Genomic DNA, 87,277 nt, shown 5'->3' with positions numbered 1-87,277 from the left:
CAAGTTGAGGAGCTTCAAGTTGCCCGCTCAGATATTTCTCAGCGAGAACACCGTTAATATGCCCTGAGCGCAGAACGGGAGAATGCAATGACGTTGCTCAGCTTTTTTCGACCACAGTCGGCATACGTTGAGTGTGCGCAACGTTAACCGTCTCTCGCTTCAAGACAAAATCGCTGCCAACGAGGAGTGCGTTGACCGCAGTCTGTCGGTGGAAGTTCTTTTTTCCTACCTCACAGAGCTACCTTTGCCTAGGGGATGATCAGACACTCACGGCATCCTGATTGGTTGATTTTCGATAAGGTCCGATCCTATTGAACGCTCATCCAAGAGGAGTCCAACATGGCACCGCCACACCGCGAGGGGGACCCCGGCCCCAACCCGAGTGATCATCTTCCGTCGCAGCTCCTCACTATCCCCGAGCTTCAGTTTCCTTTCGCCGCGCCGACACCTCGCTCCGACCACGAACGGTTGCGCGCCCATGCACTTGCCTGGGCGCAGCGATACGGCTTGATCGGCCGCCGTGGTGCGCACCGGTTGAGCACCACGGCGCTGCTCGATCTGGGAGTGGCGCTATGCGGCAGGGCGCCCACGCATCGAGCCGAGGTCCTGGTGTGCTGGTACCTGTGGGCGCTTACGCTGGATGACCGTATCGATGATGGTCCCTGGGCGGAAAACGGAGCGTTGGAGCAATTCATCACTTCGGTACAGGCCTTGACCGAGGGCGCCGGTCAATCAGGCGAAAGCAGCCGATTCGAGGACCCGATGCTCGTGGTTCTGGTCGATGATCTCTGGCCTCGCACCCGCGGCTGGGGAGACGATCGTTGGCGGGACCGGCTTGTGCGACATCTGATTCGGCATTTGCGCGCGCAGGCCACGCTGGTGCGGGTGCGGGAGAACAACACGGCGCTCACATTGACCCAATACTTGCCATTGCGCCGGGATTCGTTCGGCGCACTGTTCTTCTTTGACCTCATCGACGGAGCCGAAACCCTCGACCCGTACGCGTCTGCCGCGCAGGCTCAAGCGTGGAACACCTTGCGCGAGCACGCTGCCGATCTCATTGCCTGGACAAACGACATTCATTCGATCGCCAAAGACGTGGTGTGCGGTGAGCGCTTCAACCTGGTGTCGATCCTTGCGGACGCCGCCGGCATGGATTGGCCCGCCGCGCTCGAATCCGCCCACCAGATGGTGAACACGGCAGTGGCGCAGTTCACTGCGGTCGCCGCCCGGTGTGCCAGTCACCCGCCAGGCGCGGCGACCGACCCGGACCGGCTGCGCCAGGTTGTCCGGGCGGCAGGTGACTGGCACCGCAGCGTCTCTCGCTATCACCTGCACGCCGCCGATTTGGAGGCACGGAACCATCGGCAGGTGGACCTTGAACTTACCCCTCCGACACTGAAATCCCGGCAGTTCGAACTCGACCCATACCCGTTGTATGAGCAATTGCGTACCCGGTTGCCGATCGCCTACGACGAACCCACCGACGTGTGGCTGGTCAGCCGGCATGTGGATGTCAAAGCGGCCCTGACCCATCCGGGCGTCAGCAACAATAACTACAATTGGCAGATCGGACCGCTGCTGGGTCACACCATTGTCACCATGGACGGGTGTGAACATGCCCAGCACCGCGCATTGCTCAGCCCTTCGTTTCGTGGCAAGGCCCTCGCCGCGCTGCAAGCATCCGTCACTTCGGTAACCACAGACCTGCTGGCGCGCATGCACGGCCGACCTCAGGTTGACCTTATCGCCGATTTCACCGCAGCGCTGCCGGTACGGGTGATGGCGCATGCGCTGGGCCTCCCGGCACAAACCTGCGAAGAAGTGGAGCGGCTGAAGCGGTGGTGTGCCATCGGCTTCGCCTACATGGGCAACTATCGACAGGACCCGGCACTGCTGACCGGTGGGCTATCCAACCGAGACAGTTTCTACGACTTTATCCAGCCACACATCGACGCTCGGCGCGCCGAACCGGCAGATGATCTGATCTCCCAGCTGTTGGCGGCGCGGATTGATGGTCAGCCGTTGTCCGAGACGTTCGTGCGGGCTTACTGCGCGATCCTGATGACGGCGGGCAGCGAAACCAGCCACGGTGCCCTGGCCAACCTGATGGTCAACCTGCTGAGCGAGCCTGGCGTCAAGGCGGCGGTGATCGCCAATCCAGAGCTGATGGATAATGCCCTGGCCGAAACCCTGCGCCGCAATCCGCCCCTACAGCTCGTACTGCGGGAGGCCCGTGAACCGCTGCAGTTGCCCTCGGGAACGATCCCCTCCGGGGCGACGCTGGCCTGTCTTATTGGTTCGGCCAACCGTGATCCGGACCAATTCAGTCACCCGGATAGCTTTGACATGTCGCGCACCGATCAGGCGACCAGTCATTTCGCCTTCGGCGCGGGGCGCCACTTCTGCCTGGGTTCCATGCTGGCCCGGATGGAAATCACGACCGGCGCCCGCATGCTGCTGCAAGCCTTCCCCAACGTACGCTGGGCACCGGGGTTCACGCCCGTTGAGCGCGGCTTCCTCAACCGCTGCCCGGATCGACTGGAGGTCTTACTGTGACCACTACCGTCGATTTCGATGAGCCCGGCTACACCAGCAGCTACCTGGCTGACCAGCACGCCGGCCAATTGGCACGATTGCGCACGCTGGAGCGTGCGTTTGACCCGTTGAGCCAAGCGGTTTTTGAGCAGTTGGATTTGCCTGACAAGCCGGCCATCCTCGATCTCGGCGCCGGTGCCGGATCGCTCGCCGCCTGGCTGAGTCAGCGATATCCCGAAGCGAGCGTCACCGCCACGGATATCGACACCCGATTCCTTGCCGATATTCCACGTATTCGGGTGCTTGCCCATAATGCAGCGATCGATGATTTCCCGGCTGCGTCCTTTGACGTGGTGCATGCCCGGGCACTTCTGTGTCACCTCGCCGAGCGTGAAGCGCTATTGAACCGAGCCATCACCTGGCTGCGCCCGGGTGGCTGGTTGGTGATAGAGGATGTGAGCCTTGAACCGAGCCTGAAAACGGCAAACCCGCTGTTTCGCAAAGTGGCCCAAGCCGGTATCACCCTCCTGGAGCGGTCCATTGGGTCCGATATGCTGTGGGCCACCCAGCTCCCGGATCGGCTGCATGATCGCGGGCTCGCCAACGTGCGGCATCGCACGCTTGAAGGCCGTATAGGCGATAACAGCCCCGCCGATACCTTTTGGGCGGCTACCACGGCACAAGCCGGGCCGGCGCTGCTCAAACTCGGGTTGCTGGAACAGCACGATCTGGATGGCATGGTCAATCTGCGTGCTGACCCTGCGTTCACCGACGCCGCTTTGACCTTCGTCAGCGCGTGGGGGCAAGTTCTCTGACCAGGAGCAGGGCGCCGCCGTTTACCAACAAGGAATACAAAATGATCAATGATGTCGTGTTAGTCGATGCGCAAGATGTACAAGTCGGGGTGTGCGACAAGCGCGATGCCCACCTGGGCGCGGGCCAGCTTCACCGTGCGTTTTCGGTGCATTTGATCGACAGTCAAGGGCGTCATCTGCTTCAGCGTCGTGCAGCAGGCAAAATGCTTTGGCCCGGTTTCTGGTCAAATGCTTGCTGCAGTCATCCGGCACCGGGTGAGTCGATCCTGGATGCGGCGTCTCGCCGTTTGCGCGAAGAATTAGACGTCCGGTCTTCCTGTCGCGCGCTCTACAGTTTTGAGTACCACGCCAGCTTTGGTTCGATCGGCGCGGAGCACGAGTTGTGTCATGTGCTGGTTGCTCAGTCTGACGCTGTGGTTTCACCTATGCCTGAGGAGGTCAGCGAAATCATGTGGCTGACCCGTGCCGAAATTTCAGCCCGGCTCGCTGAACCGCACGCGCAATTTACCCCTTGGTTTCGAATGCAGTGGCGTCGCCTGCTGTTGGAACATTCTTCGTTCGATACACCGTCACGTCACCTATGACCTGCTTGCTGCCGAACCCACTGCAATCAGCTTTAACTCGTACGCCAGGCGGCCGTATCTGCCATGATCGGGCTTCGCAACCTGACTCACCCAAGGAAATCCGCAATGGACGATGTACAGCAACTGGGCGAGATGCTTCGTCATTACGCCGAGAGCGAAGCGCATAAGAAACAGCAATTCGATCTGCGGTCGGCGCGTTGGGCGCAGAAACTGGGCGAGTTGTTCGAGCACATCGAACAGTGGCTGGAACCGGTCAAGAGCGCCGGTTTGCTGGAGGTACGCCGGGAGGCCTATGTCGCCTCCAGCCCGAGCGTGCCAGTGGAAATATCGACGTTCAAGACCGAGAAGTTGACTGTGCTGATCACGGGTAAAAGCGTGGAGTTCGTGCCGGACGTGATGGGCCCGGACGGGGATATTGGTGTAGCGGTCATGGGCTTGACGGCCGCACGGCACGGCAGCGTCTCGCTGGTACTGCCCGCAGATAAGAACGATTGGCTCTGGAAGAAGACCAATGGCCTCAAAGACCCGGATACCTTCGGCTTCGACGCCAATTTTCTGGCTGCGCAGTTGCAGAGCCTGATCCCCCGGGAGCGCGGCTGAGGGGCTCGCGGCTGCAATAAGCCGCCCGTTTTCCCACGATTGGCTATACCTACAGCTCAACCTAACGATGGGAGCTGTAATAATGAAAGTCAGGCTAATGGTCAGTACGTTGTGCTTCGCCTCGATCGCCATGGCGGGATGTTCCAGCAAAGTTACGCAACCGGACGAGTATTCGGGCTTTCTGTCGGACTACAGCCGGCTCAAGGAAGCCAAATCGCCCTCCGGTGCCTTGGTGATGCGCTGGGTCGATCCCAAACTGGACTTGAGCCGCTACAACGCGGTGTACATCGAGCCCACGCAATTCTATCCCAAGCCTGAAGCCACCTCCCGCATTCCGGACAGCACCCTGCGCGGCATCAGTGACTATTACAACCAGGCGCTCAAGCGCGAACTGGCCGGTTCACTGCCGCTGGCCAATGGCCCGGGCCCCGGGGTATTTGTGGTGCGCGCAGCGATTACGGCCGTCAGCAGTAAAACCCAGGGACTGAAGCCTTACGAGTTTATTCCCGTGGCGTTGGTCGCTGCGGCGGTCAGCACCGGCACCGGGATTCGCGACCAGGAAACCACCTTGGGCACGGAGGCGCAGTTCCTTGATGGCGCAAGCGGCCAAGTAATTGCCCAAGTGGTGCGCAAAGGCACCGGAAAGCCGTTGGCAAACGACACTCAGGTAATGAAAGCTGACGATGTTAAAAACGTTATCGATGGATGGGCGTCCGACCTGCATCAGTCCTATCTGAAGCTCAAATAGCACTGAACCTTACATGGCGCGGCGGGAGGCGTATGTGAATCGCCGCCCGCCGTGCATGGGGCCCCGGCAGGGTTACTGGAGCGGCATCAACGGCGGCAACTTCCATTGGCCGCTGGTGACTTCAGGCTTGGGCAGGTAAATACGCAAGACGGCGAAGAATGGCCCGGTTGGAGCGGGCAGCCAGTTGCTCTGTTCGGCCTTCGGTGGCTCATGATGCTGCAGAGCCAGGGTCAGGCCGCCGTCGGCGTCCAGTTTCAGGCCGGGCAGCATGCGTGAGTTGATCAGGTAACGTTTCTTGTGGTTCGGCACCAGCAACTTGGTCTTGGCGTCGTACATGGTCAGCGACCAGAACGCATCGGCTGGCGGCAGCTGATCCTTGGCAAAGTGGACGGTGTAGCTGCGGCGTGCGCCGTTGGCCGGTTTGCCTTCGCTGTCATCGAAGTAGGTGAAGTAAACGGCTTCGTCGGTGGAATTGCCGAACATACCCAGGTTGGCGCCGGCATATCGGTACAGGTAATTGTTCTGCAACCGGTCACGGCTGCCATACAGCTCGCCGCTGGAGACTTGATGGGTATCGATCTTGTCTTTCTTGAACGTGGCGAACTCCGCCTTGCCATCGGCAATCCCGTCTTCCAACGCTTTGCGCTGTTCGGCAGTCAGCTGGTTGAGCTTGAAAGGCGCGCCGGGGGCGATGCCGATCGTGGCGAAACGTGCCAGCAGGTCTTTTTCACTGTCCTGTGGCGCAGCAAAGGCCAGCATGAAGTTCAGGTAGCGGAACAATTGCGGACTGTCGCTCATGTTCGCCGTCGGCTTGGGCCACTCGATCTTCGGCACCTGCGCCGGGGCCGCTTGTTTCACGTAGCTGCTCAGCGGCTGCACTTTGTAGCCGTTCTGGATTTGCTTGACCTTGCCCAGGTCTTTTTCATCGAACAGCTGTGTGCGATACAGGGCGTAGGCGATATTGCTTTCGCTGTAGACCACACGGTCGATGTCGACCGGCTGCTGACCCTTCCAGTCGGGACCTGCGATCATGTAGTGACCGCCGTTGTTGCCGGTGCTGCGCGTGCCCAGGTAGGCGATGTTCTGGGTATAGAGGTCGAGCAACTGCACCGAGTAGTAGCGGTTGTCTTCGACCTTGGGCAGGGTCAGCACCAGAGGTTCCTTGCGCAGGTCCATCCAGACGAAGGAGTAGGGCGTGTCCGCGTTCGGGGTCGTGAACGCGGTGTCCTTGGGGGTGAAGACCTGCGCGCTATTGCCGATGCGATTGAACGGCGCCTTGAAATTGGCCCCGCCTTTGTCCACGGCCTGGGTGTAGAGCGTCTTGTACATCTCGACCACGGGGTAGCCATATAAGTAGGCTTGCCTGGCAATGGCCCGGGCTTCGGCAGGGGTGGCCGTGAAGTCGGCCCAGGCGCCGGTGCTCAGAAGTATCGAGAGGCTCGCCAACACCAGGCGCGCAGGTTGTCCAATCATGTTGTTGCGTCCTTCCAGGGTTCTTTTGACTGACGGGGAGATGCAGGCGCTGAGTTTCCTGTTTTCTTTCCCGGACGTCACGTTAAAACCTGCGAAAGGACGCTGGATGTTCAGGCCAGCATCGATTTGACTTTATCGCGCAACTGGTCGATCGAGAACGGCTTGCCAATCACCTGCATGCCTTCGGGCACATCGATGTTCTCGGCGTAGCCGCTGGCGAACAGGATGGGCAGGACAGGGCGCAGTTCGCGCACCTGGGTTGCCAGTTGCTTGCCGTCCATATCGGGCAGGCCGACGTCGGTCATCAGCAGGTCGATCACCTGGTCGGTGTTCTGCACGTGCGCCAGGGCCTCTGCGGCATCGGCAGCCTCAAGCACCGAGTACTCCAACTCCTCAAGCACATCGACGATCAGCATGCGCACGATAGCGTCGTCTTCAACAACAAGGATGGTGGAGGCGATTGCGGACATAGAAGGCTTTCCCAAAAAAAGACGAGTTTTCAACGCTGGCCATTCTGACCGGCCTGTACTTGAGTAAGCACGGGCTATCCACAAGTTCCCAGGGCGTTAAAACAATGCAGTACAAAAGACCAGGCAGAATAGCCTGTTCCGCTGTAGGAATCTGTACAAAAGCGTCCCAGAAAAATGGTCTTGACCGTCAGTTTGGGGCAAACTTCCGGTTTTCCCGCACTTGGCCAAGGCATGCCCATGACTCCCGCGTCGTCAGTTGATGAAAAGAGCTTCCGCAAACTCCTGAGCCGTAACGTGGCCCTGCCACTAAGCGTGGGTGTGCTCAGCGCGGTGTTTTTCGTTGTGCTGATCACCTATTTGCTGTCTGTGATCCAGTGGGTGGAGCACACCGACCGGGTCATCAACAACCTCAATGAGTCGTCCAAACTGACGGTGGACCTGGAAACCGGCATGCGCGGCTTCCTGATTACCGGTGACGAGCATTTCCTCGATCCCTATGAAGTGGCCAAGCCAAGGATCATTGCCGACCTGCGCAATTTGCAGGAACTGGTTGCCGACAATCCGCAGCAGGTCGACCGCCTCAAGCGCCTGGAAGCGCTGCAAGTCGAATGGAACAACTACGCGCAGTCGATGATTGAACTGCAGCGCACCAGTGGCGATTTCCGCGGTGCCGTCAAGGCCGGCCGGGGCAAGCGCCTGACCGACGAGATTCGCAAGGAATATGACGACGCGGTGGCGATGGAACAGCAGTTCCGTATTACCCGCAACGAAGAGGTCACCCGCACCACAGTGGTCAGCGTTACGCTGTACCTGGTGTTTGTACTCGGGCTAAGCGGTTTTCTCGCGTATATCGGTAGAAAGAATTTACTCTCACTTTCAAATAGTTACAGCGCAAACCTCGCGTCACAACAGAAGATCGCCAGACGCCTGGAACAGCAGGCCTGGCTGCGTAATGGCCAGACCGAACTGGCCGAACAGGTGCTTGGCCAACTGACCTTGAACCTGCTGGGCCGCAATATCCTGCAGTTTTTTGCCCAATACATGGGCTCAGCGGTTGCAGCGTTGTACGTGCGTGAAGAGCACGGCGGTCTGCGCCGGGTGGCCACGTACGGCTTTTCCCGCGAACAGTCGCAGCTGGAACAGGCGATCTACAGCGACGAAGGCATTGTCGGGCAGGCCGCCCAGCTCGATCGCCTGATTCGCCTGGACGACGTACCGGTGGACTACTTCAAGGTCAGCTCGGGGCTGGGCGAGGGCACCACCCGCAGCGTACTGGTAGTGCCGACCAGCGATGACGACCGCGTCAACGGTGTGATCGAACTGGGTTTCCTGCGCCCGCTGGAAGAGCGCGATATCGAACTGATGGAACTGATCGCCAGCAATATCGGTACGTCCATCGAAGCCGCACGTTATCGCCAGCGTTTGCAGGAAGTACTCGCCGAGACCCAGCAGCTCAATGAAGAGCTGCAAGTGCAGCAGGAAGAACTCAAGACCGCCAACGAAGAGCTGGAGGAACAGTCACGCATCCTCAAGGAGTCTCAGGCGCACCTGGAAACCCAGCAAGCGGAGCTTGAGCAGACCAACGAACAGTTGGCCGAACAGACCCAGACCCTGGCCGAACAGCGCGACGCCATGGACCGCAAGAATATAGAGCTCAACAGGGTCCAGCTGGAACTGGAAGACCGCGCCGATGAGCTGCAACGCTCCAGCAAGTACAAGTCCGAATTCCTGGCCAACATGTCCCACGAGCTGCGCACGCCGCTCAACAGCTCGCTGATCCTGGCCAAGTTGCTGGCCGAGAACCCCCAGGACAACCTCAGTGCCGAACAGGTCAAATTTGCCGAGTCGATCTATTCGGCCGGCAATGACCTGCTCAACCTGATCAACGACATCCTGGATATTTCCAAGGTTGAAGCCGGCAAGTTGGAAGTGCGTCCGGAAAATTCCAGCGTCGAGCGGCTGGTGGATGGCCTGCGCGGCATGTTCGAACCGCTGGCCAGGGATCGCAATCTGGGCTTCCAGATTGATGTGCAGGCAGGTTCACCGTCCCTGCTGTTCACCGACCGCCAGCGTCTGGAGCAGATTCTCAAGAACCTGTTGTCCAACGCCATCAAGTTCACTGAACAGGGTCAGGTCAGCCTGTCGGTGTCCCGCGCGCCGGGGGAGGGCATTGCCTTCACGGTGCGCGATTCAGGGATAGGTATCGCCCAGGATCAACAGGAAAGCATCTTCGAAGCCTTCCGCCAGGCCGATGGCACTACCAATCGCCGTTACGGCGGCACCGGCCTTGGCCTGTCCATTTCCCGTGACCTGGCGACCTTGTTGGGTGGCTACATCAGCGTGACCAGCGAACCGGGCAAGGGCAGCATTTTCACGCTGGTATTGCCGGAACAGTATGTCGAACGCGCCGAAGATGCCGCCCCGATCGAAGCCCCACGCCAAGCCGTGGCGGCCCCGGCGCCTGTGCCTTTGCCAGTCAAGGTAGCGTCGCTGCCGGTGGCCGAGGCCGAGCTGATCCCGCGCTTTGCCGATGACCGCGACAAAGCCCCATTCAGCACCAGTTCCATCCTGGTGGTGGAAGATGAACCGAATTTCGCGCGCATCCTCTTCGACCTGGCCCACGAGCTGGGCTACAACTGCCTGGTCGCCCACGGTGCCGACGAAGGCTACAGCCTGGCCGAAGAATTCATCCCCGACGCGATCCTGCTGGACATGCGCCTGCCGGATCATTCCGGGCTGACGGTGCTGCAACGTCTCAAGGAGCACGCCAATACCCGGCACATCCCGGTGCATGTGATCTCCGTGGAAGACCGCGTCGAAGCCGCCATGCACATGGGTGCCATCGGTTACGCGGTCAAACCCACCACCCGTGAAGAGCTCAAGGACGTGTTCGCGCGCCTGGAAGCCAAGCTGACGCAAAAGGTCAAGCGGGTACTGCTGGTGGAAGACGACGACCTGCAACGTGACAGCATCGCCCGCCTGATCGGTGACGACGACATCGAAATCACCGATGTCGGCTACGCCCAGGCAGCGCTGGACCTGCTACGCACCCATGTCTACGACTGCATGATCATCGACCTGAAGCTTCCGGACATGCTCGGTAACGAGTTGCTCAAGCGCATGGCCACCGAGGATATCTGCTCGTTCCCGCCGGTGATCGTGTATACCGGGCGCAACCTGACACGCGACGAAGAAGCCGAGCTGCGCAAGTATTCGCGCTCGATCATCATCAAGGGCGCGCGTTCCCCGGAGCGCCTGCTCGATGAAGTCACACTCTTTCTGCACAAAGTCGAATCCCAGCTGTCCCATGACCGCCAGAAGATGCTCAAGACCGCGCGCAGCCGGGACAAGGTGTTCGAAGGGCGCAAGATCCTGCTGGTGGACGACGATGTGCGCAATATCTTTGCCCTGACCAGTGCCCTGGAGCATAAAGGCGCCGTGGTAGTGATCGGGCGCAATGGTCGTGAAGCCATCGACAAGCTCAATGAGGTCGATGATATCGACCTGGTACTGATGGATGTGATGATGCCGGAGATGGATGGCTACGAAGCAACGGCGCTGATCCGTCAGGACCCGCGCTGGAAAAAGCTGCCGATCATTGCCGTCACCGCCAAGGCCATGAAAGATGACCAGGAGCGTTGCCTGGCGGCGGGTTCCAACGATTACCTGGCCAAACCGATTGATCTGGACCGTCTGTTCTCGTTGATCCGCGTGTGGCTACCCAAGATGGAACGCATTTAAGTGGAGCGAAGTTTCTTGGACAAAAGCAGCGACATCGAGCTGCGCCTGTTGATCGAGGCGATTTACCTCAAGTACAGCTACGACTTTCGCGACTACTCCGGTGCGTCGGTCAAGCGGCGAGTGGCCCATGCCTTGCGCCAGTTCGACTGCGCGACCATTTCCGCGCTGCAGGAGCGCGTGCTGCACGACCCGGCCGCGTTCATGCAATTGCTGCAGTTCCTGACCATCCCGGTGAGCGAGATGTTTCGCGACCCGTCGCACTTTCTGGCGATTCGCCGGGAAGTCGTGCCGTTGCTCAAGACCTACCCGTCGATCAAGATCTGGATCGCCGGCTGCAGCACCGGCGAGGAGGTGTACTCCATGGCGATCCTGCTGCGCGAAGAGGGCTTGCTCGAACGCACCATCATCTACGCCACCGACATCAACCCGGCCTCGCTGGACAAAGCCAAGCAGGGCATCTTTTCCCTGGAGAACGTGCGCGCCTACACGGCTAACTATCAGCAGGCCGGTGGCCAGCGTTCATTTGCCGACTACTACACGGCGGCTTACGATAACGCGATCTTCGACAAGACCCTGCGCGAGAACGTCACGTTCGCCGATCATAGCTTGGCGACCGACAGTGTATTCTCAGAAACTCAGTTAATTTCATGTCGCAACGTACTGATTTATTTCAATAAAAAGTTGCAAGACAGGGCGTTTGGGTTGTTTCATGAGTCGCTGTGTCATCGCGGCTTCCTGGTATTGGGCAGCAAGGAAACCCTGGATTTTTCAGCCTACAGCAAGCAATTCGAACCCTTGGTCAAACAGGAACGGATCTACCGCAAATCATGAGCGATGCCGCCAGCACCCCGATTCCAGGGATTGAAGCCATTGTCGTCGGCGCCTCAGCCGGCGGCGTGGAGGCGTTGCTGAGTATTTTTGGCGAATTGCCGGACACATTCGGCCTGCCGATCATTGCCGTGCTGCACCTGCCGGATGAACGTCGCAGCCAGTTGGCCGACGTCTTCGCGCGACGCTTGCGCATTCCGGTGAAAGAAGCGCGGGACAAGGAGTCGATCGAGGCGGGCACCCTGTATTTCGCCGGTCCCGGCTATCATTTGTCGGTGGAAGAGGATCGCAGCTTGTCGATGAGCCAGGAGGAACGCGTGCACCATTCCCGGCCGGCCATCGATTTTCTCTTCGCCTCGGCCGCCGATGCCTACGGGCCAGGCCTGCTGGCGATCCTGCTGACCGGCGCCAACCAGGACGGCGCGCGCGGGTTGGCCTATGTCAAGCAATCGGGCGGCACCACCGTTGTACAAGACCCCGCCGAGGCCCGGATTGCCGTAATGCCCCTGGCGGCGCTGGCGCTGCACACACCTGACCATATTCTTTCCTTGAGCCGGATTGGCTCATTGCTGGCTTCCCTGGAACCTTCCCCATGTTAAGTACTGTCCAGGCCAAACTGCTGATCGTCGACGATCTGCCGGAAAACCTGCTGGCCCTCGAAGCGCTGATCAAGCGCGAAGACCGCCAGGTATTCAAGGCATTGAGTGCCGACGAAGCATTGTCACTGTTGCTGGAACATGAATTCGCCATGGCGATCCTCGACGTGCAGATGCCTGGCATGAACGGTTTCGAGCTGGCCGAACTGATGCGCGGCACCGAAAAGACCAAGAACATCCCGATTGTGTTCGTCAGCGCCGCCGGCCGCGAACTCAATTACGCCTTCAAGGGCTACGAAAGCGGCGCGGTGGACTTCCTGCACAAGCCGCTGGATATTCACGCGGTGAAGAGCAAGGTCAATGTATTCGTTGACCTGTACCGCCAGAGCAAGGCGATGAAGCTGCAGGTCGAAGCCCTAGAGCGCAGCCGCCGCGAGCAGGAACTGCTGCTCACGCGCCTGCAGGCCACCCAGGCCGAGCTGGAACAGGCGGTGCGCATGCGCGATGACTTCATGTCGATCGTCGCCCACGAAGTGCGAACGCCACTGAACGGGCTGATCCTGGAAACCCAGTTGCGCAAGATGCACCTGGCCCGGGACAACGCGGCGGCGTTCACCCTGGACAAGATGCACGCGATGGTCGACCGCGATGAGCGCCAGATCAAGAGCCTGATCCGCCTGATCGAGGACATGCTCGACGTGTCGCGTATCCGCACCGGCAAGCTATCGATACGCCCGGCGCGCTTCGACCTGGCGCAACTGGTACGCAACCTGGTGCACAACTTCGAGCCGCAGGTCGCTGCCGCCGAATCGTCGATGGACCTGGTGGCTGACGGGCCGGTCGAGGGCCATTGGGATGAGTTTCGTATCGAGCAGGTCGTTACCAACCTGTTGACCAATGCCTTGCGCTACGGCGCCAAGAGCCCGGTCGAAGTGCGCGTGTATGCAGAACATGGCGAGGCCTGTGTGGAAGTGCGCGACCATGGCATCGGCATCAGCGAGGAGAACCAGAAGCGCATTTTCCAGCAATTCGAGCGGGTTTCCGTCAGCCATGCGGCGGCCGGCCTGGGACTGGGGCTATTCATTTCCGAACAGATCGTCGCGGCCCATGGCGGCACCATCGAGGTTGAAAGCCAGATAGGCGAGGGCGCGTTGTTTCGGGTCTGTCTGCCACTTCAGGCAACGGCATGAAATCAATCGTCAGCTGGACGCAACCTCTACGTGACCCCATGGTCGTAACACCAGCTACTGACTGGACATAGGCTTCCCATGAGTGAAGATGCACAAGATGTCGTACTGATCGTCGAAGACGACGAATCCATTATGTTTGTGCTGGGTGAATACCTGGCTGGCCTGGGTTATCGGGTATTGAAGGCCGTCAATGGCAAAGAAGCCTTTGAAATTCTCGCGACCAAACCGCACCTGGATTTGATGGTCACGGATTACCGCCTGCCCGGCGGCATTTCCGGCGTACAGATCGCCGAGCCGGCGCTCAAGGTGAGGCCGGAATTGAAAGTAATCTTTATCAGTGGTTACCCGCAGGAAATCCTTGATTGCAACAGCCCGATTACGCGCAACGCGCCGATTCTGGCCAAGCCGTTTGATCTGGATACGCTGCAGGAGCACATACAGCGCTTGCTGGCCTGACGTCGCAGCGCGTAGATACGCTGGGTATCTACGCCTGGATCATTTCCCGAACCTTTGCCGTCAATAAATCAAAGGTGAACGGCTTGGTAATCAACTGCATCCCCGGGTCCAGAAAACCTCCCCGCACAGCCGCGTGTTCTGCGTATCCGGTGATGAACAGCACCTTGAGGTCCGGACGGATCTGCCGTCCGATTTCCGCCAATTGCCGTCCGTTCATGCCGGGCAGCCCGACATCACTGATCAGCAGGTCGATACGCTGCTCTGACTCGATGATCGGCACCGCAGTGGTGGCGTCACCGGCTTCGACAAAGGCATAGCCCAACTCTTTCAATACGGCGCTGACGAGCACCCGTACAGCCGGGTCATCTTCAACGATCAGCACCGTTTCACCGTCATTGGCGAATGGCAGCATGGCCGGGTTTACCACGGCGTCAGCGATGACCTCTCCCACAAAGCGGGGCAGGAACAAGCTGACGGTGGTGCCTATGCCGACTTCGCTGTGCAGGGTGACGTGGCCACGGGACTGCCGGGCAAACCCATAGATCATCGACAAGCCCAGGCCGGTGCCCTGGCCGATCGGCTTGGTGGTGAAGAACGGGTCGAACACCCGGCCCATGACGCTTTCCGGAATGCCGCAACCGGTGTCACTGACACTCAACTCCACGTAATCGCCAGGGCTCAAGGTGCCATAGGCGGCGGTAAATACGCTGTCGAGGTGGCGGTTAGTGGTTTCCACGGTCAGGTTGCCACCGCCGGGCATGGCATCACGTGCGTTGATCACCAGGTTGAGCAGGGCGCTTTCCAGTTGATTGGGGTCGGCCTCGGCGGTCCACAGGCTGTCGCTGAGACGCATGTGCAGGCAGATGCTTTCATTGATACTGCGTTGCAGCAATTCGCCCATGGAGGTGACCAATTGGTTGATCTCCACGGGCTTCGGGTCCAGCGACTGCCTGCGCGAGAACGCCAGCAGGCGGTGGGTGAGGCCGGCGGCCCGGTTGGCCGAGGTGACGCCCAGGTCGATCAGGCCGTCCAGATCGTCCAGCTTGCCCCGCGCTACACGTCGTCGCAGCAATTCCAGGCTCCCGATGATCCCGGTCAGCATATTGTTGAAGTCATGGGCGATGCCGCCGGTCAACTGGCCGACGGCTTCCATTTTCTGCGACTGGCGCAAGGCTTCTTCATTGCTGCGCAATTGCGCGGTACGCTCTTCCACCTGCTGCTCAAGGGTTTCCAGGGTGCGTTGCAGGCGCAACTCACTGGCGCCCAGGTCGAGCAGGCGGTCCCGTGCTTCGTATTGCCGCCGCCGCCCGCGCAGGGCGGTACTGACCAGGCTGATCAGGGTCACAGGATGGAACGGGCGCTCAAGGAAGGTCACGTTGCCCAGCAGCCCGCTCAGGTGCGATGAGCCATTTTGCTCGCTGCCGCCGTGATGGGTCATCAGCACAATGGGCAGGTCGGACCAGGCCGGTTGCCGGTGCAGGTACTCCAGCAAAGGTTCCATGTCCACGCCACGTAAAGCTTCGGCGGCGATAATGAGCACGCCGGCACCCTCGTTCAGCGCCTCGCACAAGTCGGTGAGATTGCTGGCGACCACACCCTGGTAGCCGGCTTCATTGAGCATCATCAGCGCCAATGAACTGTCGCGCCCCAAAGGCGCAAGAATAATGGCGCGTTCAAAGACCGGGGACAGGGACGTCACACTTGCTCTTCCTTGAGCAGAGGCGAGCCGGCGCCCATATAAATCGGAATGCCGCGCAGCACGCCCTGGAAATTGTCCAGAGGTTGGCCGACGGTCAGGCCATTACTGCTGATGCGGTATTCGCGAATCGTTGATTCGTGGGTACCGGTGCGTTTCTTGATGATGGAAATGGCCCGCCGGACCTTGCCCAGCGCTTCGAAGTAACGCAGCAGGATCACGGTATCGGCCAGGTAGGTGATGTCCACGGGCGTCTGCATATCGCCGACCAGGCCATGCTGGGCGACGGTCATGAACGTCGCGGCGCCCCGTCGGTTGAGGTAGAGAAGGAGTTCGTGCATATGCAGGATCAGTGCGTTCTCTTCCGGCATCGCCGCCTGGTAGCCGTTGATACTGTCAATCACCACGGTATTGATGCCGCCTTCGTCCACGCAGCGGCGTACCCGGTGTGAGAATTCACCGGGAGACAGCTCGGCCGCGTCGACCTGTTCGATCAGCAGGTTACCGGTGGCTTGCAGCGCAGCCAGGTCGATGCCCATGTTTTTCATGCGCTCGAACAGCAGGCCCATCTCTTCGTCAAAGATGAACAGCGCGGCTTTTTCGCCACGCGCTACCGCAGCAGCGGCGAAAACCATGGAAATCAGCGATTTACCGGTGCCGGCCGGGCCAAGGATCAGGCTGCTGGAGCCGGTCTCGACGCCGCCGCCCATCAAGGCATCGAGTTCGGCGATACCGCTGCTCATGGTCTGGCGCGTGTAGCCGCCGCGATGTTCGGCCGCCACCAGGCGCGGGAACACGTGCACGCCGTCGCCCATGATTGTGAAATCATGAAAACCGCCACGGTACTTCTGGCCCCGGTACTTCACCACCCGCACTCGGCGACGTTCGGCACCGTAGCTGGGCGTCAGTTCTTCCAGGCGAATCACGCCGTGGGCCACGCTGTGCACGGTCTTGTCGAGGGATTCGGTGGTCAGGTCGTCGAGCAGCAGCACCGTGGCGTCATAGCGGACGAAGTAATGCTTGATCGCCAGGATCTGCCGGCGATAGCGCAGGGAGCTTTGCGCCAACAGGCGTATCTCGGACAGGCTGTCGACCACTACGCGAGTGGGCTTGACCCGTTCCACCACTTCGAAAATCTGCCGCGTGGCTTCGCCCAGCTCCAGATCCGAGGAGTACAGCAGGCTCTGCTGGTGCTCAGCGTTGAGCAGGCTTTCCGGCGGGGTCAATTCGAAGATGTGAATGTTGTCGTCCAGGTCCCAGCCATGAGACTTGGCACCCTGGCGCAGCTCACGTTCGGTTTCGGACAAGGTGATATACAGCGATTTTTCACCGTTTTTCGCGCCTGCCTGCAAGAAGTGCAGGGCCACGGTGGTTTTACCCGTGCCGGGCTCGCCCTCCAGGAGGAACAAATGGCTGCGCGATAGCCCCCCGGAAAGAATGTCATCCAGACCATCGATGCCGGTGGCTGCCTTTTCACTCAAAAGCGAATTTGATGTAGACAAGAAGTGCCCTCAGGTCACGTACGTTTTCAGGGCACGCCGTTGGGCGTGCCATATTCACTTGACCTTAGCGGCTTGTGGCGGTTCAACGTTTTGAATCGTTTGTAAGAAACCTGACGACTTTTACAAGTTTTCAGCGCGTGGTCACAGCCCCTGCTGCAACGCCGGGTCATCCGGATTCTGCTGCTCCAGCTGTGCAAGCAGTATTTGCACGTTCTGCAACTGGCCGCTTTCTTTCCAATAATTGACCAGCAGCACCCGCGCCTTTCGATTCGCCGGGTGGCGCTGGACGATGTCTTCCAACTGCCGCTGGGCCGCCTCAAGCTCCTCCTGGTCGTGCAATGTGGTGGCGAGGTCGTAGCGGTAATCCTGATTGTCCGGCTCCAGCTCTACCGCTTTGGACAGGCCGAGCAGGGCATAGGGGCGTTCGCCATGGTGCAGCAGCCACATGCCCAAGGCATGTTGCAGATAGGCCGATTCCGGGTGCGCCGCCAATTGCTGCGCCAGCAGCTGGCGCGATTCGTCGGTCTTGCCCTGTTTATCCAGCAGCTCGATCTGCGCCACCACCGCTTGCAGGTTGTCCGGTTGCAAGCGCATGGCCTGCTGCAGCGCATGTTGCGCGTCCGGCAGCAGGGCGCTGTGGATATACAGGCGCGCCAATTGAATCCAGCCTTCGGCTGTTTCGGGTCGGGCCTTGAGGGTTTTGGCGAATTCGTCGAGCACTTGCTGCAGCGGGCCGAAATACAGGCCCAGGGTATCCGGCGACAGGCCGAGCAGGGCGTTGGCGGCGGCAAAGCGCACTGCCTGTTCGGGATCCTCCAGCGCCGGGCCGAGTAACAACGTGCGCTGGCCGGTCGGCACCAGGCCGACAATGCTGTGGATCGCCGCTTCACGCACCACTGGCGAGTCATCAGCCAGGTCTTTATCCGCCAGTTTCAGTGCCTGGGGGCTGGGGTAGTTGGGCAGCTCGGCATGCAGCGCAGCGCGCCGCTCAGGTGACAGGTCCGGCCGCCCCAGCTGTTGATACAACACCCGCGCCGCGCCCGGCTCACCGTTGCGCGCCTGCTTCAAGGCCTTGGAATAACCGTGGGCAATCGCCGGGGGCACGGCCACGGGCGTTGCGCGGGAGAAAAACCAGGTGATCAACACAATCGACAACAGGGCGCACAGGCCGATGATGGAGTAACGGCGTGACTTTGACATGCAGGCGTCCGAAGGCAGGGTACGGGTACAAAGTCTCAAGCTTCGGCCAGTGCAGGGCGAGTGTCAAACCGGATTGGCCAAACCAGTCAGCCATGTTGGCGGCTTTGACCATTGCTGGTGCCAGCGCTGCGGAGCGACTATTTGCAGGCGATTGACCTGGTTGAAAAGTGTCCTTAAAACAAAAACACACAAGGAACTGAAGCGATGCGTGATTACCTGGCCGCCACCACCGAATTCGATTATCAGCACACCGTCGACATGACCCTGGCCGGCAACCTGCAGGCGCTCAATGCCTGTGTGGAGTGCTGTGACCGTCACGCGCTGCCTGGGCGCATCGCGCTGTTCTGGGAGGGCAAGGACGGGCGCAGCGCCACGGTCACCTTTACCGACTTGCAGGACCAGGCCGCACGCTTTGCCAATTTCCTGCTGGGGCAGGGCATCAAGCGCGGTGACAAGGTCGCCGGCTTGTTGCCGCGCACGGCTGAACTGCTGGTGGTGGTGTTTGCCACCTGGCGTATCGGCGCGGTCTATCAACCTTTGTTCACGGCGTTCGGGCCCAAGGCCATCGAGCACCGCCTGAACAGTTCCGGCGCCGCCCTGGTGGTTACCGATGCGGTGAATCGGCCCAAGCTCGCGGACGTGGAGGGCTGTCCGACCATCGTGACGGTCACCGGGGCCAAAGGCGAAGGCCTGGTGCGCGGCGATTTCAGCTTCTGGGCCGAACTGCCCCATTACTCCAATGCCTGCGAGCCCGTGCTGCTGGGGGCGGACGAGCCCTTTTTGCTGATGTTCACCTCGGGCACCACCGGGCCGTCCAAAGCCCTGTCGGTGCCGCTCAAGGCGATTGTCGCATTCCAGGCCTATACCCGCGACGCGGTGGACCTGCGCCCCGAAGACGCATTCTGGAACGTGGCCGATCCGGGCTGGGCCTACGGCATCTATTTCGGCGTGACCGGGCCACTGTCCATGGGGCATCCGATTACCTTCTACGATGGCCCGTTCACCCTGGAAAGCACCTGCCGGGTCATCAACAAATACGGCATCACCAACCTGACCGGCTCGCCCACCGCGTACCGACTGTTGATTGCCGGCGGCGAGCAGTTTGCCCGTTCGATCAAGGGCCGGTTGCGCATCGTCAGCAGCGCCGGCGAGCCCTTGAACCCCGAGGTGATTCGCTGGTTCGCCGACAACCTCGGCGTGACCATTCACGACCACTACGGGCAAACCGAGCTGGGCATGGTGCTGTGCAATCACCACGGCCTGGCGCATCCGGTACATGTCGGCTCGGCGGGGTTCGCCTCGCCGGGGCATCGCATCGTGGTACTGGATGACAACCACCAGGAATTGACTGCCGGTCAGCCCGGCATTCTTGCCATCGACCGCGAGCAATCGCCGATGTGCTGGTTCGCCGGCTATGAGGGCGTGAAAACCAAAGCCTTCGTCGGCAAGTACTACCTCAGTGGCGATACCGTGGAGCTCAACCCGGACGGCAGCATCAGTTTTGTCGGGCGCAGCGATGACGTGATTACCACGTCCGGCTACCGCGTGGGGCCGTTCGACGTGGAAAGCGCGCTGGTCGAACACCCGGCTGTGATCGAAGCTGCCGTGGTCGGCAAACCTTGCCCCGAACGCACCGAGCTGGTGAAAGCCTTCGTGGTGATCAACGAGCAATACCGCGCCACCCCGGAACTTGCCGAAGAGTTACGCCTGCATGTGCGCAAGCGCCTGGCGGCCCATGCGTATCCGCGGGAAATCGAATTCGTCAGCGACTTGCCCAAGACTCCCAGCGGCAAGCTGCAACGCTTTATTTTGCGTAACCAGGAAATCGCCAAGGCCCAGGCGGCCGTGGCGTGATTCTTTCAAAAGGAAACTGTGATGCACATTGAAAACAAGGTATTCCTGGTCAGCGGCGGCGCTTCGGGCCTCGGTGCCGCCACCGCTGACATGCTCATTGCAGCGGGTGCCAAGGTCATGCTGGTGGACCTCAACGCCGACGCCGTTGCCGCCAAGGCCCGCCAGCTTGGCGACAACGCCCGCAGCAGCGTGGCGGACATCAGCCAGGAAGCGGCTGCCGAAGCCGCAGTACAAGCGACTGTTGCCGCCTTTGGTGGTTTGCACGGGCTGGTCAACTGCGCCGGTGTGGTGCGTGGCGAGAAGATTCTCGGCAAGGACGGCCCGCACGCCCTGGCCAGTTTCGCCCAGGTGATCAACGTCAACCTGATCGGCAGCTTCAACCTGTTGCGCCTGGCCGCTGCGGCGATCGCTGAGACCGACGCGGATGCCGATGGCGAACGCGGTGTGATCATCAATACCGCCTCGGTGGCGGCGTTCGACGGGCAGATCGGCCAGGCTGCGTATGCCGCCTCCAAGGGCGCGATAGCCAGCCTCACCTTGCCGGCCGCGCGCGAACTGGCTCGTTTCGGTATTCGGGTGATGACCATCGCCCCCGGCATTTTCGAAACCCCGATGATGGCCGGCATGACCCCGCAAGTACGCGACGCCCTGGCCGCCGGCGTGCCGTTCCCGCCACGCCTGGGCAAACCCGCCGAATATGCGGCGCTGGTGCGGCATATCATTGAAAACAGCATGCTCAACGGCGAGGTGATCCGTCTTGACGGCGCCTTGCGCATGGCAGCCAAGTAAGGAGGCATCTTCATGAACGACCCTATCGTTATCGTCAGCGCCGTGCGCACGCCCATGGGCGGGTTCCAGGGCGACCTCAAGGGCCTGACCGCACCGCAACTGGGCGCCGCCGCGATTCGTGCGGCGGTCGAGCGCGCCGGTATCGCCAACGACGCCGTCGATGAGGTGTTGTTTGGCTGTGTGCTGCCCGCGGGCCTCGGCCAGGCGCCGGCACGCCAGGCGGCGTTAGGCGCCGGGCTGGACAAATCCACCCGTTGCACCACGCTCAACAAGATGTGCGGTTCGGGCATGCAAGCGACGATTCTGGCTCACGATGCCTTGCGCGCCGGCAGCGTCGACGTGGTGATCGCCGGCGGCATGGAGAGCATGTCCAACGCGCCGTACCTGCTTGACCGCGCCCGCAGCGGCTATCGCATGGGGCACGGTAAGGTCCTCGACCACATGTTCCTCGATGGCCTGGAAGACGCCTATGACAAGGGCCGCCTGATGGGCACCTTTGCCGAAGACTGCGCCGAGCACAACGGTTTTACCCGGCAAGCCCAGGACGCCTTTGCGATTGCCTCCCTCACGCGTGCGCAGGAAGCCATTACCCACGGCAGTTTTGCCGCTGAAATCGTCCCGGTACAGGTCACCGTCGGTAAAGAGCAGAAAACCGTGTTGCATGACGAACAGCCGCCCAAGGCCAAGCTGGACAAGATCGCCAGCCTGAAACCGGCGTTCCGCGAAGGCGGCACTGTGACCGCAGCCAACTCCAGCTCGATTTCCGATGGCGCGGCGGCGCTGTTGCTGATGCGCGAATCCGAGGCCAGCAAGCGCGGCCTCAAACCCCTGGCGGTGATTCATGGGCATGCGGCGTTTGCCGATGAGCCGGGGCTGTTTCCGGTAGCGCCTGTAGGGGCGATCCGTAAGTTGCTGGGCAAAACCGGCTGGAGCCTGGAGGATGTCGACCTCTTCGAGATCAACGAAGCGTTCGCGGTGGTCAGCCTGGTCACCATGAGCAAACTGGAGATTCCCCACGACAAGGTCAACGTGCACGGCGGCGCCTGTGCCCTGGGCCATCCGATCGGCGCTTCGGGCGCGCGCATCCTGGTGACCCTGCTCTCGGCCCTGCGCCAGAAAGGCCTCAAGCGCGGCGTCGCGGCGATCTGCATCGGCGGTGGTGAAGCCACGGCCATGGCCGTTGAATGCCTGTATTAAGGACTGACCATGCTGCCTAATGACGAACAACTGCAAATCAGCGATGCGGCCAGGCAATTTGCCCAGGAGCGCTTGAAACCGTTCGCCGCCGAATGGGACCGCGATCATCGCTTTCCCAAGGAGGCCATCGGTGAGATGGCCGAGCTGGGCTTTTTCGGCATGTTGGTGCCGGAACAATGGGGGGGCTGCGACACCGGTTACCTGGCCTACGCCATGGCCCTGGAAGAAATCGCTGCCGGCGATGGCGCCTGCTCGACCATCATGAGCGTGCACAACTCGGTGGGTTGCGTGCCGATCCTCAAGTTCGGCAATGACCAGCAGAGAGAACAGTTCCTCAAGCACCTGGCCAGCGGGGCGATGCTTGGCGCCTTTGCGCTGACCGAACCCCACGCCGGCTCCGACGCCAGCAGTCTTAAAACCCGCGCACGCCTCAATGGCGATCATTACGTGCTCAACGGCTGCAAACAATTCATCACCTCGGGGCAAAGCGCCGGCGTGGTGATCGTGTTTGCGGTCACCGACCCGGCGGCGGGCAAGCGCGGCATCAGTGCGTTTATCGTGCCCACCGACGCGCCGGGCTATACGGTGGCGCGGGTCGAGGACAAGCTGGGGCAACACGCCTCGGATACTTGCCAGATCCTGTTTGAAGACGTGAAAGTACCGCTCGCCAACCGACTGGGCGAGGAGGGCGAGGGCTACAGGATCGCCCTGGCCAACCTTGAAGGCGGGCGCGTGGGCATTGCCGCGCAATCGGTGGGCATGGCCCGTGCGGCCTTCGAAGCGGCGCGTGATTACGCCCGTGAGCGTGAAAGCTTCGGCAAGGCCCTGATCGAACACCAGGCCGTCGCCTTTCGCCTGGCGGACATGGCCACGCACATTGCCGTTGCCCGGCAGATGGTGCACTACGCTGCAGCCCTGCGCGACAGCGGCAAGCCGGCCCTGGTCGAGGCGTCCATGGCCAAGCTGTTCGCGTCCGAAATGGCCGAGAAAGTCTGCTCGGCCGCCTTGCAAACCCTGGGCGGTTACGGTTACCTGAACGACTTCCCGTTGGAGCGGATCTACCGCGACGTGCGGGTCTGCCAGATTTACGAAGGCACCAGCGATATCCAGCGCATGGTCATCTCACGCAATCTTTAAGGAGCCGATACATGAGTTACGAAACCATTTTGCTCGAAGTCCAGGGCCGCGTCGGGCTGATTACGCTCAATCGCCCGCAGGCGCTGAACGCCTTGAACGCGCAACTGGTCAGCGAGCTGAACCAGGCGCTGGATGGCCTGGAAGCCGACCCGCAGATCGGCTGCATCGTGCTGACCGGCTCGAAGAAAGCCTTCGCCGCCGGTGCCGACATCAAGGAAATGGCCGAGCTGACCTACCCGCAGATCTACCTGGACGACTTGTTCAGCGACAGCGATCGCGTGGCCAACCGCCGCAAGCCGATCATTGCCGCAGTCAACGGCTTTGCCCTCGGTGGCGGCTGCGAACTGGCCCTGATGTGCGACTTTATCCTGGCCGGTGACGGCGCCAGGTTCGGCCAGCCGGAGATCAACCTCGGCGTACTGCCTGGCATGGGCGGCACCCAGCGCCTTACGCGTGCGGTGGGCAAGGCCAAGGCCATGGAAATGTGCCTGACCGGGCGTTTCATCGACGCGGTGGAAGCAGAACGCTGCGGCATCGTTGCGCGCATCGTGCCCGCCGACGAGTTGCTGGACGAAGCCTTGAAAGTCGCCACCCTGATCGCCGGTAAATCCGTGCCGATCAGCATGATGGTCAAGGAAAGCGTAAACCGCGCGTTTGAAGTGAGCCTGTCCGAAGGCGTACGTTTCGAGCGCCGAGTATTCCATGCAGCGTTCGCGACCCAGGACCAGAAGGAGGGCATGGCAGCGTTCGTGGCCAAGCGCACGCCGACGTTCCAGGACAAATAACCCCGGCACTCACCACACAGCAGATCCAAATGTGGGAGGGGGCTTGCGCCCGATGACAGTGTGACAGTCAACCAAGCTATCGACTGACCCGCCGCCATCGGGGGCAAGCCCCCTCCCACAGTTTTTTCATTGTGTCAGTTAGAGCGGGTAGCTCTGCATGCTCCGCCAGGCACTGAAGTCCAAGGACAAGTAACCCAGGCACTCATCACACAGCAGATCCAAATGTGGGAGGGGGCTTGCCCCCGATGGCAGGGTGACAGTCAACCAAGCTATCGACTGACCCGCCGCCATCGGGGGCAAGCCCCCTCCCACAGTTTTACCCCGGTGTGTCAGTTAGATTTGGTAGTGCTTCAGTTCCCTGGCAATCACCATCCGCTGAATCTCGCTGGTGCCTTCGTAAATCTGCGTGATCCGCGCATCCCGGTAGTAGCGCTCCACCGGATAGTCCTCCAGGTACCCATACCCGCCATGAATCTGCATCGCCTTGGAGCAGACCTTTTCGGCCATTTCCGAGGCGAACAGCTTGGCCTGGGACGCCTCAGACAGGCACGGCTTGCCGGCGCTGCGCAAGCGCGCGGCATGCTGGATCAGCAGACGTGCCGCATTCAGTTGGGTTTGCATATCGGCCAGCAGGTTGGCCACGCTCTGGTGTTCGATGATCGCTTTGTCGAACTGCACCCGATCCCGGGCATAGGCCAGCGCCGCTTCAAAGGCGGCACGCGCGATGCCCAAGGCCTGGGCGGCGATGCCAATACGCCCTCCCTCCAGGTTGGACAGGGCAATGGCCAGGCCTTTGCCGCGCTCGCCGAGGAGGTTGGCTTCGGGCACCGCGCATTGGTTGAAGGTGACGGCGCAGGTGTCCGACGCCCGAATGCCCATCTTGTGTTCAGTACGGTCGACCACAAATCCCGGGGTGTCAGTGGGCACCAGGAACGCCGAAATGCCTTTCTTGCCCAGATCGGGATCGGTCACGGCAAACACAATGGCCAGTTGGGCGCGCTTGCCGTTGCTGACGAACTGCTTGGCACCGTTGATCACCCACTGGCCGTCGCGCAGTTCCGCGCGGGTGCGCAGGTTGTGGGCTTCGGAGCCGGCCTGGGGCTCGGTCAGGCAGAAGCAGCCGATGGCCTGGCCGCTGGCGAGAGCGGCCAGCCAGGTGTGCTTCTGTGCCTCTGTGCCGTAGTTGAGGACCGGGCCGCAACCCACTGAATTATGGATACTCATCAAGGCGCCAGTGGCACCGTCACCCGCGGAGATTTCCTCCACGGCCAGGGCATAGGCGACGTAATCCACGTACGTCCCACCCCATTCTTCCGGAACCACCATACCGAGCAGCCCCAACTCGCCCATCTTGGCCACCAGCGCGTCGTCGATCCAGCCGGCCTTTTCCCAGGCCTGGGCATGGGGCGCGATTTCACCACGGGCAAAATCACGCGCCATGTCGCGGATCATCACTTGTTCTTCTGTGTATTCAAGATCTTGCATGGCTTATTTCTCAATCTGCGCGAAGTCGCGAAAGAAGCTTGCGACATGGCTGGCGTCCAGCTCATGCACCGTTGGCGGATTCCACTGCGGTTTTTTGTCCTTGTCGATGATCAGGGCGCGGACCCCTTCGATCAGGTCGCCACGGGCGAACCACTGGCGGTCCAGGTGCAGCTCCAGGGCAAAGCACTGTTCCAGCGGCAGGTGGCGCCCACGGCGCAACATCTGCAGGGTGACAGCCATGGCCAGGGGTGAGCGGGTTTGCATCAGGTCGGCGGTGGCCAGGCCCCAGTCGTGGCTGTCGGCGACGGTGACTTGCTGCAGTTGCTCGACAATGCTTGGCACGTCCGGCAGGGCGAAGAAATGGTCGATCGCCGGGCGCAGGGCTGCCAGCGGCGGATCAGGCAATTGCTGCACGGCCAGTTGGGCGAGCACGCCTTGCAGGTCCTTGAGGGGCGAATCGTGCCATTGCAGGCTATCGAGCTTTTGCGCAAGCTCGGTCAGTCTGGCGCTGTCCAGGTACCAATCCGCCAGGCCGCAGTACAGGGCATCCGCCGCACGGATCTGCACGCCGGTGACGCCAAGGTAGATCCCCAGTTCCCCGGGGATGCGCGGCAGGAAATAGCTGCCACCCACATCCGGAAAATACCCGATGGCCACTTCCGGCATTGCCAGGCGGCTGCGTTCGGTCACCACGCGCAGGTCGGCGCCCTGCACCAGGCCCATGCCGCCGCCGAGTACAAAGCCGTCCATCAATGCCAGGACGGGTTTGGGGTACTGGTGGAGGGCCAGGTCGAGTGCGTATTCCTCAACGAAGAAGTCTTCATGCAGGGTGTCGCCACCCTTGAAGCTGTCGTACAGGGAACGGATATCGCCGCCGGCGCAGAAGGCCTTGTCGCCGGAGCCGCGCAGCACAACGGCGTAGACCAGCGGGTCAGCGGCCCAGGCCTGTAGCCGCGTTGTCATCCGCCGCACCATGTCCAGGGTGATGGCATTCAAACCGGCGGGGCGGTTGAGGGTGAGGTAACCGATATGGTTACGCACCTCACTCAGTACTTGCTGCTGCTGACTATCGGTGTGGCTTGCTTCGGGGGACACCTGAGCAGTCATCACTAACTCCCTGCTTTTATTGTTCTTTATCAAAATGTTCGGGGGCGAACCATCGCCTGATCGTACCAGCGCAAATTTGCCGCGTACAACCCGGAATCATGCAGGTCGTTGTTGCATTTATGCACGGTCGGTGATTGGGCGAGAGCCGGCGGTAAAATAGTCTGCAAGGGCCTGAGCACACTGGAGTATGGCCTTGCGCGCAGCGAGATGTTCACCAGGGTAGTTGATAAAACCGTGTCCCATGCCGGGATATTCCGTGTGCCGCACCTGCACCCCGGCGTTTTTCAACTGTCGTGCATAAGCCCGGCCCTCATCACGCAGTAAATCGCAGCCGGCGGTGACGATCAGCGCGTCGGGCAACCCCTGTAATGAAGCCTGGTGCGCGGGCGACAGCCAAGGATGGGCCAGGGACTGCCCTTCGCTCACGTACTGAGCGAGATACCAGTTGAGCATTTGAGCGGTCAGGCCAGGCCCGCTGGCGAACTCGACCCGTGAACGGTTGCGCGCCAGGCAATCGAGGACGGGGTAAAGCAGCATTTGAAAACCTATCGCAGGGCCGCGGCGTTCATGGACGATCTGGCAGATAACCGCTGCCAGGCCGCCGCCGGAACCGCCACCGGCGACGGCGATCCGGTGGCTGTCCAAGCCCAAGGCAGCGCCTTGAGTGGCAACCCATTCGGTGACGGCGTAGCAATCTTCCACGGCTGCAGGAAAGCGATGCTCCGGTGGCCGCGCGTAATCTACGGCCACCACCGCGCACCGGGCCCATTCGCACATGATCCGACAGAAGCTGTCATGGGTATCAAGATCGCCGGCAACCCAGCCTCCACCATGAAAATACAGCAGCGCCGGGGCCGGTATGGGTGTTGACTGCCGGTATATGCGTATAGGTACCGAGCGCTGCGGCCCCTCGACCGTGTGGTCCTGCACGCACATCACCACGGCATCACGGACCGCGGCGCGTACGCCCTCGGGCGTCATCACTGGCCGGTCCATGCTTGCGCCTCTATTTCGATGAGGTAGTCGGGTGCGATCAATTGATTGACGCCCAATAACATCGTGGTCGGCGGACAATCACTAAAAAATTCCTGATGAGCCTTGGCGATTTGCGGCCACCAGGCCACGTCGGTGGTGTACATGCGTGTGGCGACCACTAGGGTTCTGTCGACCCCCAGTTGCTCGAGCGCGGCTTCGATGATTTCCAGGCATCGGCGCGTCTGGCGGTATACATCACCAGGCGCATAGGGATTACCTCGCTCATCGAACGCCACCGTGCCACTGGTGACGACCAGGTTCCCCGCACGTAGCGCTCGACAATAGCCACCATTTTTCTCCCACGGTGCTGCGGAAAAACACCGCGTAATGCTGCCGCTCGCCGGTTCCAGCGCTACATGGATATGACTTAACCCACGAAATTGCAAACTGTTGGTGCGCCAAGCTGGCGGTTGGCTGCGTATCAATCGCACGTTTGGAAAACGCTGCAATAGACGGCTGAAAACGACCTTTGCTTCGAGCTTGAACAGCAGTGTGCCCATACAAAAATGCGGGCCACGGCCAAACGCCAGGTGGTCACGCTTTTGGCGATGGATATCGAAGCGGTCCGGGTCGCTGAAATGGCGAGGGTCACGGTTGGCCGCCGCTCGAATCAGGTAGACCAGGTCACCTTTGTGCATCGTCTGGCCATGCAGGGTGACATCCTCAGTCAACACGCGGTGGCTCAGCTGACCCGCCGGACAGATGCGCAGCGCTTCCTCAATGGCATTGGGTATCAGGCCAGGGTGGGTTTTGAGTTCTGCCAACGCTTCTGGGTTGGAGAGCAGGTAGAACATGATGATGCCCAACTGATCCGCGCTGGTCGTAGTCGCCGCGACCACTACAAAAGCCAGTTGAGCCAGCACATCGTCTTTGCTCATCAGGGCTTTGTCGCCTGCGGCAATCACCTGGCTAACCAGATCGTTGCCCGCAAGCGCAGACAGGCGGCGCTCATCTACAAGCAGGGAGAACTGCTCATACATTTGCTGCATCGCGTGCAAGGCTTCCCGTGGGCCGAATGCCGGATCGGTGCTACCCACCATGAACACGATGATTGCATCTGTCCAACGCCTGATCTTCAGCGCGTCTTGCGCGGCGATCCCGAAAATGTGAGCCAGGATCAGCGCCGGAATCTTATCGAACAATTCGGTCATCAATTCCGGTTGGGGGCTCAGTTGTGCCAGCAGGTCATCCACGATGCGTTCGATATCGCCCGCCAGTGCGTCAATGGCGCGTGGCGTGAACGCCTTACCCAGCACCTTGCGGCCAGCCTCGTGCACCTTCCCGTCCTGGGAATACATCCAGCGAGAAGCCTTCTCGATGAAAGGCTCTAAAGCAGCTTGCTCGTGGACGGGCACTTGAGCGTTTACAAGTGCGCGCATTCGATTGGACGAATAACGTCGGGTATCGCCCTGGGCACTGGCGACGTCGTCAAACCGGGTCATCAGCCAGGCGTTGTAATGTTGCGACCAGTAGAGCGGATGATGATGGCGTAGATAAGCAAACGCGTCGTAGGGATCACTAATGGTTCGAGGGTCGGAAAAGTCCGGTATTGACTGAAGAGCCATGTCATTGGTCCTCATAGAGTGGACGGGTGAACTGCTCGATGTAATCAGCGCGATCGATCAACGCACTGACCAGGATTTGCGGTGGTTCAAGCGCAATGGCCAACGCTTCAATCTGCTCAGGACTGACATCCAGGCCGGCTCTTTCTGGCTTGCGCATACCCCAGGGGTACAGCTTTGCAGCGAATTCGCCGATCAGATCCTCCACGGTCGCGGGTTCAGGCACTCCTAACGCCTGAACTTCCTGAATCACCAAGCTCAACGCCCTGGCATAGACCAGGCCCACTGCCTGCTCATGGGTAAACCCGGCAGATTGACGACATTGCTCAAGGATCTTCGCTTCGACACGCTGGCCGATGTTGGCTGCTGACGTGTCGACAGACCGTGGCCGCGCCAACGCATCCTTGATGACCTGATAGGCCATGATCGAGCTGTCCCCGGCAAATGTGTTGGCAATCTCACAGTCCATGCGTTGCGTGACGATCTGGTTGTAATGATGAAAGCCTTGAGACCCGCACAGCTCACGAGACAGCGCAATCACCTCCAGCCCTTGCCACGCACCTACCGCCTTGCACACGGCTGCCAACACGTGAAGCTCCTTGCGCTTGTGCTCCTGCGCCCAATCCGCCTCGAAGCGCTTGCGCACCGCCTGCTCCAGGTAGGTGAGCGCAATCGCCTTGAGTTGTACGGCATACAGGCGTTGACGAAACAGAGGCTGGCTCATCAGTGCAACCTGGCCGACCTGCGACTGGATTAGACGGTGATGAGCGAAGCGATAGCTCAAGTGGGCTGTCAGCCCGGCACTATGGCGAATACCGGCTATGAACAGCAGCCGCTCCTGCAGGAAGGTCTTCAGCGCACCAATAAAACGCTGCGATAAAGGTACGTCGCTGACGAAGACACCCTCGTCAGTGAATCGGGAGTGTCGTTGCAGCAGGGCCTCGAGGGGGAGTTTCATCCGGCAGAAGCGTATGGCCGCCACCTGGTTGGCATGAATGCCACCTTTGGGGTCGCATGCCATTATTTTCACGCCGTTGAGCAGGCAACCGTTTTCGCGTTCGCGGATAACCACTCGAAACCAATGATGACCTTGATCCTCATCGTCGACGATCAGGCGGGCGAGCACCATCACCACTTGCGCGGCGCGAAATGCATTGCCTATCCAGCACTTGCAGGCTTCGGGTGCAGGGGAATCGAGGACCAGAGAACCCTCTTCGCGGTTGTACGTTACCGTCGTGCGAATATTGCGCACGTCGGTCCCCACTGCCACTTCCGTGCAGCCGAACGCATACACCTTATCCAGGCGCACCGCTTCGTCTCGATAGCGCTCTACCTGCGCGGCTGAACCGTGGTTGAACAATGCATCGACAGCAATCATGTGATCGACTATCGAGGAGTGGAGCGCGTAGTCGAAGGCGCCCAAATAGCCCATCAATTCACACAGTGAGGAAAACTCCGCCTGTCGTGATTGCCCCAGCCACAGCTCGTTATTAATCAGACCTGTACTAAAAATCGCATGCATGCGCTTGATCGTAAGGTCCATGTACGTCATCAGAGAAGCGTGGTGACGCTGGCGCGGCTCAAATAGGGGGGAACGCAGTAATTGTTGAAATACGGTGTTCAAGGCAAGCTCTCCTGTTTCGAATAAATGTTCGAAACACCCGAGCAGGAGGACTGGCAGGAAAACTACGACAAGGGCGCTAACTCCCGATGCGATGGGCGCCGCGCGATGCTACTGGTCCAAAGCCAGACCTTCCTTGTCTTCGCTACTGGTACAGCAATGGCCCAGACATCCAGGACTGCAGACAATTTCAAGTGTTGACTTGACTTTAGTCATGATGCGATTGATCGCAAGTGGCGCAATAAGCCACTCGTCGCGCCGCTGCTGATATCAAACCACGCGACTGGCCAGGACCTCGCCGATGCTGCGGCGTCGCGCGTGGCCTTCGGCGGAGTGAATCAATTCCTCCAGCGCCGTGGGCTCGACGTCAAAGAACTGCTCCATATCGGCCAACGCCAGCTTGAGGTCGGCCGCAGTGATGGCCGGGTCGGTCATGGGCGCACTGCCGATCACCACCGGCGCCGATTCGGCAGGTGCCTTGGGATAACGCGTGCGGGTGGCATTATTGTAGGCCAGCGCGCACGTCAGCAGCGCACCGGCACCGAGCATGACCGGTGCCAGCTCCTGCCAGCCGAGGGCGATGGAGGCAGGGTCGGCCAATACCAGCGTCATGGCCAGCCCCCCCGCCGGCGGGTGCAGGCAGCGTAGCCAGCAGATCAGCACGACGGTCATGCCCGCCGCCAGGCAAGCGCTGCCGAGGGTGCGTCCCAGCACCCGTGCCACGAGCAGCGCCACCACGCCCGCGCACAGATAACTGCCCATGATCGACCATGGTTGCGCCAATGCCCCCGACGACACGGCGAACAGCAACACCGCCGACGCGCCCAGTGGGCCAAGCAGATGCAGGGCGACTTCCATGCCAAACACCTGGGCACATACCCAGACACTGAGCAGGGTGCCCAAGGCCATGCCGATAGCGGCGCGACTCCATTCAGAGGGGCGGGTATTGATGGCGGCAGGTAACCAGCGAGCGAGCATTGAAAAAGGTCCTGAAACTGGGGGCGAAAAAAAGGCCTGCCTGGTTTCCCGGGAAAGCCTTGAACGTTCCAACGTGATTGGGGGAAGGAACGCGTGCAGTGTGCCAACTGCTTTGCATCGACGCCAATGCATATTAATGAGGGTTGAATGCAAAAAACATGTAGTCAAGAGGCTTCGCCAAACGGGGTTCGAGCGGCGCCCGCGGAGGAGGGCGTGCTGACCTTGCCCAGCACGAGGCTATCGAGTTCTTCGTTGAACAAGCGTTTGTGCAGGTTCTCCTGCATGCCTGGTTCGTCAGCCAGCGGCCCCTTCAACGCCACCAGTGCGTCGCGCAACCCCATCAGCCGATCCAGTCTCGGCGCCGCTACAGCCAGCGTATCCTCTCGCACGGCATTGCCTCCTTGTTGTTAGGCAGGTTCGCTACCAGAGCTGTTCCAGAGAGCCCCTGACGCAGGTGGTAAATAATTAATGCACTTGGCAAGCGAGTCTACAGTCGGGTTCCAGACCTCGGAAGGCGAAGTGCACCGGCCCTTACGCAAAGCTCTGTAGGTGCTTTCTCGGTAATTCTGGTGAAAAACGCCCACCGTTGTATAAGTGGGCGTTATTTCTTACGCGCTCGTTGAAAACACGCTCAGGGAGAGGTGTTTTTCTCCAGATGGAGCAACACATAAGGCGTCTTATCGAACGCGCCAGTGAGCGTCGGCGTGAGCGAACGCAGGCGTGGGTCACTCAGGCCCTGGAAGTCCGCCTGGCTCATCACCAGCCAGGCCGGCGCCTGAACAGGCTGCAGTTCAGCGGGCAATTGGGTAAACAGCGGGACCTTGTCGCAATTGAAGTTGACCATGAACTTGATGGCTTTTGCATCTTTGCCCAATGCATGCAACACCAGCGGTGCCGGTTGCTGCAGGATCTGATCCTTGGCCGCCAGCGTGAACGTGCGGGTGTCGTAAAGGCTGCGCTCCAAGGGTTCGACCACTGAGATGTAAGTCGTCCAGACTGCCACCACCGCAGCGAACGCCGGACCAACCGCGCGCAGTCGCGCCTTGAACAAGGCCAGCACCGCCAGCGCCTGAAGCACCGCCAGCAGGCCGAAAATCAGCCCGAGATCGGCCAGCAGTTCCGGGTAACGCCGTCGCGCTGCGATCAGGCCGACCGCCAACAGCGCGGGTAACAGCGTCCACACTACCAGCATCAAGCCACGCAACCCGCTGAACAGACGGCCCTGGGCGACCTGGAACGGATACGCGGCAATGATTGCGGCCATCGGCAGCATCGGCAGGATATAACGCGCCTTTTTGGCCTGGGGCACCGACAAGCCAAGCATCACCAATGCACCGGCGGCCGCGCAGTACAGCACCAGCTTCAACGCAGGTTCGGCTGCTCGGCGGCCGCCGCTCATCACGGCCAGCAACACCAGAAGCGCCACCGGGTAGGCCAGGGCATAGTTGCCCAGGGAGCTGGTGAAGTAATACAGCACGCTGCCGGAGCCTTCGCTGCCATCCATGCGCCCGAGAAACTGCATGCGGATCACGTCGTGCATGAAGTCTTCGCCACCGCTGAGCTTGGCCAACAGCAGCAACAGGCCGATACACGCCGCCAGCAACGCCAGCGCCAATAGCCCGAAGCTGAACAACTGCCGCCATTGACGGTTGATCAGGTAATAGCTGCACAGCACTCCGGTAGGAATGACCAGGCCAATCGGCCCGCGAATCGCAAAACCGAGCATCAGCAGCGCAAACACCCAGTGCAGGCGCCTGGCCGCAGAGAAATGATCATGGGCATAACCCAGGTAAAACACTGCCAGCGTCACCGCCGCCAGCATCTGGTCCAGGGAGACGGCGCGGGTTTCGCTGATAAAGGTGCTGCTGAGCAGCAACATGGCGATGCTCAGCAGGCCCCAGCGCAGGGAGTAGGGCGCAGTGAGTCGATACACCAGCACCACGATGCACGCCGAGGCGACAGCGCTGGGCAGCCAGGCCGTGAGGCTGGTGACCTGGCCCGATGGCAGGGACAACAGCCAGGTCAGCAGGGTCGATGTGGCCAGGTAGTCCGCATACGGCTGGCCGTAGGTGGTGGGAAAGAAGCTCGGCCCATGGCGCAGCATCTCCTGGGCAAACACCACGAAGCGTGAGTCGAACCCGATAATCGCCTGGTGCCAGTTGCCGGCGATGAACAGCAGCAGTGCCAAGAGCCCCAAACCCAGTGACTGTAAACGGATCGTTGGGCTGAGCTGGGGCGCAAGTGCTTTGTTCACCTATCAGCCTGCCTTGGCCTGTTGCACCCAGTTTTGCTGGGGGATCGGCAAGTCGCAGGAGTCACCACGGCCGATCGGGAAATACTTGAAGCCCTTGCGGGTGAGGCGCTCGCCGTCGTACAGGTTGCGACCGTCAAAGATCACCGGGGTTTTCAGGCGCTGGTGAATCAGGTCGAAGTCCGGTGCCTTGAATTGTTGCCACTCGGTGCAGACGATCAGCGCATCGGCGCCGCCGAGGGTGGACTCCGGCGTGCCCATCAGCATCAACCGCGGGTCATCGCCATAGATACGCTGGGTTTCCTGCATGGCCTCGGGGTCGAATGCGCGTACGTTGGCGCCGGCGTCCCAGAGGGCTTCCATCAGCACGCGGCTCGGCGCGTCGCGCATGTCGTCGGTATTGGGCTTGAAGGCCAGGCCCCACAAGGCGAAGGTCTTGCCGCGCAGGTCACCCTTGAAGAACGCGTTGATGCGCTCGAACAGCTTGCCTTTCTGACGCTGGTTGATCGCTTCCACGGCTTCGAGCAGGTCGCTGGAACAGTTGGCCTGCTTGGCGCTGTGGATCAGGGCGCGCATGTCTTTGGGAAAGCAGGAGCCGCCATAGCCGCAACCGGGATAAATGAAGTGGTAGCCGATGCGTGAGTCGGCACCGATGCCCAGGCGCACGGCCTCGATGTCGGCGCCCAGGTGTTCGGCCAGCTCGGCGATCTGGTTGATGAAGCTGATCTTGGTGGCGAGCATGCAGTTGGCGGCGTACTTGGTCAGTTCAGCGCTGCGCAGGTCCATGAAGATGATGCGGTCATGGTTGCGGTTGAACGGCGCATACAGGTCGCGCATCACCTCCCGTACTTCTTCGCGCTCGCAGCCGATGATGATGCGGTCCGGGCGGCGGCAGTCGGCCACGGCCGAGCCTTCCTTGAGAAATTCCGGGTTGGAGACGATATCAAACTGCAGCTCACGGCCGGCGGCGCGCAGGTTCTTGCGCATGTGGTCGCGCAGGGTATCGCCGGTGCCCACTGGCACGGTGGACTTCTCCACCAGGATCACTGGCGCCACGCGATGGCGGGCGACCGCATCACCCACCGACAGCACGTATTTGAGATCGGCCGAACCGTCTTCATCCGACGGCGTGCCCACCGCAATGAACAACACTTCACCATGCTCGACCGCAAGTTTTTCATCGTAGGTGAAATGCAGGCGTCCGCTTTCCAGGTTTTCCTTGACCATGGCGGCCAGGCCGGGCTCGAAGATGGTCACGTGGCCCTTTTGCAGCGACTCGACTTTGCGCTGGTCAACGTCCATGCAAATAACATCGTGACCGACTTCGGCTAATACCGTGGCCTGTACCAGACCGACGTAACCACTACCAAATACGCTGATTTTCATGGGGTATTCCTGGGACTTGAGGTGCTAGCACGACGAGAGTTGATGACCAGTACGCCGAGGATGACCAAGGCCACCCCCAGGGTTTTCGAAAGCGAAAAATGTTCGTTGAAGACCGGCAGGCACGCCGCCAGCAGGTACACCAGCGCGTAGCTGATGCTCAGCAGCGAATACGCACGCCCGAGGGGCAAGTGCTTCAGTGCGCCGAGCCAGCAGAGCATCGACAGCGCATAAGCGATGATCGCCAGGATCACCACGCCCAGGGCGCTGCCGTCGATGCTGCCGGTGCTCAAAGCGTTCGGCCATTCATCCGGCAACGGCAGCCGCGTCATGCTCCAGCGCATGCCCAGTTGGGCGGCACTGACCAGGCCGACGCTGCCCAGGGCCAGGGCGAAACCGCGTGTCCGGCTCATACCTGGCGCCCCAACAGCACAACGCCGGCGATGACCAGCGCCACGCCCAGCCAGTGGCGACCATCGATGGGCTCGGCAAAGACAAAGCGCGCCATCAGCGTGACCAGCACAAAGTTCAGGCTGAGCATCGGGTAGGCAATGCCCACTTCCAGGCGCTGCAGCACCAGCAGCCACACCAGCAAGCCGAGGCCCAGGCACACCAGCGCCGACCACAACCAGGGTGAGCGTAGCTTCGGCGCCCACGCGTCGGGCATGTCACGCCAGCTTTCCACGGCAAACTTCTGCGAGACCTGGCCCATGCAGGTGAGCAGGCACGCCGTGAGCAATAGAAGCGGGGTGATCATGGCGCGACCTGCGGGAAAATCAGAATCACGATGTTGCCTTGCGCATACCGCTGGCCGTCCGGGGGCAGCAGTGCGAGCTCTTCCTTTTCGCCCTGGCTGTTGACGCGCATCACCACGCCCACGGCACCGCTGCGGCGGGTTTGCGCCATCCAGGCCTGGATTTGATTGCGGTCAATCAGACGATGAGCGGTATCAGCGTAGGCCAGCCCGTATTTCACCTCGCCAGAGGTGTTGTACAGCGTGATGTCGGGCCGTTTCAGCCGCCAGGCCAGCGCTGCGGACGCGCCCAGGTCGTTGCTCAACAGCGCAACGGAGGGCTTGAGCTCTTCGGCGTGATCGATGATGAACTGGTCCGGCGTCTTGTTATAAACCACCGAATGGGGCAGGGCGGCAGGCAACAAGACCACCAGCAAACCGCTGCCGATCAGCGGCGCGGCCCACAGTTTCAACGGGCGCGCCGCCTGCAGCAGGTTGGCCAGGATCCAGCCGAACACGCCGGTAAATACCAGCACCAGGCTGAGGGTTTCCTCACCGTGCTCGTACAGCGGCTTCTTCCATTGGAACCAGATCAGGGCCAACAGCACGAGCACACCGATCACCAGGTTCAGCCAACCGTTGATGCGCAATACGCGGCCCCGGCCCTGAGCGAGCTTGTCACTCAGGGTCGAACCCATCAGCAATGCCAAAGGCAACAGGCACGGCATGATGTAGGAGGGCAGCTTGCCCTTGGCCAGGCTGAAGAATGCCAGGGGCATCAGCAGCCACAGCAGCAGGAACGCGGTTTTCGGCAGGCGCTTGTCCGACCATGCCTGCTTGAGCGTGGACGGTAACAGGGCGACCCACGGCAACGTGAAGGCGATCAGCAACGGCAGGTAGTACCAGAACGGTTCGGCATGTTGGGCATCTTCACCGGCGAAGCGCTGGATATGCTCGTGCCAGAAGAAGAAGTGCCAGTAATCCGGCTCTTGCAGGTGCACCGCCAATGCCCAGGGCAAGCTGACCAGGATCGCAGCAGCCACCGCCACCGGCCCGAACTTGAACAACTCGACCGAACGTTTCTGCCAGAGCGCGTAGGGCAGGGCGATCAACACCGGCAGCAACCACGCCAGGAAGCCCTTGGTCATGAATCCCATGCCGCAGGCCATGCCGAGCAGGGCCCAGGCCCCCAGTCGAGCACGGCGGGTAGTGCTGTCGAAGCAGAACCACAAGGCAGCACCTGTCAGGTTGACCCAGAACGTGAATTGAGGGTCCAGGTTGGCGTAGCCGCCCAGCATCGCCACACTGACGAAACTCATGTACAGCACGCTGCTGACCAGGCTTTTTTGCGGGTCGTTCCACAACCGGCGGGACACCAGATAAACCAGCAAAATGCTCAGCCCGGTGCTCAAGGCCGAGGCAAAACGCACACCGAACAGGTTCTGCCCGAAGATCGCCTGGCCCAGCGCGATCATCCAGTAGCCGGCGGCAGGTTTTTCGAAGTAGCGAATGCCCATGAAGTGCGGCGCGGCCCACTTGCCGGTCAGCAGCATTTCCTGGCTGATCTGCGCGTAGCGGGTCTCATCGGGAATCCACAGCCCGTGGGTCGCCAGCGGTAACAGGTAGAACACCCCGAACGCCAACAGGAGCAGGGGTAATGCCCAGCGCCGGATCATGCTTGCTGCACTCCAAGCCAACCCTCGCGGCCGCTCAATGCGCCACGCACCAACTGTTGCTGGGGCAGGGTGGTCACATCCGCAGGCAACAGGTCGCCCAGGGGTTTGAAATCGATGCCGCGCGGCCCTGCCTGGGCGAGCAACTGTCGAAAATCATTGGCCATCAGAATCCCTTCTACTTCTGCGTGGATCGTATAGACGTTCAGCGTCGAGGCGCTGAACCGATCCAGGATGAAACCGTTGAAGTCTTTGGCAGCCACGACCGGCCCGACGACTTCGTCGAAGGTCGGCAGGTCCACCGGAATTTGTGGGGTGCCCGCACTGCCGTCGGCCAGGGTCGGTCGAAACAGGCTGGTGCCCCGGCAATCGCTGTTGTAGCGAAAATTGAAGGCTTGTTTGGCTTGCACCACGCGTTCATCGGCGCGCCAACCGGCGGCCGCTGAACAGTCGACGCGCTCACCGAGGATGTCGCTCAGGGTATCCACGCCGCGCCGGATCTGCTCAACCAGCTGCGCGTCACTCCAGCGCCCGGTGTTGGCCTGCCAGCCGTGGTGATCCCAGGCGTGCAGGCCGACTTCATGCCCGGCGGCCTTGGCCTGGCGCATCAGATGCCCCAGGTCACGGCCAATCGGTTTGCCTGGCCAGGCGGTGCCGGCCAGCAAAATATCCCAGCCATACAGGCCGGCGGCATTGGAACGGAGCATTTTCCACAGGAACTGCGGGCGGATCAGGCGCCACAAGTGGCGCCCCATGTTGTCCGGCCCGACGCTGAAGAAAAACGTCGCCTTGACCCCGGCTTCATCCAGGGACTCGAGCAACCGTGGCACACCTTCGCGGGTGCCACGGTAGGTGTCGACGTCGATGCGAAGGCCTGCCTGCATTACTTTTTATCCGCTATTTCAAGCATGGCTTCGCGCAGGAAGAAATCCAGCGTGTTGCCGATGGTTTCGCTCATCTCCACGGTCGGCTCCCAGTTCAGCAGGCGCTTGGCATTTTCGATGCTCGGCTTGCGATGGGCCACGTCCTGGTAACCGGTGCCGTAGAACGCCTTGCTCTCCACGTCGCGAAAGCCCGCGAACGGCGGGAAATTGTGGCGCAACGGGTGCGCCTCGAACTGACGCAGCAGCTCTTCGCCCAACTGGCGGATGCTGGCTTCGTTTTCCGGGTTACCGATGTTGATGATCTGGCCGTCGCAGACACCGTTTTCGTTATCGATGATGCGCGCCAGGGCTTCGATGCCGTCAGCGATGTCAGTGAAGCAACGCTTCTGCTCGCCGCCGTCGAACAGGCGGATCGGCGTGCCTTCCACCAGGTTCAGGATCAACTGGGTGATGGCACGGGAACTGCCGATACGCGCCGAATCCAGGCGGTCCAGGCGCGGGCCCATCCAGTTGAAGGGACGGAACAGGGTGAATTTCAGGCCTTTGTCGCCGTAGGCCCAGATCACGCGGTCGAGCAGTTGCTTGGAGACCGAGTAGATCCAGCGTTGCTTGTTGACCGGGCCCACCACCAGGTTGGAGGTGTCTTCGTCGAAGTACTGGTCCTGGCACATGCCATAGACTTCGGAGGTCGATGGGAAGATCACGCGCTTGTTGTACTTGACGCAGTAACGCACCAGCTTGAGGTTTTCTTCGAAATCCAGTTCGAATACGCGCAGCGGGTTGCGGGTGTATTCGATTGGGGTGGCGATGGCCACCAGTGGCAGCACCACGTCGCATTTCTTGATGTGGTACTCGATCCACTCGGTGTGGATGCTGATATCGCCTTCTACATAGTGGAAGTTGGGGTGGCTGCGCAGGCGCTCGATGGCGTCGGAACCGATGTCCAGGCCGTAGACTTCGTAACGGTCGTCGCGCAGCAGGCGCTCGGACAGGTGGTTACCGATAAAACCGTTCACCCCCAGGATCAACACACGGGTACGGCGTGGCTTGCGGCCCGACTCGGCGCCGCGCAGCACCGAACCGTCCACCAGGCCCAGTTCATCGGCCAGGGAAGGGCCGGCCAGGTACAAGCCGTTGTCGTTGCGCTGGCCAAACTTGACCACCAGGGAGTCTTCGCCACAGGCGATGCGCAGCGGGTTGACGCTGATCACGCGGCCAGACGCCAGGCCTTCATTGCCCTTGACCACGTCGGCCTGCCACACGATGAGCTTGTGCTCACCCACGGCGCAAAAGGCGCCAGGGTAAGGCTGGGTGACGGCTCGGACCAGGTTGAACAGTTGCTCTGCGGGCTTTTTCCAGTCGATCTTGCCATCGGCGGCGCTGCGGCGGCCGAAGCAGGTCGCCTGGCTTTCGTCCTGGGCGGTTTCGGTCAGTTTGCCCTGGGCCAGTTGCGGCAGAGCGTCGCGCAGCAGGTTGCTGGCGGCATCACGCAGTTTGGCGTGCAGGCTCAGGCCGGTGTCGCTGCGCTCGATGCTGACGGTCTGCTGGGCCAGGATCGCGCCGGCATCGGCACGCTTGACCATGCGGTGCAGGGTCACGCCGGTTTCGGTTTCACCGTTGACCAGCACCCAGTTGGCCGGGGCGCGGCCACGGTATTTGGGCAGCAGCGAACCATGCAGGTTGAACGCGCCGTGGCGGGCGGTGGCCAGCACGGGCTCGCTCAACAGGTTGCGGTAATAGAAAGAGAAGATGAAATCCGGGTTCAGCTTGGCGATGCGCTCGACCCACAGGGGGTGGTTGGCATCTTCCGGGGCGTGCACCGGGATACCGTTGCGGGCGCACAGCTGGGCGACGGAGCCGTAGAAATTGTTTTCCTTGGGGTCATCGGCATGGGTGAACACCGCAGCGATGTCGTAACCCGCAGCGAGCAAGGCTTCAATACCGGCGCAGCCAATATCGTGGTAGGCGAAGACAACGGCTTTTGAACTCATGACTGGACCTGATCGGAAGTAGAAGTAGAAGTAGAAGTATGGGAAGACACCAGGCCATCAACGACGACCACGGGAGCCGGTGCTGCCGGTTGGTTGCGCAGCACTTTCTCAATGAAGAAACGCGGGCGGGCGCGCACATCGCTGTACATGCGGCCCAGGTATTCACCCAGCAGGCCCATGCCGATGAACTGGCCACCGGTGAACACAAACAGCACGGCAAACAGCACGAACAGGCCATCGCCCGCCCAATCGGCACCGAAGGCCAGGCGCATGACGATCAGCGCAAAGGCAAACAGCACGCCCAGCGCCGCCAGGCTGAAACCGACGATGGACAGCAGGCGCAACGGCGTGGTGGTCATGCAGGTGAGCAGGTCGAACATCAGGCTGATCAGGCGCATGGCGCTGTATTTGGACTCGCCATGTTCACGCTCGGCGTGGTGCACCAGGATTTCCGTGGTGTGACGGGCAAAGCCATTGGCCAGGATCGGAATGAAGGTGCTGCGCTCGCGGCAGGCAAGCATCGCGTCGACGATGGTGCGGCGGTAGGCGCGCAGCATGCAGCCGTAGTCAGTCATGGCCACGCCGGTGGAGCGCTGCACGGCCAGGTTGATCAGGCGCGAAGGCCAGCGACGGAACGCGGAATCCTGGCGATTGTTACGCACCGTGGCGACCACGTCATAGCCCAGGGCGGCTTGTTCCACCAGGCGCGGGATTTCTTCCGGGGGGTTTTGCAGGTCGGCGTCGAGGGTAATCACCACTTCGCCGCGGCACTGTTCAAAACCGGCCATGATTGCCGCATGCTGGCCATAGTTGCGATTGAGGATCACTGCGACCACGTTGCTGCCTTCTTCGGCGGCGGCGTCTTCGAGCAACTGCGCCGAATCGTCACGGCTACCGTCATCCACCAGGATGATTTCGTATTCGTAGGCCAACTGTTTGCAGGCCGCCGTGGTGCGGCGCAGCAATTGGGGCAGGCTCTCTTGTTCGTTATAGACCGGGATAACGATCGATACGCAATGAATAGGGTAGGGTTTCAAAGATTCAAGACCTCGGCTGGAGCAACTTGGAGCGCGAAAACAGCAGCGATTATTGGGCAAAGTTATCGCCCGCAGAGTACAAAACGGCGCTAAAGATAAAGCGGAATCAACAGCTTAGTCGATTAACCCCGGATTGCTCTGAAGTGTTGCCTACAAGGTTAAGCGCAAAAATGTTCAACGAATATGAAAGGCGGATGAAAAACTCGTTTATTTGACAGGTAGACAGCTAGGGTTCAGCTATGTGGCCAAGGTGTTAAACCCTGTGATTTTCAGGCAGATAGGAACAGGCCGGCGGGTATTTGGTTCACGTGGGATGCACCCGCGACGGCCTCTGTGTAGCTATTCAACAATCTTCTCTGCATTGCCCTTCAAGTGCCGGTAAAGTAAGCCATCTCTTGCCAGGGTACTCGGATGAATAGCGTGCAGCTTTTACGCGGCCAGTTGCGGCCGGTGTTGATGGGATTGTGGGTGTGCATCGCCTGTGTCACGACCGTGCGGGCCGATGAAGGCGTGACCCTGGCGAACATTGATCAGGTCCCCGAGGGTGTCGAAGTGCGCGGCAAGCAAATCGCCGCTTACACGTGGGACGATCGCCAGGGCAGAAACCTGCTGGTCCTGGCCGAACAGGTCAGCGAACGGGACGACGATGGCACCCAGTCGGCGTTTGTCTATGCGGCCCAGTACCTGCTGGCGGGCGAGCATCCCAAGCGCGTGTGGATGCTCTACGACGACGTACGCCAGTGCCAATTCGACGCCGGGCTGCACTTTGACACGACGGCTACCCAGGTCACCGACCTGCTGGGTGACGGCAATACCCAGGCGACTGTGGGCTATTCGCGCACCTGTACCAGCGATGTCAGCCCAAATGAATTCAAGTTGATCATGCACGTCGGCAAGTCAGAGAAGTATCGCCTGCGCGGCGTTGACCGCTACGGCGCAGCCTGGTGGGACGAAGACGCCGGAGCTCTGCGCGGCATGCCGTTGCCGACCGATTGCAGCGTGGCCGCACAGCAGGCGTTGGTCAGCCAATACAAGGAACAGGGCACCGAGCTGCCGCTGCCAGGCTGCTACGCCGACGAGAAGGATTTTGCCAAGGCGCCGGACAGTTACTTGACCTTCATGCGCCGTCACTGGTTTGCACTGATGCAGAAACAGGATGCCGATTGGAGCCAATCCCAGAGTCAACCTCAGCCATCCGCCGAAGAAGAAGATGTGGCGCCCTGATTTGATGGCAAGGGCGAGACTGCGCTAGACTCGGCCCTCGCCAATTCAATAAATATTACGATTAATCAATGGATTGCTCGTGATATTTAATCCAAAGGCTGATCTACCTTGACTGAGTCCATCCGCAACCCGCTGACCCTCTACCTCACCCGCCTTGCGCCCTCCAGCCAACTGACCATGCGTTACGTGCTGCAGGATGCCGCCGACCGTCTGGGCCTTGACGACGTCAACCTGGAAGACATTGACTGGCACCTGCTGCAGCCCGAACAGGTGATTGCGCTGGTCGCCGCGTTGCGTGAAGACGGCTATGCGCCGAACACTTCGTCACTGTATGTGAATGCCGTGCGCGGGGTGATGAATGAAGCGTGGAGGATGAGCCTGATCAGCCAGGAACATCTGTTGAAGATGCGTTCGGTCAAGGCCGCGTCCGGTACACGCCTGGGGCAGGGGCGTAACCTGCGCCGTACGTTGATCCGCGAAATGATGGAGGTCTGCGCCGCTGACCCACGCCCCCAGGGCCTGCGCGACGCCGCTGTCATCGGCATCCTGTACGGCTCGGGCATGCGCAAATCGGAGTCGGTCAACCTTGACCTGGCGCAGATCGATTTTGCCCAGCGCAGCTTGCGCGTGATCGGCAAGGGCAATAAAGAACTGGTCAAGTACGCGCCGGACTGGGCATTCGCCAATCTGCAGGCCTGGCTGGAGTTTCGTCGCGGGCAACTCAAGGAAGGCGAAGAGGACGACACGTTCCTGTTCAACCGCATACGACGCGGCAGTCATATCACCCGGGAACGCATCACCAAGCACGCGATTTACTACATCGCTCGCCAGCGCGGGGACCAGGTAGGCGTGAAGATCATGCCCCATGACTTCCGCCGCTCGTTCATCACGCGGGTGATCGAGGAACATGACCTGTCGATTGCGCAAAAGCTGGCCCATCACACCAATATCCAGACCACCGCCAGCTATGACGTACGTGACGACAACGAGCGGCGGCGGGCGGTGGATCGGTTTGATCTGTAGGCGTTACGCGCTGTTCAGGCGCTCGCCAGGTGCGGCGGCAAGCGCCGCAGCGTCCACAACACCGTGAGCATGGCGGCCGCCGCGCACAGCGCGATGCCAACCAGCATCGGCGCGGGCGTATGGTCGGCAAACAGTCCCACCAGCGTCATGGCCACAGCGGCGGTGACCATCTGAATCGCGCCCAGCAGGGCCGATGCCGAACCTGCCACCGCGCCATGGTCTTCCAGGGACAACACCCCGGCGGCCGGTAATAACAGGCCGAGAAAACCGAAGCCGATAAACAGCAGCGTCATCATCAAGACCAGGTGATTGCCCCACAGCGTACTGGCCGCCAGCAGCGCCATCACGGCTGCCACGGCAATCACCGACCAGCGGATCAGCGGCGGCAGGCCAAAGCGGGCGCTCAGGCGCGCCGTCAGCTGGCTCATGGCGAAAAATGACGCCGCATTCACGGCAAAGCACAGGCTGAATTGCGTCGGTGTCAGGCCGAAGTATTCGATGTATACAAAGGGCGCGCTGCCGATAAACACAAAGAACGTGGCCAGGCCAAAGCCGCTTACCACCGACAACCCGGTGAACACCGGATCGCGGAGGAGGGCGCCGTAGCTGCCGAATGCGCTGCCCAGGGTCTTGCCCAAACGACGTTCCGCCGGATGGGTTTCCGGCAGTTGCACGATCGTCATCACCAGGCACAGCAGCGCCACCACCGCCAACGCGGCAAACACCTCGCGCCAGCTCCAGAACGAAATCACCAGGCTGCCGGCCAATGGCGCAAGGATCGGTGAAACGCTCATCACCAGCATCAACAAGGCCATCAGGCGCGCCGCTTCATGGCCGGTGTACAGGTCGCGGACAATCGCCCGTGGAATCACCATCCCCGCGCATGCCCCAAAGGCCTGCACCGCGCGAAAACCGATCAGCACTTCGATGGTGGGGGCCAACGCACAGCCGATACTGCCCACGGTAAAGATTACCAACCCCGCATAGATCGGCAACTTACGCCCAAATACATCGCTGATCGGGCCGTAGAACAGCTGGCACACCCCGATGATCATGAAGAACACGGTCAGGCTCATCTGCACGGCGGCCGGCGACGCGTTGAGACTGGCGCCAAGGGTTGGCAGCGCCGGCAGGTAGCTGTCGATGGCAAAGGGGCCGACGGCGGTGATCAAGCCCAACAGCAGGGCGAGGTGGGCGATGCTTCTAGGCATGGGCAAGTCCGGGCAAAAAACGCCCAGCTTAAGGGATTCGCGCAGATCCGCAAACTTGGGCTTCACTAACCGATACCAGTGCCGATAACGGTACTGATGACGCTCGAACGGTTGGTTTCCCAACCGGCGGTCCAGGTATGGGGATACAGATGACGATCAAACTACGCTTGATGCTGTTGATTGCGACCGGGCTGCTGACCGCCTTGATCATGAGCCTGGCCGGCTACCTGGGAAACTCCCGAATGGGCGCTGCCGTGCAGGACAATGAAGTCAGCATGACGGTGCTGCGCAACCATATGGAAGCCGACATGATGCACGACGCCCTGCGTGCCGATGTGTTGTCCGCCATGCTGGTGGGGCTGGGCAAAAGCACCAGCACGCCGGCCGAGGTCAGCGCCTCGCTCAAGGAACATGCCGAGCACTTCCGGCAGATGCTGGCGGATAATTTCCAGCTGCCGCTGGACGCCACCATCAAGGCCAGCCTGGAAAAAATCAAACCCAGCCTGGAGACTTACGTCAGCGCCGGCGAGCGCATCGTCGCGCTGGCCCTGGCCAATCCCGAGGCGGCGCGTGGGGAGCTGGAAACCTTCAACGCAGCGTTCCGCCAGCTGGAGGAGCAGATGGCCGCGCTGAGTGAAGTGATCGAAAGCCATACGCTGCACACCAGCACCGGTACCCAGCAAGCGATCAGCAACGCCAACTGGATCCTGGGCGTGGTCCTGGGCGCCAGCCTTTTGCTGCTGCTGGCACAAGGACGCTGGGTGATCCTGAGCATCATGGGCCCGTTGCGCACCGCCAGCCGCATTGCCGACAGCATCGCCCATGGCAACTTGAGCGAACCGATTGTCGAGCCGCGTAATCAGGACGAAGCCAGCACGCTGATTCGCAGCCTCGCCACCATGCAGCGCGATTTGCGCGGCATGATCGACGTGGTACGCAGCAATGCCCATGAGGTCAACGGTGTAAGCGAACGCCTGAGCCAGGGCTGTCATGAGGTGGCGGGCAGCAGCCAGCAGCAAAGCGAGGCCGCCAGCACCATGGCCGCCGCTGCGAGTGAAATGACCGCCAGCATCGAAGAAATCACCCGCCATGCCGGGCACGCGCTGGATATGGCCAACCAGGCTGAAACCCTGGCCAAGGACGGCGGCCGGATCATTCATCAAGTGGTCAGCGACATGGACGGCATCGCACGCTCGGCCCAGCAATCAGCCCAAGTGATCCGCACGCTGGACAAAGAATCCGAAGCAATCTTCAGCATTATCCAGGTGATCAAAGGCATCGCCGACCAGACCAACTTGCTGGCCCTGAACGCCGCCATCGAGGCCGCCCGCGCCGGTGAGCAGGGCCGCGGTTTTGCCGTGGTGGCCGATGAAGTGCGCAGCCTGGCAGGGCGCACCAGCGCATCCACCCAGGAAATCGCCAGCATGGTCGGGCGTATCCAGCAGAACACCCGTGAAGCGGTGACCAGCATGGAGGAGGGCGTTGCTCAAGTGGACAAGGGCATGGCCGTCACGGCCGACGTGGAACGCGCGATTCGCGAGATCCTCCAGGCCACGCTCAATACCACCGAGTTGGTCAACGATATTTCCCGCACCATCAGTGAACAGAGCCTGGCCAGTAACGAGATCGCCCATCAGGTGGAGATGATTGCAGGGATGTCGGAAAGCAACAGCCGTGTGATTGCGGGGACGGCGTCGACGACGGATGAACTGTCGAGTTTGGCAGGGAAGCTGTCGCAGTCGGTTGATCGGTTTAAGATGTAAGTTATTGATATAACTCAACTAAATAGTCATTTAGTTGAGTTATGCCTGAACCTTGGGATGAGAGAGGCGATAGTGGGCGTGGAAGCGATAGTTGGAAGCATCAGGGATAAGTGGGTCTATTTTACAGGGGTCAACGCTGAGCTGAATGTGTTTTGGCTAAAGTATCTGGCCGCATTTCTTGTTTGGGGCATCGTGACAGGGCTTATCTACTGGGGAATTCGCTCGGAGAAGAATTTCGGGGCCCTTAATATCGCGCGCAAGCATATGCTTTGCGGTGTGTTTATGGTGGTTTTTTCTGTGGCACCAGGCACGTACGTCTGGTACGCGTTTATCGATTTCAAGCACCACCAACAGCTTGAAGCCGCGAATACGGTGGCTGAGTCACTGGAAAGTTGGTCGCGTGCTTGTCAGCAGACCAATGTCCCATGCCCAGAGCCTCCCGACATTCCAAGTCTGCTTGAGCCAATCTTCGACACGATGACGCAATCAATGAGTTTCCTTGCAGGCTTGATGGGACTTTTGGGCGGCGCGCTGGGCGTTAATCTGATTACCGACGGGCTCCTGCGGCGTGAAAAGCCGGTGCCGTGCGCAAGCCCATTCAGTGGAACGCGCATTCGCAAAACGATAACGCTGGAAGTAAACGGGAAAGTGCTGCAGCACGAAACCATCGTGGACTATCCGGACAAGCGTTAACCACAAGGGGCGACGTGCACGACGGCGAATTTCTCGCCTCAGAGAAATTCGGCCTGGCCGATCCCTGTGAAAAGCAACGTCGGAGATACCCACGGGCGGTATATATGGGTACGCATAATGTATATTATGTTAAATCATGTGCTATGTCAGATAGGTTCATGAGCGTTTTAAACCACTGATTCGAAAAACCCGCTTCTGACGTCCACGCTCTCAACGGGCTCCGCACAGTTATTTGAGGTCTACGAGGTCTCTACCCAGAGCGAACGGCGCCCTTTACGTAACGGCAAACCCATGAGATCGATAAACAGGCGCGTTAATTTCTAGAGTAGATAGCCAGTAATTTCAGGCTTATGAGCTTCTTATGAACATCTGACATCGCCCTGCCCCCGAATTTCAGCGCGCACGCCGCGTTAGCCAACGGCACATTGGCGCAAGCGTAGAAACAACCGAGCATGGCGGCATCCCTGGACGCCTCCACGCTCGGCTTGAAGGTTAGAAGTCCACCGACGCCGACAGTTGCAGCGTACGCGGCGTACCCAGGCCACCGGACAATCCGCTGCCGTCGCCGCCGCTGTACGAACCGATCCAGTAGGCGCGGTTGGCCACGTTCTCGACATTGGCGCGCAAGGTCACGGGCTTGGACATGACCTTGGTGGTGTAGCGGCCGCCCACGTCAAACACGGTGTAGGACGGCAGTTCCATACGATGGTCGTCGGTGACGTAGCGGCGGCCCACGTAGTTGGTGTTGGCGGTCAGGGTCAGGCCCGGCACCGTTTCCAGGTCGTATTCGGCGCCCAGTTTGGCGATGATTTTCGGTACGCCGGTCACTTGGTTGCCTTCGTTGGACTTGACCAACGCCTTGGTCAGCTCAGCCTGGGTATAGGATGCGCCGCCCATCAGGCGCAGGCCGGGTTGTACTTCACCGAAGAAACTCCATTCCACGCCACGGTTACGCTGCTCGCCATTGGTGGCGTAGATATTGGTGACAGGGTCGGTGTAGGCGCTGGGTTTTTCAATCTGAAACACAGCCAGAGTGGTGGCGAAGGTGCCCAGGTCGAACTTGGCGCCGGCCTCATACTGCTTGGTCTGGTAAGGGCTGAGGATTTCACCCGAGTTGGCGGCGCTGGTGGGTGCCGTGCCTCCTTGGGACAACCCTTCGATGTAGTTGGCATAGAGCGAAACGTCGTCGGTGACCTTGACCAGCAACGCCGTCGCCGGCGACACCTTGCTGTCGCTGTAGCGGGACGTCTTGACCCGGGCCGGCGTCAGGCCGGCGCTTTCCACGGTCTGGTTGCGCCAGCCTACGGTCCATTGCACGCGGCCATCGAGGAACGACAGGGTGTCGAGGAACGCGAAGCTTCTCAGCTTGGCTTCGCTGCGGGAGGTGACGGCGCCGTATTTGCCCAGAGGCGGTGTCGGGCCGAAGTCGAGGTTGTCGTAGTTGGTGACCACATAGTTGGGGATCATCAAGTCCTTGTAGCTCATCTCCGTTTTGTACTGGGTGGCGGCCACAGACCAGGCGTGGCCAACCGGACCGGTGTCGAACGTGCCCTTGAGGCCGGCTTCACCGGACTTCTGCGTGCCCTGCCCGTCCGAGCGATAAGCCAGCACGTTGATGTCCCCGGTGTTGTTGATCAGCGTGTCACGGGTCATCAGGGCATTGCGGCCACCGTCGCGCTGGCCATAGGCGGCAAAGGCGGTGAGCGAGTCGTTCACGTCGACCTCGCCACGGACCAGCACGGTTTCGGTGTCGTTGATGGTGTAGGCCCAGTCCGGTGCCAGGGAGTGGTTGCCCTTCCTCGGGCTGGGCACTTTATTGACCGCCGGCGAGATGCCGATGCCGAAATAGGTGGCGCCATCCAGGCGCTCACGCTGCTTGTAAGCGTCCAGGGACAGGCGTACGCGCTCAGTGCGCCAGTCCAGGCCCAGGGCGTTGAGTTGCATTTTTTGCTGCTGGTCGTCCACGCTGGTGTCGCCATCGCGGTACACGCCGTTGTAGCGGATACCGAACTGGTTCTGCTCGCCAAAACGTCGACCCACGTCAGCGTGGGCGCCGTACAGCCCCCTGGATTCGTAACTGGTGGTGATCCGCGTCAGCGGCTCGTCGGCGGCGCGCTTGGGCACCATGTTGATGCTGCCGGCGACGCTGCCATCGGGCGGCATGCCGTTGAGCAGTGCAGACGGGCCCTTGAGAACTTCGATGCGCTCGGCCAGTTCGGTCGAGCCGCGCAGGTTCGGCGCCATGCCGGCCAGGCCGTTGAAGGTGACGTCGTTGGCGCTGGTGTTGAAACCGCGGATGAAGAAGGTTTCGAGGATGGACCGCTTGGACGGCACGTTGACCGACGGGTCAGTGGCACCAATCACCGAGCCGATGTCCTTGGCCTGGTGGTTGCGTACGAATTCATCGGTGTAGCTGATGGCGTTGAACGGTGTTTCCATGAAGTCCTTGTTGCCCAGCAGCCCGATACGCCCGCCCGTGGCGACCTGCCCACCCGCGTACGCAGGTGGCAGGTCGTCGGCGGCGAGCCGCTCGCCCACGATGGTGGTTTCCGACAGCACCAGGCGGTTCTTTTCCGCTTCGGGCCGAACCTCGGTGGCCGCCTCCGGTTCAGGCGCCGCCGACACGGCCAGCGAGCCGCCGCTCAAACCGAGCAGCAAGGCCATCTGCACGGCTGAGAACGTGCGGTTCAAGGTAAACGGGAAAGTACGCGGTGTGGCCTGGGATAAATCAGGGTGGGCGCGAGTTGGGCGGCCGTGTTCCGACATGCTGGATTCCTTTCGATGCGAAGTATTGAAGTGCATTCACTAGGATTCCGTACCAGAACCCCAAACCCTCAATCTAAATGATAAATATTCGCAAGAAAAAAAACCGCGGCCTGAATGGCAGCGGCTTTGGGTACACGAACGCGTGTCTGGATCAGCCTTTGTAGCCTTGCACCACCTCGTCCGCCATGCGGTTAAGGCAGGTCACACTGGCCGTGCACAGGTACCAGGTCTGGGCGTCGACGAAGATCACCCGGCCGTTGTTCCATGCCTTGGTCTTGCGCAACAGGGGGTTGTCCAGGCTCTTGAGGTCGAGGGCCGGGCGGTGCTCCATCACTGCCGTGCGGTCGATGACGTACAGAATGTCCGGGTCGGCCTGCTGAATGAACTCATTGGAAATCGGCTGGCCATGCAGCCCGGCCTCGATGTCGGGGCTGGCCGGTTTAACGCCCAGGGTGTCGAACACAAAACCGTAGCGTGATTTCACGCCGTAGGAGGTAAAGGCACCGTTGTTATGCAGCACGATCAAGGCCTTCTCGGGGCGACCGGCAGTGACTTGGCGGGTCTGCTCGACCTTGGCATCCATCTCAGCCACTTTCTGGCGGGCCAGTTCCGGCTTGTCGAGGATGCGCCCCAGCAGGGTCAAATGGGCCTTGGCGGTCTCGATGAAATTGCCTTTTTTGTTGGTCAGGTCCACGTCGTCGTAAACGGTTGGCGCGATCTGGCTGAGTTCCTTATAGCTCTGGGCCTGCAGTGGAGAGATCAGGATCAGGTCGGGCTTGAGCGCATGCAGGCGCTCCAGGTTGGGCTGGATGGTCGTGCCCACATCCGCGACATTCGTGTCGTCACGGTAGCGAGTGAGGAAGCTGGCGACGTAGTCCTTGGCGATGCCGGCCACCGGCGCCCCGAGTTGATCCAGGGTGTCGAGTTCGCTCATGTCGAAGGCCACTACCCGCTGGGGCAACTGAGTGACCACGGTGGTGCCCAGCGGATGCTCGATGGTGATCGGCGCGTAGGCCGCCTGCGCCGCGACCGGGGCCTTGGCCTCCGGCGCCGGTTTGTCACACCCCTGCAGCCCGGTCGCCACGGCCATCGTCAGCAGCAGCGCGCGCATTCTGTTCGTGTGATCAGTGCTCATATCAGTTCCCTTGAAGGTGATGGGTTGAAGTAGTTGCAAACGAAGCCTTGTTGGCTGTGCAGAATCTCGAAATCCAGGTCGAACAGCTCGCGCAGGTTGGCCTCGGTCACTACCTGGTCGACCGGCCCGTGACGGTGGATGGCGCCGCCCTTCATTGCCACGATATGGTCGGAATAATTGGCCGCGAAGTTGATGTCATGCACCACCAGGATCACCGTGCGGCCTTGCTCATCACACAAGCGGCGCAAGGCGCGCATGATGTGAACAGCGTGCTTCATGTCGAGGTTATTGAGCGGTTCATCCAGCAGCAGGTAATCGGTCTGCTGGGCGATGGTCATTGCCAGGAACGCCATCTGCCGCTGCCCGCCGCTGAGCTCGTCGATGTAGCAAAGGCGCAGCGGTTGCAGTGAAAGGAACTCGATGGCTTCGTCGATCACCACCCGGTCCTGGGCGGTGAGTGCGCCTCGGCTGTAGGGGAAACGCCCGAAAGCCACCAGTTCTTCGACGGTCAGGCGCAGGTTGAAATCCGGCGACTGACGCAAGGTGGCGACGCGCCTGGCATAGTCACGCACCGGTACGTCGGCGATGTTGCGCCCGCCTATCAGTACATCGCCACGGGTAGGCGTCAACAGACGGGCAATCAACATCAACAAGGTGGATTTGCCCGCTCCATTGGGGCCGATCAATGAGGTCACTTGCCCCGGTGGGAACTGCACGCTGACGTCACTCAGCACATGCTTGGCGCCATAGGCTTTGTAGACGTGTTGGAGAGAGATCATGCGGTGCCTCGGTTTCGGATCATCAGCGCGAGCAGATACACACCGCACAGCAGGTTGATGAGAATGCTCACGGAGGTGTTGTAGTTGAACCATTGCTCCACCAGGTACTGAGCGATGATGAAAATGCCAATGCCAATCGCACAGCCCAGGGGCAAGGTGACCCGGTGCCGCGTGGTGCCGGCCAGGGCGTAGGCGATGTTGGCGACGAACACGCCCATGAACGCGGTCGGCCCCACCAGGCTGGTGGACACCGCCACCAGAATGGCGATCAGCGCCAGTTGCAGGCGCACGCTGCGTGGGTAGTCGACCCCCAGGGAAATCGCCTGGTCACGTCCCAGGGCCAGGACATCGAGCACCGGCAACGTGCGCTGGGCGATGAAGCACACGGCCGCCACCAACACGCCCGAATAGATCACCTGCCCCGGTTGCGCCTTGTTGAACGAGGCATAGTTGAATCCCCGGAAAATCGAGAACTCCCCGGGGCTGATCTTCAACTGGATGAATTGGGTGAAGGTGCCCATCACCATGCTCAACACCAACCCCAGCAGCAACAGCAGGTACACGTCGTGACTGCCGTTGCGCAACAGCCAACGGTGGAGGAGCCACGAATAGCCGAGCATCAACAGCACCGATAACAGCACGTTGCCGTCACGCCCAAGCAGCAGGCTCTGGGTGCCCAGCAGCAGAATCAGCAACGCCTGGAACAACAGGTAGATCGCCTCGTAGCCCATGATCGCCGGCGTGAGGATGCGGTTGCCGGCGATGGTCTGGAATATCACCGACGAATACGCAATGCACACGCCGGCAATGCCGATTGCGGCCAGGCGGGTAAGCCGCTTGGGAATGACGTAATCGAAATCCAGGCCCGAGCCCAGCAACAGGAACCCAACGGCCAGCAACAGGACCAGCAGCCAAAGGCCATAACGGGTAGCCATGTGTCTCATATGTACTTCCGGATCAGCAGCACCAGGAACACCACACCGCCAATGCAGCCGGCAGTCAGGCCGATCGGCACTTCGAAGGGGTAGATCAGCAGGCGGCCGAGGATGTCGCAAATCAACAGCAACGAGGCACCGCACAGAGCGACGATGGGCAGCGTGCGCTCCAGGTTTTCACCGTAGTGCAGGGCCACCAGGTTGGGAATCACCAGCCCGACGAAGGGAATCGCGCCCACGGTAATCACCGTGGCGGAGACGGTGACGGCCACCAACATCAAGCCCAGCGCCGCGTTGACGGCGTAGTTCAGGCCCAGGCTGCTGGCCATGCCCTCCCCCATGCCCAGTACGGTGAAACGATGGGCATACAGGTAGGTCAGCACGACAATGGGCAGGATCAGGTAGATGATCTCGTAATTGCCCTGAACGATCTTCGAGAAATCCCCGAGCATCCAACCCTGCATGCTCTGCAGGATGTTATGGCGGTAGGCGTAGAACTCGGCGACGGCGCTCAGCACGCTGCCGTACATCAGGCCGATCACCGGCACCATCACGGTGTTCTTGAACTGGATGCGCCGGATGATCGCGACATAGATCAGGCTGGCGGCAAAGCAAAAGGCCAGGGCGAACAGCATTCTGCCGGCGGCCCCGGCGCCCGGCGCGACCGTCAGGGAAATCAGGATGCCCAGCTTGGCGGCATCCAACCCACCGCTGGTACCCGGCTCGACGAAGCGGTTACGCACGATCTGCTGCAGGATCACGCCGCACACGGCCAACCCGACCCCGGTGAGGATCAGCGCGGCCAGGCGTGGCAGCCGGCTGGCGGTGAGGGTCAGCCAGGCGTCGTCGGAAAAGCTCAGCAGCTCGACCCACGACACCTGCTTGACCCCCACCATCAGCGACAGGCCGCACAGCACGACAAACAGGACGACTAATGCTGTACGACTCAAGAAGCGTCCTCACCCGCGATCCGCCAGCCTTTTGCCGCCCTGCGCTGGGCGAGAAAGTGGGCATACAGCCCAGGTTTGGCGCTCAATTGAGCATGGGAACCGTGTTCGCTGAGCCGGCCTTGATCGAGCACCAGGATCTGGTCGGCCATGACCACGGTCGACAGCTGGTGGGCGATAACGATCAGCGTGCGTTTGCCGCGCAGCCGCGCCAGCGCTTCGGCGATGGCGGCCTGGTTCTCGGCATCAAGGGCCGCGGTGGCTTCGTCGACCAGCAGGATCGGTGCATCCTTGATCAGCGCACGGGCGATGGAGATCCGTTGGCGTTCGCCACCGGACAACCGTGCCCCGCCCTCGCCCACCGGTGTGTCCAGGCCCTGGGGCAGCCGCTCGATGATTTCCAGCACGCCGGCTTGTCGCGCCGCTTCCATCACCTCGGCATCGCCGGCCGCTGGTTTGCCGATACGGATGTTGTCGGCAATGCTGCCCTGGAACAGGTAGGCATCCTGGAAGATCTGGCTGATCTGGCCGGCCAGTTGCTCACCGGACATCTGGCGCACATCCACGCCGCCGACGATCACTTGGCCCTGGGTCACATCGAAGAAGCGTGCAATCAAGCGCACCAATGTGGTCTTGCCCGAGCCGGACGCACCCACCAGTGCGGTCATGCTGCCCGGTTCGATGCGCAGGCTGACATCGCGCAGCACGTCGGGCTGGCCCTCGGCATAGGTGAAGCTGACGTTGCACAGTTCGACGCTGCTATCGACAGGCGCCTCGGGGGCCTGTGGCTGCGGCAGTGGCTTGACTGCAAAAATCTCGCGCACCGCGCCCAACTGGCCACGGGCACCGCGCAGCACTTCGCTGTAGCCGGCCACTTCCAGCAGCGGGTCGATGAAGCGGCTGACCAGCAATAGCGTAATCATCACGGCGATGACCGAGCCTGCTTCCAGGCCGGCGCCCAGCAGGTCGCCCAGCCACAGGGTGGCAGCCACCAGCAGCGCAGCAAAACCGGCCTGCACCGCCCACGCATTGAACACCACCGACATCGCCGATACGTGGATCAGATGCCTGGCAGCCTGCTGCTGGCGACCGATGGCCTGTTCAAGGAACTGGGTACCGCCGTCCTCGCCATTGAAGGCACGCAGTACCGACTGCGCCCGGGCGAACTCGACCATGCGCTGGCTGGTCAGGGCGGCGTTGTGCTGGAAGTCGTGATCGGCTCGCTGCCCCAACCGCGCCGTCAACACGAACACGCCCAGCAGCACCGGCAGGGTCGCCAGGGCAACCAGGCCCATTGGCCAGTGCAGGCTGAACAGCGCGATGAGAATCACCAGCGGCGTGACCACACCGGTCAACAGTGGCGTGAACACGTGTGCAGGCAACTGCGCCATTTCCATCATGCCCGAGGTCGCCAGATGGCTGAGCCGCGCCGTGTTGTGCGCACTGAACCAGCCGACGGGCAACTGCGCCACATGGTCGCCAAGGCGGTGGCGCCCGCGCTGGAGCACGGCGATGCCGACGCGGATGCCGGCTTTTTCGACGCTGCGTCGCAGCGCCCAGCACGCCACCACACCGATGACCAGCGCGATCAGCCATTGCGCAGCGGCGTGGGTATCCCCCGCCAACAGGTGGGTGAGGATCGGCACCAGCATGACAATCGTCACCCCGCAGAGCAGGCCATAGACCAGGGCCATCGCCAGATAGCGGCGCAGCACCGAAGCGTCTTCGCCGAGCAGTTGAATAAAGGTTTTCAGCATGACGACACCGCCTGTTCCTTGGCTTGTTCATAACCGCCCAACGCCCACAGCCGGGCGTAGCGACCTTTGCGCGCGAGCAACTCGGTGTGGGTGCCTTGCTCGCAGAGGGCGCCGTTGTCGATCAGGATGATCTGGTCGGCATGCATCACCGTGTCGAGCCGGTGAGCGATCACCATGAGCGTGCGACCCTGGGCGAATCGCGACAGGGCTTGTTGCAGCTTGACCTCATTCTCGGCATCGGCTGCCGCCGTGGCTTCATCCAGTACCAGCACGGGTGGGTCGAGCAATACGGCGCGGGCGATGCTGACGCGCTGCAACTCACCGCCGGAAAGCTGTACATCTTCACCGATCACCGAGTCATAGCCCCGTGGCAGGTCCAGGATGCGTTCGTGGATGTTCGCAATACGCGCGGCGGCCTCGATTTCCTGCTGGCTGGCCGAGGGACGGCCCAGGGCAATGTTGTCGCGCAGGCTGGCGTGAATCAGGCGTACTTCCTGCAACACGAAACCGATACGCCGGTACAACTGGGTGCTCTCGATGTGGCGCAGGTCGACACCGCCCAGGGTGATACGCCCTTCGGTAGGGTCGAAAAAACGCAGCAGCAGGCGCGCCAGGGTCGACTTGCCGGAACCTGATGCGCCGACGATGGCGGTCACGGTGCCGGGCTTTAGGGTGAAGTTCAGGTCCTGGAGCACCGGGGCGTCGTCGTTATACTGGTAGCTCAGGTGTTCGACGCGAATTTCAGCGTTTGCCGGCGATTGTGCTGACGTGCCTGGCAGGGTTTCGAGCACGGGGGTTTGCAGCAGGGTTTGCACGCGCTGGGCGGCGGCGGTCGCGTTGTTCAGGTCGTGGGTGATATAGCTCAGCAGCAACAGCGGCGCGCAGATGCCTGGGGCGACCAGGGCGAACGGCAGGATGTCCACTGGAGCCAGCCAGCCCTGGCTCACCCCCAGCGTACCGGCCGCCAGCACCACACCGAGTACCGCCACGGGCGTGATCATGGCGTGGGCGTTGGCCATCGCACTGACCAGTGGCCGGGTGAAGTCGGTAAACGCAGCGGCAAAAGCATCCACCGCACTCCGGTAACTGCCATGGGCCTTGCCCTCGGCGCCAAATGCCTTGACCACGGGAATGCCGTTGACGAACTCGATCACGGCATTGTTGATGCGCATCATGCCGGCGCCGAACGCTTGCATGTTCGCGCCACTGGCCTTGGTGGCGCGGGTGAAAAACAGGAAAAACAGCGGGAATGGCAGCAGCGAGACAATCGCCATGCGCCAGTCCATGGCAAACAGGTAGAGGATAGCGATGATCACAGCCCCAAGCGTACGGCCGAGGGTGGTGAAAAAATGCGCCGTCAAGCTGTGCAAGGTACCGATGTCATCCTGCATCGCCTGCTTGACCTCACCCGAAGCACGACTGGTGAACCAGCCCAGCGGCACCCTGGCCAATCGACGGGTGATGGCCTGGCGCAGGTGGCCGGTGATGTGGTTGTCGGCCAGGTGCGCGACCATCTCCCCCAGCGAAATCAAGGTCATGCCCAGGAACAGGCAGGCCAGGCTGACACCCACCACTTGCCAGACCGGGCCTTGCAACTGGGCCCAACTGGCTGCGTCACCCATGGCCAGTCGCGCAATGTGGGCGATGCCAGCCAGGGGCACCATGGTCAGCATGGTCCCTAGGGCGGCCAGTACCGCAGCACATATCAGCCGCCCACGAATGGGGCGTAATACCTGGGATACCGAACCGACGGGTGTGTCTTTAACGCTCATGAGCTCTCCTTGATAACCACTGCCGGCCACCGTGTGGCGTACCTGGCGTCCTTTTGCGTTGGAGCGTTTTGCACAGTGCATACCGTGTATTTCGAACGACGCGACAAAACCCTCAATGGCGCTGCGGATTCAACTGTTCACAGTTCGGCCGTCGAGGCGAAGGGATGGCAGGCCCGCAGGCCCGCCGCGATGTATTTTTCGACAGAGGACACCGACACGTTCAATTCGGCAGCAATGTCCCGATGGCCCATGCCATGCAGCTTGCACAGCAACAGTGCTTCGCGGGCCTTGGACGGTTTGGCCTGCAGCGCGTCATCGATTTGCACCAGCGCCTCGGCGGCCAGCGCCCGCTCCTCTTCGGACGGCACCAGCGGTTCGGCTTGCTGCATCAGGGATTCCAGGTGGCGGGCTTCGCGGTGACGGCGGCGATAGAGGTCAATCACCATGCCTTTGGCGATCTGGGTCAAATGGCAGCGCGAGTCTTCGATCGAAGGCACGCAGCCCTTCTTGATGAGGTTGAGATAGATATCGTGGGCCAGATCCGCAGCATCCAACGAATTGCCCAACTTGCGCCGCAGCAGGCTGCATAACCAGCGGTGATGGTCGATGTACAACTTTTCGAATTGCCGTTTGGACGCAAACGCTCCGTTGTTCACAACACCTCTCCTGAGACGAATCCACCCGCGATCAGATTTTGACTAATGCGAATATGTATGATTATTATTTGCGATCATACGGTGTTCATAAAGCCCCTGCAACGCAACCGGATTGCACGTCCTCCGACGCCCGGGTTCCCAAGCGGTACACCAGACCGAGGATGGGTCTGTCGGCACTTGGTGCCCTCTCTACTTCTTACTGTTCAGTTTGATAAGGCGGGAAACTTCCATGATGGAACTCACTCCAGATACGTGTTCAAAACGATCTGCCAGCGATTACGAAGCGCATATCTGGCTCTTGCAGCAGCAATACCCCGAACGCATTTCCAAGCACCTGAGTGCCTGGAAACTCGACGCGAATGTAGACCCCGCAGGGCTGGAGTCGGCACTCCAGGCGGTAATCGAATCAATCCCGGAGCTCAATGCCCGCTATCAGTTCAACGATGACGGCGAAGTCGACAAGGTCCAGGCGCGCGACTGGCAAGCGTGCATCGAGCGCATTCAGGTGACCGGTGACGCCAGCCACTACCTGCTCCGCGAACAGTCCACGCCGTGGGACGCCGAGCACCAGCCGCCGTTCAAGGCGCTGATTATGCAAACCCCGGATGCGCCCATCCTGGCGCTGGTCCTTCACCCGATTCTTGAGCAGACCTGCCAGGCGAACGACCTGTACCGCAAGATCATGCACACCGCTGATACGCCACTGCCGTGGCTGCACCGCCAGGCGGACATCGGCGAAAACGCCGCACACACCGAAACACCTGACGTCGCAGCCATTATCCTCGCCGAGTTCCGCGAAGCGCTGGCGGAACCGGGCATGCTGGCGACGGATGACTTCTTCGACTTTGGCGGCCACTCACTGCTGGCCACCCGCATCATCGGCAAGCTGTCGAGCCGCCATGGCATCGAAGTCCAGTTCAACGATTTCTTCAGCGCACCCTCGGCAAGCGCCTTGGCGGCACGCGCCCGGGTCATCGCGAAAAACGCTGCACCAACGACCGCCACCGGTTTGTCGCACGATGTACAAAAAGCGCCATTTGCACTGGCCCAGGCATCCCTGGGACGCGCTTACGCCGCCTTCGAATTCGGCACGATCTTCAACCTGCCGTTTGCCATGGAGTTTCTCGACCCGGTGGACGAAGCGCTGTTCGAGCAGGCGTTCCATGACCTGCTTGAGCGCCATGCCAGCCTGCGCAGCACCTTCCACTTCGAGCGTGGCGAGGCATACCAGCAAATCGTGCCGACCTCGCAGCTAGCGCAGTTCAAGTGGTTCTGGCCCAGCCGCGAAAGCCAGGGTGCCACCCTGCAAAGCGAAGCCACCTATCAGTTCGATCTGACCCGCGAGCTGCCCCTGCGGGTGCGCTTCATCCAGGACACGCAGCATCAACGCCAAACCTTATCGCTGCTCGTCCATCACATGGCCATTGATGAATGGTCGCTCAACGTGATGATGGAAGAACTGGCCCAGGCCTACCTGGCCCGAGCGGCCGACAAAGCGCCCGTCTGGAAAAGCCCGGCACCGTCCTTCCATGAATTCGCCGTGCGCCAGCAAGCCGCCGGGATCAACCAGAAGCACCTCGACTACTGGACCGGCATGCTGCGCGATGCCACCCGTGGCCTGACGCTGCCCTCCTCCGAGGCACCGCCGGCACAGGTATCGACCAAGGCCCAGTGGTTCGAGATCAAGCCCACCCAAGGCATGACCGACCACCTGTACGCCTTCGCCCGACAGAACAACGCTTCACTGTTCGGCGTGGTCTATTCGGCAATCGTGCTCTCCCTGCACAAGCTCGGCGATTTGAAAGACCTGGTAGTGGGCACGTCGGCGTCCGGTCGCACAGATCCGGTGTATTACGACACGGTCGGCTACTTCACCACCATGGTCGCGCACCGCGTGCAATTCGATGCTCGGCAAGCCGTCGGCACCCTGATTGAAAACGTCAGTCGCTTGATCAATGACTCGATGGCCTACGCCGATGTGCCGATGGAGCAGATTCAACAGGCCCTGGGCATGACGCCGGCGGATGGACTGCTGTTCGACGTGTACATCCAGATTCACGCCAACAACGCTTTGAACGGCGCCCTGCGCACGCCGGATAACGGCGCGATCCGCTACCGCCAGATTGACCCGGACAAGAACCAGTCGATGTTCGGTATTCAATTCGAGATCATGGAAAACACGCTGGACGGCAAGCGCGTATTGCGCCTGGTGGTGACCTACCGTTCGGACCGTTACAGTGCAGATCAGATGGCTCGCATGAGCGCCACGATTGAGCTGATGTTCGCGCTGTTTGCGACACCTGGCGCCGATGGCCTCACCCTGGACCACATCCGCGTCTGACCCTTCAACAGGGCCTTGGTAACACCAAGGCCCTGTCTTTCACGCCCTAAACCTCATGCATGCCATAACGCTGGAACGACGAGCGTTTGGGCAGGCGGTAGTGCGGGCGGCCGAGCAGTTGATTGGCAATGCTCGCGTTACGAATCGCGGCAATGCCCAGGTCCGGCGAACCCACACCATGCTGGAAGATCTCGGCATTCTGCACAAAGATACGCCCCGCCCCGTCATCACAGCGACGTGCAGTGAAGTCATCCTCCACAAGGCAGTCACCGTGCTCATCGGTCTCCAGTACTGTGCCCTTGAGCCGCTCAAACCACTGCGGCCAGGCATGCCCGTAGCCCGTCGCGGCCACAATCGCGTCGGCCTCCAGGCTGCTGGTCTGGTCCAGCTCACGATGCCGATAGGCAATACGCAGCGTACCAGCGACGTCCTCTACCTTCTCGACTTCACAGTTCGACAGCAACGTCAGGCCAGGGTCACTGCCGCCGATGGAGCGCTCATAGATCAAGTCGTAGATAGCGGCAATCGTGGAAAAACTGATGCCTTTGTACAACAGGCCCTGCTTGGCCACGACCTCACGACGGCGTTCACGCGGGAGGCTGTGGAAGTACGCCATGTAGGACGGCGTAAAGCACTCCTGCCCCAGCTTGGAGTATTCCATGGGGTGGAAACCCGCTGAACGGGTGATCCAGCGGATCGAGGCGCCTGCGGCGATCCGCTCGGGGGTCAGCTCATTGAACAACGCGAGCACGCACTCGGCGGCGCTCTGCCCGGAGCCAATCACGGTGACACGCCGACATTCCAACAACTGCGCCTGGAGCTTGCCAAACTCCGCCGAATGCAGGATGGGTGCCGCGCTTTTCACCTGAGCCCATTGCGGCACTATCGGCGTAGTGCCGATGCCTACCGCCAGGTTACGACTGGAATAGCAGCGTTTGAAGCCCGACACGGACTGGCTTTCAATCAGGAACTTGCCGACTCCCGCGTCGTAAGTCACATCACAGATATCCTCGCCGAAGTGGCACGTCGGCAACTGCTGCGAAGCCCAACGGCAATAATGGTCGTACTCGCGGCGCGGCACCTGGAAGTTATCGTAGTAATAGAACGGGTACAGGCGATCGTGCTGGTGCAGGTAATTGAGGTAGCTCAGCTCGTGGGTCGGGTCGGCCATCGTCACCAGATCCGCCAGAAACGGCACCTGCAACGTGGTGCCCGGTAAGAGCAACCCTTCATGCCAACGAAATTCGGCTTTGCGATCCAGGAAAAGACTGGTCACGTCGCAATGTTTGGACAATAAAGCGGCCAACCCGAGGTTAAAGGGCCCGATGCCAACACCGGCGATATCTACAGTGGGTAAATCCGTCATCCAATCTGTCTCCCTGGGTAGTGCTATGTGGTTATGCGCAGGCGAGCAATCGCTCGACATCTTGTGCGTTACGGCAACGCAGTAATTGTCCGGGGGAAAGCGTCACCGCCAGTTCCTCCTGGAACCGCGCAGCGATGGCTTTCAAATGCTGGGGCCGCAGGCCCAGACTGATGAAGTCGACCGAGGCATTGGCGCCGTCCTGCGGTGGCCTGCCCAGCACACTCAGGTAGATCGCCAAGACCTTGCTGCATTGGCTTTCAACGACCTCCTCGGCCGGCTCCAGCAACAAGCTGCGAGCATGCGGGCGATCAGGTTTGCCGTTTTGCGACAACGGCAGCGCCTGCACCGCCAGGAATCGCGTGGGCACGTGGGATTGCGGCAAGTGCTCGCGGGCGAACTGGCGCAACGCGGCGGCGGTCAAGGGTTCGGCGTCTTCGGCGCTCACGTACAGCGCACCGATGTTGACCTCGCCCTGGCGCTGTTCGCCGTAGTCCACCACCAGCACGTGCCTGACCGCAGGATGCTTGATCAGCTCGATTTCGATGTCGGGCAACGACACGCGCACGCCGCGCACCTTTACGTAGCCATTCACGCGGCTGTCGAACATCAACGTGCCGTCACGGCGATAGCGCCCGCAGTCACCGGTACGAAATGCACGTACGGCCTGGCCGTGCTCATCGATCACGCTGATGAATTCGGTTTGTGCCAGCGCGCCGTCTTCCAGGTAGCCCAGGGCCAGGTTGACGCCTGCCGTATGAATGCGGCCGACAACGCCTGCGGGGCAATGCGCTCCGTGGGCGTCGAGCACCAGATAGCGGTTGCCCGGCAACGGTCGCCCATAGGGAATTTGCAGTGGGTCATCGGCAGTGATGTCGTGCCAGATGCTCCAGATCGTGGTCTCTGTCGGCCCCCCCAGGGAAATCAGGCGCGACGATGGCAGCAGCCCGCGCAACTCGGCGATCACGCCCGGCTTGATGTAGTCGCCGCCCTGGGCGATCAGGCGCAGGCTGGCCAAGTCATAGTCACCTCGGCACGACAGCAGCATTTCCAGGATGGCCGGCACGGAACACCACAGCGTCACACGGTGCCTGGCGATCAACTGATTCCAGCGCAGCGCATCCTTTTCCTCGCCGACGCCAGGCAGTACCAGCGTGGCGCCGGCCGTCAGGCAGCCGAGCACATCGAATACCGACATGTCGTGGTGCAGCGGGGTTACCGAGATGAACACGTCGCTGCGGCGTACGCGCCAGTGTGACAAGGTGCTGCCGATGACATTGGCCGTGGCGCGGTTGCACAGCACTACGCACTTGGGCTTGCCGGTGGTGCCCGAGGTGTAGAGGTAATACGCCGGCGCTTCGCTCATCGAGCGATCATCCAGCCTTGGCGCACTGGCTTGCGGCCCGGCCAGCAACTCGTTCGGCGTGGCGTGGGCCTGCTCGACCGTCTCGCCCGAGCTGATGATCACCAGATCGGGGCGGCAGTTTTCCAACAGATACTGCCGACGCTCGTCCGGCGCCGAGGCGTCGATAGGCACCCAGATCACGCCCGTCAGTGCACAGGCCAAGGTCAGCGTGGTGTGCTCCGGGCTGCGTGGCAGGCAGATGGCGACCACTTGGCCCGGGGCGATGCCACGGGCCTTGAACGCCGCAATGACACGCGACACATCCGCACCCAGTTCGGCGTAGCTGATCCGCCGCTCGCCGCTGATCAGGGCGATCCGTTGGTTGGCGGGGTCGAACAGGTGCCTGGCGATTTGCGCCAGGAACCCTTCGGCACGGGCCTCGGTCGTCGCGCTATTGAGGCAATAGTGAGACGTGTCGATGATCGCGCTGGCGTCCATGGCGAACTCACCGCTGGCACTGATCTGGCTGATGGCCTTTTCCAGCGCATCCAGGATGTCGTGAACCACCGCTGGGTCCAGGACTTCCCGCGCATAGTCGATATCCAGCACCAGCGCGCCCTCGGCGTTAGCCCAGAAGCGAATGTCCATGGCCACCTGAGGCGTCTGGGTCAGGCCGCCTTGCAACTGCATGGGACTGTTCGCCGCCGACACCGGCCAGGAAAAACCATTGGTAATTACCACCGGCAGCACAGGGCCAGGGCCGTGGGATTCGAACAGCAACCTGGCAAGGTCAACGCCCGAATAGGCCAGGTGTTGCAGCCCTTCCAGCACGTCCACTTGCAGCTTCGCCGCACGCTCCGTAAAGGTGCCGGGCGCCTCGCTTCGGTTGATCGCGATAAAGCTGGAACGGTTGGCAAATGCACCGCCCGTTTGCGGCGCAACGGGCACCGCCACACACAAGCCGCCTTCATCGAGCCAGTGGGACAGCACCTCCATCACCAGCGCCATCAGGGCGGAGTTCTTGAATAGCCGCTGCCGGGCGCCCAATTTGCAGAAACCGTTGAATACCGCCTTGGGCACTTGTCGGCTTTGGCGCTCATAGCGCGAGGCCCGCACTTGATCAAGCGGCACGCGCCACGGCAGGCGTGGTGCGCCCGTCACGTCGGCGAGCTTGGTCTTCCAGTAAACCGCGTCGGCCTTGCGTTGACGGGCCTGATCCTCCGGCGCAGGCGCAGCCTCGGCAGCGGGCGCATCGCCGGGCAGTCCGTCGAACAGCTCGACCAACAACGCAGCAATGGAGCGGCCGTCGAGGATCAACGCATCCAGGCGCACGAACACGGTCAACTGGTCGTCGGGCAGGTGGAAAAGCGTGACATTCCAAGGCGCACGGTCCAGCTCGAAGATGGCGTGGGCGTAAGCCTCGCGGCGCCCATCGATGTACGCCGACGCTGCTTGCGCCGACATTGACGTGAGGTCGACTTCGTCCAGATTGATGCGGGCTTCATCGCTGACATAACTTACCAGCTTGAGCGCATCCACCCGTGTGCGCAGGCTGTCATGGCGCTGCACCATCGCCGCCAGGCGACTGCGCAGCAGCGTCGGGTCCATGGCCCCGTGGTATTCACGAAACTCCTGCATGGCTACGCCGCCAAGAGGCACCTGGGTGCCACGGCCCAATAAGTACGCCTGCTGCAGCGCTGACAGTGATTTTTCGAGTGTGCGCGAAACACCGACATTGAGCGCTTGATCCAACGCGCGCGAATCGGCCGCCACTTCCTGCGTGATCGCCACAAAGCGCTCAAAGAACGTCGTCACCCACGGCAGTGGCAACGCATCAAGACGGATATCCCAATTGATCAGGATACCGCCATCGGCGCAGGCGATCTGTGCATCAAGAGCCACTTGAGGCCCTTGGGAGATGACCCAATTCATCGGGCCGAATACACGCCGCACGCGCGGCGAAAGCAAGTCGCCACCGGGCATGTCCAGCGCGGCAGTAAAGACCACCGGCGCCAGCTGTGGCGAGCCGCGATGGCGGGACAGGTCGCGCATCACATTCACGCCCGGATAGGCGCAATGCTCAAGCAGGCCGACCATTTTTTTCGCCAGTTGCGCGCACAGCGCGGCCGGCGTGGCGGCGGACTCGATGTCTACATCCAGAATCAACACATTGGCAAACTCACCCACCACGCGCTCGACATGATCCACCAGCGGTTGGCGCCAGAACGTCGGTACATTGAGACGAAAGCTACGGTCGCCGGTCTGCTCCCCGAGCACCGCCGCAAACAGCCCCATCATCAAGGTCGACAGGGTGATCCTGCGTTCCCGTGCCACGTGTTCCAATGCCTGACGCTCGACGGGGCCCAGCCAGGTATGGAGTCGGTGGCTTTGCGCTTGCTCCGGCGGGCGTTCAAGCAATGGCAAGGCGGGGGCCGGAGCAACATGCGCCAGGCGTTCACGCCACCAGGCACGGTCGCGATCCCGGGCGGCCTTGAGCGCCGGGTCGACACGCACCTTGTCGTACCAATCGAAGAAGGATGGCGTGTTCGGCAGCGTGTCATCGGGCTGCTCGTAAAGCCGGGCAAGGTCTTCCATCAGCGTGCGGAAACTGGAGGGATCGATGGCGATCATGTCGGTATCGACATGCAGGCGAAACCTGTCCTGCGCGATCAGGCTCACTGCAAACCGGGCGCCCGGCTCATGGCGCAAGTCCAGTTGCTGATGTGTCCACGCCTCCCGTTTGGCCAGCAGGTGACGGGCGGCCTGCGGTTCGGTCATGGCACGCAGGTCTTCGACTTCCAACCGAGGCGATTGGTCCATGGAAGCGATGGATTGCAGCCCTTGCGCATCCACCCGCATTCGCAGCATCGGATGCAGCAGGCTGGCCCGTTCAAGCGCTTTGCGTAACCGGTCCAGCTCAATGCACTGGCCATCGAACTCGGCATAAAGATGAGCCGAAACTCTCCCTAAAAAGGCATGTGCAGTACGCCCGATCCAACAGGCGGCTTGCATCGAAGTTAACTCTCTCATGGTCCACTCATGTGATTGACAAATCTAAATGATTAGCGTCACCTATTAGAAACGATAATGATTATATTTCAAGGTATAATTTTTTGACCACAAGCCACGGAGGCTTTCTGCACATGAGAACGGGCACCCTTAGGACGAGCGACATGGATGAGGTGCAACAGCTTGACGAAACTCGGCGTTTTTCATTCACCTCCGGCGATCGTGAGTTGGCGGTCAGCGGCATGCTGCAACGTATCGAAACGCCGGCCATTGCGGGTGAAAACGCCAGCAGCCTGTTTCAAAAAACCGTCTCGCACGCCTTTGAACAAGCGCGCAAAGCGGGCCAGGCCAACCCGATGATCGTCGGCGCCATCCCCTTCGATCCCGCTGAAGCGTCCTGCCTTTACATCCCCGAACACGCCGAGTGGCGCGCCCGCAGCGGTGCCGTGCACACCGGTGCGGCCTCGATGCCGGAACTGCTTGAACAAAAAAACATACCGGACGAGCAAGGCTTCAAGCGCACGGTCGAACACGCCATCGTCAACTTCCGCCACAGCGACGTGCGCAAGGCCGTGCTCTCGGTGCAGCGTGAATTGCTGTTTGCCCAGGATGTGGACGTGAGCGCCATGCAGAACAATCTGCGTGCCCAGAATCCCGGCGGCTACCACTTCCGCGTGCCCATGCCGGACGGCGCCACCCTGATCGGCGTCAGCCCCGAATTGCTGGTGCACAAGGACGGTCTGGATTTCGTGTCCAATCCCCTCGCCGGCTCGGCCAAGCGTATGGCTGACCCCGAAGCCGACCGGCGCAACGCCGACTGGCTGGCCACCTCGGAAAAAGACCACTACGAACACCGCCTGGTGACCGAAGACATCGCCTCCCAGCTCGACCAATTGTGCGCACGACTGGACGTGCCGCAGCGCCCTAGCCTGATCAGCACGCCTGCGCTGTGGCACCTCTCCACCCGTATCGAAGGCACCCTGGCCGATCCCGGCATTTCGGCCTTGCAGTTGGCGTGCCGCCTGCACCCAACCCCTGCCGTCTGTGGCTTCCCTACCGAGCGCGCCCGGCACCTGATCCGCTTCGTCGAGCACGTCGAGCGAGGCCTGTTCACCGGCATGGTCGGCTGGTGCGACGCCCAAGGTAACGGCGAATGGGTCGTGACCATCCGCTGCGGCACCATCAAGCGCAACAAGGTCCGCCTGTTCGCCGGCGCCGGCATCGTCGAAGCCTCAAGCCCCGACTCCGAATGGACAGAAGTCCAGACCAAGCTCGGCACCATGCTGCGCGCATGCGGCCTGGCCCACTAATTTCCCCATTTTTCAGCAGTGACCCTCATGACCCTAGAATTCACGCACTGGCCCCTCGAAAGAGCACAACGCTATCGGGAAAACGGCTACTGGATCGATCAACCCCTCACCCACCTGCTCCAGGCCCGCAGCCAGGCACAGCCCCAGGCTTGCGCGATCATTTGCGGCGAGCGTCGCTTCAGTTATAGCGAGCTGGACCAACTGTCCTCCAACCTGGCCTCACGCCTGGCCGCCAACGGGCTTGGCCACGGCGACACCGCGCTGGTGCAACTGCCCAACATCGCCGAGTTCTACATTGTGCTGTTCGCGCTGCTCAAGGCCGGCATCGTGCCGCTCAACGCGCTCTACAGCCATCGCAAACTGGAGCTCAAAAGCTACGCCAAGCAAATCACGCCAAAGCTGTTGATCGCCTCCCGTGAGCATGAAGTGTTTCGTGATGACGGCTACCTCGCCGACCTCAACGAAGTCGGCGCAAGCCCTGAAGTCACGCTGTTCCTCGGCGAACAGCACGCCCCCAACAACCTGGCTGCCTGGATCGAAAACCCGAGCGACAGGCGCGTGGATTTCTCCCCCAGCGCACCGGATGAAGTGGCCCTCTTCCAGTTGTCCGGCGGCAGCACCGGTACACCCAAGCTCATTCCACGCACCCACAATGACTACCACTACAACGCCCGCACCAGTGCCGAGGTGTGCGGCCTGACCGCACAAACACGCTTCCTGTGCGCCCTGCCGGCAGCGCATAATTTCCTGCTCAGTTCGCCGGGTGCCCTGGGCGTGTTGTACGCGGGCGGTACCGTCATCATGGCGCCGAGCCCGGAACCGCAGAGCTGCTTCGCAATAATCCAGCGCCACGAAGTCAACACCGTCGCCCTGGTGCCCAGTGCCGTCGCGTTATGGCTGCAGGCCGCGCCGCAGCACACCGAGCAACTGCAATCGCTTGAATTCCTCCAGGTCGGCGGCGCCGTGTTCGCCGACTCGCTGGCCCGCCAGGTGCCCGGGGTGCTCGGCTGCAAACTGCAGCAGGTGTTCGGCATGGCCGAGGGCCTGATCAACTACACCCGCCTGGATGACACCGACGAGCAAATCTTTACGACCCAAGGCCGCCCGATCAGCCCGGGGGACGAAATCAAAATCGTCGATGAACACGGTGTGCCCGTAGCGCACGGCGAGCCCGGCCTGCTGGCTACCCGCGGTCCCTACACCTTCTGCGGCTACTACAAGAGCCCCGAACAGAACGCCCAGGCCTTCGATAACGAGGGTTACTACTATTCCGGTGACCTGGTGCAAATGACACCCAGCGGTGACCTGCGCGTCGTCGGCCGGGTCAAGGACCAGATCAACCGGGGTGGCGAAAAAGTCGCTTCCGAAGAGATCGAAAACCTCATGGTGTTGCACCCCGACGTCACCCACGCCGGTCTGGTCGCCATGCCCGACGCCGCACTGGGGGAAAAGAGCTGCGCCTTCGTCGTCTCGTGCAATCCCAACCTCAAGCCGCCCGCCCTGCGTCGCCACCTGATGGAACTGGGTATCGCCGAATACAAACTGCCCGACCGCATCCGGCTGATCGACACCATGCCGCTCACCGCCGTGGGCAAGATCGACAAGAAACAGCTGCGCCAGCTGCTGGCGGCGCAAACCACCCGCGCCTGGCTGAAAACCCGCGTGTTGCAATTGATCGAAGACGGCGAAGAACTGGACCCCGAGGAAAACCTGATTTTCTACGGCCTCGACTCCCTGCAAGTGATGAAACTCGCCGCCGAACTCAAGGAGCGTGGAATCGCCGTCACCTTTGAAGAGCTGGCCGACTCGCCCACGCTCGCCAGTTGGTGGTCGCTGGTGGACACGCGGCAAAAAGCGGCCTGACCGGGCCGCTTCGCCCAGTCGATTTAAAAGGAATTAGAGATGACGTTATCCACGGCCGACCAAAAAAGGCTTGAACACTTCTGGCAGCACTGCGTGACCCATCAGTACTTCAACATCGGCTACCCCGAATCCGCCGATTTCGATTACTCCCAGTTGCACCGTTTCCTGCAGTTTTCGATCAACAATTGCGGGGACTGGAACGAGTACAGCAACTATGTGCTGAACTCGTTCGACTTTGAAAAGGACGTGATGACGTACTTCTCCGAGCTGTTCGACATTGCGCTCGAAGACAGCTGGGGCTACGTCACCAATGGCGGCACCGAAGGCAATATGTTCGGCTGCTACCTGGCCCGCGAACTGTTCCCTGACGGCACCCTGTATTACTCCAGGGACACCCACTACTCGGTGGCCAAGATCGTCAAGCTGCTGCGCATCAAATGCCGTGCCGTCGAATCCCTGCCCAACGGCGAGATCGACTACGACGACCTGATGCTCAAGATCGCCGCCGACCAGGAACGTCACCCGATCATCTTCGCCAATATCGGCACGACGATGCGTGGCGCGGTGGACAACATCGCGACCATCCAGCAACGACTGCAACTGGCGGGCATCGCCCGGCGTGACTACTACCTGCATGCCGACGCGGCGCTGAGCGGGATGATCCTGCCCTTCGTCGACCACCCGCAACCCTTCACGTTTGCCGACGGCATCGATTCGATCTGCGTGTCCGGGCACAAGATGATTGGTTCGCCGATCCCGTGCGGCATCGTGGTCGCCAAGCGCAAGAACGTGGCGCGCATCTGCGTAGAAGTCGACTACATCCTGGCCCATGACAAAACCATCAGCGGCTCACGCAATGGCCACACGCCGCTGATGATGTGGGCGGCACTGCGCAGCCACTCGTTCGCCGACTGGCGCCAGCGTGTCCGCCACTGTCTGGACCAGGCGCAATATGCCGTGGATCGCTTCCAGGCCGCCGGCATCGATGCATGGCGCAACGAGAACTCCATCACCGTGGTGTTTCCCTGCCCGTCCGAATGCATCGCGAAAAAGTATTGCCTGGCCATCTCCGGTGGCACCGCGCACTTGATCACCACGCCCCATCATCATGACAAATGCATGATCGATGCCTTGATTGATGAGGTCATCGCCGAGCGTGACACCGATGCCTGGCGCACGGGCGCCGCCCGTGCTCATCAAAGTGCCCATGAACAGCCCCCCGCCGCTGCCCGGCTGGCGTGCCCACGCTTCGACGTCATCTGAAACCGAACCCTTTATTAGAGACAAACACTATGTCGTCACTGAAAACACCCGAGGCATGCGAAAGCCTCACCGACATCCGCGCGGGCATCGACTTTTTCGACCGTCAGATCCTGGAGTCACTGCAACAACGTTTGGGTTACGTGAAGGCCGCCGTGCGCTTCAAGGCCAACGAACAAGCGATCCCCGCGCCGGAACGGGTGGCGGCGATGCTGCAGGACCGCCGCGCGTGGGCCGTCGACACTGGATTCGATGTGGATTTTGTGGAAAAACTCTACGTGCACATCATTTATTGGAATATCCAACAGCAAATTTCACATTGGCGAGCGCTTTATCCGCAGCGAAGTATGGAAAACGCCGGCTAAAGCATCGAAAGGCACGTGCATTCAAGTCCATGCGCCAGGCTGGACGGATCAGATTCAGGTTGAACCTCTGTCACTCAGGCGGACTCCCAAATCTAAATCCAGGAGAAACATATGAGCCAAACAGCTTTGGTCGTCGGTGCCAGCGGCATCGTCGGCAGCGCCATCACTCAGTTATTAATCGACAACAACTGGCAGGTCGCCGCGCTGTCCAGGCACCCATCGCAAGCGCAAGGCGTGATCCCCGTGGCGGCAGACCTTCAGGATCCTGCTTCGCTGGAACAGGCGCTTGCGGGTTTGAAGCCTACGCATGTGTTCATTACTACCTGGTCACGGCAAGCCACGGAGGCCGAGAACATTCGTGTCAATGCCGCCATGGTACGCAACGTGCTGGCCGCCATCCGGCCGGCCAAGAGCGTCGAGCACGTAGCGTTGGTTACTGGCCTGAAACACTACCTCGGCCCATTCGAAGCCTATGGTAACGGCAGCCTTCCGCAAACACCGTTCCGCGAGGACCAGGGCCGTCTGGACGTCGAAAACTTCTACTACGCCCAGGAAGACGAACTTTTCGCCGCTGCTGAAAAGGACGGCTTCACCTGGAGCGTTCACCGCCCGCATACCGTTACCGGGGTTGCCGTAGGCAACGCGATGAACATGGCCACTACCCTCGCCGTCTATGCCTCGATTTGCAAACACACTCATCGCCCCTTTGTGTTTCCCGGGTCACGGGTGCAGTGGGACAGCCTCACCGACATGACGGATGCCCGGCAGTTGGCCAAACAACAATTGTGGGCGGCCACTACGCCGGCTGCGGCCAATCAGGCATTCAACGTCACGAATGGCGATGTCTTTCGTTGGAAATGGATGTGGAGCCGAATCGCCAAATACTTCGACGTGCCTGCCGCCGATTATCCCGCTTCACCCTCCCCCCTTGCCAGGCAGATGGCTGACGACCAAGCCGTATGGACGCAAATGGTCGCGCAATTCGGGCTGAAAGAAGCCGATATCGGTCGGCTGATATCCCCATGGCATACCGATGCAGACCTGGGTCGACCCATCGAAGTGGTCACGGACATGTCGAAAAGCCGTGCCATGGGCTTCACCGCCTACCAGGCGAGCGATCAGGCATTTTTCGACGTGTTCGACAAACTACGCGAGACACGCTTGATACCCTAGGCCGTTCCTGAGACGCCAGGCCGTTTGTTGCCTCTCACGGCAGGCATCAATCGGCCAGAAGTGCCCAGCGTTCGTGATCGCACCAGACGCTGGCGATCTGAAGGTATTTCGCGCATGTAACGGCGCTTGTCAACGCGTCTCCTGCCGCAACCAATGCCGCGCAGGCCAATGCCAGCGATTCCAGCCGAACGCGTGAGCGAGGCCGTAACGCGTGAGACCCGCGTCGCGTCGTTACCGTTGACGTTCTTCGCGAGCAAGTTCGCGCCTACAAAGGGTTTGCGTTGGTCACCGCAGGTTCTTGTCGAGGAACGCCCGTATAACAGGAATGATCTCCTTGCCATGGGTTTCCAGCGCAAAGTGCCCGGTGTCATAAAAACGAATATCCGCCTTGGGAATATCGCGCTTCCACGCCTCGGCGCCGGCCGGCAGGAAGAATGGGTCGTTCTTTCCCCAGACCGCAAGCAGCGGTGGCTGGTACTGGCGGAAGTACGCCTGGAAGGCCGGGTACATCGCTACGTTCGAGGCGTAGTCCAGCAACAGGTCGAGCTGGATGTCGGCATTGCCCGGCCGGGAGACTTGCAGCCCTTCCAGCGTGTAGCCATCGGGTGAAACCGCGCTTTGGTCGGCCACGCCTTCCAGGTACTGCCACTTGATCGAGGCGGGGGTTGGGAAGTCGCGCAGGGCCTCACGGTTTTCTTGGGTCGGGGCGTGCCAGTAGCGTTGGATAGGCGCCCATCCTTTGCCCAGGCCTTCTTCGTACGCGTTGCCGTTTTGGGAAATGATCGCGGTCACCCGCTCCGGATGGGCGCTGGCCATGCGCCAGCCCACGGGGGCGCCATAGTCGTGGACCATCAGCGCGTATTTATCGAGTTTGAGCTGTTCGGTGAACTGGCCGATGGTCTTGGCCAGTTGGCTGAAGGTGTAGGCGTATTCGCCGCGTGGAGGGGCTTGGGTGAAGCCAAATGCCGGCAGGTCTGGCGCGATGACGTGATAGCGGTCGGCAAGCTCGGGCATGAGTTCGCGGAACATGAAGGATGAACCGGCGAAGCCGTGCAGCAGCAACACGGTCGGCGCGCTGGGGTCGCCGGCCTCGCGGTAGAACACCTTTACGTCACCGACCTGCTCATAGCGGTAATGCACTGTGTTGTCGGCGATAGCGCTGCTCATCAGCAAGGAGGCGGCGAGCCCGGCAGCGGCCATGGAGGCGTTGGACGTAGTCATGATGTGGCTTCCTGTGTAACCGTTAAAGTTGGTGTTTGAAGGTTATTCCCGGATTTGGTAACCTGTCAAACATAATTTATTGGTTACAGGCCGCCCCATGAATCCGAACAGCACTGCTTCAGGCGCACTTTTTCTGGCTGACAACCTTGCCCTCGATTTCATCAACTCCGAGTACGGGGTGGGTGATCAGCGCCATGACTGCTTCGTCGATGATCACAGCGTCATGAGTTGGCTGGCGCAAGCGGGGCTGTTGTCCGAGCACGTTGAGCTGCAGGCTCCGAGTGGGCTGCTGGCGCTCGCTCGCACGCTTCGCGCGAGTTCAAGGGCGGTGGTGAATGCCGCAATGACAGGCGTTGCCGTCGATCTTGCGGTGATCAACCAGGTGCTTGAAGCGGGGCAGCCGGTGAGCCGGCTGGAATGGGAACAGGAGAAGAAGGCATTTCGAGCTGCCACTTATCCTCGGGACAGCAGTCCGGCCAGCCTGCTTGGGCCGGTGACCGAGGCGCTGGTGGGCTTGGTCACTCACGATAAGTTTGAATACGTCCGGCAGTGCGAGGCCCACGACTGCGTGCTGCTGTTCCATGACCTGAGCAAATCACACCGCCGCCGCTGGTGCAGCATGGCGACCTGCGGCAACCGGATGAAGGTGGCGGCGTTTCGTTCCAGGAATAAACCTTGATCGTTCTCGCCGCCCGTATCCGCCGAGGGCGATGCGCGCCCCATGAATGGTCGCCCCTTTTTTATTGATGAGTGTCCGCTTCCTCAGCCGGATAAAACTCGCCCTCCTTGCCGATTTTTTTCAGGCGTTCGCGCACAGTTGCCTCAATGCTGGCGACGGCGGCTTGATCGTCAGGGTTGACCAACTGCAAGCACAGGCGTCGGATATTCTGATCGTGGGTGCCCTCGCTCATCATTTCGTGGGTGAAGGCTTGTTTGCCACGCCACAGGCACAGCTGGGTATGCGTCCCGCCGAGCCATATTTCGTTGATTGACTCAAGGTCGGTGGTAGCCAGTTTATCGGCGGTGATTGTCTTATCCATTGCGCTGTACCTTAGCCATGAGTAGATACAGGTAGACTGATCGGCAGAGTGGGTCGTTCCAAATGACCCATCGGTAAGCTTCGAACCGGCGCAGTGAAAGGCCTGGTTTGCAACGCAGGTCCGGCTAATGAATTCTGGAGGCAGCAGGGTGGATACAACTCAAACCGCAGAGGTCTGTCAGGACGTTGAAACGTCAATTTGGCGAACCGCTGATTGGCTGAATAAACCGAACCGTTGCCTAGCCTTCACTGACGGTTCCCTGGAGGTGGTTACCGACTCCCAAACCGACTTTTGGCGTGAAACGCACTACGGGTTCATACGCGATAGCGGACACTTCCTGGGATTTGCGACGTCAGGCGCCTTTACGGCCCAGGTCAGAGTCAACGCTGACTTGCGCGAGCTGTACGATCAGGCAGGAATGATGGTCAGGCTCGATGAGAAGACTTGGCTCAAGGCAGGCATAGAAATCAATGACGGAACCCCTATGATCAGCAGCGTGCTGACCCAAGGTCAGTCGGACTGGGCGCCTGGCTGCTTCCCCGGCAAGCCGGACGATTTTTGGCTTCGCATAACCGTTTCCGGGGGTGTGCTGCGCTTGCAGTATTCAACCGATGGCGTGACTTGGCCATTGCTCAGGCTTGCGCCCTTCCCAGAGGCGAAAATCTATACCGTTGGCCCCATGTGCTGCACACCGCAGCGCCAGGGTTTGAGGGTAAGGTTTTCTGAATGGTCTTTAACCCAGCCTCTCGGGCGAGATCTGCATGATTTGAGCTAGGCACATACACCTTGCGAGCCGCAGGGAGGCTTTTGCCGCAAGGCCTGTCAAGCGCAAGGTAGCGGCTCGTCAAGGCATGTAGCGCCGCGTATCAGCGGCACATGCTGCGCCGCTTTTGCGTTGACCAACCCAGTCAACCGGGGATCCTGGAAAATTTCAACTTGTCGGGAAAATGGTTCGAAGCCTGATCGGCGATAAAAATCCAACGCGGCGGGGTGATCAAATGTACAGGTATGAACCCAGAACCGTTCGATAGGCCGTGCCCAGGCGCGCTCGATAGCACGGTTCATCAGCCAACGCCCAACTGGCCCTCCAATCAACGGACTCGATAGACCAAAAAAAGCCAGCTCGCACGAGCCTGGCTGACGAAAGTCTAACTCCAGCAGCCCTTCGCCGCCGTTGTGCCCACGCAGGTGGTAGATGTCCACGTCAGGCGAATGAATAATTTCGTTCAAGCCGTCATCGGTCATGGCCAAGCGGCTGAACCACAGCCAATCTTCTCCAACATTCTTATAAATCGCACGGTAGGCGTCGGGTTGAGGATTCAACACGCGCTCGAAATCCCAAGCGGGTGTGGCTGTTTCCGGCCTCAAGCCAGGGCGCGACGTCATCGACAGCGACGTGACCACTGTAGCAAGCATGCCATCAGGTACTGAGTGGTAGCCTTCTTTCATCCTGTATCCTCAATTCTTTGTAAGCGTCCGGCGAGGTCATCTCTATCGGATTCTGAATAAATAGCACCATTGGCTGGTTCGTCCTTGCGTTAATTCGCGACGAAACCTTGGGTGACTATTTCTCACCGCTACTGGAACACGATGCCAGCGTCACCTTGACGGGCGCCGCACTAGCGCCGACTCAGCACGTTATCTATCGCGCAAACCACCTGCCTCGTCGCCTCCTCGATCGATCCCTCATTGCGGCATAAAACCCAACCGTGATCGGCAACCGCGCGTTCGAACGCATGGGTGCAGGCGGCATGTTCTTCCAGCGTGTGCAGCACCGTACTGTTCAGCCCACGCCGGCGTGCCGCTGCCCTCGCCCATGAAGTGTGCGCGTGGGTGACAACCCCGACATGCAGGTCCGGTACCTGCACGTGACGGTCGAGGTTCAGTTGCAGAATCTGCGCAAACGGAATCAGCCGGCGAAAGGCCGCGTCGGACGGATACCAGCGGTCAATCAGGATGATGCTGTCAGAAGGCTGTTCAGGCAGTACGTGCCTGGAAATCCAGCCACGGCTATCGGCTAACCGCTCACACACCGCCCACTCCAGTGCCGGGTCGGGATGTCGGACGAGCTGGTTGACCAGCCCCATGGTTTCACCCCGGTGGGGATCGCTGTTTTTTTCGCACAGCCTGACGACCTTTTTATGATCGGCCCTCAGCGCTGCCGTCACCGCTTCCAGCAGCGTGGTCTTGCCGGTGCCCTTGGGCCCGTCCAGCGAAATGAACAGCGGGCGACTCATAGCTCCCTTGCCATCCTGTTGCCAAACGCCAAGCATAGCATCGCAACTGGCTTAACCGACCATCCCTCTCTGGCTTTCCGGCAACCCGGTCTCGAACCCCAACGCCCATGCCGCAATCAGACGCTGCGGGGTCTGGCAGGTTTTGCGCTTGAGTACGAAGTTGCGGCACTTTTGCGCAAACTGTTGGCGGTCTTGCACCATGTCCAACTGCATTTGTGCCAGCTCCCGTTCGCGACAGCGCTCAACCTGTTCGATATCCAGCGTGGCTTTACGGGTGCGTGCGAGCAGGTATCGCTCATCGTTCAGCGCGCTGCCGGCTTGTTGCGCGAGCCACAGGCCGAATGCGTGCGGGCAACGGGGGCCGATGTCCTGGATCATTCCATAGTGCCGGGCCTGAAGAGCACTGATGGGCAGGCATTCTTCGGTGAGCCTGTGCGCGACTTCACTGCCGACGGCCCGTGGCAGGCTGTAGGTCCAGTATTCGGAACCGTACAGTCCCATACTTTTGTAATGAGGGTTCAGCACCACGCCTTCGCGTGCCAATACGATATCGGCGGCCAGCGCGAGCATGACGCCGCCTGCGCCCGCACTGCCGGTCAGGCCACTGATCACCAGTTGCCTGGCCGTCAGAAGCTCATGGCAGACATCGTCAATGGCTTGAATGTTGGCCCAGGCTTCCAGCCCCGGCACCTCGGCCGCCTGGATGACGTTAAGGTGAACCCCATTGGAAAAGCTGCCGCGACCGCCCTTGATCAACAACACCTGGGTGTCTCGCCCCTTGGCCCAGCGCAACGCAGCCACCAGCCGCTGGCATTGTTCAGTGCTCATGGCACCGTTGTAGAACTCAAACGTCAGTTCGCCGACGTGACCGAACTCCCGGTAGCGGATCGGTTGATAGGCCTGCCGATTGAACGTCTGGCGGGCGATGGCGCTATCAAGCACCGGAATACCGGCCAGGCCCTCGGCCAGCACATGCCGCGCCGGCCGCTTGAAGGTTTCTTCCCCTGGCTGGGCCTTGCGTTTGAGTGAGCCGATCCAGACGCTGTGATCCCCGGTCGCCACCAGCACGGCGTCGTCCTGTACCGCAAGGATTTCTCCCGGCGTCCCCTGGCGTGAATCCAGGTGCGCGTCGTACAGGTAATACTGGCCGCCCTGGAGGCTGGCCAACACACCGGGCTGGCCATCGGCGGCGTCGATACTGCGCTTGATGAAAGCTGCGCAATCGAACCAACTGAAGGTCCGGTCAGCCTGGGTCATGTTCGGCTGCAAACGCCCGATAACACTGGGTTGCGTGTAGTCGAGGGGGACCGGGACGAAGCCCTTGGCGAATTTTTCCACCACGTCGCGGATGCACACCATCGCGGCGTCACTCACCGGGCCATTGTACAACTCGGATTTGCGCACATTGGCGGGCATGTCGAACTCACAGGTCGACCAGATCGGCCCGGCATCCATTTCCTCGACCGCCTGCAGCGCCGTGACGCCCCAGCGGCCGAGCTGCCGGGTGATGGCCCAGTCCAGCGCACTGGCGCCACGGTCGCCGACAATGCCTGGATGGATGATCACCACCGGGCGCTGCGGGTGGCTCCACAGTTGCCGGGGCACACGGTCCTTCAAAAAAGGGCAGATCACCAGGTCCGCGCCTGAGTCCTCGATCTGCTGACACACGGAGGTTTCGTCCGTGAACACGACAACACTGGGATCATGACCCGCCTGGCGCAAATCCAGCCAGGCCCGCTGGGTCAAACCGTTGAATGCCGATGATAATAAAAGGATCTTCACTGATCGCATGGCTGACTCGTCCTTGAGATGCGCGACCAGAGACGCACGTTGAACCGTCCCTGGTCTTCGATGGAGGCCTGATGGTACAGAGCGGGCCTGCAAGGACACCTGATCAGGATCAATGATGAGCCCCGCTGGTAACTCTATTTTAGCTGACCTTGATAACGACCTTGCCGAATGGGCCGCGCGCCAGGTGCTCGTAGGCCTCACGCGCCTGTTCGAGGGGTAGACGTGATCGATCACCGGACGGATGTGATGGGTGTTGAGGCACTCGTTCATCCGATCGAATGACGCGCGTGGGGCAACCGCAATGCCACGCAGGGTGGTTTGGCGGAAGATCAGCGGCATCAACTTCAGGTTAGCCGTTTGCGCGGTCAGGAAGCCAATCTGCGCAATGCGGCCACCCACTCTGGTTGCCTGGACGGAGTCGTTGATACCTTCGCCACCGGCGACTTCAAGAAGCAGGTCCACGCCCTTGCCGTCGGTAAGCTTCAATACTTGCAATGTGGGAGGGGGCTTGCTCCCGTTAGCGGTGGGCCAGTCAAAGATGCATTGACTGAGACTCCCTCATCGGGAGCAAGCCCCCTCCCACAGCCAGATTACCGCCACAGCCAGCTTGGCTGTTCGAGTTGACAGCACGAGGCAAACATCCACAACCTGCACCTCTGCCCGCCCTGCCCCGAGGCCACCCGTGGATTATTTCGCCGCCCTGACCGCTTTCGTCGAAGCCGCTGAAGGCAATAACTTCTCCCGCGCAGCCGAACGCCTGGGCATCAAGGCCTCCACTGTTTCACGCTACGTGAAGGACCTTGAGCAGGACCTGGGCATCGCGCTGTTCAACCGTTCCACACGTACCCTGCACCTGACCGAAGGTGGCCAGACGTTCCTGATGCACGCCCGCAGAGTGCTCGAGGAACTGGAACACGCCAAGGCGGCGACGTCGGCGTTGAATCAACACCCGCGCGGGGTGTTGAAGCTCAACCTGCCGCCGGCCTTTGCCCGTCATCATATCCTTCCGGCCTTGAGCGACTTTCGCCTGCGCTACCCGCAGATCAGCGTCGAGCTGGTGCTGGATAACGCCCAGGTCAACCTGATTCATGCCGGTGTCGATCTCGCCATCCGCATTGGCGCGCTGGCCGATTCCACGCTCAAAGCGCGCAAACTCTGCGACGGCCACTACCGCCTGGTGGTGAGTCCGGCATTCGCCATGCAGCACCCGCCGCCCTCGACGCCCACCGATCTTGCCAGTGTGCCCGCAATACTGGGCACACAGGCCGCGAGTGATATCACCTTCGTCGCCGACAGCCGGGTAGCGTCGTTGGTGCATGGCGACTGCATCCGGATCAATGACCTGGACGCGCAATTGATCGCCGCGCGCCAGGGCTTGGGGTTCGCGCTGTTGCCGGACTGGCTGGTGGCCCGCAGCCTCAAGGCCGGCGAGTTGGTGGTGTGGCTGCCGCAATGGCGCATCCAGGGCGCCGAGCGGGCATTTGCCGTGTGGTTCGTCTACCCGCCCAAACGCATCGTGTCTTCCAAGGTCCGGTGTTTTATCGACTTTATCGTTGAGCGCCTGGGCGAGACACCGGACTGGAAATGACTCAGCTGAAGCGAATATCCAAGGCACGCAGGTAGGTTTGCAGCCCCGCGTCCTGAATCGGGATCAGGAACGCCTCGGTGTCGGCTTCGTTGAAGTGCGCATGCCAATACCCCGGCGGCGTCACGAAGGCCAGGCCAGGCGCCCAGTCGACCCGCACCGGGTTGCGAATCTGCCCGTCCGCCTCCAGCTCGGTTCCCACCAGGGAGTAGCAACCGGGCGGGCAGTCAATGATGAAATCCAGGGCGATCGACTGATGGCGGTGGGGCTTTTGCACCGAGCCGGCCGGCAGAATTCCATACATCGCCCACAGCACATGCGTCACGGTGCGGGTTTGGGGGAAATTGCGGTTGCCCAGCAGGATGCTGATGCGGCTGCGGTCCTGGGCACGCGGATCGTCGGCTGCTTCACGCAGCTTCGCGTTGGCCAGTGCCGCCGGGTACAAGGTTGGGGTAAAACGCTCGGCGCTGGCGGTCACGCCCAGGTAACGCAACAAGGGTTCGTCGTGCACATAGTAGAGACGCGCATCCTGGCTGGCGCAAAATTGCGCCTCCTGCAGGCCGGGCAGCGCGATAAAGCAGCCCGTTGACCATTCAATCACGAACTCACCCTGAACCGCACGGCCCTCTCCCGCGATCACATAGAACACCTGCGAAGTGGCGTTGGGGTGCAAGGTGAGCGTATCGCCGCGATTAAGCCGCATGAAGTTCGCGCACAAGCCCGGACCGGTCGCCGGGCCTTCACAGCCCAGGGCGTCGCTGAGGTCCAGCGGTACCACGCGCGAAGGGCCGCTGTCGTACAGCGAGGCGGGAAAGCTGTGATAGGGAATGCGCGGGATGAGATTGGCACTGATAGGGTTGGCCGCCTTGCTGTACTCGAAGTACTCGGCGTCCACTTGGTTGATAGCGCTCAGGGCGGGATCGAATTCACGGTTCATCAGGCTCACCTCAGTCCGGGGCTGGTTGCGCAGCGCGGTTGAATGCGCTGCGTGGGTGAGTGAACTATAGGCACGACGCGTCTGCCGATTAATCCCTTGATCCGCACAGCAGTTATGCCAAATGGGGCGGTGACTGTTCAGCGTTCACGGCACCTGACTTAACGCCGCGCATACGGCGCAATGTCCAGCCCCAGGCTCTCGCGCAATGTCGTCCCTTCATACGCGGTCCGGTAAACGCCCCGCTCCTGCAGTAACGGAATGACCTCCCGGGTAAATCGAGCAAATTGCTCCGGGTGCCCGATGTAGATGTTGAAACCGTCCACGGCACGGGCCTGCAGCCAGTCCGCCATTTTCTGCGCGACCGTGTCGGCCGTGCCTGTGAACGCGCCCGGACGCAGTTGGCGACCAAACTCCACCGCCTGGCGCAGCGTGAAGCCGTTCTCGCGGGCCTGATCGGCAATGCGCTGGGCGGCGGTGAAAAAGCTGCTGCGCGCAGCCTCCAGGCTCTCTTGAGGAAAGGGTGCATCGAGGTCGTACTGGCTGAAGTCATGCCAGCCGAAATGACGTCCGAACTCTTTGAGTGCCAGCTCGAAACTATGGTCGACCTGATGATAATGCTGCTCGATGTCGCGGGCGTGCGCATCGGTGTCGCCCACATACACCTCGGCCCCCGGCATGATCAGCAGTTGCTCGGGGTCACGGCCCGAGGTCAGCGCCCTGCCCTTTATATCCCGGTAGAACGCCTGGCCCTGCTCGATGCTGGCGGCATGGGTGAAGATCACATCGGCTGTCGCGGCGCCCAGGTCGCGGCCTTGCTCGGAATCCCCAGCCTGGAATATCACCGGCTGGCCCTGGGGTGAGCGCTGGATATTCAATGGGCCGACCACTGAAAAGTGTTCGCCCTGGTGATTGAGGCTGTGCAGTTTGCTCGGGTCCAGAAATTGCCCGGTGGCACGGTCGCGCACAAAGGCGTCGTCCTCGTAGGAGTTCCACAGCCCCTGCACCACCTGCACGTGTTCGGCCGCGCGGCTGTAGCGCGTGGTGTAGTCGTAATGCTCGTCACGGCTGTAATTGCCGGCAGTGCCGGCGTCGCCACTGGTCACCACGTTCCAGCCGGCGCGGCCTTTGCTGATCAAGTCCAGGGAGGCCAGGCGCCGCGCAACGTTATAGGGCGCGTTGTATGAAGTCGTCAGCGTACCGACCAGGCCGATATGCCGCGTGCTGACGGCCAGTGCCGACAACAATGTCAGCGGCTCCAGGCGGTTGAGGTAATGGGACGGCGAGCCCGGGGTGATGAATTGGCTGTCGACGATGAACATCAAGTCGAACAGCGCCGCCTCGGCCTGGCGTGCGATATCGATATACCAGTCGATGTTGACGCTGGCGTCGGCAGGCAATTGCGGATCGAGCCACAGGTTGTGGCGGCCCGGGCCACCGCTGCCCATGGTCAAGGCGCCCAGTTTGAGCTGTCGTGTGGTCATGTCAGAGCCAATCCTTGGGGTATTCAGGGCTGTGTTTGTGCGACGGCCGGCTGCAGGGCCGCGCTGAATGAGGGGTCGAACAGGCTGGCGGCCGGGAACGATTTGACCAGGCCCTGGCTGGCGAAAAAGTCCACGGTCTTCTGCGCTTCAATGGGCGCCTGGGCGTTCAGCGGCTCGACGGTGGTGCGCGCCCGGGCAAACCAGACGCGTGCAATATCAGCGTCGGCGCGGGTGCGTCTGGACCAGGCGTCGGCGTAGGCATTGGTGTTGGCCGGACTTTGGCGTGCCCAGTCGCGGGCTTTTTTCAGGCGCTGGAGAAAGTCGCTGATGGGCGCACGCTTGCTTTCGACCGCCGTGGCGTTGGCGGCGATAAAACTCTGCGCCGGGATCAACCCTTCTGCCGTCGCCAGTACGCGCGCACCTTGACGTTCCTGTTGGGTGACATAGGGTTCCCAGGTAGCGATGACGTCGACCGCACCGCCTTCCAGCGCATGGGAGGCATCCAGTGCACTGAGGTAGCGCAGCTCCAGGGCGTCCCGGGCAACACCGGCTTTATCCAATGCGCTCAGCAGCAGTTGCTGACTCCAGGAGCCTTTCCAGATGGCGGCGCGTTTGCCTGCAAGGTCCGCCAGGCTGTGGATCGGCGAATCCTGTTTCACCAGAATGGCCACGCCCGCCAGGTTTTGCCGGCTGAGGGCAATCACCTTGATCGGCGCGCCCAATGCGCCCAGGAACAACACGGGCGCGTCGCCGAGCAGGCCTATATCCAGGCTGCCGACATTGAGCGCTTCGGCCACCGGCGATCCGGCAGTGAATTGTTTCCACTCAAGGGTGTACGGCAAGTCATCCAGCACCCCTGCCGCTTCCATCGCGGCCTGGGCGTTGTAGCTCTGGTCGCCCACAACCAGCGTTTGCGCATGCGCGCCCAGGCAGATCAATGCGGTGGCCAGCGCGGCCGCCAGTGTTGTCAGGTAACGCACGTTCGTCTCCAGATGCCGTGTGAGGCACTTCAGGTCGATCCGCGCGTGCGGTCTCGGGGGTCGTTGTGGGGGCTACGATGAGGTTATAAGAATGCCTTGTAAAATATCTTTAGTGCATAACCTAATGCTGTAAAAATGCAGTTGTTGCATTTTAACCACCTATCTCGGTTGCCCCTTCCTTCCCTGCTAAACGCTCAAACGTCATAAACCCCTGCCCGTCGCCGTGGTAATCTCGCGCCACCACGAATAGACATTGATCGTCACTTGACGATGACCAAAGCCAGGAAAGACCATGCCCAAGATTTCTCACTCAGCGCTGCGCCGCAACTTCCGCGAACTGCTTGCCAAGCCAATCTGTGTCGAAACCGCCTCGGTTTTCGACCCCATGTCCGCGCGTATCGCGGCTGACCTGGGCTTTGAGGTCGGTATCCTCGGCGGCTCCGTCGCCTCCCTGCAGGTACTGGCGGCACCCGATTTTGCGTTGATTACCCTGAGTGAGTTCGTCGAGCAGGCCACCCGTATCGGCCGTGTCGCGCAGTTGCCGTTCATTGCCGACGCCGACCACGGCTACGGCAACGCCCTCAACGTGATGCGTACGGTTGAAGAATTGGAACGCGCCGGCGTTGCGGCGCTGACCATCGAAGACACCCTGTTGCCTGCGCAATTCGGGCGTAAATCCACGGATTTGATCTCCGTCGAGGAAGGCATCGGCAAGGTCAAGGCGGCCCTCGAAGCGCGTGTCGACCCAGAACTGTCGATCATTGCCCGCACCAACGCCGGCGTGTTGCCCACCGAAGACGTGATCGCCCGCACCCAGGCCTACGAAAAGGCCGGCGCCGACGGGATCTGCATGGTCGGCGTCAAAGACTTCGAGCACCTGGAAAAAATCGCCGAAAAGCTCACGGTACCGCTGATGCTGGTGACCTACGGCAACCCGCAGCTGCATGACAGCGAGCGCCTGGCCAGCCTGGGCGTGCGTATTGTGGTGGCCGGGCATGGCGCCTACTTTGCCGCGATCAAGGCCACTTACGACAGCCTGCGTGCGCAACGCCAGCTCACCCACAGCACCTCGAACCTCAGCGCCACGGAGTTGACCCACACCTACACATTGCCGGAAAGCTATGTGGCGTGGGCTGAAGAGTTCATGGATGTGAAAGAGTAAAGACCGCGCCGGTGCTGGTCCTGGCGATCAGTACCGGCGCGCGCTTTCAGTGGATCAGCATCAACCCACCCAGCCCACTGCGGCCTTTGGAATAACTTCCGACTCGTCCAGCTTGGACGCAAACATGCTCACCGCCTGCACCGCATCGCTGGTGCTGGTGCGGATCTGCAAAATCACCGATCCGGCCTGATCGGCCAGGCTCACCCCGCGCTGCGCACCTTCCTGGGTAGCGTTCATGCTGCTCACGGCATCCCGGGTTTCGGTCAGGATCATGCCGATCATCTCAGCGATTTCCGCAGTGGAGCGGCTGGTACGCCCCGCCAGTTGCCTGACCTCATCGGCCACCACCGCAAAGCCGCGTCCCTGATCACCGGCGCGTGCAGCCTCAATGGCGGCGTTGAGCGCCAACAGGTTGGTCTGGTCGGCAATCCCGCGAATGGTATTGACGATCGCGGTGATCTGTTCCGAGCGATCGCCCAACTGCCCCACCAGCCGCGCCGATGCGCCGATATTGTCGGCAATGCGGCGCATCTCGGTGGCGGTATCCTGAATGACCTGAGTGCCGTGCTCGGCAAAGCGTTCGGTTTCCGATGAAATATGATAAGCCCGCGACGCCCCGCGCGAGTCCTCCTCGAACTTCTCGACGCGCTCGGTGATATCGCTGGCGAACTTGACGATCTTGACCAACTTGCCGTCGCCGTCGTAGACCGGGTTGTAACTGGCCTCCAGCCACAGGACCCGGCCGTGTTTGCCGAGTCGCTTGAACTGACCGGTGAAAAACTCACCGTTGTTCAAACGTCGCCAGAAATCAGCGTATTCACTGCTGTTGATCAGGCTCGGCTCGCAAAACAAACGGTGATGTTTACCTTTGAGTTCCGCCAGCGAATACCCCATGACGTGTTGGAAGTTGGCATTGGCGTCCAGCACCTGGCCGCTCAAATCGAACTCGATCACCGCCATCGCCCGGTCCAGTGCGGCGAGTTTGCTGCGGGTGGCGGCTTCCTGCTCGACCTTGGCGGTGACATCCAGCGCGTACTTGACCACCTTCAGCACCTGCCCACGCTCATCCAGCAGCGGGTTATAGCTGGCCTCCAGCCAAATGGTCGCGCCGCTGCTATGCACGCGCTTGAAGGTGCCGGACACAAACTTGCCGGCGCGCAGGTCGCTCCATAATTGAGCGTAGGCCGGGCTGCCGATGAGGGCGGGGGAGCAAAAATCGCGATGGGTCTTGCCGGCCAATTGCTCGCGGCTGTAGCCCAGGGTATTCAGAAAATTATCATTGGCACGCAGCACCTTGCCGTTGAGGTCGAATTCGACGACGGCCATGGAGCGTTCGAGTGCAGCAATCAGTCCTTTGTACTCATCGACTTCGACCGTCCTGGCCGCCAGTTCTTGTTTGAGTTTCGCGTTGAACATGATGTTGCCCTCAGCCATGCGGAGAATCGGTCTCTAACACGCTATCGGCGCGGCTTTAAGCGACTTTACCCGGGATGGAGTTTTCTTTTTTGACGTCAGAAAAACTACTGGGCGCCATCGTGACCCGCAGGGCCTCAATGGTTAGACTGCCCGGCAACGTTTACGCCAACGCGAGAGGTTTTCATGGCAAACCACGATCTACAGTTCACCCCTGATCCGCATGCGGAGTCCATCTCCTCCGACGTGATCGGCTTCAACGGCATCCTGGTTTCCACCCAGATTCCGACCCACGCCGACGGCAGCCTGGAACTGGGCGATATCACACGGCAAAGCGAATGCACCCTGCAAGCGCTGAAAGTCGCCCTGGAAAAAGCCGGGAGCTCCATGGACCGGGTGATGCACCTGACCATCTACCTCACCGACATGGCTGACCGTGCCGCGTTCAACGAAGTGTACAAGCGCTTTTTCGCCAAACCCTGGCCGGTACGCGCGGCAGTAGGCGTTGCCGAACTGGCCGTCAAAGGCATGCGGGTTGAAGTCACCGCAATGGCCGCCAAGGCCTGATGCCTGAGGGGCTGCAGAAAATGTGGGAGGGGGGGCTTGCCCTCGATGCGGGAGAGTCAGTGAGTGCATCAGTGACTAACCCACCGCCATCGGGGGCAAGCCCCCTCCCACATTTTGACCGGGATCGGCGCAAGATACCGGTCGGCTCTAAGGCCGCCGCGCTTTTGATCTTGATCTCAGGCGCCCCGTCAAACCACGCTGGCCGAACGCAGGCTTGAATCCGTGGGCAACCCG

General features: G+C 61.0%; 69 protein-coding genes and 4 pseudogenes. 31 read left to right on the top strand and 42 right to left on the bottom strand.

The annotated features are described in order from the left end of the window. Positions 1-339: 339 nt before the first annotated feature. From CIB54_RS18875 to CIB54_RS18855, 5 genes are all read left to right on the top strand, one after another. Positions 340-2,559: a cytochrome P450 gene (locus CIB54_RS18875; RefSeq protein WP_101220652.1), complete on the top strand. Its 2,220-nt coding sequence runs from the start codon at positions 340-342 to the stop codon at positions 2,557-2,559. After that, complete coding sequence (locus tag CIB54_RS18870; protein WP_101220651.1) at positions 2,556-3,353, top strand: class I SAM-dependent methyltransferase; 798 nt, start codon at positions 2,556-2,558, stop codon at positions 3,351-3,353. The genes CIB54_RS18875 and CIB54_RS18870 overlap by 4 nt, the downstream gene beginning before the upstream one ends. Before the next feature lie 41 nt (positions 3,354-3,394). Beyond that, positions 3,395-3,937 (top strand): isopentenyl-diphosphate Delta-isomerase, encoded by a 543-nt coding sequence (gene idi / locus CIB54_RS18865; RefSeq protein WP_065953581.1) that lies wholly within the window; start codon positions 3,395-3,397, stop codon positions 3,935-3,937. A gap of 105 nt (positions 3,938-4,042) precedes the next feature. After that, positions 4,043-4,537: a hypothetical protein gene (locus tag CIB54_RS18860; RefSeq protein WP_101220650.1), complete on the top strand. Its 495-nt coding sequence runs from the start codon at positions 4,043-4,045 to the stop codon at positions 4,535-4,537. 82 nt (positions 4,538-4,619) lie between these two features. Further along, a complete protein-coding gene (locus CIB54_RS18855; protein WP_065953579.1) occupies positions 4,620-5,285 on the top strand; it encodes a DUF3313 domain-containing protein in 666 nt (221 codons plus the stop codon). 72 nt (positions 5,286-5,357) lie between these two features. Here the strand turns inward: CIB54_RS18855 and CIB54_RS18850 are convergent, their stop codons facing one another. After that, positions 5,358-6,758: a DUF1254 domain-containing protein gene (locus CIB54_RS18850; protein ID WP_101220649.1), complete on the bottom strand. Its 1,401-nt coding sequence runs from the start codon at positions 6,756-6,758 to the stop codon at positions 5,358-5,360. Between the two features lie 110 nt (positions 6,759-6,868). Next, positions 6,869-7,228, bottom strand: coding sequence for a response regulator (locus CIB54_RS18845; RefSeq protein WP_065953577.1), 360 nt, complete (start codon positions 7,226-7,228; stop codon positions 6,869-6,871). A gap of 237 nt (positions 7,229-7,465) precedes the next feature. On the opposite strand from CIB54_RS18845, the gene CIB54_RS18840 reads away from it, so the two are divergent. From CIB54_RS18840 to CIB54_RS18820, 5 genes are all read left to right on the top strand, one after another. Beyond that, the gene (locus CIB54_RS18840; protein WP_101220656.1) at positions 7,466-10,969 is read left to right on the top strand and encodes a response regulator; all 3,504 of its coding nucleotides are present in this window, start codon (positions 7,466-7,468) and stop codon (positions 10,967-10,969) included. Continuing rightward, positions 10,970-11,800: a CheR family methyltransferase gene (locus CIB54_RS18835; protein ID WP_175413325.1), complete on the top strand. Its 831-nt coding sequence runs from the start codon at positions 10,970-10,972 to the stop codon at positions 11,798-11,800. Continuing rightward, positions 11,797-12,396, top strand: coding sequence for a chemotaxis protein CheB (locus CIB54_RS18830; protein WP_065953576.1), 600 nt, complete (start codon positions 11,797-11,799; stop codon positions 12,394-12,396). The genes CIB54_RS18835 and CIB54_RS18830 overlap by 4 nt, the downstream gene beginning before the upstream one ends. Beyond that, complete coding sequence (locus tag CIB54_RS18825; RefSeq protein WP_101220648.1) at positions 12,390-13,583, top strand: hybrid sensor histidine kinase/response regulator; 1,194 nt, start codon at positions 12,390-12,392, stop codon at positions 13,581-13,583. Before CIB54_RS18830 ends, CIB54_RS18825 begins: the two co-directional genes overlap by 7 nt. 78 nt (positions 13,584-13,661) lie before the next feature. Then, positions 13,662-14,039 (top strand): response regulator, encoded by a 378-nt coding sequence (locus CIB54_RS18820; protein WP_017528049.1) that lies wholly within the window; start codon positions 13,662-13,664, stop codon positions 14,037-14,039. A gap of 28 nt (positions 14,040-14,067) precedes the next feature. On the opposite strand, the gene CIB54_RS18815 is transcribed toward CIB54_RS18820, so the two are convergent. The 3 genes from CIB54_RS18815 to CIB54_RS18805 form a co-directional block, all read right to left on the bottom strand. Next, entirely contained in the window at positions 14,068-15,738 is a 1,671-nt protein-coding gene (locus CIB54_RS18815; RefSeq protein WP_065953574.1) for a response regulator, read from the bottom strand. Further along, on the bottom strand, positions 15,735-17,237 hold the full coding sequence (locus tag CIB54_RS18810; RefSeq protein ID WP_065953573.1) for an ATPase domain-containing protein: 1,503 nt from the start codon (positions 17,235-17,237) through the stop codon (positions 15,735-15,737). The genes CIB54_RS18815 and CIB54_RS18810 overlap by 4 nt, the downstream gene beginning before the upstream one ends. A 141-nt stretch (positions 17,238-17,378) precedes the next feature. Beyond that, positions 17,379-18,437 (bottom strand): tetratricopeptide repeat protein, encoded by a 1,059-nt coding sequence (locus CIB54_RS18805; protein WP_101220647.1) that lies wholly within the window; start codon positions 18,435-18,437, stop codon positions 17,379-17,381. Between the two features lie 204 nt (positions 18,438-18,641). On the opposite strand from CIB54_RS18805, the gene CIB54_RS18800 reads away from it, so the two are divergent. From CIB54_RS18800 to CIB54_RS18780, 5 genes are read left to right on the top strand one after another with little or no spacing between them, the layout of a single operon-like run. Next, positions 18,642-20,291, top strand: a complete 1,650-nt coding sequence (locus CIB54_RS18800) for an AMP-binding protein (RefSeq protein ID WP_065953571.1) — start codon at positions 18,642-18,644, stop codon at positions 20,289-20,291. 21 nt (positions 20,292-20,312) lie between these two features. Then, positions 20,313-21,080: an SDR family NAD(P)-dependent oxidoreductase gene (locus CIB54_RS18795; RefSeq protein WP_101220646.1), complete on the top strand. Its 768-nt coding sequence runs from the start codon at positions 20,313-20,315 to the stop codon at positions 21,078-21,080. A 12-nt stretch (positions 21,081-21,092) separates the two neighbouring features. Then, complete coding sequence (locus tag CIB54_RS18790; protein WP_065953569.1) at positions 21,093-22,277, top strand: acetyl-CoA C-acyltransferase; 1,185 nt, start codon at positions 21,093-21,095, stop codon at positions 22,275-22,277. A 9-nt stretch (positions 22,278-22,286) separates the two neighbouring features. Then, entirely contained in the window at positions 22,287-23,414 is a 1,128-nt protein-coding gene (locus CIB54_RS18785) for an acyl-CoA dehydrogenase (RefSeq protein ID WP_101220645.1), read from the top strand. 11 nt (positions 23,415-23,425) lie between these two features. Then, complete coding sequence (locus CIB54_RS18780; protein ID WP_101220644.1) at positions 23,426-24,199, top strand: enoyl-CoA hydratase; 774 nt, start codon at positions 23,426-23,428, stop codon at positions 24,197-24,199. Positions 24,200-24,532: 333 nt separating this feature from the next. Here the strand turns inward: CIB54_RS18780 and CIB54_RS18775 are convergent, their stop codons facing one another. The 15 genes from CIB54_RS18775 to arnC all read right to left on the bottom strand — a co-directional run bounded on the left by CIB54_RS18775 (position 24,533) and on the right by arnC (position 41,939). Beyond that, on the bottom strand, positions 24,533-25,684 hold the full coding sequence (locus CIB54_RS18775) for an acyl-CoA dehydrogenase family protein (RefSeq protein WP_101220643.1): 1,152 nt from the start codon (positions 25,682-25,684) through the stop codon (positions 24,533-24,535). Positions 25,685-25,687: 3 nt separating this feature from the next. Continuing rightward, positions 25,688-26,791: an enoyl-CoA hydratase/isomerase family protein gene (locus tag CIB54_RS18770; protein WP_101220642.1), complete on the bottom strand. Its 1,104-nt coding sequence runs from the start codon at positions 26,789-26,791 to the stop codon at positions 25,688-25,690. A gap of 117 nt (positions 26,792-26,908) precedes the next feature. Next, positions 26,909-27,787: an alpha/beta hydrolase gene (locus CIB54_RS18765; RefSeq protein ID WP_178084454.1), complete on the bottom strand. Its 879-nt coding sequence runs from the start codon at positions 27,785-27,787 to the stop codon at positions 26,909-26,911. Continuing rightward, positions 27,772-29,391 carry a cytochrome P450 gene (locus CIB54_RS18760; RefSeq protein WP_101220641.1) on the bottom strand — a complete coding sequence of 540 codons (1,620 nt, stop codon included), beginning with the start codon at positions 29,389-29,391 and terminating at the stop codon, positions 27,772-27,774. The genes CIB54_RS18765 and CIB54_RS18760 overlap by 16 nt, the downstream gene beginning before the upstream one ends. A 1-nt stretch (position 29,392) precedes the next feature. Beyond that, positions 29,393-31,012 carry an acyl-CoA dehydrogenase family protein gene (locus CIB54_RS18755; RefSeq protein WP_232790575.1) on the bottom strand — a complete coding sequence of 540 codons (1,620 nt, stop codon included), beginning with the start codon at positions 31,010-31,012 and terminating at the stop codon, positions 29,393-29,395. A gap of 267 nt (positions 31,013-31,279) precedes the next feature. Then, positions 31,280-31,987, bottom strand: coding sequence for an HPP family protein (locus CIB54_RS18750; protein WP_065953563.1), 708 nt, complete (start codon positions 31,985-31,987; stop codon positions 31,280-31,282). 164 nt (positions 31,988-32,151) lie between these two features. Continuing rightward, positions 32,152-32,376 carry a hypothetical protein gene (locus tag CIB54_RS27370; protein ID WP_332871803.1) on the bottom strand — a complete coding sequence of 75 codons (225 nt, stop codon included), beginning with the start codon at positions 32,374-32,376 and terminating at the stop codon, positions 32,152-32,154. Positions 32,377-32,618: 242 nt separating this feature from the next. Next, positions 32,619-34,241 carry an ArnT family glycosyltransferase gene (locus CIB54_RS18745; RefSeq protein ID WP_101220640.1) on the bottom strand — a complete coding sequence of 541 codons (1,623 nt, stop codon included), beginning with the start codon at positions 34,239-34,241 and terminating at the stop codon, positions 32,619-32,621. 3 nt (positions 34,242-34,244) lie between these two features. Further along, entirely contained in the window at positions 34,245-35,624 is a 1,380-nt protein-coding gene (locus tag CIB54_RS18740; RefSeq protein WP_065953561.1) for a UDP-glucose dehydrogenase family protein, read from the bottom strand. Then, positions 35,621-36,034 (bottom strand): 4-amino-4-deoxy-L-arabinose-phosphoundecaprenol flippase subunit ArnF, encoded by a 414-nt coding sequence (gene arnF / locus CIB54_RS18735; RefSeq protein WP_065953560.1) that lies wholly within the window; start codon positions 36,032-36,034, stop codon positions 35,621-35,623. The genes CIB54_RS18740 and arnF overlap by 4 nt, the downstream gene beginning before the upstream one ends. Then, the gene (gene arnE / locus CIB54_RS18730) at positions 36,031-36,378 is read right to left on the bottom strand and encodes a 4-amino-4-deoxy-L-arabinose-phosphoundecaprenol flippase subunit ArnE (RefSeq protein WP_101220639.1); all 348 of its coding nucleotides are present in this window, start codon (positions 36,376-36,378) and stop codon (positions 36,031-36,033) included. The genes arnF and arnE overlap by 4 nt, the downstream gene beginning before the upstream one ends. Next, positions 36,375-38,030 carry a lipid IV(A) 4-amino-4-deoxy-L-arabinosyltransferase gene (gene arnT / locus CIB54_RS18725; RefSeq protein ID WP_101220638.1) on the bottom strand — a complete coding sequence of 552 codons (1,656 nt, stop codon included), beginning with the start codon at positions 38,028-38,030 and terminating at the stop codon, positions 36,375-36,377. The genes arnE and arnT overlap by 4 nt, the downstream gene beginning before the upstream one ends. Beyond that, complete coding sequence (gene arnD / locus CIB54_RS18720) at positions 38,027-38,911, bottom strand: 4-deoxy-4-formamido-L-arabinose-phosphoundecaprenol deformylase (RefSeq protein WP_065953557.1); 885 nt, start codon at positions 38,909-38,911, stop codon at positions 38,027-38,029. The genes arnT and arnD overlap by 4 nt, the downstream gene beginning before the upstream one ends. Continuing rightward, positions 38,911-40,902, bottom strand: a complete 1,992-nt coding sequence (gene arnA, locus CIB54_RS18715) for a bifunctional UDP-4-amino-4-deoxy-L-arabinose formyltransferase/UDP-glucuronic acid oxidase ArnA (protein ID WP_101220637.1) — start codon at positions 40,900-40,902, stop codon at positions 38,911-38,913. Before arnA ends, arnD begins: the two co-directional genes overlap by 1 nt. Then, positions 40,899-41,939 (bottom strand): undecaprenyl-phosphate 4-deoxy-4-formamido-L-arabinose transferase, encoded by a 1,041-nt coding sequence (arnC, locus tag CIB54_RS18710; RefSeq protein WP_101220636.1) that lies wholly within the window; start codon positions 41,937-41,939, stop codon positions 40,899-40,901. The genes arnA and arnC overlap by 4 nt, the downstream gene beginning before the upstream one ends. Positions 41,940-42,350: 411 nt before the next feature. Between arnC and CIB54_RS18705 the strand changes: the two genes are divergently transcribed. Together CIB54_RS18705 and CIB54_RS18700 are read left to right on the top strand one after the other, a co-directional pair. Then, the gene (locus tag CIB54_RS18705) at positions 42,351-43,163 is read left to right on the top strand and encodes a M949_RS01915 family surface polysaccharide biosynthesis protein (protein WP_101220635.1); all 813 of its coding nucleotides are present in this window, start codon (positions 42,351-42,353) and stop codon (positions 43,161-43,163) included. Between the two features lie 108 nt (positions 43,164-43,271). Continuing rightward, a complete protein-coding gene (locus CIB54_RS18700) occupies positions 43,272-44,186 on the top strand; it encodes a site-specific integrase (RefSeq protein WP_101220634.1) in 915 nt (304 codons plus the stop codon). Between the two features lie 14 nt (positions 44,187-44,200). Here the strand turns inward: CIB54_RS18700 and CIB54_RS18695 are convergent, their stop codons facing one another. After that, entirely contained in the window at positions 44,201-45,397 is a 1,197-nt protein-coding gene (locus CIB54_RS18695) for a multidrug effflux MFS transporter (RefSeq protein ID WP_101220654.1), read from the bottom strand. Positions 45,398-45,534: 137 nt separating this feature from the next. Between CIB54_RS18695 and CIB54_RS28035 the strand changes: the two are divergent. The 3 genes and pseudogenes from CIB54_RS28035 to CIB54_RS18685 all read left to right on the top strand — a co-directional run. Then, positions 45,535-46,302 (top strand): annotated as a pseudogene (locus CIB54_RS28035) (MCP four helix bundle domain-containing protein); the annotation flags it as partial. Next, entirely contained in the window at positions 46,297-47,160 is an 864-nt protein-coding gene (locus tag CIB54_RS28030; protein ID WP_371914551.1) for a methyl-accepting chemotaxis protein, read from the top strand. The pseudogene CIB54_RS28035 and the gene CIB54_RS28030, both read left to right, overlap by 6 nt. Before the next feature lie 78 nt (positions 47,161-47,238). Further along, positions 47,239-47,853, top strand: coding sequence for a hypothetical protein (locus tag CIB54_RS18685; RefSeq protein ID WP_198557205.1), 615 nt, complete (start codon positions 47,239-47,241; stop codon positions 47,851-47,853). Positions 47,854-48,345: 492 nt separating this feature from the next. On the opposite strand, the gene CIB54_RS18680 is transcribed toward CIB54_RS18685, so the two are convergent. The 8 genes from CIB54_RS18680 to CIB54_RS18645 all read right to left on the bottom strand — a co-directional run bounded on the left by CIB54_RS18680 (position 48,346) and on the right by CIB54_RS18645 (position 58,600). Beyond that, complete coding sequence (locus CIB54_RS18680; RefSeq protein ID WP_065888167.1) at positions 48,346-50,619, bottom strand: TonB-dependent receptor; 2,274 nt, start codon at positions 50,617-50,619, stop codon at positions 48,346-48,348. Positions 50,620-50,770: 151 nt separating this feature from the next. Continuing rightward, complete coding sequence (locus CIB54_RS18675; protein ID WP_232790574.1) at positions 50,771-51,754, bottom strand: siderophore ABC transporter substrate-binding protein; 984 nt, start codon at positions 51,752-51,754, stop codon at positions 50,771-50,773. Beyond that, positions 51,751-52,533, bottom strand: coding sequence for an iron ABC transporter ATP-binding protein (locus CIB54_RS18670; protein WP_101220630.1), 783 nt, complete (start codon positions 52,531-52,533; stop codon positions 51,751-51,753). Before CIB54_RS18670 ends, CIB54_RS18675 begins: the two co-directional genes overlap by 4 nt. Then, positions 52,530-53,477 (bottom strand): iron chelate uptake ABC transporter family permease subunit, encoded by a 948-nt coding sequence (locus tag CIB54_RS18665; RefSeq protein WP_101220629.1) that lies wholly within the window; start codon positions 53,475-53,477, stop codon positions 52,530-52,532. The genes CIB54_RS18670 and CIB54_RS18665 overlap by 4 nt, the downstream gene beginning before the upstream one ends. Beyond that, positions 53,474-54,418 (bottom strand): ABC transporter permease, encoded by a 945-nt coding sequence (locus CIB54_RS18660; RefSeq protein ID WP_101220628.1) that lies wholly within the window; start codon positions 54,416-54,418, stop codon positions 53,474-53,476. The genes CIB54_RS18665 and CIB54_RS18660 overlap by 4 nt, the downstream gene beginning before the upstream one ends. Beyond that, positions 54,415-56,172: an ABC transporter ATP-binding protein gene (locus tag CIB54_RS18655; protein WP_101220627.1), complete on the bottom strand. Its 1,758-nt coding sequence runs from the start codon at positions 56,170-56,172 to the stop codon at positions 54,415-54,417. The genes CIB54_RS18660 and CIB54_RS18655 overlap by 4 nt, the downstream gene beginning before the upstream one ends. Continuing rightward, a complete protein-coding gene (locus tag CIB54_RS18650) occupies positions 56,166-57,944 on the bottom strand; it encodes an ABC transporter ATP-binding protein (RefSeq protein WP_101220626.1) in 1,779 nt (592 codons plus the stop codon). The genes CIB54_RS18655 and CIB54_RS18650 overlap by 7 nt, the downstream gene beginning before the upstream one ends. Positions 57,945-58,081: 137 nt before the next feature. Beyond that, on the bottom strand, positions 58,082-58,600 hold the full coding sequence (locus CIB54_RS18645; RefSeq protein WP_101220625.1) for a sigma-70 family RNA polymerase sigma factor: 519 nt from the start codon (positions 58,598-58,600) through the stop codon (positions 58,082-58,084). A 229-nt stretch (positions 58,601-58,829) separates the two neighbouring features. Here CIB54_RS18645 and CIB54_RS18640 point away from each other — a divergent pair, with 229 nt between their 5' ends. Beyond that, positions 58,830-60,941, top strand: a complete 2,112-nt coding sequence (locus CIB54_RS18640; protein WP_101220624.1) for a condensation domain-containing protein — start codon at positions 58,830-58,832, stop codon at positions 60,939-60,941. Between the two features lie 46 nt (positions 60,942-60,987). Here the strand turns inward: CIB54_RS18640 and basC are convergent, their stop codons facing one another. Both basC and CIB54_RS18630 read right to left on the bottom strand, forming a co-directional pair. Beyond that, entirely contained in the window at positions 60,988-62,307 is a 1,320-nt protein-coding gene (gene basC / locus CIB54_RS18635; protein ID WP_101220623.1) for a putative histamine N-monooxygenase, read from the bottom strand. Positions 62,308-62,338: 31 nt separating this feature from the next. Next, the gene (locus CIB54_RS18630; RefSeq protein WP_101220622.1) at positions 62,339-66,679 is read right to left on the bottom strand and encodes an amino acid adenylation domain-containing protein; all 4,341 of its coding nucleotides are present in this window, start codon (positions 66,677-66,679) and stop codon (positions 62,339-62,341) included. Between the two features lie 113 nt (positions 66,680-66,792). On the opposite strand from CIB54_RS18630, the gene CIB54_RS18625 reads away from it, so the two are divergent. The 5 genes from CIB54_RS18625 to CIB54_RS18605 all read left to right on the top strand — a co-directional run bounded on the left by CIB54_RS18625 (position 66,793) and on the right by CIB54_RS18605 (position 72,629). Further along, the gene (locus CIB54_RS18625) at positions 66,793-67,968 is read left to right on the top strand and encodes an isochorismate synthase (protein WP_101220621.1); all 1,176 of its coding nucleotides are present in this window, start codon (positions 66,793-66,795) and stop codon (positions 67,966-67,968) included. Between the two features lie 27 nt (positions 67,969-67,995). Further along, positions 67,996-69,831, top strand: coding sequence for a (2,3-dihydroxybenzoyl)adenylate synthase (locus CIB54_RS18620; protein ID WP_101220620.1), 1,836 nt, complete (start codon positions 67,996-67,998; stop codon positions 69,829-69,831). 39 nt (positions 69,832-69,870) lie between these two features. Beyond that, entirely contained in the window at positions 69,871-71,094 is a 1,224-nt protein-coding gene (locus tag CIB54_RS18615) for a histidine decarboxylase (RefSeq protein WP_101220619.1), read from the top strand. A gap of 29 nt (positions 71,095-71,123) precedes the next feature. Continuing rightward, positions 71,124-71,456 carry an isochorismate lyase gene (locus CIB54_RS18610; RefSeq protein ID WP_101220618.1) on the top strand — a complete coding sequence of 111 codons (333 nt, stop codon included), beginning with the start codon at positions 71,124-71,126 and terminating at the stop codon, positions 71,454-71,456. A gap of 111 nt (positions 71,457-71,567) precedes the next feature. Continuing rightward, entirely contained in the window at positions 71,568-72,629 is a 1,062-nt protein-coding gene (locus CIB54_RS18605; RefSeq protein WP_101220617.1) for an SDR family oxidoreductase, read from the top strand. Between the two features lie 285 nt (positions 72,630-72,914). On the opposite strand, the gene CIB54_RS18595 is transcribed toward CIB54_RS18605, so the two are convergent. Further along, entirely contained in the window at positions 72,915-73,850 is a 936-nt protein-coding gene (locus CIB54_RS18595) for an alpha/beta fold hydrolase (protein ID WP_101220616.1), read from the bottom strand. A 97-nt stretch (positions 73,851-73,947) separates the two neighbouring features. Between CIB54_RS18595 and CIB54_RS18590 the strand changes: the two genes are divergently transcribed. Next, entirely contained in the window at positions 73,948-74,529 is a 582-nt protein-coding gene (locus tag CIB54_RS18590; protein ID WP_101220615.1) for a CGNR zinc finger domain-containing protein, read from the top strand. A gap of 61 nt (positions 74,530-74,590) precedes the next feature. Here the strand turns inward: CIB54_RS18590 and CIB54_RS18585 are convergent, their stop codons facing one another. After that, the gene (locus tag CIB54_RS18585) at positions 74,591-74,890 is read right to left on the bottom strand and encodes a hypothetical protein (protein WP_065953501.1); all 300 of its coding nucleotides are present in this window, start codon (positions 74,888-74,890) and stop codon (positions 74,591-74,593) included. 196 nt (positions 74,891-75,086) lie between these two features. Between CIB54_RS18585 and CIB54_RS18580 the strand changes: the two genes are divergently transcribed. Next, positions 75,087-75,665: a DUF1349 domain-containing protein gene (locus CIB54_RS18580; RefSeq protein WP_420094162.1), complete on the top strand. Its 579-nt coding sequence runs from the start codon at positions 75,087-75,089 to the stop codon at positions 75,663-75,665. A gap of 47 nt (positions 75,666-75,712) precedes the next feature. Here the strand turns inward: CIB54_RS18580 and CIB54_RS18575 are convergent, their stop codons facing one another. The 4 genes and pseudogenes from CIB54_RS18575 to CIB54_RS18560 all read right to left on the bottom strand — a co-directional run. Next, a complete protein-coding gene (locus CIB54_RS18575; RefSeq protein WP_101220613.1) occupies positions 75,713-76,339 on the bottom strand; it encodes a GNAT family N-acetyltransferase in 627 nt (208 codons plus the stop codon). Between the two features lie 170 nt (positions 76,340-76,509). Further along, a complete protein-coding gene (locus CIB54_RS18570; protein WP_101220612.1) occupies positions 76,510-77,127 on the bottom strand; it encodes a dTMP kinase in 618 nt (205 codons plus the stop codon). A 51-nt stretch (positions 77,128-77,178) separates the two neighbouring features. Further along, complete coding sequence (locus tag CIB54_RS18565; protein WP_101220611.1) at positions 77,179-78,918, bottom strand: hydrogenase maturation protein; 1,740 nt, start codon at positions 78,916-78,918, stop codon at positions 77,179-77,181. A gap of 139 nt (positions 78,919-79,057) precedes the next feature. Further along, positions 79,058-79,410 (bottom strand): annotated as a pseudogene (locus tag CIB54_RS18560) (zinc-binding dehydrogenase); the annotation flags it as partial. Positions 79,411-79,600: 190 nt separating this feature from the next. On the opposite strand from CIB54_RS18560, the gene CIB54_RS18555 reads away from it, so the two are divergent. Further along, entirely contained in the window at positions 79,601-80,506 is a 906-nt protein-coding gene (locus CIB54_RS18555) for a LysR family transcriptional regulator (protein WP_101220610.1), read from the top strand. Position 80,507: 1 nt separating this feature from the next. On the opposite strand, the gene CIB54_RS18550 is transcribed toward CIB54_RS18555, so the two are convergent. The 3 genes from CIB54_RS18550 to CIB54_RS18540 form a co-directional block, all read right to left on the bottom strand. After that, a complete protein-coding gene (locus CIB54_RS18550; protein ID WP_101220609.1) occupies positions 80,508-81,440 on the bottom strand; it encodes a cupin domain-containing protein in 933 nt (310 codons plus the stop codon). 158 nt (positions 81,441-81,598) lie between these two features. Next, positions 81,599-82,921: an LLM class flavin-dependent oxidoreductase gene (locus CIB54_RS18545; RefSeq protein ID WP_101220608.1), complete on the bottom strand. Its 1,323-nt coding sequence runs from the start codon at positions 82,919-82,921 to the stop codon at positions 81,599-81,601. A 23-nt stretch (positions 82,922-82,944) separates the two neighbouring features. Further along, a complete protein-coding gene (locus CIB54_RS18540) occupies positions 82,945-83,901 on the bottom strand; it encodes an ABC transporter substrate-binding protein (RefSeq protein ID WP_101220607.1) in 957 nt (318 codons plus the stop codon). Between the two features lie 292 nt (positions 83,902-84,193). Here CIB54_RS18540 and CIB54_RS18535 point away from each other — a divergent pair, with 292 nt between their 5' ends. Beyond that, positions 84,194-85,063: an isocitrate lyase/PEP mutase family protein gene (locus CIB54_RS18535; RefSeq protein ID WP_065953491.1), complete on the top strand. Its 870-nt coding sequence runs from the start codon at positions 84,194-84,196 to the stop codon at positions 85,061-85,063. A gap of 60 nt (positions 85,064-85,123) precedes the next feature. Here the strand turns inward: CIB54_RS18535 and CIB54_RS28025 are convergent. Together CIB54_RS28025 and CIB54_RS28020 are read right to left on the bottom strand one after the other, a co-directional pair. Further along, positions 85,124-85,600, bottom strand: a pseudogene (locus CIB54_RS28025) (methyl-accepting chemotaxis protein); the annotation flags it as partial. 111 nt (positions 85,601-85,711) lie between these two features. Beyond that, positions 85,712-86,479: pseudogene (locus CIB54_RS28020) on the bottom strand (PAS domain-containing protein); the annotation flags it as partial. Between the two features lie 183 nt (positions 86,480-86,662). Between CIB54_RS28020 and CIB54_RS18525 the strand changes: the two are divergent. Continuing rightward, positions 86,663-87,043, top strand: coding sequence for a RidA family protein (locus tag CIB54_RS18525; protein WP_101220606.1), 381 nt, complete (start codon positions 86,663-86,665; stop codon positions 87,041-87,043). The last annotated feature ends 234 nt before the right edge of the window (positions 87,044-87,277 follow it).

Origin of the sequence: Pseudomonas fluorescens, assembly GCF_002837185.1 — a bacterium.
Taxonomy (GTDB): Bacteria; Pseudomonadota; Gammaproteobacteria; order Pseudomonadales; family Pseudomonadaceae; genus Aquipseudomonas; species Aquipseudomonas fluorescens_AM.
Note: the sequence above shows the minus strand (reverse complement) of the source record. Positions and strands in the feature narration are given on the sequence as shown.

Bases quoted from the DNA above. Each gene is read 5' to 3' on its own strand.
- CIB54_RS18875 (WP_101220652.1), top strand. From the start codon at position 340: ATGGCACCGCCACACCGCGAGGGGGACCCCGGCCCCAACCCGAGTGAT.
- idi (WP_065953581.1), top strand. From the start codon at position 3,395: ATGATCAATGATGTCGTGTTAGTCGATGCGCAAGATGTACAAGTCGGG.
- CIB54_RS18860 (WP_101220650.1), top strand. From the start codon at position 4,043: ATGGACGATGTACAGCAACTGGGCGAGATGCTTCGTCATTACGCCGAG.
- CIB54_RS18855 (WP_065953579.1), top strand. From the start codon at position 4,620: ATGAAAGTCAGGCTAATGGTCAGTACGTTGTGCTTCGCCTCGATCGCC.
- CIB54_RS18850 (WP_101220649.1), bottom strand. From the start codon at position 6,758: ATGATTGGACAACCTGCGCGCCTGGTGTTGGCGAGCCTCTCGATACTT.
- CIB54_RS18845 (WP_065953577.1), bottom strand. From the start codon at position 7,228: ATGTCCGCAATCGCCTCCACCATCCTTGTTGTTGAAGACGACGCTATC.
- CIB54_RS18840 (WP_101220656.1), top strand. From the start codon at position 7,466: ATGACTCCCGCGTCGTCAGTTGATGAAAAGAGCTTCCGCAAACTCCTG.
- CIB54_RS18830 (WP_065953576.1), top strand. From the start codon at position 11,797: ATGAGCGATGCCGCCAGCACCCCGATTCCAGGGATTGAAGCCATTGTC.
- CIB54_RS18825 (WP_101220648.1), top strand. From the start codon at position 12,390: ATGTTAAGTACTGTCCAGGCCAAACTGCTGATCGTCGACGATCTGCCG.
- CIB54_RS18820 (WP_017528049.1), top strand. From the start codon at position 13,662: ATGAGTGAAGATGCACAAGATGTCGTACTGATCGTCGAAGACGACGAA.
- CIB54_RS18805 (WP_101220647.1), bottom strand. From the start codon at position 18,437: ATGTCAAAGTCACGCCGTTACTCCATCATCGGCCTGTGCGCCCTGTTG.
- CIB54_RS18800 (WP_065953571.1), top strand. From the start codon at position 18,642: ATGCGTGATTACCTGGCCGCCACCACCGAATTCGATTATCAGCACACC.
- CIB54_RS18795 (WP_101220646.1), top strand. From the start codon at position 20,313: ATGCACATTGAAAACAAGGTATTCCTGGTCAGCGGCGGCGCTTCGGGC.
- CIB54_RS18790 (WP_065953569.1), top strand. From the start codon at position 21,093: ATGAACGACCCTATCGTTATCGTCAGCGCCGTGCGCACGCCCATGGGC.
- CIB54_RS18785 (WP_101220645.1), top strand. From the start codon at position 22,287: ATGCTGCCTAATGACGAACAACTGCAAATCAGCGATGCGGCCAGGCAA.
- CIB54_RS18780 (WP_101220644.1), top strand. From the start codon at position 23,426: ATGAGTTACGAAACCATTTTGCTCGAAGTCCAGGGCCGCGTCGGGCTG.
- CIB54_RS18775 (WP_101220643.1), bottom strand. From the start codon at position 25,684: ATGCAAGATCTTGAATACACAGAAGAACAAGTGATGATCCGCGACATG.
- CIB54_RS18770 (WP_101220642.1), bottom strand. From the start codon at position 26,791: ATGACTGCTCAGGTGTCCCCCGAAGCAAGCCACACCGATAGTCAGCAG.
- CIB54_RS18765 (WP_178084454.1), bottom strand. From the start codon at position 27,787: ATGGACCGGCCAGTGATGACGCCCGAGGGCGTACGCGCCGCGGTCCGT.
- CIB54_RS18760 (WP_101220641.1), bottom strand. From the start codon at position 29,391: ATGGCTCTTCAGTCAATACCGGACTTTTCCGACCCTCGAACCATTAGT.
- CIB54_RS18750 (WP_065953563.1), bottom strand. From the start codon at position 31,987: ATGCTCGCTCGCTGGTTACCTGCCGCCATCAATACCCGCCCCTCTGAA.
- CIB54_RS18740 (WP_065953561.1), bottom strand. From the start codon at position 35,624: ATGAAAATCAGCGTATTTGGTAGTGGTTACGTCGGTCTGGTACAGGCC.
- arnF (WP_065953560.1), bottom strand. From the start codon at position 36,034: ATGAGCCGGACACGCGGTTTCGCCCTGGCCCTGGGCAGCGTCGGCCTG.
- arnE (WP_101220639.1), bottom strand. From the start codon at position 36,378: ATGATCACCCCGCTTCTATTGCTCACGGCGTGCCTGCTCACCTGCATG.
- arnT (WP_101220638.1), bottom strand. From the start codon at position 38,030: ATGATCCGGCGCTGGGCATTACCCCTGCTCCTGTTGGCGTTCGGGGTG.
- arnD (WP_065953557.1), bottom strand. From the start codon at position 38,911: ATGCAGGCAGGCCTTCGCATCGACGTCGACACCTACCGTGGCACCCGC.
- arnA (WP_101220637.1), bottom strand. From the start codon at position 40,902: ATGAGTTCAAAAGCCGTTGTCTTCGCCTACCACGATATTGGCTGCGCC.
- CIB54_RS18705 (WP_101220635.1), top strand. From the start codon at position 42,351: ATGAATAGCGTGCAGCTTTTACGCGGCCAGTTGCGGCCGGTGTTGATG.
- CIB54_RS18695 (WP_101220654.1), bottom strand. From the start codon at position 45,397: ATGCCTAGAAGCATCGCCCACCTCGCCCTGCTGTTGGGCTTGATCACC.
- CIB54_RS28030 (WP_371914551.1), top strand. From the start codon at position 46,297: ATGCAGCGCGATTTGCGCGGCATGATCGACGTGGTACGCAGCAATGCC.
- CIB54_RS18680 (WP_065888167.1), bottom strand. From the start codon at position 50,619: ATGTCGGAACACGGCCGCCCAACTCGCGCCCACCCTGATTTATCCCAG.
- CIB54_RS18675 (WP_232790574.1), bottom strand. From the start codon at position 51,754: ATGAGCACTGATCACACGAACAGAATGCGCGCGCTGCTGCTGACGATG.
- CIB54_RS18670 (WP_101220630.1), bottom strand. From the start codon at position 52,533: ATGATCTCTCTCCAACACGTCTACAAAGCCTATGGCGCCAAGCATGTG.
- CIB54_RS18665 (WP_101220629.1), bottom strand. From the start codon at position 53,477: ATGAGACACATGGCTACCCGTTATGGCCTTTGGCTGCTGGTCCTGTTG.
- CIB54_RS18655 (WP_101220627.1), bottom strand. From the start codon at position 56,172: ATGCTGAAAACCTTTATTCAACTGCTCGGCGAAGACGCTTCGGTGCTG.
- CIB54_RS18650 (WP_101220626.1), bottom strand. From the start codon at position 57,944: ATGAGCGTTAAAGACACACCCGTCGGTTCGGTATCCCAGGTATTACGC.
- CIB54_RS18640 (WP_101220624.1), top strand. From the start codon at position 58,830: ATGATGGAACTCACTCCAGATACGTGTTCAAAACGATCTGCCAGCGAT.
- basC (WP_101220623.1), bottom strand. From the start codon at position 62,307: ATGACGGATTTACCCACTGTAGATATCGCCGGTGTTGGCATCGGGCCC.
- CIB54_RS18630 (WP_101220622.1), bottom strand. From the start codon at position 66,679: ATGAGAGAGTTAACTTCGATGCAAGCCGCCTGTTGGATCGGGCGTACT.
- CIB54_RS18625 (WP_101220621.1), top strand. From the start codon at position 66,793: ATGAGAACGGGCACCCTTAGGACGAGCGACATGGATGAGGTGCAACAG.
- CIB54_RS18620 (WP_101220620.1), top strand. From the start codon at position 67,996: ATGACCCTAGAATTCACGCACTGGCCCCTCGAAAGAGCACAACGCTAT.
- CIB54_RS18615 (WP_101220619.1), top strand. From the start codon at position 69,871: ATGACGTTATCCACGGCCGACCAAAAAAGGCTTGAACACTTCTGGCAG.
- CIB54_RS18610 (WP_101220618.1), top strand. From the start codon at position 71,124: ATGTCGTCACTGAAAACACCCGAGGCATGCGAAAGCCTCACCGACATC.
- CIB54_RS18605 (WP_101220617.1), top strand. From the start codon at position 71,568: ATGAGCCAAACAGCTTTGGTCGTCGGTGCCAGCGGCATCGTCGGCAGC.
- CIB54_RS18595 (WP_101220616.1), bottom strand. From the start codon at position 73,850: ATGACTACGTCCAACGCCTCCATGGCCGCTGCCGGGCTCGCCGCCTCC.
- CIB54_RS18590 (WP_101220615.1), top strand. From the start codon at position 73,948: ATGAATCCGAACAGCACTGCTTCAGGCGCACTTTTTCTGGCTGACAAC.
- CIB54_RS18585 (WP_065953501.1), bottom strand. From the start codon at position 74,890: ATGGATAAGACAATCACCGCCGATAAACTGGCTACCACCGACCTTGAG.
- CIB54_RS18575 (WP_101220613.1), bottom strand. From the start codon at position 76,339: ATGAAAGAAGGCTACCACTCAGTACCTGATGGCATGCTTGCTACAGTG.
- CIB54_RS18570 (WP_101220612.1), bottom strand. From the start codon at position 77,127: ATGAGTCGCCCGCTGTTCATTTCGCTGGACGGGCCCAAGGGCACCGGC.
- CIB54_RS18565 (WP_101220611.1), bottom strand. From the start codon at position 78,918: ATGCGATCAGTGAAGATCCTTTTATTATCATCGGCATTCAACGGTTTG.
- CIB54_RS18550 (WP_101220609.1), bottom strand. From the start codon at position 81,440: ATGAACCGTGAATTCGATCCCGCCCTGAGCGCTATCAACCAAGTGGAC.
- CIB54_RS18545 (WP_101220608.1), bottom strand. From the start codon at position 82,921: ATGACCACACGACAGCTCAAACTGGGCGCCTTGACCATGGGCAGCGGT.
- CIB54_RS18535 (WP_065953491.1), top strand. From the start codon at position 84,194: ATGCCCAAGATTTCTCACTCAGCGCTGCGCCGCAACTTCCGCGAACTG.
- CIB54_RS18525 (WP_101220606.1), top strand. From the start codon at position 86,663: ATGGCAAACCACGATCTACAGTTCACCCCTGATCCGCATGCGGAGTCC.